Source organism: Alkalihalophilus pseudofirmus (assembly GCF_029094545.1).
GTDB lineage: Bacteria > Bacillota > Bacilli > Bacillales > Bacillaceae_D > Alkalihalophilus > Alkalihalophilus pseudofirmus.
Genome location: NZ_CP117835.1, coordinates 519043 through 634385 on the forward strand (window position 1 = coordinate 519043; position 115343 = coordinate 634385).

The 115343-nt window shown below is 40.8% G+C and carries 113 protein-coding genes, 2 rRNA genes and 1 riboswitch (2 of these 116 only partly in view); of the genes, 71 read left to right on the forward strand and 44 right to left on the reverse strand.

The features are described from left to right. The 13 genes from treP to PQ478_RS02725 all read left to right on the forward strand — a co-directional run. Nucleotides 1-381: the 3' end of a PTS system trehalose-specific EIIBC component gene (gene treP / locus PQ478_RS02665; protein WP_012957488.1), read on the forward strand. It extends 1032 nt beyond the left edge of the window; only the last 381 of its 1413 coding nucleotides appear in the window; its start codon lies beyond the left edge, outside the window; its stop codon occupies nt 379-381. Between the two features lie 152 nt (nt 382-533). Next, on the forward strand, nt 534-2213 hold the full coding sequence (gene treC / locus PQ478_RS02670; protein ID WP_289235760.1) for an alpha,alpha-phosphotrehalase: 1680 nt from the start codon (nt 534-536) through the stop codon (nt 2211-2213). Between the two features lie 24 nt (nt 2214-2237). After that, complete coding sequence (treR, locus tag PQ478_RS02675; protein ID WP_289235761.1) at nt 2238-2954, forward strand: trehalose operon repressor; 717 nt, start codon at nt 2238-2240, stop codon at nt 2952-2954. A 388-nt stretch (nt 2955-3342) separates the two neighbouring features. Then, nucleotides 3343-3825: a glutathione peroxidase gene (locus PQ478_RS02680; RefSeq protein ID WP_012957491.1), complete on the forward strand. Its 483-nt coding sequence runs from the start codon at nt 3343-3345 to the stop codon at nt 3823-3825. 118 nt (nt 3826-3943) lie between these two features. Continuing rightward, nucleotides 3944-5044 carry a nitric oxide synthase oxygenase gene (locus PQ478_RS02685; protein WP_075683356.1) on the forward strand — a complete coding sequence of 367 codons (1101 nt, stop codon included), beginning with the start codon at nt 3944-3946 and terminating at the stop codon, nt 5042-5044. Between the two features lie 186 nt (nt 5045-5230). Continuing rightward, nucleotides 5231-7114, forward strand: coding sequence for an ABC-F family ATP-binding cassette domain-containing protein (locus PQ478_RS02690; RefSeq protein ID WP_289235762.1), 1884 nt, complete (start codon nt 5231-5233; stop codon nt 7112-7114). Nucleotides 7115-7225: 111 nt separating this feature from the next. Further along, nucleotides 7226-8566: a sensor domain-containing diguanylate cyclase gene (locus PQ478_RS02695; protein ID WP_289235763.1), complete on the forward strand. Its 1341-nt coding sequence runs from the start codon at nt 7226-7228 to the stop codon at nt 8564-8566. A 137-nt stretch (nt 8567-8703) separates the two neighbouring features. Further along, complete coding sequence (locus tag PQ478_RS02700) at nt 8704-9459, forward strand: DeoR/GlpR family DNA-binding transcription regulator (protein ID WP_075683359.1); 756 nt, start codon at nt 8704-8706, stop codon at nt 9457-9459. Further along, nucleotides 9456-10370, forward strand: a complete 915-nt coding sequence (pfkB, locus tag PQ478_RS02705; RefSeq protein WP_289235764.1) for a 1-phosphofructokinase — start codon at nt 9456-9458, stop codon at nt 10368-10370. The genes PQ478_RS02700 and pfkB overlap by 4 nt, the downstream gene beginning before the upstream one ends. Nucleotides 10371-10397: 27 nt before the next feature. Further along, nucleotides 10398-12254 (forward strand): PTS fructose transporter subunit IIABC, encoded by a 1857-nt coding sequence (locus tag PQ478_RS02710; RefSeq protein WP_289235765.1) that lies wholly within the window; start codon nt 10398-10400, stop codon nt 12252-12254. Between the two features lie 135 nt (nt 12255-12389). Then, a complete protein-coding gene (locus tag PQ478_RS02715) occupies nt 12390-13832 on the forward strand; it encodes an amidase family protein (RefSeq protein ID WP_289236929.1) in 1443 nt (480 codons plus the stop codon). Nucleotides 13833-13896: 64 nt separating this feature from the next. Beyond that, nucleotides 13897-14000, forward strand: a riboswitch (TPP riboswitch). 63 nt (nt 14001-14063) lie between these two features. Then, complete coding sequence (thiT, locus tag PQ478_RS02720; RefSeq protein WP_012957499.1) at nt 14064-14627, forward strand: energy-coupled thiamine transporter ThiT; 564 nt, start codon at nt 14064-14066, stop codon at nt 14625-14627. A gap of 112 nt (nt 14628-14739) precedes the next feature. After that, the gene (locus tag PQ478_RS02725) at nt 14740-16137 is read left to right on the forward strand and encodes a Glu/Leu/Phe/Val family dehydrogenase (RefSeq protein WP_012957500.1); all 1398 of its coding nucleotides are present in this window, start codon (nt 14740-14742) and stop codon (nt 16135-16137) included. A gap of 46 nt (nt 16138-16183) precedes the next feature. On the opposite strand, the gene PQ478_RS02730 is transcribed toward PQ478_RS02725, so the two are convergent. Continuing rightward, entirely contained in the window at nt 16184-18595 is a 2412-nt protein-coding gene (locus tag PQ478_RS02730) for a S8 family serine peptidase (RefSeq protein WP_289235766.1), read from the reverse strand. Nucleotides 18596-19049: 454 nt separating this feature from the next. Here PQ478_RS02730 and PQ478_RS02735 point away from each other — a divergent pair, with 454 nt between their 5' ends. Next, nucleotides 19050-19808, forward strand: coding sequence for a DUF1835 domain-containing protein (locus tag PQ478_RS02735; RefSeq protein ID WP_289235767.1), 759 nt, complete (start codon nt 19050-19052; stop codon nt 19806-19808). Nucleotides 19809-19983: 175 nt separating this feature from the next. Here PQ478_RS02735 and PQ478_RS02740 read toward each other — a convergent pair whose 3' ends face one another. After that, the gene (locus PQ478_RS02740) at nt 19984-20220 is read right to left on the reverse strand and encodes a hypothetical protein (protein ID WP_289235768.1); all 237 of its coding nucleotides are present in this window, start codon (nt 20218-20220) and stop codon (nt 19984-19986) included. A 14-nt stretch (nt 20221-20234) separates the two neighbouring features. After that, nucleotides 20235-21833, reverse strand: coding sequence for an ABC1 kinase family protein (locus PQ478_RS02745; protein ID WP_289236930.1), 1599 nt, complete (start codon nt 21831-21833; stop codon nt 20235-20237). A gap of 103 nt (nt 21834-21936) precedes the next feature. On the opposite strand from PQ478_RS02745, the gene PQ478_RS02750 reads away from it, so the two are divergent. Together PQ478_RS02750 and rbsK are read left to right on the forward strand one after the other, a co-directional pair. Beyond that, on the forward strand, nt 21937-22179 hold the full coding sequence (locus tag PQ478_RS02750) for a protein YuzH (protein ID WP_289235769.1): 243 nt from the start codon (nt 21937-21939) through the stop codon (nt 22177-22179). A gap of 19 nt (nt 22180-22198) precedes the next feature. Next, complete coding sequence (gene rbsK / locus PQ478_RS02755; protein WP_289235770.1) at nt 22199-23101, forward strand: ribokinase; 903 nt, start codon at nt 22199-22201, stop codon at nt 23099-23101. Nucleotides 23102-23140: 39 nt separating this feature from the next. On the opposite strand, the gene mreBH is transcribed toward rbsK, so the two are convergent. The 3 genes from mreBH to glcT all read right to left on the reverse strand — a co-directional run bounded on the left by mreBH (nt 23141) and on the right by glcT (nt 27675). Further along, nucleotides 23141-24148 carry a rod-share determining protein MreBH gene (mreBH, locus tag PQ478_RS02760; protein WP_012957508.1) on the reverse strand — a complete coding sequence of 336 codons (1008 nt, stop codon included), beginning with the start codon at nt 24146-24148 and terminating at the stop codon, nt 23141-23143. Nucleotides 24149-24602: 454 nt separating this feature from the next. Further along, nucleotides 24603-26633: a glucose-specific PTS transporter subunit IIBC gene (gene ptsG / locus PQ478_RS02765; protein WP_289235771.1), complete on the reverse strand. Its 2031-nt coding sequence runs from the start codon at nt 26631-26633 to the stop codon at nt 24603-24605. Between the two features lie 211 nt (nt 26634-26844). Next, nucleotides 26845-27675: a glucose PTS transporter transcription antiterminator GlcT gene (glcT, locus tag PQ478_RS02770; protein ID WP_012957510.1), complete on the reverse strand. Its 831-nt coding sequence runs from the start codon at nt 27673-27675 to the stop codon at nt 26845-26847. Nucleotides 27676-27842: 167 nt separating this feature from the next. Here glcT and PQ478_RS02775 point away from each other — a divergent pair, with 167 nt between their 5' ends. From PQ478_RS02775 to PQ478_RS02790, 4 genes are all read left to right on the forward strand, one after another. Continuing rightward, complete coding sequence (locus PQ478_RS02775) at nt 27843-28244, forward strand: thiol-disulfide oxidoreductase DCC family protein (protein WP_289235772.1); 402 nt, start codon at nt 27843-27845, stop codon at nt 28242-28244. A 156-nt stretch (nt 28245-28400) separates the two neighbouring features. After that, complete coding sequence (locus PQ478_RS02780; protein ID WP_412675589.1) at nt 28401-29756, forward strand: sodium-dependent transporter; 1356 nt, start codon at nt 28401-28403, stop codon at nt 29754-29756. Nucleotides 29757-29907: 151 nt separating this feature from the next. Further along, on the forward strand, nt 29908-30246 hold the full coding sequence (locus tag PQ478_RS02785) for a hypothetical protein (RefSeq protein ID WP_012957513.1): 339 nt from the start codon (nt 29908-29910) through the stop codon (nt 30244-30246). 40 nt (nt 30247-30286) lie between these two features. Then, entirely contained in the window at nt 30287-31189 is a 903-nt protein-coding gene (locus PQ478_RS02790; RefSeq protein WP_289235773.1) for a polysaccharide deacetylase family protein, read from the forward strand. Nucleotides 31190-31738: 549 nt separating this feature from the next. Here the strand turns inward: PQ478_RS02790 and PQ478_RS02795 are convergent. Further along, nucleotides 31739-32905, reverse strand: a complete 1167-nt coding sequence (locus tag PQ478_RS02795; RefSeq protein WP_289235774.1) for an IscS subfamily cysteine desulfurase — start codon at nt 32903-32905, stop codon at nt 31739-31741. A gap of 86 nt (nt 32906-32991) precedes the next feature. Between PQ478_RS02795 and nadB the strand changes: the two genes are divergently transcribed. The 4 genes from nadB (at nt 32992) to PQ478_RS02815 (ending at nt 38040) form a co-directional block, all read left to right on the forward strand. Next, on the forward strand, nt 32992-34578 hold the full coding sequence (gene nadB / locus PQ478_RS02800; protein WP_289235775.1) for an L-aspartate oxidase: 1587 nt from the start codon (nt 32992-32994) through the stop codon (nt 34576-34578). Next, entirely contained in the window at nt 34575-35429 is an 855-nt protein-coding gene (gene nadC / locus PQ478_RS02805; RefSeq protein WP_289236931.1) for a carboxylating nicotinate-nucleotide diphosphorylase, read from the forward strand. Before nadB ends, nadC begins: the two co-directional genes overlap by 4 nt. Before the next feature lies 1 nt (nt 35430). Next, nucleotides 35431-36528, forward strand: a complete 1098-nt coding sequence (gene nadA / locus PQ478_RS02810) for a quinolinate synthase NadA (RefSeq protein ID WP_075683401.1) — start codon at nt 35431-35433, stop codon at nt 36526-36528. A 153-nt stretch (nt 36529-36681) separates the two neighbouring features. Next, complete coding sequence (locus tag PQ478_RS02815) at nt 36682-38040, forward strand: MATE family efflux transporter (protein ID WP_289235776.1); 1359 nt, start codon at nt 36682-36684, stop codon at nt 38038-38040. 279 nt (nt 38041-38319) lie between these two features. Here the strand turns inward: PQ478_RS02815 and PQ478_RS02820 are convergent, their stop codons facing one another. Both PQ478_RS02820 and ykzP read right to left on the reverse strand, forming a co-directional pair. Then, the gene (locus tag PQ478_RS02820) at nt 38320-38571 is read right to left on the reverse strand and encodes a hypothetical protein (RefSeq protein ID WP_012957520.1); all 252 of its coding nucleotides are present in this window, start codon (nt 38569-38571) and stop codon (nt 38320-38322) included. A 59-nt stretch (nt 38572-38630) separates the two neighbouring features. Beyond that, entirely contained in the window at nt 38631-38768 is a 138-nt protein-coding gene (ykzP, locus tag PQ478_RS02825; protein ID WP_012957521.1) for a protein YkzP, read from the reverse strand. Between the two features lie 103 nt (nt 38769-38871). On the opposite strand from ykzP, the gene rnhA reads away from it, so the two are divergent. The 4 genes from rnhA to PQ478_RS02845 all read left to right on the forward strand — a co-directional run bounded on the left by rnhA (nt 38872) and on the right by PQ478_RS02845 (nt 44104). Then, nucleotides 38872-39513 (forward strand): ribonuclease H, encoded by a 642-nt coding sequence (gene rnhA, locus PQ478_RS02830; RefSeq protein WP_075683375.1) that lies wholly within the window; start codon nt 38872-38874, stop codon nt 39511-39513. Nucleotides 39514-39564: 51 nt separating this feature from the next. Continuing rightward, complete coding sequence (locus PQ478_RS02835; RefSeq protein ID WP_289235777.1) at nt 39565-40926, forward strand: aldehyde dehydrogenase; 1362 nt, start codon at nt 39565-39567, stop codon at nt 40924-40926. A gap of 48 nt (nt 40927-40974) precedes the next feature. Further along, on the forward strand, nt 40975-42294 hold the full coding sequence (locus tag PQ478_RS02840; protein WP_289235778.1) for a lysine N(6)-hydroxylase/L-ornithine N(5)-oxygenase family protein: 1320 nt from the start codon (nt 40975-40977) through the stop codon (nt 42292-42294). Nucleotides 42295-42646: 352 nt separating this feature from the next. Next, nucleotides 42647-44104 (forward strand): catalase, encoded by a 1458-nt coding sequence (locus tag PQ478_RS02845; protein ID WP_289235779.1) that lies wholly within the window; start codon nt 42647-42649, stop codon nt 44102-44104. A gap of 24 nt (nt 44105-44128) precedes the next feature. On the opposite strand, the gene PQ478_RS02850 is transcribed toward PQ478_RS02845, so the two are convergent. The 4 genes from PQ478_RS02850 to PQ478_RS02865 all read right to left on the reverse strand — a co-directional run bounded on the left by PQ478_RS02850 (nt 44129) and on the right by PQ478_RS02865 (nt 48438). Continuing rightward, nucleotides 44129-45265 carry a Ger(x)C family spore germination protein gene (locus PQ478_RS02850; RefSeq protein WP_289235780.1) on the reverse strand — a complete coding sequence of 379 codons (1137 nt, stop codon included), beginning with the start codon at nt 45263-45265 and terminating at the stop codon, nt 44129-44131. Further along, nucleotides 45262-46716, reverse strand: a complete 1455-nt coding sequence (locus PQ478_RS02855; RefSeq protein WP_289235781.1) for a spore germination protein — start codon at nt 46714-46716, stop codon at nt 45262-45264. The genes PQ478_RS02850 and PQ478_RS02855 overlap by 4 nt, the downstream gene beginning before the upstream one ends. Then, nucleotides 46713-47801, reverse strand: coding sequence for an endospore germination permease (locus tag PQ478_RS02860; protein WP_075683381.1), 1089 nt, complete (start codon nt 47799-47801; stop codon nt 46713-46715). The genes PQ478_RS02855 and PQ478_RS02860 overlap by 4 nt, the downstream gene beginning before the upstream one ends. A gap of 85 nt (nt 47802-47886) precedes the next feature. Next, entirely contained in the window at nt 47887-48438 is a 552-nt protein-coding gene (locus PQ478_RS02865; RefSeq protein ID WP_075683382.1) for a GNAT family N-acetyltransferase, read from the reverse strand. A gap of 205 nt (nt 48439-48643) precedes the next feature. Between PQ478_RS02865 and PQ478_RS02870 the strand changes: the two genes are divergently transcribed. Then, on the forward strand, nt 48644-50263 hold the full coding sequence (locus PQ478_RS02870; RefSeq protein WP_289235782.1) for a gamma-glutamyltransferase family protein: 1620 nt from the start codon (nt 48644-48646) through the stop codon (nt 50261-50263). A gap of 167 nt (nt 50264-50430) precedes the next feature. Here PQ478_RS02870 and PQ478_RS02875 read toward each other — a convergent pair whose 3' ends face one another. Then, entirely contained in the window at nt 50431-50880 is a 450-nt protein-coding gene (locus PQ478_RS02875) for an Lrp/AsnC family transcriptional regulator (RefSeq protein WP_022629866.1), read from the reverse strand. Nucleotides 50881-51104: 224 nt separating this feature from the next. Here PQ478_RS02875 and PQ478_RS02880 point away from each other — a divergent pair, with 224 nt between their 5' ends. The 4 genes from PQ478_RS02880 to PQ478_RS02895 all read left to right on the forward strand — a co-directional run bounded on the left by PQ478_RS02880 (nt 51105) and on the right by PQ478_RS02895 (nt 56565). Next, entirely contained in the window at nt 51105-51671 is a 567-nt protein-coding gene (locus tag PQ478_RS02880) for a chromate transporter (RefSeq protein WP_289235783.1), read from the forward strand. Continuing rightward, nucleotides 51668-52210, forward strand: a complete 543-nt coding sequence (locus PQ478_RS02885) for a chromate transporter (protein ID WP_289235784.1) — start codon at nt 51668-51670, stop codon at nt 52208-52210. The genes PQ478_RS02880 and PQ478_RS02885 overlap by 4 nt, the downstream gene beginning before the upstream one ends. A 708-nt stretch (nt 52211-52918) precedes the next feature. Further along, nucleotides 52919-54691, forward strand: a complete 1773-nt coding sequence (locus PQ478_RS02890; RefSeq protein WP_289235785.1) for a M3 family oligoendopeptidase — start codon at nt 52919-52921, stop codon at nt 54689-54691. A gap of 176 nt (nt 54692-54867) precedes the next feature. Continuing rightward, nucleotides 54868-56565, forward strand: a complete 1698-nt coding sequence (locus tag PQ478_RS02895; RefSeq protein ID WP_289235786.1) for a methyl-accepting chemotaxis protein — start codon at nt 54868-54870, stop codon at nt 56563-56565. A gap of 306 nt (nt 56566-56871) precedes the next feature. On the opposite strand, the gene PQ478_RS02900 is transcribed toward PQ478_RS02895, so the two are convergent. From PQ478_RS02900 to PQ478_RS02910, 3 genes are all read right to left on the reverse strand, one after another. Next, nucleotides 56872-57900: a cytochrome d ubiquinol oxidase subunit II gene (locus tag PQ478_RS02900; RefSeq protein ID WP_022629872.1), complete on the reverse strand. Its 1029-nt coding sequence runs from the start codon at nt 57898-57900 to the stop codon at nt 56872-56874. Between the two features lie 31 nt (nt 57901-57931). Continuing rightward, the gene (locus tag PQ478_RS02905; protein ID WP_289235787.1) at nt 57932-59275 is read right to left on the reverse strand and encodes a cytochrome ubiquinol oxidase subunit I; all 1344 of its coding nucleotides are present in this window, start codon (nt 59273-59275) and stop codon (nt 57932-57934) included. Between the two features lie 167 nt (nt 59276-59442). Next, complete coding sequence (locus PQ478_RS02910) at nt 59443-59583, reverse strand: FbpB family small basic protein (protein ID WP_012957538.1); 141 nt, start codon at nt 59581-59583, stop codon at nt 59443-59445. Between the two features lie 197 nt (nt 59584-59780). Between PQ478_RS02910 and PQ478_RS02915 the strand changes: the two genes are divergently transcribed. From PQ478_RS02915 to PQ478_RS02935, 5 genes are all read left to right on the forward strand, one after another. Beyond that, entirely contained in the window at nt 59781-60206 is a 426-nt protein-coding gene (locus PQ478_RS02915; protein ID WP_012957539.1) for a hypothetical protein, read from the forward strand. 241 nt (nt 60207-60447) lie between these two features. Continuing rightward, nucleotides 60448-60594: a hypothetical protein gene (locus tag PQ478_RS02920; RefSeq protein ID WP_012957540.1), complete on the forward strand. Its 147-nt coding sequence runs from the start codon at nt 60448-60450 to the stop codon at nt 60592-60594. Between the two features lie 70 nt (nt 60595-60664). Beyond that, complete coding sequence (locus PQ478_RS02925; RefSeq protein ID WP_289235788.1) at nt 60665-61624, forward strand: MBL fold metallo-hydrolase; 960 nt, start codon at nt 60665-60667, stop codon at nt 61622-61624. 118 nt (nt 61625-61742) lie between these two features. Further along, on the forward strand, nt 61743-62099 hold the full coding sequence (locus PQ478_RS02930; protein ID WP_012957542.1) for a hypothetical protein: 357 nt from the start codon (nt 61743-61745) through the stop codon (nt 62097-62099). 328 nt (nt 62100-62427) lie between these two features. Next, entirely contained in the window at nt 62428-62580 is a 153-nt protein-coding gene (locus tag PQ478_RS02935; protein WP_158305547.1) for a hypothetical protein, read from the forward strand. Between the two features lie 40 nt (nt 62581-62620). Here PQ478_RS02935 and PQ478_RS02940 read toward each other — a convergent pair whose 3' ends face one another. Then, nucleotides 62621-63826 (reverse strand): MFS transporter, encoded by a 1206-nt coding sequence (locus PQ478_RS02940; protein WP_289235789.1) that lies wholly within the window; start codon nt 63824-63826, stop codon nt 62621-62623. A gap of 159 nt (nt 63827-63985) precedes the next feature. On the opposite strand from PQ478_RS02940, the gene PQ478_RS02945 reads away from it, so the two are divergent. The 3 genes from PQ478_RS02945 (at nt 63986) to PQ478_RS02955 (ending at nt 66537) form a co-directional block, all read left to right on the forward strand. Further along, nucleotides 63986-64366, forward strand: coding sequence for an OsmC family protein (locus PQ478_RS02945; protein WP_075683391.1), 381 nt, complete (start codon nt 63986-63988; stop codon nt 64364-64366). A gap of 138 nt (nt 64367-64504) precedes the next feature. After that, nucleotides 64505-65875, forward strand: coding sequence for an MATE family efflux transporter (locus PQ478_RS02950; protein ID WP_289235790.1), 1371 nt, complete (start codon nt 64505-64507; stop codon nt 65873-65875). A 47-nt stretch (nt 65876-65922) separates the two neighbouring features. Continuing rightward, complete coding sequence (locus PQ478_RS02955; RefSeq protein ID WP_012957546.1) at nt 65923-66537, forward strand: YczE/YyaS/YitT family protein; 615 nt, start codon at nt 65923-65925, stop codon at nt 66535-66537. Nucleotides 66538-66570: 33 nt separating this feature from the next. On the opposite strand, the gene proC is transcribed toward PQ478_RS02955, so the two are convergent. Then, nucleotides 66571-67365, reverse strand: a complete 795-nt coding sequence (proC, locus tag PQ478_RS02960; RefSeq protein ID WP_075684187.1) for a pyrroline-5-carboxylate reductase — start codon at nt 67363-67365, stop codon at nt 66571-66573. 126 nt (nt 67366-67491) lie between these two features. Here proC and PQ478_RS02965 point away from each other — a divergent pair, with 126 nt between their 5' ends. Further along, entirely contained in the window at nt 67492-68340 is an 849-nt protein-coding gene (locus PQ478_RS02965; protein WP_012957549.1) for a YfkD famly protein, read from the forward strand. A 262-nt stretch (nt 68341-68602) separates the two neighbouring features. On the opposite strand, the gene yfkAB is transcribed toward PQ478_RS02965, so the two are convergent. Next, a complete protein-coding gene (yfkAB, locus tag PQ478_RS02970; protein WP_289235791.1) occupies nt 68603-69715 on the reverse strand; it encodes a radical SAM/CxCxxxxC motif protein YfkAB in 1113 nt (370 codons plus the stop codon). A 257-nt stretch (nt 69716-69972) separates the two neighbouring features. Between yfkAB and PQ478_RS02975 the strand changes: the two genes are divergently transcribed. The 6 genes from PQ478_RS02975 (at nt 69973) to pdaA (ending at nt 74361) form a co-directional block, all read left to right on the forward strand. Beyond that, entirely contained in the window at nt 69973-70161 is a 189-nt protein-coding gene (locus PQ478_RS02975) for an SE1561 family protein (RefSeq protein WP_012957551.1), read from the forward strand. A gap of 12 nt (nt 70162-70173) precedes the next feature. Beyond that, nucleotides 70174-70812: a histidine phosphatase family protein gene (locus PQ478_RS02980; RefSeq protein ID WP_289235792.1), complete on the forward strand. Its 639-nt coding sequence runs from the start codon at nt 70174-70176 to the stop codon at nt 70810-70812. Between the two features lie 133 nt (nt 70813-70945). Continuing rightward, a complete protein-coding gene (locus PQ478_RS02985) occupies nt 70946-71119 on the forward strand; it encodes a hypothetical protein (protein ID WP_012957553.1) in 174 nt (57 codons plus the stop codon). A 161-nt stretch (nt 71120-71280) separates the two neighbouring features. Continuing rightward, complete coding sequence (locus PQ478_RS02990; protein WP_012957554.1) at nt 71281-71478, forward strand: cold-shock protein; 198 nt, start codon at nt 71281-71283, stop codon at nt 71476-71478. Nucleotides 71479-71652: 174 nt separating this feature from the next. Beyond that, the gene (locus PQ478_RS02995) at nt 71653-73176 is read left to right on the forward strand and encodes a fumarate hydratase (RefSeq protein WP_274378533.1); all 1524 of its coding nucleotides are present in this window, start codon (nt 71653-71655) and stop codon (nt 73174-73176) included. Nucleotides 73177-73560: 384 nt separating this feature from the next. Next, nucleotides 73561-74361, forward strand: coding sequence for a delta-lactam-biosynthetic de-N-acetylase (gene pdaA / locus PQ478_RS03000; RefSeq protein WP_289235793.1), 801 nt, complete (start codon nt 73561-73563; stop codon nt 74359-74361). A gap of 434 nt (nt 74362-74795) precedes the next feature. Here the strand turns inward: pdaA and PQ478_RS03005 are convergent, their stop codons facing one another. Beyond that, nucleotides 74796-75158, reverse strand: coding sequence for a hypothetical protein (locus tag PQ478_RS03005; protein ID WP_012957558.1), 363 nt, complete (start codon nt 75156-75158; stop codon nt 74796-74798). Nucleotides 75159-75292: 134 nt separating this feature from the next. Here PQ478_RS03005 and rlmD point away from each other — a divergent pair, with 134 nt between their 5' ends. Further along, nucleotides 75293-76708 (forward strand): 23S rRNA (uracil(1939)-C(5))-methyltransferase RlmD, encoded by a 1416-nt coding sequence (rlmD, locus tag PQ478_RS03010; RefSeq protein ID WP_289235794.1) that lies wholly within the window; start codon nt 75293-75295, stop codon nt 76706-76708. Nucleotides 76709-76837: 129 nt separating this feature from the next. Continuing rightward, nucleotides 76838-79240 carry a penicillin acylase family protein gene (locus PQ478_RS03015; protein WP_289235795.1) on the forward strand — a complete coding sequence of 801 codons (2403 nt, stop codon included), beginning with the start codon at nt 76838-76840 and terminating at the stop codon, nt 79238-79240. Nucleotides 79241-79287: 47 nt separating this feature from the next. Here the strand turns inward: PQ478_RS03015 and PQ478_RS03020 are convergent, their stop codons facing one another. After that, nucleotides 79288-79551 carry a hypothetical protein gene (locus tag PQ478_RS03020; protein WP_289235796.1) on the reverse strand — a complete coding sequence of 88 codons (264 nt, stop codon included), beginning with the start codon at nt 79549-79551 and terminating at the stop codon, nt 79288-79290. A 170-nt stretch (nt 79552-79721) separates the two neighbouring features. On the opposite strand from PQ478_RS03020, the gene PQ478_RS03025 reads away from it, so the two are divergent. Further along, a complete protein-coding gene (locus PQ478_RS03025; protein WP_289235797.1) occupies nt 79722-80624 on the forward strand; it encodes an aldo/keto reductase in 903 nt (300 codons plus the stop codon). Between the two features lie 77 nt (nt 80625-80701). Here the strand turns inward: PQ478_RS03025 and PQ478_RS03030 are convergent, their stop codons facing one another. Then, nucleotides 80702-81457 (reverse strand): (S)-benzoin forming benzil reductase, encoded by a 756-nt coding sequence (locus tag PQ478_RS03030; RefSeq protein WP_289235798.1) that lies wholly within the window; start codon nt 81455-81457, stop codon nt 80702-80704. Nucleotides 81458-81618: 161 nt separating this feature from the next. Between PQ478_RS03030 and PQ478_RS03035 the strand changes: the two genes are divergently transcribed. After that, entirely contained in the window at nt 81619-83277 is a 1659-nt protein-coding gene (locus PQ478_RS03035; protein WP_289235799.1) for a M20/M25/M40 family metallo-hydrolase, read from the forward strand. Between the two features lie 386 nt (nt 83278-83663). On the opposite strand, the gene PQ478_RS03040 is transcribed toward PQ478_RS03035, so the two are convergent. The 3 genes from PQ478_RS03040 to PQ478_RS03050 form a co-directional block, all read right to left on the reverse strand. Further along, entirely contained in the window at nt 83664-84386 is a 723-nt protein-coding gene (locus PQ478_RS03040; protein ID WP_289235800.1) for an amino acid ABC transporter ATP-binding protein, read from the reverse strand. After that, on the reverse strand, nt 84386-85015 hold the full coding sequence (locus PQ478_RS03045) for an amino acid ABC transporter permease (protein ID WP_075684189.1): 630 nt from the start codon (nt 85013-85015) through the stop codon (nt 84386-84388). The genes PQ478_RS03040 and PQ478_RS03045 overlap by 1 nt, the downstream gene beginning before the upstream one ends. Nucleotides 85016-85142: 127 nt before the next feature. Continuing rightward, the gene (locus tag PQ478_RS03050; protein ID WP_289235801.1) at nt 85143-85946 is read right to left on the reverse strand and encodes a glutamine ABC transporter substrate-binding protein; all 804 of its coding nucleotides are present in this window, start codon (nt 85944-85946) and stop codon (nt 85143-85145) included. A 309-nt stretch (nt 85947-86255) separates the two neighbouring features. On the opposite strand from PQ478_RS03050, the gene PQ478_RS03055 reads away from it, so the two are divergent. Further along, nucleotides 86256-86552: a hypothetical protein gene (locus PQ478_RS03055; RefSeq protein ID WP_022629899.1), complete on the forward strand. Its 297-nt coding sequence runs from the start codon at nt 86256-86258 to the stop codon at nt 86550-86552. 66 nt (nt 86553-86618) lie between these two features. On the opposite strand, the gene PQ478_RS03060 is transcribed toward PQ478_RS03055, so the two are convergent. The 7 genes from PQ478_RS03060 to PQ478_RS03090 form a co-directional block, all read right to left on the reverse strand. Continuing rightward, the gene (locus PQ478_RS03060) at nt 86619-87008 is read right to left on the reverse strand and encodes an ectoine synthase (protein ID WP_012957572.1); all 390 of its coding nucleotides are present in this window, start codon (nt 87006-87008) and stop codon (nt 86619-86621) included. Between the two features lie 89 nt (nt 87009-87097). Then, complete coding sequence (gene ectB / locus PQ478_RS03065) at nt 87098-88381, reverse strand: diaminobutyrate--2-oxoglutarate transaminase (RefSeq protein WP_289235802.1); 1284 nt, start codon at nt 88379-88381, stop codon at nt 87098-87100. Between the two features lie 98 nt (nt 88382-88479). Further along, on the reverse strand, nt 88480-88953 hold the full coding sequence (gene ectA / locus PQ478_RS03070) for a diaminobutyrate acetyltransferase (protein WP_411810007.1): 474 nt from the start codon (nt 88951-88953) through the stop codon (nt 88480-88482). Nucleotides 88954-89323: 370 nt separating this feature from the next. Further along, nucleotides 89324-89485, reverse strand: a complete 162-nt coding sequence (gene sspA, locus PQ478_RS03075) for a gamma-type acid-soluble spore protein SspA (protein WP_139314755.1) — start codon at nt 89483-89485, stop codon at nt 89324-89326. An 89-nt stretch (nt 89486-89574) separates the two neighbouring features. Then, nucleotides 89575-89697: a YfhE family protein gene (locus tag PQ478_RS03080; protein ID WP_012957576.1), complete on the reverse strand. Its 123-nt coding sequence runs from the start codon at nt 89695-89697 to the stop codon at nt 89575-89577. Between the two features lie 63 nt (nt 89698-89760). Further along, nucleotides 89761-90345 carry a GNAT family N-acetyltransferase gene (locus PQ478_RS03085; RefSeq protein WP_289236932.1) on the reverse strand — a complete coding sequence of 195 codons (585 nt, stop codon included), beginning with the start codon at nt 90343-90345 and terminating at the stop codon, nt 89761-89763. Between the two features lie 332 nt (nt 90346-90677). Next, nucleotides 90678-91583: a TIGR01777 family oxidoreductase gene (locus tag PQ478_RS03090; RefSeq protein WP_289235803.1), complete on the reverse strand. Its 906-nt coding sequence runs from the start codon at nt 91581-91583 to the stop codon at nt 90678-90680. Nucleotides 91584-91707: 124 nt separating this feature from the next. On the opposite strand from PQ478_RS03090, the gene recX reads away from it, so the two are divergent. Together recX and PQ478_RS03100 are read left to right on the forward strand one after the other, a co-directional pair. Beyond that, nucleotides 91708-92529, forward strand: coding sequence for a recombination regulator RecX (gene recX, locus PQ478_RS03095; RefSeq protein WP_289235804.1), 822 nt, complete (start codon nt 91708-91710; stop codon nt 92527-92529). Nucleotides 92530-92583: 54 nt separating this feature from the next. Next, complete coding sequence (locus tag PQ478_RS03100) at nt 92584-92895, forward strand: YfhH family protein (RefSeq protein ID WP_075684171.1); 312 nt, start codon at nt 92584-92586, stop codon at nt 92893-92895. 31 nt (nt 92896-92926) lie between these two features. On the opposite strand, the gene PQ478_RS03105 is transcribed toward PQ478_RS03100, so the two are convergent. Further along, nucleotides 92927-93076, reverse strand: a complete 150-nt coding sequence (locus PQ478_RS03105; RefSeq protein ID WP_012957581.1) for a YpzG family protein — start codon at nt 93074-93076, stop codon at nt 92927-92929. 26 nt (nt 93077-93102) lie between these two features. Beyond that, nucleotides 93103-93243, reverse strand: coding sequence for a small acid-soluble spore protein K (sspK, locus tag PQ478_RS03110; protein ID WP_012957582.1), 141 nt, complete (start codon nt 93241-93243; stop codon nt 93103-93105). A gap of 141 nt (nt 93244-93384) precedes the next feature. Between sspK and PQ478_RS03115 the strand changes: the two genes are divergently transcribed. After that, nucleotides 93385-93651, forward strand: a complete 267-nt coding sequence (locus tag PQ478_RS03115) for a YfhJ family protein (RefSeq protein ID WP_075684170.1) — start codon at nt 93385-93387, stop codon at nt 93649-93651. A gap of 48 nt (nt 93652-93699) precedes the next feature. Here PQ478_RS03115 and PQ478_RS03120 read toward each other — a convergent pair whose 3' ends face one another. Continuing rightward, on the reverse strand, nt 93700-94683 hold the full coding sequence (locus PQ478_RS03120; protein ID WP_012957584.1) for a metal-dependent hydrolase: 984 nt from the start codon (nt 94681-94683) through the stop codon (nt 93700-93702). A 153-nt stretch (nt 94684-94836) separates the two neighbouring features. On the opposite strand from PQ478_RS03120, the gene PQ478_RS03125 reads away from it, so the two are divergent. Genes PQ478_RS03125 through PQ478_RS03135 form a run of 3 tightly spaced genes read left to right on the forward strand, consistent with a single transcriptional unit; the run spans nt 94837 to nt 97050 of the window. Further along, nucleotides 94837-95148, forward strand: coding sequence for an MFS transporter (locus tag PQ478_RS03125; protein WP_289235805.1), 312 nt, complete (start codon nt 94837-94839; stop codon nt 95146-95148). A gap of 10 nt (nt 95149-95158) precedes the next feature. Continuing rightward, nucleotides 95159-96247, forward strand: a complete 1089-nt coding sequence (gene mutY, locus PQ478_RS03130; RefSeq protein WP_289235806.1) for an A/G-specific adenine glycosylase — start codon at nt 95159-95161, stop codon at nt 96245-96247. 47 nt (nt 96248-96294) lie between these two features. Then, a complete protein-coding gene (locus PQ478_RS03135) occupies nt 96295-97050 on the forward strand; it encodes an SDR family NAD(P)-dependent oxidoreductase (RefSeq protein ID WP_289235807.1) in 756 nt (251 codons plus the stop codon). A gap of 299 nt (nt 97051-97349) precedes the next feature. Here PQ478_RS03135 and PQ478_RS03140 read toward each other — a convergent pair whose 3' ends face one another. The 4 genes from PQ478_RS03140 to yfhS form a co-directional block, all read right to left on the reverse strand. After that, nucleotides 97350-97685, reverse strand: coding sequence for a hypothetical protein (locus PQ478_RS03140; protein ID WP_075684166.1), 336 nt, complete (start codon nt 97683-97685; stop codon nt 97350-97352). Between the two features lie 105 nt (nt 97686-97790). Continuing rightward, on the reverse strand, nt 97791-98753 hold the full coding sequence (locus PQ478_RS03145) for an NADPH:quinone reductase (protein WP_289235808.1): 963 nt from the start codon (nt 98751-98753) through the stop codon (nt 97791-97793). Nucleotides 98754-98765: 12 nt separating this feature from the next. Then, nucleotides 98766-99920: an LL-diaminopimelate aminotransferase gene (locus PQ478_RS03150; RefSeq protein ID WP_289235809.1), complete on the reverse strand. Its 1155-nt coding sequence runs from the start codon at nt 99918-99920 to the stop codon at nt 98766-98768. Between the two features lie 130 nt (nt 99921-100050). Next, entirely contained in the window at nt 100051-100272 is a 222-nt protein-coding gene (gene yfhS, locus PQ478_RS03155) for a mother cell protein YfhS (RefSeq protein ID WP_012957591.1), read from the reverse strand. A 121-nt stretch (nt 100273-100393) separates the two neighbouring features. On the opposite strand from yfhS, the gene fabL reads away from it, so the two are divergent. The 4 genes from fabL (at nt 100394) to PQ478_RS03175 (ending at nt 104094) form a co-directional block, all read left to right on the forward strand. Beyond that, nucleotides 100394-101143 carry an enoyl-[acyl-carrier-protein] reductase FabL gene (fabL, locus tag PQ478_RS03160; RefSeq protein WP_012957592.1) on the forward strand — a complete coding sequence of 250 codons (750 nt, stop codon included), beginning with the start codon at nt 100394-100396 and terminating at the stop codon, nt 101141-101143. A gap of 59 nt (nt 101144-101202) precedes the next feature. Further along, on the forward strand, nt 101203-101433 hold the full coding sequence (locus PQ478_RS03165) for a gamma-type small acid-soluble spore protein (RefSeq protein WP_289235810.1): 231 nt from the start codon (nt 101203-101205) through the stop codon (nt 101431-101433). Between the two features lie 309 nt (nt 101434-101742). Next, nucleotides 101743-102270, forward strand: a complete 528-nt coding sequence (gene ntdP, locus PQ478_RS03170; RefSeq protein ID WP_012957594.1) for a nucleoside tri-diphosphate phosphatase — start codon at nt 101743-101745, stop codon at nt 102268-102270. A 78-nt stretch (nt 102271-102348) separates the two neighbouring features. Continuing rightward, a complete protein-coding gene (locus tag PQ478_RS03175; protein ID WP_075684162.1) occupies nt 102349-104094 on the forward strand; it encodes an ABC transporter ATP-binding protein in 1746 nt (581 codons plus the stop codon). A gap of 52 nt (nt 104095-104146) precedes the next feature. Here PQ478_RS03175 and PQ478_RS03180 read toward each other — a convergent pair whose 3' ends face one another. The 3 genes from PQ478_RS03180 to sda all read right to left on the reverse strand — a co-directional run bounded on the left by PQ478_RS03180 (nt 104147) and on the right by sda (nt 107302). After that, nucleotides 104147-105232 carry an FUSC family protein gene (locus tag PQ478_RS03180; RefSeq protein WP_012957596.1) on the reverse strand — a complete coding sequence of 362 codons (1086 nt, stop codon included), beginning with the start codon at nt 105230-105232 and terminating at the stop codon, nt 104147-104149. A gap of 425 nt (nt 105233-105657) precedes the next feature. Continuing rightward, nucleotides 105658-106956, reverse strand: coding sequence for a glutamate-1-semialdehyde 2,1-aminomutase (locus PQ478_RS03185; RefSeq protein WP_289235811.1), 1299 nt, complete (start codon nt 106954-106956; stop codon nt 105658-105660). Between the two features lie 190 nt (nt 106957-107146). Beyond that, nucleotides 107147-107302 carry a sporulation histidine kinase inhibitor Sda gene (sda, locus tag PQ478_RS03190; RefSeq protein ID WP_012957598.1) on the reverse strand — a complete coding sequence of 52 codons (156 nt, stop codon included), beginning with the start codon at nt 107300-107302 and terminating at the stop codon, nt 107147-107149. A 205-nt stretch (nt 107303-107507) separates the two neighbouring features. Between sda and PQ478_RS03195 the strand changes: the two genes are divergently transcribed. The 5 genes from PQ478_RS03195 (at nt 107508) to perR (ending at nt 110351) form a co-directional block, all read left to right on the forward strand. Next, entirely contained in the window at nt 107508-107933 is a 426-nt protein-coding gene (locus PQ478_RS03195; RefSeq protein ID WP_012957599.1) for a potassium channel family protein, read from the forward strand. Nucleotides 107934-107998: 65 nt separating this feature from the next. After that, a complete protein-coding gene (gene bcp, locus PQ478_RS03200) occupies nt 107999-108472 on the forward strand; it encodes a thioredoxin-dependent thiol peroxidase (RefSeq protein WP_289235812.1) in 474 nt (157 codons plus the stop codon). A gap of 65 nt (nt 108473-108537) precedes the next feature. Further along, a complete protein-coding gene (locus PQ478_RS03205; protein ID WP_289235813.1) occupies nt 108538-109488 on the forward strand; it encodes a D-2-hydroxyacid dehydrogenase in 951 nt (316 codons plus the stop codon). A gap of 18 nt (nt 109489-109506) precedes the next feature. Continuing rightward, nucleotides 109507-109794 carry a cyclic-di-AMP receptor gene (locus tag PQ478_RS03210; protein WP_012957602.1) on the forward strand — a complete coding sequence of 96 codons (288 nt, stop codon included), beginning with the start codon at nt 109507-109509 and terminating at the stop codon, nt 109792-109794. 119 nt (nt 109795-109913) lie between these two features. Continuing rightward, on the forward strand, nt 109914-110351 hold the full coding sequence (perR, locus tag PQ478_RS03215) for a peroxide-responsive transcriptional repressor PerR (RefSeq protein ID WP_012957603.1): 438 nt from the start codon (nt 109914-109916) through the stop codon (nt 110349-110351). A 68-nt stretch (nt 110352-110419) separates the two neighbouring features. Here perR and PQ478_RS03220 read toward each other — a convergent pair whose 3' ends face one another. Further along, the gene (locus PQ478_RS03220; protein WP_012957604.1) at nt 110420-110776 is read right to left on the reverse strand and encodes a YgzB family protein; all 357 of its coding nucleotides are present in this window, start codon (nt 110774-110776) and stop codon (nt 110420-110422) included. Nucleotides 110777-110968: 192 nt separating this feature from the next. Here PQ478_RS03220 and PQ478_RS03225 point away from each other — a divergent pair, with 192 nt between their 5' ends. The 3 genes from PQ478_RS03225 to PQ478_RS03235 all read left to right on the forward strand — a co-directional run. Continuing rightward, complete coding sequence (locus tag PQ478_RS03225; RefSeq protein ID WP_012957605.1) at nt 110969-111838, forward strand: nucleotidyltransferase-like protein; 870 nt, start codon at nt 110969-110971, stop codon at nt 111836-111838. 249 nt (nt 111839-112087) lie between these two features. After that, nucleotides 112088-113639 (forward strand): 16S ribosomal RNA (locus PQ478_RS03230). A gap of 487 nt (nt 113640-114126) precedes the next feature. After that, a 23S ribosomal RNA gene (locus PQ478_RS03235) occupies nt 114127-115343 on the forward strand (it continues 1723 nt past the right edge of the window). The 16S and 23S rRNA genes sit together here, the layout of an rRNA operon.

Genomic DNA, 115343 nt, shown 5'->3' on the forward strand with positions numbered 1-115343 from the left:
CCGATTGTGGCCTTATCAAATATTGCTCAAGGTTCTGCAGCACTAGCGATGTACTTTGTGCTACGTGATGACAAAGTTAAAGGACTATCATTTACATCTGCAGTGTCAGCCTATCTTGGTATTACAGAACCAGCTATGTTTGGGGTCAACCTTCGTTACCGTTTCCCATTCATCTGTGCAATTATCGGTTCTGCCCTTGCAGCAGTGTGGATTACTCTTAATGCGGTGACTGCCCCAGCTATTGGTGTCGGCGGACTGCCAGCAGTATTCTCGATTACAAGCGGAAAATGGATGGTCTTCTCCATTGGTATGGCGATCGCATTTATTGTACCGATTGTATTAACGTTCTTATTTGCAAAAATCCGCAAGCCTAACCTGTAAGTAAAGGGTTGCATTGTACGTGAAGCCATTTGTAGATCAGCTTATTCAAAGTGAATAAAGGCTGAGTACAAATGGCTTTCTTGTTTTTTAAACGCAATAAAGGTAAACTTGTATATACAAGTTATTGATGATTAGAAAGGTGTGTAGATAACATGAATGAATGGTGGAGAAAATCAGTCGTTTACCAAATCTATCCTAAGAGCTTTAATGATACAACTGGAAATGGTGTGGGTGACTTACAAGGTATTATTGAAAAGCTAGATTATCTAAAAGATTTAGGAGTAGACGTTCTGTGGCTAACTCCGGTATATGCGTCTCCTCAAAAAGATAATGGATATGATATTAGTGATTACTATTCCATTCATGGTGAGTATGGGACGATGGAAGACTTTGATCGATTATTAAGTGAAACGCATAATCGCGGAATGAAACTAATTATGGATTTAGTAGTAAACCATACATCAACAGAGCACCAATGGTTTAAGGAATCTCAGCAATCAAAAGACAATAAATATCGTGATTTTTATATTTGGAAGGATGCTGTAGACGGTGCTGAGCCGACGAATTGGCAGTCTAAGTTTGGAGGGAATGCTTGGAAGTGGGATCCTGAAACAGAGCAATATTACTTGCACCTGTTTGATGTTACTCAAGCTGACTTGAACTGGGAAAATGAAGAGCTTCGTAAGCATGTATATGATATGATGCACTTCTGGTTTGATAAAGGAATTGATGGATTTAGATTAGATGTAATTAACTTAATTTCAAAAGACCAGACATTCCCGAATGATGATGGATCTGTCGCACCTGGAGATGGTCGTAAGTTTTACACAGACGGCCCTCGTGTGCATGAATACTTGCAGGAAATGAACCGTGAAGTCCTTTCAAAATACGATAGTATGACTGTAGGTGAAATGTCATCGACATCAATTGATCATTGTATAAAATACTCAAACCCAGACCGAAATGAACTTAGCATGACGTTTAATTTCCACCATTTGAAAGTTGATTATCCAAATGGGGAGAAATGGGCAATTGCTAATTTTGATTTCCAAGCACTAAAGCAGATTTTAACTAAATGGCAAGTGGAAATGCACAAAGGTGGGGGATGGAATGCCTTGTTCTGGTGCAACCATGATCAGCCGCGTGTGGTCACTCGTTATGGAAATGATCAAGAATTTCATAAAGAGTCTGCCAAAATGCTTGCTACAACCGTTCATATGATGCAAGGAACTCCTTATGTGTATCAAGGCGAAGAGTTTGGAATGACCGACCCTAAATTCACATCCATCGATCAGTATCGTGATGTAGAAACACTAAATTACTACAAAATCATGAAAGAAAAAGGCATTGATGAAGCAGAAATTATGGAGATCATTAAGCGCAAGTCCCGTGATAATTCAAGAACTCCTGTACAATGGAATACTGATGAGCATGCGGGATTTACAACAGGAACTCCGTGGATTGGCGTAAGTGATAACTACAAGCAAATTAACGCAGAAAATGCTGTGGCAGACCCTTCATCAATTTTTTACCATTATAAAAATTTAATTCAGCTGCGTAAAGAGTACGATGTGATTACTTATGGAAACTATAAGTTGATCTTAGAAGATGATGATCAGATCTTTGCTTATGTACGTGAATACGAAGATGAGCTCTTGCTTGTCGTCAATAATTTCTACGGAAAGGAAGCGTCGGTAGAACTAGCTTCAGTCATTGAGGGTTATGGCCAATCTAAATTACTGCTTTCCAATTATGATGATTCATCCGAAGTATCTGAATTAACAACGCTTCGTCCTTACGAATCACTCGTTTATCACTTACAGAAATCATGATAAAATACTGTTGGGTGGTAATTCATGACAAAGAACAAATTTAGGTTAATCTATGATCAATTAGCAACAGAGATTCAAAAAGGAATGATCCAGCCTGGTGAACTGCTTCCCTCAGAAAATGAGTTAGCTGACACCTATCAGGCTTCACGAGAAACAATCCGTAAAGCATTAAAGCTTTTATCTGAGCATGGTTACATTCAAAAGGTTCAAGGGAAAGGCTCGATTGTTTTAGATATTAGTAAAATTGATTTTCCTATTTCAGGACTTGTCAGCTTTAAGGAGCTGGCTGATAAAATGGGAAAGCGTGCAAAAACAACAGTTGTAACCTTTAGTCGTGACCGTGTAAATGATTTTCTACGCGAACATCTTCAAGCCGTGGATGGTGAAGAGGTTTGGTCGGTTGCGCGTGTCCGTGAGATCGATGGGGAGAAAATTATTTTAGACAAAGATTTCTTACGAGTTGACTTGGTGCCTGTTTTAACCAAGAAAGATTGTGAAGAGTCGATCTATGCTCATATTGAAGAAGAGCTTGGACTAGTCGTCAGCTTTGCTAAAAAAGAAATTACCGTAGAAGAGCCGACGGAGGAAGATATGGAGCTGCTTGACCTAGAAGGATACTCAAATGTTGTAGTTGTCAAAAGTCATGTCTATCTTGATGATGCCAAGCTTTTTCAGTATACCGAATCACGACATAGACCAGATAAATTCCGTTTTGTCGATTTTGCTAGACGTGCAAAATAAGGAGAAGGAGCTGTTCCCTAATGGGGACAGCTCTTTTCTCGTTTAATTTTGGGGCGAGTGAGGGAGTGAGTGATGATTGACGCAATTGCTCTCTGCAAGAATACAATTCCGGGTACACTAGATACAATAAGCGGATGAATCGGCGCAATAACGTGTGATCGGCGCAATTGTGCCCGCTAATGACGCAATTGTTCCGGGAACAAGCGCAATCGGCTGTCTGACAGACGCATAAACGGTTTGAAAATATACAAAAGCAGCAGCCTAGCGAAAATTAAGCACCTAGAGAGTCTGTAGCTGATCCGAGCAATATATTAGGTAGTTGTGTATGGTTTTTGTATAATGTATTTGTACATTTCATGCAAATGTTTTTATAAGGAGGAACACAACCATGTCAACCGTACATGACTTTACTGTTCAGTCGACTAAAGGGGAAGAAGTCTCTTTATCGACTTACAAAGGTCAAATAATGCTAATTGTAAATACAGCGACAAAATGCGGCCTTGCTCCACAGTTTAAAGGGTTAGAAAAGCTTCATCAGCAGTACAAAGACAAAGGACTGGCAGTGCTCGGCTTTCCGTGCAACCAGTTTATGAATCAAGAGCCTGTTAGTGATGAACAAATGACAGAAGCTTGTGAGATCAATTTCGGGGTGACTTTCCCGCTATTTGCGAAAATTAATGTGAACGGATCGGATGCCCATCCACTTTACAAACATCTTAAAAAAGAACAAAAAGGTCTGCTCAGCTCAGAAATCAAATGGAACTTTACTAAATTCTTAGTTGATAAAAATGGTGAAGTCGTCAAACGGTTTGGACCGAATACTTCTCCTGAGAAAATGGAAGATGAAATTAAGGAATTATTAGGGCAATAATAAATCGTAGCTATTTGGATACAATTTTATGATCCAAATGGCTTTTTTGTCTGTAAAATAGATATCATAAGAGAAAACGGGATCATATTAAGAACGGAATCATAAAGGTGGCGAGGGAATGAATGCGAGTAATCAGCCAACTAAATTAAAGAGTGAAGCGGCTTCCTTTTTAACTCAATGTTACTCAGAACTGGGCTTATCTAATATACAATTAAACCAACGGATAGATGAAGTAAATCAAGAAATTGAGCAAACGGGTACATATACACACACAAGAGAAGAGCTTAGGCACGGTGCAAAAATGGCTTGGAGAAACAGTAACCGCTGTATCGGACGTTTATTTTGGGAATCAATGCATGTTCTTGATGAAAGGGGCTTGAGTAAAGAAGAAGAGGTTGCTGACGCTCTTTTTTATCATTTAACCTATGCCACAAATGAAGGCAAAGTCATCCCAACTATAACGGTTTTTAAGCCTGCATCGAACAATCAGGTACCGGTCCGCATATGGAACCACCAATTAATTCGTTATGCAGGGTATGAAACAGAGAGTGGAACTATTGGAGACCCTGCTTCTATTGCCTTTACGAAGCAGTGTGAGGAACTTGGCTGGAAGGGAGAAGGGACCCCGTTTGATGTGCTGCCTCTAGTCATTCAATGCGGCAAGCGAACACCAAAGTGGTTTGAGATTCCAAAAGAGTGCATCATGGAAGTGCCGCTTACTCACCCGACAAAGCCTCAATTTAAGCAATTGAACTTAAAATGGTATGGTGTGCCGTTTATTTCAGATATGCGGCTTGAAATTGGGGGCATTGATTATGTCGCAGCACCTTTTAATGGCTGGTATATGGGAACTGAAATTGGAGCAAGGAATTTGGCAGATGAAACAAGATATCATATGCTGCCAAAAGTGGCGGGGATTTTTGGGCTCGATTGTGAGAGAGAAGCTTATTTATGGAGGGATGCAGCGCTGGTTGAATTAAATCGTGCGGTCCTTTATTCGTTTAAAGAAGCAGGAGTGAGCATTGTGGATCACCACACAGCAGCCAAGCAGTTCAAGCGATTTGAGGAAAGAGAAGAGGATGCTGGCAGACCGGTGACTGGGATGTGGAGCTGGCTGATCCCGCCAATGTCTCCTGCAGCAACTCATATTTTCCATAAAGATTACGATAACAAAGTAGTAAGTCCGAATTATTTTTATCAAGAGCAGCCTTACAAGTAAAAGTATGCTTTCTTATTGTGTCTGGCAAAAAGTGTCCGCCAATAAGAAAGGATGCTTTTTTTATATGATGGTGCAAGGGATTGGTCGTTACGATACAATTAATAAGATACAATTAAGAAGCAGTAAAAGATAAAATGTTAGACAGCATAAATATATTGTGAAGTTACGCAGAAAAGGACGGATAGAATGAGCATTTTACAAGTAGAGCATTTAACCAAAACATATGGGGATAAAACTCTTTTCAATGATCTTTCATTTACAATTAATCAAAAAGAGAGAATTGGATTGATCGGTATAAACGGCACTGGAAAATCAACTCTTTTGAAGGTGCTTGCTAAAATAGAAGGAATGGATTCAGGCGAATTAATTCATGCGAATGATTTTCAGATTGAATATTTGCCGCAGCAGCCGGAGCTTGAAGCAGGTTTAACTGTGCTTGAGCAGATCTATTACGGAGACTCACCAATTATGAAGACGATGAGAGCATATGAAGAAATGGTCTTAGAGCTTGAACGTGATCCGGCTAATGAAAAGAAATTAGCTTCCTTAATGAAGCTGCAGCAGAAAATGGACGAGCTTGAAGCGTGGGAAGCGAATACGACTGCTAAGACAATTTTATCGAAGCTTGGTATAACGGATTACACGGAAAAAATAGATTCCCTTTCTGGCGGACAGAAAAAACGGGTTGCGATTGCGAAAGCACTGATTCAGCCAGCGGACCTTCTATTATTAGATGAGCCTACTAACCACTTAGACCATGCAATAATTGAATGGCTTGAAGGGTTCCTCGCTCAGTACCGCGGGGCATTTATCGTCATTACGCATGATCGTTATTTCTTAACGCGCGTCACGAATAAGATGATTGAACTTGACCGTGGCAGGCTTCATACATATGAGGGGAATTATGAAGAATATCTTTCATTGAAAGCGGAACGAGAAGAACAAGAGCATACGCAAGAAAGAAAGCGCCAAAATCTCTTAAGAAGAGAGCTTGCTTGGCTGCACCGCGGGGCGAAGGCAAGAACGACAAAACAGAAGGCAAGAATTCAGCGGGTAGATGAGTTGAAAGAAGATACACCTGAGTTTTTGAATCGAGAGTTTGATTTTGCTATTGGCTCAACGAGACTCGGCAAACAGGTGCTTGAAGTAAAAGGTTTAACAAAGCAATTTGGGGATAAACAGTTAATAACAAATTTGAATTATTTGATCGTAAAAGGTGAACGACTTGGAATTGTCGGCCCTAATGGAAGCGGGAAAACGACGCTGCTTCAACTGCTCGCAGGCAGAGAAAAACCAACAAGCGGTGAGGTCCTTGTTGGTGAAACAGTCAAAATTGGATATTACACTCAAGAAGATGAAGAGATTGATGGAGGCCTTCGTGTTATTGACTATATAAAAGAAGTGGCGGAGGTTGTTCATACAGTTAACCATGAGGTCATTACAGCCGAGCAAATGCTTGAGCGTTTCTTATTTCCTCGTTCGATGCAGTATACGTATGTAAGACGTTTATCAGGCGGTGAGAAGCGTCGATTGTATCTTTTAAAAATCCTGATGGGAGAGCCGAATGTGTTATTCCTTGATGAGCCGACAAATGATCTTGATACACAAACTCTTTCTGTCCTTGAAGATTACTTAGATCAGTTCCCGGGTGTCGTTGTCACCGTTTCGCATGACCGCTATTTTCTCGATCGGGTGGTTGATCATTTGCTTGTCTTTAAAGGAGAAGGCAGCATAGAACGATTCCAAGGACATTATAGTGACTTCCTTCAATCACAAGAAGAAAATGCAGCTCTTCAAAAAGTGAAAGAGAAAACAGAAACACCTAAAGTAGAAAAAACAAAACGAAAATTATCTTACCATGAGCAAAAAGAGTGGGACGGTATTGAAGAGAAAATTGAGAAGCTCGAAATGAAAACAGCAGAGCTAGAAGAAGCGATTACTAAAGCAGGAAGTGACTACGGGAAAATAAGTGATTTGATGAGTGAGAAAGAAAAGGTTGAAGCTGAGCTGAATCATACGATGGAACGCTGGGAAGAACTCTCTATACTCATTGAAGAACTTCAAGGTTAGAAAAAAGGTACAAAAAAGTTGTACAAAGCCCTCGCATAATCGACATAATACGATACAATGTAGTAAGAAGGAACGGAACATTAAGTATGATTACGTGAAGGGGTGAGGGATATGGATGCATCAATTCAAGACGATCGAATGTTTGAGCAAGCATTTCGCTACTCTACGATTGGGCTAGTGATCCTTGATATAGATGGGACCTATTTGAAAGTGAATGAAGCATATTGTCAGATTACCAATAGACAAGAGGAGAGCATTTTGTCTCAAATATTCATCGACCATATTCATCCCCTTTACCGAAACGAGGTAGCAGACTCTTTTCATACATTATTACACGAAGAAAAAAGGTCCGTGAATCAAGAGGTCATGCTCGATACCCTCAGTGAAAGCGATAGCTGGGTAGAGCTTAGTATTTCACTTATACGAGACGACGAGGCCGGCAGACAGCATTATCTCATTCAAGTTCAGGACCTCACGATTCAAAGAACAATTTCTAGCAAGTTAAAGGTTAGTGAGGCTAAGTTAAATCAAGTTATCGAAACGGTTCCGAGCGGCCTTGTGATGATGGATCAAACAGGAATAATTATTTTCGCCAATCAGTTAGCTGAGGAGATATTAAAGGTTCGTCTTGATGGTGGAGTACGAGAAGGGGTACGTTCAAGCTATAATGCACCGGAATGGAAAAACAGGCATTTAGATGGCAGACCGATGACAGACGAGGAACTTCCCTTCTCGGTTGTTATGAGAACGAGACAGCCTGTATTTGGGATAGAGCATATGATCGAAGGTGAGGGAGGAGAGAAAACCCTCATCTCCGTCAATGCAGCTCCGTTGTATGATGAATTTGATCAGATTACAGGCGTCCTATGTTCAATCACTGATATTACCGCTCAAAAAATAACCGAACAGCAATTGCTAGAAGCTAATTTACTTTTTAAACGCAAATCAGAAATCGATGGGCTGACAGGCATTCCTAATAGGCGTTCTTTCGATAAAACCTTGCAGGCTGAGTGGGATGAGAGTGAAAGAGCAGGGTCTCTTTTAACATTAATTATGCTCGATCTTGATTCATTTAAACACTTCAATGATACTTATGGCCATCAGAAAGGTGATGATTGCTTAAGGGAAGTTGCCGCAGCCATTGATAGAGTGGTGCAAGACCACAAAGGTTTCCTAGCCCGTTACGGTGGAGAAGAATTTACCGTCATTAAGCGAGGAGCGAGTCTTGAGGAGAGCAGATATTTAGCTGAAGAAATTAAAGAGGTGGTCTATCAACTCCAGATTCCTCATCAGACATCAGTCATCAATAATGTAGTAACGGTGAGTGTAGGAGTAGCAGTAAAACAAAATGAACATTGCAGGGACAGTAAAATGCTCTTTGACTGGGCGGACCAAGCAATGTATCAAGCGAAGAAAAAAGGCCGGAATCAAGTACTGGTTTATAACAAATAATACAAAAGCAACCAAAGGTGGTTGCTTTTTTTGTTTAGGTTGATTGATTTTGAACGAATAATTGAATGTTTTTGATTGATTATGAATGAATTTGGTTGTATACTCATAGTAATTACTAACGTAAGAGGTGTTAAACGATGCTTACGATCGAACGTCAAGAAACGATTCTTTCATTGCTGAAAGAGAAAGAAACAATAAAAATTCAAGAAATCGTTGAAATAACAGGGTCTTCTGAGTCCACTATTAGAAGAGATTTAAAGGAACTAGAGCAATCAAAGAAATTAAAGCGCATACATGGCGGTGCGACATTGTTTCAAAAGAAGCTGGTTGAGCCGACTGTAGCAGAAAAAACAATCAAAAACCGTCAAGAAAAGCAGATGATCGCCAAAAAAGCGGCAGACTTGATTGAAGAAGGAGATTGTCTCTTTCTGGATGCTGGTACGAGTACGGTTGAAATGATTCCTTTTCTTAAAGGCAAGGATATCGTCGTTGTCACAAATGGGTTGAATAATATTGCAGAGCTGCTTGAAGCAGAAATTGAAACCCATGTGGTCGGAGGATATGTGAAAAAAGGAACGAGAGCATTTGTTGGACGCGGTGCGATTCAATCATTAAGAGGGTTTCGTTTTGACAAAGCGTTCATTGGTACGAATGGTATAAGCTTGAAAGATGGCTGCACAACGCCCGATCCAGAAGAGGCCTTTATTAAAGAAGAAGCGATCAAGCTTGCTGCCGAAAGCTTTGTGTTGGCAGATCATACGAAGTTTGGTGAAGTATCCTTTTCAAAATTTGCTGATGTGAAAGAAGTCATTATTCTAACAAGTGCCCAAATAGATTCTGAACTGCGTAACCAGATAAGCCAAGCAACGAAAGTAGAGGTATTTCCATCATGATTTATACGATTACACTTAATCCTGCAGTTGATTATTTCTTAGAAGTTGATAATTTTACAGCAGGAGCCGTTAACCGTTCTAACGCCGAAAGAAAAGTTCCTGGCGGTAAGGGAATTAATGTATCTAGAGTATTACAGAGACTCGGACATAAGAGTGAGGCATTAGGGTTTATCGGTGGGTTTACTGGAGATTTCATCGCCTCCTCACTTGAGGCGGAGGCCATTCAGACGAACTTCATTAAAGTTCATGGCGATTCAAGAATCAACGTCAAATTATACAGTGAAACAGAAACCGAGATAAACGGTTCATCCCCAATGATTACGAATGATCATGTGACTCAATTAAAGGGACAGATTGAAGGTCTAAGCGAAGGGGATTTCTTAGTTCTTGCTGGAAGCGTTCCAAGTTCACTTGATGATGACTTATACCAAGTATTAATAGAAGCGGCTAGAGAGCGAGGGGTGTTTGTATGCTTAGATACAAGCGGTGAACCTTTAAGAAAAGCGATAGAAGCTAAACCTTCATTAATTAAACCAAATCATCATGAGCTAGGCGAGCTATTTGGAGTTGAAATTAAAAATATTGATGAGGCACTGCCCTATGTCAGCCAGCTTATTGAAAAAGGAATTGAGTATGTTCTTATCTCTTTTGCAGGTGAAGGAGCACTGCTTGGGACAAAAGAGGGAATTTATTCAGCTGTTCCGCCAAAAGGGAAGGTACAAAATTCAGTAGGTGCTGGAGACTCTACAGTAGCTGGATTTATCACCTCAGTATTAGCAAATTCAACAGATGTAGGAAAGCTTGCTTTTGCAGTGGCGTGCGGAAGTGCTACCGCATTTTCTAAAAGCTTCTGCGAGCTAGAAGATGTGAAGAGATTAAAAGAGAACATTGATATAAAACATATAAAGTAAAAGATCTTAGGGGGAGGGTGATTAGAAATGAGAATATCAGATTTACTAAAAAGTGAAACGATTGTCCTTAATATGAGCGCCACGAAAAAGGGAGAAGCCATTAGTGAGCTGGTGAACTGCTTAGATAAAGCTGGCAGACTATCAAATGCTAAAGAATACAAGCAGGCTATTGAGGCTCGTGAAGCGCAAAGTACAACAGGGATCGGCGAAGGCATTGCGATCCCGCACGCTAAAACGAGTGCAGTCAGCACACCAGCTATTGCTTTTGGCCGCTCCAAAGACGGGGTTGATTATGAAGCATTAGATGGCCAGCCGAGTTATTTATTCTTTATGATTGCCGCATCTGAAGGGGCAAATAATGAGCATCTAGAAACTCTTTCAAGACTTTCAACCTTTTTAATGGATGAAGCATTCCGTGAGCAGTTAATGCAAGCACAAACTAAGGAAGAAATTCTAGCTGCGATTGACCAAAAGGAAAGTGAAGAAAAAGGAGAAGAAGATGGTGAGGATGAAGCCGTTTCTTCAACAGGTATTCAAATCCTCGCTGTTACAGGGTGTCCGACAGGAATTGCTCATACGTATATGGCTGCAGATGCCTTAAAGGAAGAGGCCAAAAAGCAAGGAGTGTCAATTAAAGTAGAAACAAACGGTTCAAGCGGAGTGAAAAACCGTTTATCAGAACAAGAGATTAAAGACGCTAAAGCGATTATTGTTACAGCAGACACGAAGATTGATATGGATCGTTTTGCTGGTAAACCTGTCATCCAAGGGCCGGTAACCGATGGAATTAGACGTCCAAAAGAGCTTATTCAACAAGCCATCGCAGGTGAAGCGCCGATTTATCAAGCTACAGGTGCATCTAACGGTGAGAATAAGGCAGGAGAAGGGACTAAGAAAAACGGATTCTATAAGCACTTAATGAATGGTGTATCAAACATGCTTCCGTTTGTTGTCGGGGGCGGGATCTTAATTGCGATCTCCTTTATGTTCGGTATTGATTCTGATAATCAATTTGCCCAAATGTTAAGTGAGATTGGTGGAGGAAATGCATTCTTCCTGATGATTCCTGTGTTATCTGCTTTTATTGCGATGAGTATTGCTGACCGACCTGGCTTTGCAGCTGGTATGGTAGGGGGATTAATTGCTTTAAATGGTGAAGCTGGTTTCCTAGGCGGATTAATCGCTGGTTTCCTTGCAGGGTACCTGGCTCTCCTTGTGAAGTGGGCGCTAAGAGGGCTGCCGGCTTCTCTCGAAGGAATTCGTACTATCTTATTTTACCCAGTCTTAAACATCTTCTTAACAGGAATGATTATGCTGCTTCTTGTTACTCCGCTTTCTGCCTTTAACACGGGACTTGAAAACTGGTTAGGCGGTATGGGGACAACTAATATGGTCATCCTCGGGTTGATACTCGGAGCAATGATGGCGATTGATATGGGCGGTCCGATTAACAAAGCGGCATTCACGTTCGGTATTGCGATGATTGATGCCGGGAATTTTGGTCCGCATGCTGCTGTCATGGCAGGCGGGATGGTTCCTCCATTAGGTATAGCACTTGCTACAACATTCTTTAAACAGAAGTTTACAAAGCAAGAACGAGAAGCAGGAAAAACAAACTATATTTTAGGCGCATCGTTTATTACAGAAGGGGCGATCCCATTTGCAGCATCAGACCCTGCACGTGTCATCCCAGCTGTTATTACAGGATCGGCTGTAGCAGGTGCTTTGACGGCATTGTTTGGCATCGGTTTAAGAGCACCACACGGCGGAATATTTGTTATTCCGTTAGTGGAAGGCGGGTTCTTGTTATATGGATTAGCGATTTTAATAGGGGCTGTAGTTACGGCTGTTATGTTAGGAGTATTGAAAAAACGGGTTGCATAATGGGCTGCATACAATCAATAATCGAAAGTAGACCAAGGTGATGAGCGCCTTGGTCTATTTTAATTGATATCAGTTGATGAGTTGACTGACATTTCTATATACTTTGTATGAATAATATTGAAATGAGGTCTGATGATGATAGATGACACATGCTTTCTAGAGGCCACGATTGAAGAACTTCAAAGGATGATGGACCTGCAAGAAGTAACAGCAGTTGAACTTACCCGATATTATTTGGCTCGAATCGCAGCTTATGATCAAAAACTTTCTTCCGTCTTAGAGGTTAATCCTGATGCGCTGCATATTGCAGCGGCACTTGATGCAGAAAGAACGCGAACCGGCAAAAGGAGTATGCTGCATGGGATTCCTATCTTACTGAAAGATAATATTGACACGAAAGATAAACTGCATACGAGTGCAGGAGCGCTTGTATTAGAACATTCCTATGCAAAAAAGGACGCTTTTCTTGTTAAGAGATTACGTGAAGCAGGAGCCGTTATTTTAGGGAAAACGAACATGTCAGAGTGGGCCTATTTTATGTCGAGCGAAAATATGCCAAGTGGATATAGTTCAAGAGGGGGGCAGACTGAAAATCCTTATGGAATAGGGAGATTTGATGTAGGCGGCTCAAGTTCAGGATCTGGTTCAGCAATTGCTGCAAACTTTGCGGTTGCAGCAGTAGGAACGGAGACTTCGGGTTCAATTTTAAGTCCCTCTAGTCAAAATAGTATTGTAGGAATTAAACCGACAGTAGGCTTAATTTCAAGATCAGGCATTATCCCGCTTTCACACACGCAAGATACGGCAGGCCCTATGGCAAGAACTGTGAGAGACGCTGTTTATTTATTATGCGGTATGATGGGTAAAGACGATGAGGACCTCATTACATCAGTATGCCCTTTTCAACCAAATCAGCTGTTAAAGGCGTTGAATAACAGCAGTTTACATGAGAAGCGTATAGGTGTTATCCGTGAACATGTGATGGACCTTTTGGGAGAAGAGAAGAGGGAGGTATATGAGACAGCAATAAAACAACTATCCCGCGGTGGGGCAAATGTAATTGAAGATGTGAACATACCTTCTAGTACAAGAAAGTGGTCTTATAACGTTTTAACCTATGAATTTAAAGCAAATGTAAATAAGTATCTCTCAGAGCTTGATTCATCTATGTCTGTCCGTACACTTACTGATATTATCGAGTGGAATGAGAATCATCACGAGAAAGCGTTAAAGTACGGACAGTCATTACTTATTGAGGCAGATAAGACTTCTGGCAAGCTAACAGAAAAAGACTACCTAAAAGCACTGAATGAGGATGCATATTTTTCAGCAACAGAAGGAATAGATGCGGTTTTAAGAGAACATCAACTAGATGTCATCGTGTTTCCAAATAATTTAGGGGCAGCCATCCCTGCTAAAGCCGGCTATCCTTCAATAACTGTACCAGCGGGTTACACAGAGTCAGGTGAACCAGTTGGGATAACATTTACCGCTAAAGCGTGGCAAGAGCCATTATTAATTGAGATCGCAGAAGCATTTGAGAAGCTGACGAAGGCAAGAAAACCGCCATTACTATAATCTGTGTATCGCTAAATGTTACTGTTTATGCTAGACTAAACACTAGATTGCAAAAATAATTTAATAGTTCCACTAGGGGTGTCAGTTTGTCTGACTGAGAGAGGGGAGCCTCAACTCTTATAACCTGATCTAGCTTGTACTAGCGTAGGGAAGTGGTGGCACATTCTATTTAACATTGAATAACTATGTGTACATGACATCCCCTCCGTGGAAACGAAAGGGGATTTTTTTATGAATCGTGAACGTTTAACGATTATGATTGAAATAGCTGTTATGGCAGGACTTGCACTTGTCTTAAGCTTTGTTAAATTTGGCGCGCTATGGGCGATGGGCGGTTCGATCTCTCTTGTGATGGTTCCTATCTTTCTTCTAGCCTTCCGCCGAGGATTAAAAGTTGGACTGTTAACAGGCCTCCTCGTTGGTTTACTAGGGCTCGTAACAGGACCGACAATTGTCCATCCTGTTCAGTTGGTGCTCGACTATCCGCTTGCTTTTATGGTGTTAGGATTTGCGGGGCTATTTGCTTCAAGGCAGGCAGTTCCTAAATTAAGCTATATAGTTCTTGGTTTAGTGTTAGCTACTGTATTGCGTTTCTTAAGTCATTTTGCTTCCGGGGTCATTTGGTTTGGCCAATATGCACCGGATGGAATGAACCCAAGTGTCTATTCTTTTCTATATAACCTTTCGTACCTGCTTCCGGAAATGCTCATTACCTTGGCCATCATTTTATTTTTGGCAAGGTCTTACTCACAATTTTTTAAAGCAGGTAAAACAAGTACAGGGTTATCATCTTAATAATTATCAGACCTCCCGAATTTTGGGAGGTCTTTTTTGTGGTTAAGAAAGGGTTTTCCAGCCAGCATTTAGGGAATAAGTAGTATAGAAGCAGATTTTGGGAGGGGATAATGTGAAGCGAACTGAAACACAAGCCTTAATTGAAACGGTGATGAGTGACTTAGCTGAGCGCAGCAGTTTTTTAGGCATTGAAGATGATGAAAAGAGAAGATTCGTTTGTGGATCGGCAAAAGAAATCCTAAAAACAACGGATAAAGTAATTAAAAGCTACATACGAGTATCTACTGAGAAAGATGGTATTGTGCGGATTCCGGCATACCGGGTGCAGCACAATAATATTAGCGGCTTCTATAAAGGCGGTATTCGTTTTAGTGAATTTGTCAATGAAGCAGAAGTTGAAAATCTAGCTATACTTATGACCTTGAAAAATGCCTTGCACAGACTTCCGTACGGCGGGGCAAAAGGCGGAGTTCATGTAGACCCGCGCAAATTCACAGATAAAGAATTAAACTTAATTAGTAAAAAATATGTCCAGCGTTTTTCTCGTGATATTGGCCCAAATCATGATATCCCGGCACCAGACTTGGGCACAAATGAGAAAATTGTTGATTGGATGGTAGGAGAATTCAAGACAATCCACCCAGGTGAACCGTATTTAGGATCATTCACAGGGAAAAGCGTAGAGAATGGCGGAGCACGTGGAAGACGGGAAGCGACGGGAAGAGGGACCTTTTTAAGTTATTCTTGGCTTCTAGATCAATGGTCAGGCACTCACGCAAACGGAACAGATATTAATCGTCATAAACAATGGGATACTTTAAAAACATTGAGACAGCAGGCAGAAGATGGAAAGGCCATTCGTGTCGCTGTCCAAGGCTTTGGTAACGTGGGAGGAGTGGCAGCTCTTGAAGCTTACCAATATATGAAATATAATCATCAAGTAGTTGCGGTATCTGATCGTTTTACTACTCTCTATCATGAAGATGGTCTTGATGTGAAAAAGCTGATCGAGTATACAAAGAACGGACGCGACCTTCCGTCCAATCGAGAGCAGCTTCTAGAAGCAGGGGTTACCGCTCAAGTAAAGCCTGTTGAGGACGTGTTAACCATTGACACAGATGTATTAATTCTTGCTGCGATTGAAGATCAAATTCATCAAGATAATATGGAAGAGGTTAAAGCGAAAGTGCTGATAGAAGGAGCGAATGCACCGATTTCACTAGAAGCAGATGATTACTTCGAACGTGAAGGCACGGTTGTTATTCCAGATATTTTGGCCAATGCAGGCGGTGTTATTGTGTCTTACTTAGAATGGAAACAAAGCCGGGTGACAGAGTTATTTACCGAAGAAGAAATCATTGAAAATATGTCCAAACAAATGATAGAAACCTTAAAAAATGTCTATGATACGTATTTTTCATCAGTCGGTCAAACGATGAGGACGACCTGCTTTACGTTGTCACTAGAAAGATTGACAAGTCTTTTATACCGTCACGGTAAATTGTTTTAAAGGTAATAAAAAGGCTGACTCTTATCACAGAGTCAGCCTTTTAAAATTATTCTACTGTAAATACATCGCCATACGAATAATCAGTTTTACCTGCTTTCGTTGAGAAGGCAACAAGACGATATTTCCCTGGAGCTAATGCTTCACCATTAATCGTTAAATCATAAGTAAAATCATAATATCCAGCACCAATATTTGTATCGACGAATGCACTGCCTACTGGAGATTGTAACGTTTCAGTAAATACCCAGAATTCTATTTCCTCAGCGCCGCCTGGTACATAAGCTGAACCAACTAGATCACCAGTTCCAGGGTTAGTGTTGTAAGCAAGTGAAGTGATACGAGGATAGTCTGGTTCTTTTACGAAAAGAATAGTCGGCACCTCATATGAATTAGAACCGTCGCTTACCACAATTGTTCCCGGATAGTAACCAGGGTCAAGCTTACTCACATCTACTTGAACATTAAAGTTTACTTTTTGTGAGCGATTAGGCTGTACGCGTAAATTGTTACTTGTGTTTACTTTGATTGCTTCTGAACCTTTTTCAAATTGAACATCAAATGAATAGGCTTTACGCTCATTTGATAAATTGTTGATTGTGAAATGTTGACGCTCTGTTTGCTTTCCTTTTGTTTTATCAAATACACCAAATGAGTGGCTTCCAGGAGTGATAAGTGTCTTTGTTTCAATTGCATCAAGTACACGGATGCTTCCTGCCCCTTGTGTATTATGAGGGTAGAGTTTTCCGTTCGCATCATATAAGTTTTCTGCTGTATTCATTAAACTTGCTTTAACAGCATCTACTCCCCAGTTAGGGTTCGCTTCAAGAATAAGTGCTGCTGCACCTGCCACGTGAGGAGCTGCCATACTTGTACCTTGAAGTGCTGCATAACCATGCGGGTTATCTGCTTGGTGAGTAGGAACTGTACTTGTAATATTGACACCAGGTGCTGATACGTCAGGCTTAATCATCCATGTATCCATAACAGGACCGCGAGATGAGAAGTCAGCAACTGTTTCTCCAACCATCTTATCAAATTCGATTGAGAAACTTACTGTATTAAAGCCGTCTTTAACGCCTTCACGCATTGCTACGCCATCAGCGTTTGATAACATAATTGTTGGAACGGCCATACCAGGAACTTCTGGCATTGCGCCATCTACGTTATTGAAAATAATTGCTCCAACAGCTCCTGCTGCTTTCGCATTTTCAGCTTTTTCTACAAATGGATATTCACCGCGTACGATTAAAGCAATTTTGCCATCAACGTCTAAATTATTAAAATCAGATGCAGCACCAAGTCCAGCATAAACAAATTCAAACTCTTCTCCGTCTAATGCTAATAACTCTTCAACCGTTGAGAAGCCCATCACTTTTGCACTATCAAACTCTTGATCAGAGCCAGTTGAAATGTCTGCACTGTATACTTCGTAAGGCAAGCGAGTTGCGCCTACAGAGATTGCTTCACGAGAAGTACCAGGAGAACCTACAGTCCAGTTGTTAGGACCGCTGTTTCCGTTTGATGTAACAGCAACAACACCTTCAGCCATTGCCCAGTCAAGTGCGATACTTGTTGCCCAATCAGGGTTATTTAAAGAATTTCCTAATGATAGATTCATAACATCTGCACCGTCTTGAACGGCACGCTCGATACCTGCTACAACATTTTCAGTTGTTCCGCTTCCGCCTGGTCCAAGAACGCGGTATCCAAGAAGTGTAGCATCTGGTGCGACACCTTTAATTAGACCGTTAGCAGCAACTGTTCCAGCAACGTGCGTTCCGTGGTTTGTTTGACGGCCGCGCGGGTCACCTGGAGGTGTTTCTTGTGGGTCATCATTGTTATCAACAAAGTCCCATCCTTTGTAATCGCCGAATGCATGTGCAAGATCAGGGTGAGTATAATCGACACCTGTATCAATTACAGCAACCGTTACGCCTTCACCAGTAAAACCTGCATCCCATGCATCGTTTGAACCGATATGTGGAGCACTGTCAAGCATTGCCGGACTGTATGCATCCTCTTCAATCATAAATCCTTCATCAATCGTTGTCGTTTTGTATTCAACATCAGGATAGATTGCTTTAACTCCTGGGATTGTAAGAAGGTTTGGAATTTCGTTTCCTTTTAACTCTACAGCAAATCCAGAGAAGATATACTCGTATTCTTGTCCGATTTTACTAGAAGCTGTTTCCTTCAACACATTGTTTTTAACTTGATCACGCTTTGTTTTTAAATTTTGTTTTGTTTGGTTTTTACCTTTGTGCTTTGCTTCTACAATTGATTCTTCTTCTAACTCAACAATAACCGTTGTAGGAGCAGATGATTTGGTATCAATCTCTCCCATAATTTCTGCAAGAGGTGTATTCGTCTGATTAGCAAGAGATGCTGTGCCGAAACTAGTAAGAGCTAAGGCCAACACTAATGTATAAATGACGAACGATTGGAAGGTTCGTTTCATGTAATAGATCATCTCCTTAGATTAAGTAGAAAATAGTCGCTTTCTGGTGGGATCCTGCACAAGAACGCAATTATTTTCGTTGTAATGGCAATATTCTATTAATTTTTACATATTCCTTCATGATTTCTCTAAATTGAGTCTTAGTTCCTTATGTTGTAAAAAATGCTTAAAAATGAGGCGAGTGGTACTAAAGACACATATAGAAAACCCATTTAATTCAATCAATAATTACCTGAATTGATCAAAACTATTAGTATACTAATATTATGAATGAGTATTCAGTTATGGGTTTAAAGCACTATTTTGTTTAGAGACGGTAATATTTAGTGAATAAAATATTTTAAAATACGAAATTTTTTTAGAGGAGCAGGGAGTTGGAGGGGATGAAATACGCATGCTATCCTTAAAGGTATCAATGACATCGTAATAACGATAAGAAAGGGAGGAGTTTTCTATGGTCCACATCCTTTTTTCTCATGCAGCGAAAGCAACGTTCACTCAAGCGTTCGAAGATATAATCTTGCCTTTTTCCGGAGAGGTATTTGTATTCGAACCTTATTTACAAATTGGTAATCTTTCAGATGAGGATCTAAGGCTAAAGCAGCTTAGCCAAGTGTTTGGAACAAAGAGCGATCAAAGTGAGCGAGAAGCGTTAAAGAACATGTTAAACGAACAAGTAGATACTATTATTAACCTAATAAGCCAACAAGAAAAAGTAATTGTTTGGCTTGGTGAAGAAGCGGCGGATGAGCTGGCGTTTATGTATCTGCTTTCTAAAGTAGAACTAGCTCGAGGTAGTTTTTCTTTGCAGGTCAACAGGGTAAGGGGGCCATTATTAGTTCGGGAGCTGCCGCCTGAGCGGTTGGAAGCTCATTTTAACCCGGTAGAACTAACGAATGATGCACTCTCCCAGCTTCAAAAGACATGGGAACTGGTAAAAGAAAAAGAAAGCGATCTGAGAGTGCGGCAGGCAGACTTTATCTTTGAACATCATTCATTTCATCACTATGATCCCATCATTTTATCGAATATAAAAGATAAAGATATAGATGAAGCGGCTGCTTTAGTCGGAGAGATGTATGGAAAAGTTCCTCATCTGCCGTTTCCATTTTTTCTATGGAGATTATATGTGATGCATGACATGAAGTTAATCGATTGGATAGAGAAGGGTGACAAGCAGCCAATGTCCGGTAAGGTTCTGTTGAGATCCTAGAAGAGAAGTGATTGCGTGAGACCGAGGGTGGTTCTTGTTTGACGGGGAAAGCAGTTGTATGATTCCACCCTTTTTACGCGTCAGTGTGAGCGGGAATAGTATAGCTTCGGCGAGAAATTGTGCCACCCCACATAAAGAAACAAAGAGCTGCTCAACTAAAGCAGCTCTCCATCATCTATGGTTGCTTACTATATCTGTTCCAGAATGTGAGAATCCATGAGAATGGAAAGGGGAGTTTATAGCCTGCCTTTTCGAATTGACGAAGCAAGTTGATAAAAGCTCCGCCAATACGGCGGTGTTTGCGTAACTCATCTTCATCAGCACGAACCGTAACGCGGTAGCCATCTTCCAAACCTTCAATTTTAATCTCCTTTGCACCAACCTTTTCTGTCGTTTCTAGCTTCTTTTGCATGAAAATTCCTCCTGTTAAAGTCTTTTGCTTGCTACATAAAAAGAAATTCCACCGATGACCAAAGGAATACTGCTCCCAATCAACAATGCAGTATGATCAAAAAATAAAGCTGTCAAGATTCCAATCAAGCCGATTAACGTAAATAGAAATGAATAATGTCTCGACCATTTTAGTCTCTCGTGTTCTCTATTTTCCCTATGCTGCTTTTCTTGAAGTTCTCGGTATAATTTTGGTTCATCAAGGAGTGCATCCAGTTTGCTAGGGAACCTCAATATAGGAGCTCCATACTTTCTGAGGCAATGAGAGAAGGATGAGTATTCATCCTTCTCTCGGTTTCGTTCTAACCAATCAAGGACAATCGGCTTACCTAATTCGAATAGATCCAATTTAGGATCTATACTGTATAATACTCCAGTTAAAGTTGAGACAGCTCTGCCAAGAAAAGCGAATTCACTAGGCATTTGAACAGGTAGATCTTTAAGCAGCAGCCTGAAATCTCCTAATAGCTGGTTCATAACGTCCTCGTCCCAGCCATTAATATTTGCTGTGAGAGCTACATCTAGAAATTGGCGGATCATTCTTTCTATCTGCTGTTTATCTGCATTCGGCAAAAGGAAGCGTAAACGTTCAAGTGAGTCAACAACTTGGCTGTAATCATCTATTACAAGGGCTTCTACGAGAGTTTGCAGCTCCTTGCTATCTTCTTTTTTGATAGCAGCTACCATTCCAAAGTCAATTAAAACAATTGTCCCATCCTCTTTTAGCAGGATATTACCGGGATGAGGGTCTGCGTGGAAAATTCCTTCTTGTAATAATTGATCAAGAAAAATAGTCAGGATTCGCTTAGCAAGCTCTTCTTTTAAGTAAGGAATGACTTCGATTTGTTCTGTATTGATTACGCTTTTGCCATCTATCCATTCCATGACTAGAACCTTAGCGGTTGTTAGTTCGTTGTTAAATGCAGGGATGTGTACATGATCAGAGTTTGCATATCTTTCTTTAAAAATAAGACCATTTTTTAATTCTTGCTTAAAGTCGAGTTCTGCCGTTATCACTCGTTTTATTTCATTAAATAAACGTGTTGTATCCACCGTTTTTCCTATGATGGTAAATCGGCCAGTTAACCTCATGACAATGGATAAAGCCTTAAGGTCTGCTTTGATTAATTTAGAAATGGTTGGGCGCTGGACTTTAATGGCCGCTGTTTCTCCTGTTTTTAGAGTAGCTTTGTATACTTGTCCAATGGAAGCAGAAGCTATAGGTTCTTTTGTAAGAGATTGAAGAACATTTTCATAAGAGGTGCCCCATTCTTTTTCTAGGACTTTTTTAGTTTGAGTCCATGGAACGGGGGGAACATGATCTATTAAATCGGCCAATTCTTTTAAGAAGACTTCTGGGAGGAGATCGGCACGAGCAGCAAGGAATTGTCCTAGTTTAATAAGCAAGCCCTCAAGTTTTAAAGCTGTTTGCTTATATTCTCGTGCTTGCTGGTGCAGGAGGCTGTTCCACTTCTCTTCATCCCAGTGGTTTTGATGCTTTCTTTGGAATCGGATAATTTGTAGGAAGAACTTTATACTCATGAAGACGATCGTGAACATTCGATAAATAGGCATGTTTTTCACAGCATGAATCACCTTCAGTTTTAATTTTATTATACATGTTGTATAATGATTGTGCACATATAAGACCTTATGTTAGGGGGAAGCGGGTGATAGGTTGAAACTTGAACGTTATTCCTATATGAAAAGAAATCGAATAAAAGCGTTTTTTGATCACTTTCCGGATTCTCCCGTTATTTTTAGCAAGATAGGGTCTTATTATTTTGTTTACGTAATACAATGGTCAGAATATGATCCCATTGTCCTCCGCAGGGATCTTGAAGAAATGGAATGGCTGATAAACAAAGAATTAGGTTTTAGCGAGGAATATATAAATAGACGTTCTCATAGAAACAACTAAAAGGAGATTAAAATGTGTTATGGCTAAAGTAATGGTAGTAGGAAGTATAAATAGTGACCTAGTCGTACAGGTAGAACGTTACCCTCATGCCGGTGAAACACTGAACGGCTCAGAGCTTGCATGGTTTCCAGGAGGAAAGGGTGCCAATCAAGCGGTTGCGGCTTCCCGTTTAGGAGCAAAGGTAACGATGGTTGGAGCAGTCGGTCGTGATTTTTATGGAGATGAATTGATCCATTCCCTTCAACTTAATTTAGTAGATATTAGTTATGTGAAAAGAACATCAGGCGCATCTGGGGCAGCTATTATTACGGTGGAACAAAATGGGGAAAATCGAATTATTTTATCACAAGGTGCGAATAAATATGTCACACTGGTCAACCCCGAGGAATTAGATGGAATCGATTGGCTGGTCGTGCAAAATGAAATCCCATGGAGCGTAACCGAAGCAGCGATTAAGCTTGCTCATGAACGTGGTGTGAAGGTACTGGTTAACCCTGCACCAGCTGCATTTATTCCGCACAACTTATATCCATTGGTTGACGTGCTAGTCGTTAATGAAGTGGAGGCAATGGAAATAATAGGCGCAAAAGCAGATGAGCTTTCGGAAGAAGACACTGCCAGAAAGCTGGTTTCGCTAGGTGCTAAAGCAGTCCTGTTAACTCTCGGAGCGCGAGGCTCTCTTTATGTTACGCAGGATAAAGTGTTAAGAATTCCTGCATACCCTGTAAAAAATATTGTCGATACAACCGCAGCAGGTGATACATTTATTGGCGGCTTTATTGCTGGTGTAACAGCTGGCAAGGCAATAGAAGAGGCCCTGCAATTTGCAACAGCAGCATCAGCAGTGGCCATATCAAGACTAGGTGCTCAAGTCTCGATCCCTACAAAAGGAGAAGTGGAAGCCTTCATACAAAAGCAATAGAAAAACGACTCATCGTATGACGATGAGTCGTTTCTTTGTTTAGACTGTTGCTTTTTGCAGTTTGTCGATAAACTTTAGAGAACGTCCTGTTCCTACAGCCACTGATTCAAGTGGATTTGGAGCAAGATGCACAGGAACTGAGATCTCTTCTGAGAACCAATCTTGAATACCGTTTAATAAAGCACCGCCGCCTGTAATCATTACACCACGGTCAACAATATCACCGCTCAGTTCAGGAGGGCAGTCCTCAAGAGTAGCTCGGACCGCTTCAAGCACTTGCAGAAGTGATTCACTTAATGCTTGTTGAATTTCAGTCGAGTGAAGAGTGATGGTTTTAGGAAGACCATTCACTAAGTCACGGCCGCGTACTTCCATTGTCAGCTCTTCATGTTCGATAGGAGCATAACCGATTTCCATTTTGATTTGTTCTGCAGTACGTTCACCGATTAGTACATTGTAGGATTTACGTACATGTTGAATGATCGCATCATCTAGCTTGTCTCCGCCGATACGGACAGAGTTACAAGAGACAACCCCGCCAAATGAAATGATCGCGACTTCCGTTGTACCGCCGCCAATATCAACTACAACATTGGCTACAGGCTCATCTACCGGCAAGTCTGCACCGATTGCTGCTGCTACAGGTTCTTCAATGATGTGTACATTTTTAGCACCGCAGCTTCTGACAGCATCAAGGATTGCTCTGCGTTCAACAGAGGTAGAGCCAGACGGCGCACACACGACGACATTTGGCTTTCTTAAAGATAAACCAAGCTGTTTGCTCGCTTTTTTCATCACGGCACGCAGCATACTAGCTGTCACATCAAAATCTGCAATGACACCATCACGTAGAGGGCGTACAGCTACAATATTAGCAGGAGTTTTCCCTACCATGCTTTTTGCTTCAGCACCAACAGCAAGCACATCACGTGTTTCTGTGTTTAATGCTACAACGGAGGGTTCATTTAAAACGATACCTTTATCTTTACTGTAAACAAGTAAATTTGCTGTTCCTAAGTCAATTCCTAATTCTGCATTTGACCACATAGTATTCACCAACTTTTCATTTAAAAGTCATCTTATAAAAGTCTTCATAGTAAGCTAGTTTAACAGTCCTTCGAATAGATTCAAAGGGGCGTAACGCTTATCTTCTATGTAAGAATATGAGAGATGTATGGGACTTGTTATAAATTTATCTAAAAATCTTCCAAACCTTGCTAATATAAGGCTTTGGTAGGTCTTTTGGTGCGGGTTTTTCCTCTTGCTTGCTAGAAGCTATTACTAAATAGGGCTGTCTATGCTAAATTGATTTAAACACAAGAAAGACCCAGCCGCAGCCAGGTCTTTCCACATAAGGTGGGGGAGGGTGATGCTCATTGCTTGTTAGGCTAGGCGGGGGAGTCGTAAGGGTGCTCAAGCCTTACTTCTTAGCGCCTGTCTAGTCTTATAAATACCCGCCTTAAAATCAATTAAACCTAAAAACAGTTATTTTTTTTGATATTTATTTTGCTTGTTTAATAGAGACAATATTCTTGTCACCATGTTTAGCAGAAGCGGTCTTTTTCACTTCAATAAATTCATCTTCGGTTAAGTTAGTAAAGACAACCGGAGTAATAGAAGAGGTTGCTTTTTCTTTAATGAATTCTAAATCAAAGCGCAATAGCTCTTGGCCTTGCTTAATGTGATCGCCTTCTGAAACAAGAGCGTCAAATCCTTCTCCTTTTAAGTTCACAGTATCTAAGCCGACATGAATCAATACTTCTTTTCCTTCGTTTGTTACTAGACCAAGAGCATGCTTTGTCGGGAATAGTGTCACAACTTTACCTGAGATTGGAGAATGCACGACACCTTCAGCAGGTTCAATCGCAAACCCATCACCCATCATTTTTTGTGAGAATACTTGGTCAGGAACTTCAGTTATTGGAAGAACTTTACCTGAGATTGGCATTAAAAAATCAATGTCGCCAGCTACCGCTTCTACCGTTTCAACAGGTTCTTCTGCTACCGGTGTACGACCGCTGATAATATCATGCATTTGTGTTTTAATCTGATCTGAACGTGGTCCAAAGATTGCTTGAATATTGTTGCCCATTTGCATAACACCAGAGGCACCAAGTTTCTTTAAGGTGTCTTTTTCAACTTGATCAGCGTCTTTAACACTTACACGTAAGCGAGTGATACATGCATCAAGGTTTACTAGATTTTCTTTTCCTCCAAGAGCACGAAGGACGTTATATGGCAGATCGCCAGCTGAAACGCTAGTCGTATCAGCGTCCTCAGCTACTTCTTCACGACCAGGAGTCATTAGATTGAACTTCTTAATCGCATAACGGAAACCAAAGTAATAGATAGCTGAGAATGCGAGTCCAACTGGAATAACAAGCCACCAATCCGTACGGTTAGGAAGGACCCCAAATAGTAGGAAGTCAATCACGCCGCCGGAGAAAGTCATTCCGATTTTAACGTCTAGAATCTGCATAATCATAAATGATAAACCAGCAAACACCGTGTGAATCGCAAATAATAATGGTGCTACAAATAAGAAACTAAATTCAATTGGTTCAGTGATACCAGTTAAGAAAGATGTTAAGGCAGCTGAACCCATAATTCCTGCGACGACTTTCTTTTGTTCTGGACGTGCGCAGTGATAGATTGCTAGAGCAGCAGCAGGCAGTCCAAACATCATGAATGGGAATTTACCAGTCATAAACGTGCCAGCTGTAAGCTCAACACCATCACGAATTTGTGCAAAGAAAATTGTTTGATCGCCTCGTACAATCTGTCCGGCAGCATTAGTGTACTGTCCGAACTCAAACCAGAATGGTGAGTAGAAAATATGGTGAAGTCCAAATGGAATTAACGCACGTTCAATCACACCAAAAATAAAGGCTGATAATGTTTGATTAGACTCAACCATTAAATAGGACAGGTTGTTTAGTCCAACTTGAATCGTCGGCCATACCCAATAGAGAATAACCCCGATGAATAAAGCAAAAAACGCTGTAGCAATCGGTACAAATCGTTTACCTGCAAAGAAACCTAGGTAAGAAGGCAACTCAATATTAAAGAATTTTTTATAGGTGTAGGTGGCGAGAAGCCCGGCTATAATACCGCCGAATACACCTGTTTGAAGAGTAGGGATTCCAAGTACTGAAGAAATACCAGGGTCAGCACCAATCATCTCTGGTGTCCACTCGCCGTATCCTCCTAGAACGCTCATTGTTACATTCATAATGAGATACCCAATTAGAGCAGCAAGACCTGCAACCCCGTCTCCATTTGATAATCCAATCGCAACACCAACCGCGAATAGTAAAGGCAGGTTCGCAAATACGATGTCGCCTGCACTTTCCATTACACTAGCTAACAGCACAATCCAATCTGCTGTCAAAAAGGGAAGGCGTGCTGTTAAGTCTGGATTTTGCATCGCATTTCCTAATGCGAGCAGAATACCTGCAGCAGGCAAGAGAGCAACAGGGAGCATCAATGCTTTACCGACACGCTGCAATACACTAAAAGACTGCTTAAACATGTAACATTCCTCCAATTTTGTTTAGAATTAAAAGTAGTAAGCTGATCTTTAAAACAACAAAAAAGGCATGAGCGGAAAAAGCGAACACATCAACTGAATAACGAAATATGACAAAAGGCATACTTCTTGTTCAATTCATGTGACCGCTTTCTTTTCCTCTCATGCCTGCATAACCAGTAACACGTAAAAAAGAAACGTATTGAGTATTTAATTACTGCTTCGATAAACGTTGTAAATGAAGCGTTAAATAAACTGCTTCAGCATCTGGAACCGTTTTCCTTAAAGCTTGCTGCATAATCTTGATCAGCTTCCAGGACAAATTGTAGCATACAGGATATTCAGATTGCAAGACACTTTTTAAAGCTTCTTGATTGTCTTCATATTTTTCTTTGTTAATCCGCTCAATTGCATGGTGAAGGTGACGGACTAAACGCAGGTAATCCACATCTTTACGATCAATAGAGATCCCTAATGAGCTTTCGATGACTCCGACGAGTTCACTGATCAAACGAGTATGCCGATTTACCTCCTGAAGCGGCCTCCGAGTAAGGGCGCTGTGGATATGCAGGGCTACAAATCCAATTTCTCCTTCAGGAATATTAATTTTAAGCTCTTGATTCATATGCTGAATGATCGTTTGGGCCATTTCAAATTCATCTGGGTAAGCTAATTCGGTCTCTGGAAGGAATGGATTTTTAATATCAAACCCTTGGTGAATGCGTTTGATTGCATAGAATAAGTGATCAGTCAGGGCAATATGAATATGTTCATGCAATCGCACTTTAAACCTCTCTTCAATCATTGAAATAACATCATTCATAAGTCCGATAAAGGCTTCATCTACATAATCAAGCAGCTGCTTGTATTGTTCTTGTTCCTTTTCCTCTTTTAATACAAAGAATTTCTCAGCAACCTCACCAGCGACTTCTTCACCAGGTTTTTTGCCAAACCCAAGTCCCTTCCCGATCAAAATGACTTCAGCATATTCCGGGTGCTCCGCTATCAACACGTTGTTATTTAAGACCTTTTTAACAGTAAGCATACTGCCCCTCCTCTCAGTAAGGTATAAGTAGGTATCATAATAGCTGTTTTTATTCGATCAGGTCAATAAAAGATCATTATATTTCTTTTTTAAAATGATACGATGGATGCGAGGATATAAGTAGAGTCAACAAAAAAGGATGAAGAAAAAGGGCGGGTGAGGGTGTCATGTCAAACGAGAAACCTATTTTATTATTTGACGGGGTTTGTAATGTATGTAACGTAGCTGTAGATTTTATTTTAAAACATGAGAAAGAAGAGCAGTTTCAATTTGCTTCATTGCAGTCAGAGAAAGCAAAAGAGATAAAGAAACGGTATAAGATTTCAGAAACAGTTGATTCTATTATTGTAATAGAACATGGCAAGGTCTATACATACAGCACAGCAGTTTTGAAAATCATTCCAAAACTATCGCTTGGCTGGCAGTTATTCCGCCTATTTGTCATTTTGCCTAAGCCATTGCGCGATACCCTCTATCGGCGGTTTGCTAAGCGTAGATATCAATTTTTCGGAAAAAAAGAAAGCTGCAGAATCCCTGCGCCAGAAGAGAGAAAGCGTTTCCTTGACTAATAGAAGTTAGAATGGTAAGAAATTTCCGGTTGTTCTGCCAGTATTGCTTTGCTACTATAGTGAAGTTATTATATGTGGAATGGTTTAAATGACGGACGCGTTGAAGGGTTAAAGAATTTCGTCAGGCAAACGTTTTATAGTAGTGAAAGTGAGGAGTTGAGCAGGTTGAAACAACAAGAACAATGGTCGTCAAAACTAGGGTTTATCTATGCGACCGCTGGTACTGCAATCGGACTTGGAGCCATTTGGAAATTTCCTTATGTAGCTGGAACAAGCGGTGGGGGTGCTTTTTTCTTTTTATTTATTTTGTTTACTGCACTTATCGGGCTGCCTCTATTAATTGGAGAATTTTTACTCGGCCGGCATACTGGAAAAGATGCTATTTCTACGTACAAACAATTAGCTCCTAAAACAGCATGGGTTTCAACAGGCTGGATCGGCGTGATTACATGTTTTATCGTTTTATCCTTTTATAGCGTAGTAGGAGGATGGAGTTTACTATATTTATTCCATTCTATTACAGGGCAATTGTCTGGACTGACAGTGGAACAATACGGTGAGCGCTTTGGTGAAATTATTGCGAACCCTGTGCCGACACTTGGGGCACAGCTGCTCTTTATTGTATTCACCATTCTCGTTGTATCAAAAGGTGTTCAAAAAGGGATTGAACGAGCTAGTAAGATTATGATGCCTGCGTTGTTTATTTTATTAATTATTATTGCTATCAGGTCTCTTACATTAGAGGGTGCGATGGAAGGTGTGCGTTTCTTACTGCTTCCTGATGTATCAAATATTTCATCGGAAACAGTTTTATTTGCATTAGGACAAGCATTCTTTGCTTTATCATTAGGTGTTTCCATTATGGTAACGTACAGCTCATACGTACCAAAAACACAAAGTCTGCCATTGTCAGCTGCATCAATTGGAATTATGAACATCTTTGTTGCTCTTTTATCAGGACTGATTATATTTCCTGGAGTCTTTACGTTCGGCCTTGAACCAAGTGAAGGGCCGCCGTTAATCTTTGTGGTACTTCCAGCCATTTTTGAACAAATGGTATTTGGTGAAATCTTTTTGATCGCATTCTTTATTTTATTTGTCTTTGCAGCACTTACATCCGCTTTTTCAATGCTAGAGATTATTGTTGCGACACGAGTAAAAAAAGATATCACAAAACGCCCGAAAGTAAGCTGGATTGTAGGTCTTCTTATCTTCATATTAGGGATTCCTGCTTGTTTATCATACGGGGCACTGGCAGATGTACAGATATTCGGCCGGACGTTCTTTGATAACGCTGATTATTTGGTGAGTAACATCTTGATGCCTTTTGGTGCGCTGTTAATTTCAATCTTTATTCCTTTAAAGATGTCTAAAACAACGTTATTTGAAGAATTAAAACAAGGGTCTTCTATAGGGTCAAAATTATTTATGGTGTGGTACGTATTACTAAAATATGTGACGCCGCTTGCAATTATTGTTGTCTTTTTAGATGCCATAGGTATGTTTAGATAAAAGGGAGTGGAGCAGTCTTTTAGGGGCTGCTCTTTTTGTAGCATAAATATGACATAATTTTCTGATTCATTTATGTTTTTCAAATCCTCTTAACGTGTTAAAATAGGTAAACAAGAGATGCATCTAATGGCATCAATGGGGAGGGAACCTTATGGAGACAAACAAATTTCAAGCTTACCTAAATGAACGGTTGGAAAAAGCAAAACAACAATTTGAACGAACAATTGATTGTAAACACACGGAATTTGATGACCTCTATCCTTACATGACTGAGCAGCCGCAATTCTTCTGGTATAAACGTTATGTTGCTTGGCAAGAATTGTTGACAGTCGTTAGCATTACAGAAGACAATGAATTTGATTGGAAGTCACTGTTTACCGACAAGCAGAAATCCTACATTGAATCACGCATTTTGGACGCAAAAGTTCTTGATGATTGGTATGAGATGCAAGAAGAAAAAGAAGCGGAGCAATCAGCTCAAAATGAATAAATATCAGCCCCCTAAGTACTTGAGGCTTAGGGGGTTCCTTATGTATTGGAGTGGTTATAAATTGAGAAGGTTAGGGTTTATAGTACTAGCGTTGATATTCGTTTTGATCATTCAAGCATGTAAAGTAGGTGAAGAGCCCTCAGATGATGAATCTGAGAATGTGCCATCTAAAGAGGAAGCGGCTCCTAAAGAAGAAGATCAGCCCGATGTGAATCAGAGGGAGGTGGAAGAGACTACGCTCAATTACGATCTTGATCTGAGCCCATTTGAACGTGAACCTAGTCAGTGGGGCGAAAATGTTGATGGAGTGAAAACGAGAATGGATACAGATGAACAGCAGATCGCACTGACGTTTGATGCTTGCGGTGGTCCGTATGGGAATGGCTATGATGAAGAACTGATCACATACTTACTAGAAGCCCAGATACCTGCTACGTTATTTGTAAATCAGCGATGGATTGATGAAAATGAAGAGCTCTTTCTAATGTTAGCGGATGAGCCTTTGTTTCAAATTGAGAATCACGGAACACAGCATATACCACTTTCGGTAAACGGAGGAACGGCATGGGGCATAGAAGCAACAGAAAGCCCGAAAGAAGCACAGCAGGAAGTATTGGGCAACCATAAACGAGTGTATGAGCTGACAGGGAAAGAAATGTCTTTGTTTCGCTCAGGAACGGCCTATTATGATGAAGTGGCTGTCAGTCTCGTTGAAGCTCTAGGGTATGAAGTCGTGAATTTTGACATTCTAGGTGATGCAGGGGCAACGTTTAGCAAGGAACAAGTAACGAACGCATTACTTCAAGCCCAGCCGGGCTCCATTGCTCTTTTGCATATGAATCAACCGCAAAGTGGAACGGCAGGCGGGGTAAAGGAAGCTGTCCCGCTTCTTAAAGAAAAGGGGTTTGAATTTGTACAGCTTCAAGATGTTGAGTTGAAGTAAAGTTTAGACATACTTAACGCCGGGGTGGACTTCTTTCTGAGAATAGTGAAACTTAGTTATGTCAGAAATCAGTTCAAGTGAAAAAACAAAAAATGCAGTGTAGGCGTAGGATCACCGCTCCTGAAATATGCTTCGCTTTCCGCGGTGAGCTGCTGAGCTTCCTCGGGCTTTTTTGCCCTGTGGGATCTCAGCCCTGCTCTAGGCACCGCAGGAGTCTTCACATATTTCATCCGCTATGTTACTTGCTTCGTCCATTTATTTAGTGGAACGATTTAGTTATGTACCACTTCAAATTATACGAAAGCAGATATTATTAGGTTAATCGGCTAAGATCACTGAACTGCTCCTTATAAAAATGGGAGCAACTTAACCAAATCCCTTCCTCCGTTGATTGGAGCGGAAGGCGCCGACTCCAGCGGGATGCGCGTGACCAGGGAGATCCCACAGGGCGAAAGCCCGAGGAAGCTCCCGGGCTTTCGCCCGCGGAAAGCGTGCGCCTGCAGCGGAGATCAACCACTGCTGCAAGGCAAGCCTAGTTATTAACCCGAACTAAAGCAACGCTACTCCACCTTCCTTTTTTTGAAGACCGTGAACAATTTCAATGATTTTATTTGCCGTATAGGTAATTTGTTCGCTGGTCGTGCTTCTGCCTAGAGAAATGCGAAAGTAGCGGTTAATATCCTGTTCGGTTTTTTGTAATGCAATCATTGTTTTTGATGGGGTTTGACTTCCTATTTGACAGGCTGTTCCGGTAGAGATCTGAATATGGTGCCGGTCAAGCATCTGCATCATCCATTGACCTTCAATGCCCTCTATCGAAAGTCCGATGATTGAAGGGAGCTGCCTATCTTTTGCTGTACTCCCCTCAACTTTAAAAGAAATGCCTGCGTTAGACAGTGCAGATAATAATTGCTCTCTAAGCTTCCAAAAATGATCAAGCTGCTGACTAAGCGTTTCCTGAATCTCCAGTGCAGCTGTAGTGAAGGCAGCTATTCCAGGCAGGTCAATCGTTCCTTGCCTAAATCCATTTTGATGATGAGTGAAGGGAAGAGTCGGACTCCAAGCGGTTTGTTTGTTGATGTAAGCAGCACCGACTCCTTTAGGGCCGTAAATTTTATGGCTGGCCACTGAAATGGCATCAAGCTGGTAACAACGGACATTAAGCGGAAGCTTTCCGAAAGATTGCACACAATCACTATGGAAAATGATATTCTTCTCTTTCAATATGGCTCCAATCTCTTTAAGCGGTTGAATGGAACCTGTTTCTGAATTGACGTGCTGAATCGAAGCTAAAACCGTATCGCTTCGAATGGATTCTTTAAGATCGGCAATAGATATCAAGCCCTCACTTGAAACAGGTAAGTACGTAACTTCCACTCTTTGCTCTTCTAGCTTTTGAAAAAAGGATAAGACAGAAGGGTGTTCAATAGAGGAAGTGATCACATGACTTCCTCTTGTTTTAATAGATTTGAATAAACTTTCTAATAGTAATTGATTTGCCTCAGAACCGCTACCGGTAAAGTAGATTTCACCCCCCTCGCAATCAAGAAGTTCTCCCATTTCTTTTTTACATATCTCAAATAAATGCCTTGCCTCTTCACCCTCTTCATGAAGGCTCTGGGTGTTGGCAAAATAATGTTCACTCGCACGAATCCATGCATCGATCGCTTGTTTTGAAATAGGGGTTGTTGCGGCATGGTCTAAATAGATCAACATCCTCACTCCTGTTAGTTAAGTCTTGTCTTTAGTTTAATTTTATGTAAATATAGGTGTCAAGACACATGTAAAGAATGGGTGGTTGCATGTTGAAAACAGATGTACTAATCATTGGCGGGGGACTGGCAGCCGTCGTATGTGCATTGAAGCTCGTTGACCGCTACGAAGTAACGATAGCTATGAAAGGGTCGATTGAGAGCGGTAATTCATGGAGGGCTCAAGGAGGGATTGCAGCAGCACTTTCATCTTTAGATCATCCATTTATTCACTATAAAGACACGATGAAGGCTGGTTGTTATCAAAATAATAAGCAGCTAGTAGAAATGCTTGTCAAAGAAGGGCCAAGGCGGCTGAGAGGTTGGATGAAAGAAGGACTTACCTTTGATCAAACGATGGATGGGGAGCTTCTTCTCGGTCAAGAAGGAGCCCATTCGATCCGGCGAATCGTACATAACCAAGGGGATCAGACAGGGAAAGTCTGCATGAGTTATTTTTGGAGTAAACTGCAGCAAAAAAAGGTCCGTATTCTATCACATTATCAAGCGATTGATTTAATTGCAGAGAATGAGGTTTGTGATGGTGCCTGGTTTAAGAATAAGCAAAATGAATTAATAGAAGTCAGAGCCTCTGCAACAATCCTAGCAACAGGTGGAATTGGAGGATTATACGAAGCGACAACGAATGATCCGTCTTTAATAGGCGAAGGTTTAGTAATGGCTTATAGAGCAGGTGCTATTTTGAGAGATTTAGAGTTTATTCAGTTCCATCCTACGCTCATTTATTCACAAGGAAGGACTGCGGGATTAGCATCAGAGGCTTTAAGAGGAGAAGGAGCTCGGCTTGTGGATCAAGATGGTACTCCTATTATGGATGGAAGAGACGACCGTGGTGACCTTGCCCCAAGAGATGTGGTGGCACGGGTAATTTACGAGTATACAAAAAAAGAGGAGCCCATTTTCTTAGATATTTCACCCATTCCTAACTTTAAAGATAAATTTCCTCAGATTACCAGCTTATGCAATCAAGCTCAAGTTGATTTAGAAAAGCAGCTTATTCCTGTATGTCCAGGCGCACATTTTCATATGGGCGGAGTGGAGACGAATACGAACGGGGCCGCTTCTATAGCAAACTTATATGCGGTAGGAGAAGTGAGCGGGAATAATGCTCACGGGGCAAATAGGCTCGCAAGCAATTCGCTGTTAGAGGCTCTTGTATTCGGTGAACGTTTAGGAGAATTCCTTTTGAGCCAACCGCTTAAAAGAGAGCTGACTAGGGACCATAATCGATATATTCGTGCTGAGGAAGTCGATGACCCTTCTGCATTGCCTTCTAAAAATGAGTTGAAACGCAAAGTAACACAAGCTTTAGGCATTACCCGCACCAGCCACGATCTAGAACAGTTACTTTCATGGTTAGGAAGCTTTAGACAATTTGATCAAGACGTATACAGGCGGGTGAATTGGACGAGAGAACAAATAGAAATAGATACGATGTGTACTGCTGCAATGCTGATTGCCAAGTCTGCACTAGCACGAAAAGAGAGCTTGGGAGCACATTTTCGAAATGATTCACAAGAGATAGGCAGGATGCCAATGAACCCCCAAGCTATGATGCAGGCAAGAGGCGATATATGGGCAAAACCTGTGAAGGAGAAGGAGAGGGTGTTGAAGTGAACAAACTTATGTTAAGGGAGCAATTAATTCAGTTTTTTTCAGAAGATATCGGACATGGAGATCTAACATCAGAAGCTATCTTTGATAATGAAAAAGGTAAGGCTTATTTTCTGGCAAAGGATGAAGGGATTTTTTGCGGAGAAGAGGTTATTTTTTCTGCCTATCAGTTATTCGATCCTGCTATTGAGGTGATTATGCACAAGAAAGACGGGGATGCAGTCAGGGGTGGCGAGATAATCTGTGAAGTCTATGGCAAAGCTCGTGATCTATTAACCTCTGAGCGAGTGATCTTAAATATTATTCAGCGCCTTTCAGGGATTGCCACAGAAACGAACAAAGCGGTTAAGAAAATGGAAGGAACATCAATTCGAATTTGTGATACACGAAAAACAACACCAGGTCTACGCATGCTAGAAAAACACGCGGTAACATGCGGCGGCGGGTTTAATCACCGTTTTGGGCTGCATGATGCGGTGTTAATAAAAGATAATCATATTGCTCAATGCGGAGGAGATTTAGATACGGCCGTGAAACGAGTAAAAGAGAAGCTCGGCCATATGGTGAAAGTTGAAGTAGAGGTTGAGTCGCGTGAAGAGGTAAAGAGAGCCGTTACAACAAACGTAGATGTGATTATGTTTGATAACTGTTCTCCAACTGAAGCAAAAGAATGGCGAAAGCTTGTCCCTGATTCCATAGTGGTCGAATTATCAGGAGGGATTACGCTTCATCAATTAGAAGAGTATGTTCACACAGGGGTCGACTATATTTCGATGGGGGCCCTGACGCATTCGGTTAAGGCGTTAGATATCAGTCTGGATGTTTTAGTGAAAGAAGGTGTGTCCCATGCTTAAGATGGATCTTTTTTCAAAAGCAGGCCCAACAATCCCAGCGTATTACAAACAAATGAGTGACCAAGATTTAATAAAAAGAGCATCCTATATAAAAAGTGAGCTCGGTGATACGTTGTTTATTCCTGGTCATCATTATCAAAAAGATGAAGTCATTCAATTTGCTGATGTGACAGGTGATTCCCTGCAGCTTGCAAGGCTGTCTGCTTCCAATCAGACAGCACGCTACATTGTGTTTTGCGGGGTTCATTTTATGGCAGAAACAGCAGATATCTTAACGAATGACGAACAAACAGTCATTCTCCCTGACATGCGGGCGGGCTGTTCGATGGCCGACATGGCAACAAAAGATCAGACAGAAGCTGCATGGGAAAAATTAACCGACGAATTTGGAGATACGATAATCCCGTTAACCTATGTGAATTCTTCGGCTGAAATAAAAGCATTTGTTGGCAGGAACGGGGGAGCGACGGTAACCTCTTCTAATGCAAAAGCGATGCTTGAATGGGCTTTTACAAAAAAGAAACGCATATTATTTCTGCCTGATCAGCACTTAGGGAGGAATACGGCATATGAACTAGGGATTCCCCTTGATGAGATGGTCATATGGAATCAACTAACTGAGGAAGTAGAAGGCTCTTGTAAGAAGGATAAAGTGAAAATGATTTTATGGAAGGGACACTGCTCGGTTCATGAGAAGTTCCGCCTAGAACATGTACACAAGATAAGAGCAGAAGAGCCTGAACGTAAAATCATTGTTCATCCGGAGTGTACATGGGATGTGGTTGATGCGAGTGATGATGCAGGTTCCACAAAGTATATCATTGATCAAATCAAAGCGGCTCCAAAGGGGACAAAGTGGGCAATCGGAACGGAAATGAATCTAGTGAATCGATTAATGAACACGCATCCAGATCAGTCCATCCGCTCACTTAATCCTGATATGTGCCCGTGTTTAACAATGAACCGGATTGATCTTCCTCATTTTGTATGGACGCTTGAACAAATAGCAGAAGAACAGCCTGTAAATGTCATAAAAGTAGACGAAGAAACAGCCCAATCGGCTAAACTGGCTATTGAGCGTATGTTTACTTGTGTATAAATACATTAAGGAAAGCTGCAGACTAAACGAGTCTGCAGCTTTTTTGTCAGTGATTTTTTTAGTGAAACGAAAGATTTATGATTAACCTTTATGTAAGAAGCGTGATATAATGGCATAGTTTTTATACAAGAAGGGGTGGCAAGGAGGAGTAAGATGAGAGAAACAAAAACATTAAAAGAGAAGCTTCAGCTGTTCCTTGTTGTTATGATGCCGATTCTCATTACACAATTAGGGCTGTATGCCATGAACTTTTTTGATACCACAATGTCCGGTCAGGCTGGTGCTGAAGATTTAGCTGGTGTGGCCATTGGTTCGAGTTTATGGGTGCCCGTATTTACTGGGTTAAGTGGTATTCTCTTAGCGCTGACGCCGATGATCGCTCAAAATATCGGTGCAGGTAATAAAGAAGAAGTGCCTTATACAGTCGTTCAAGGCTTGTATTTATCGATTGCTGTATCAATCGTCATTATTATAGGCGGAGGTCTAGTGCTTGAGCCGATCTTAAATCTAATGTCATTAGAAGCAGAAGTGCATCGAGTGGCTTATTATTATTTAGTCGCACTTGGCTTTGGTGTCATACCTTTATTTATGTACACCGTGCTGCGCTGTTTTATTGATTCTCTTGGCCAAACACGTGTGACGATGTTTATTACGCTTTTGTCGCTGCCGATTAACGTGTTCTTTAACTATGTCCTTATTTTTGGTGCGTGGGGCTTTCCGCGTTTAGGAGGAATTGGAGCCGGGGTTGCTTCAACGATTACTTATTGGAGCATACTTGGAATTACGATTTATTTCATTGCTCGTGTACAGCCTTTTTCAACGTACCAGATTTTTAAAAAGGTATATAAAGTATCATTTGCAAAATGGAAAGAGCTTTTAATTTTAGGGCTGCCTATTGGTTTTACCATTTTCTTTGAAACGAGTATTTTCGCTGCCGTTACGTTATTAATGAGTGAGTTTAACACGGCCACTATTGCAGCACATCAAGCTGCGATTAATTTCGCTTCCTTCCTCTATATGATCCCATTAAGTTTTGCGTTCACTTTAACGATCGCTGTTGGGTATGAGGTAGGCGCTAAACGATTTGATGACGCAAAGCAGTATAGCAAAATGGGGATATGGATGGCGCTCGGCATGGGTGTCATTGCTGGTCTTATCATTTATGTCATGCGAGGACCTGTATCAGGGCTCTATACAAATGATCCGAATGTTGCGCGGTTAATTCAACAGTTCCTTATTTATTCGATATTCTTCCAATTGTCTGATGCACTTGCTACACCGATACAAGGGGTGTTACGCGGTCATAAAGATGTTAATATCCCATTTGTAATGGCGCTAGTTTCGTTTTGGCTGATCGGTCTTCCTACAGGATATATCCTGGCTAACTACACAGAGTTCGGTCCGTTTGGATATTGGATCGGTTTGATAACAGGCCTTGCCGTATGTGCAGCTGCTTTATTATGGAGATTATATACAGTTGAGAAACGAGCGAAAGTTCAATTAGAGAGGTAAGAGAAAAGATGAGTGCGCGTTGATTGCGATGGGTCAGGGTGGATTGTATTATTTGAGTCTGTTTATGTGCCTGTAGGTGAGGTGAGTGCGCTTATTCATCGTGTAATTGCGTCACTTGCTGAGTCTTATGTGTCAATCTGCTCTAATTGCGCCGGTTCAAGAAGTCTATTGCGTCACTCTCAGACGGAATTGTATCGTACTATCCATTAATTGCGTCACTTCATTTCATTCTCTTCACCCTAATAAAAATGAGCTGTCCCTAAACCGGGCAGCTCCTATTTAGTTTAATGTGATATGTGAGTCGCGATGCTGGTATATTCCATCAAGCTTCTCGCCGATATCTTCTTCAATTTCCTGATTAGAAGGGAGTTCATCATAACTTTCGATAATCGTAAAGCTCTCAAGACAAAGGAGATGATAAGGATACTTCTCTCCTTTATCCTCAATAATCGCATAGAGCTTATTACTCTTCGTACTAACAAGATCCCCGACTTCTTTCACTGAGCGCTTTCGATTAATCGTAATGTTCATGAGTTTACCCTCCTAAACGTTTTTTCAACAGGGTATCCACATTGTATTGTTTTTATACGTTATTTCTTTTTCTTTTCGTTGGATTTGTTCCCGCCGTTATCAATCATTTCACTTGCTACTTCCTGATTGAACATGCTCTCAGTCGGAGTTTGGTTATTTGTTACAGCTTTATTGTGCTGTTTATTTCGTTTTGTCATGGGTGATGCTCCTTTCAGTTTGTGATATGCATTTGATTGTATAAAAAGTGTTTCATTGTTACTATTTGATTAAATGGAAAACTTATACGAAGAAGGTGTCCCTATGGCAAAAAAGAAATATTACGTGGTTTGGAATGGACGAAAAAAAGGAATTTTTACGACTTGGGCTGAATGTGAGGCGCAAGTGAAAGGTTTTACAGGAGCTCGTTTTAAATCCTTTCCAACAGAGGCGGAGGCTAAAGCGGCATTTAGCGGCGGGGCGTCTGCATCCTCTAGTTCAAAGACAAAGAGTAAAGCAAAAACTTCCTCATCAAAAAAGGAAACCGATGTAATCGCTGAAGTCAATTGGGACAGCATTTCTGTTGATGTTGGATGCCGGGGAAACCCTGGAATTGTTGAGTATAAAGGGGTACATACACAAACGGGAGAAATACTGTTTGCACATGATGAGATCCATATCGGGACAAATAATATGGGAGAATTTTTAGCAATTGTACACGGGCTTGCTTATTTAAAGGAACACGGACTGAACAAGCCGATCTATTCGGATTCTCTTACAGCAATTAAATGGGTAAAACAAAAGAAGGCAAAGTCTACACTTGACCGCAACGAACGGACGGCTTATATTTGGTCGCTTGTCGACCGTGCAGAGAAGTGGCTGCAAGAAAATGAGTATGATACGCCGATCCTAAAATGGCACACAGAAAAATGGGGAGAGATCAAAGCAGACTACGGGCGCAAATAAAGGTATAGTAAGAATGAGATGATGTTATTACATGTTAGGGGGACTTTAGCGATGTTTACGTCTTTACGAGAAAAACAAAAGCATTTCTTCTATACAGGACAGACAAAAGAGTATGCCTTTAGAAAAAAACAGTTAGAGCGCTTGAAAGAGGCGATTCAAACAAATGAAGCAGAGCTTTTAGAAGCGTTAAAGCTCGATCTAAATAAAACGAATGAAGAAGCTTTTTTAACAGAGCTTGGACCAACCTATCAAGAAATTAATCATACATTAAAGCATTTAAAAGAATGGATGGAGCCGGAGAAAGTGAAGACACCAGCTTCTCATGTTGGTTCAGTTGGGAAAATACATTATGAACCTTACGGAGTGGCGTTAATCATTGCCCCTTGGAATTATCCGCTCCAATTAGCGCTTTCTCCATTAGTGGGAGCTATATCTGCAGGGAACTGTGCGATTGTCAAACCATCAGAATTGACTCCGCACACATCAAAAGCAATAGCAAAGCTTCTAGATCAAACATTTGATGAGGCCTTTGTTAAAACTGTTGAAGGGGCCGTCGATGTCAGCCAGGCTTTGTTAAAAGAGCCGTTTGACTATATTTTCTTTACGGGAAGTGTTGGTGTCGGAAAGATTGTGATGGAAGCCGCTTCAAAGAACCTGACGCCTATTACTCTCGAACTCGGCGGGAAGAGTCCTGCCATTGTTCATGAAGATGCGAAGCTTGATCTTGCTGCTAAACGAATCGCGTGGGGGAAATTCCTTAATGCAGGTCAGACCTGTGTAGCGCCTGACTATGTCCTTGTGCATGAGAGAGTCTATCCAGCCTTTCTGAAAAAGGTTAAGAAACATACGAAAGCGTTATTTGATAAGGCTTTACTAAAAGGAACGTATCCTCAAGTGGTCAGCGGACGCCATCTAGAGCGGTTAGCTGGATTCCTCTCAGATGGACAGGTCGAACTTGGCGGGCAGTACAATAAGGAATCACGCACTTTAACACCGACCATTCTAACAGAAGTAAATTGGGAAGCGTCTATCATGAAGGAAGAGATTTTTGGACCGATTCTTCCTATTTTTACGTATCAATCGTTGGATGAGGTATTAGATAAAGTAAGAGACAAAGCGAATCCATTAGCCTTATATGTATTTACTGAAAATAAAAAAGTTGAAGCCCTGATTACAGAAAACCTCTCCTTTGGCGGCGGTTGTATTAATGATACGGTTATGCATTTAGCTACCCCGTATTTGCCGTTCGGCGGTGTTGGAGAGAGCGGGACGGGTGCGTATCATGGGGTAGAAAGCTTCCGTACCTTCTCTCATCGTAAGAGTATTTTAAAGCAATCAACGAAGGTGGATCTGCCTCTTAGATATAAACAAGGTAAATTGACGATGAAAGTACTGCGTAAATTATTTAATTAAACAAGTAAGAAATCAGTGTAGAAATAAGAAGATAGGCAGGGGAACTAGATGAAAGACAGTCATTATGATGTGATAGGGGTCGGGATAGGGCCGTTCAATTTAGGGCTCGCTGCATTACTAGAAGAAAACACCGAGATAAAGGCAGTATTTTTTGATAAAACAGAGGTGTTTCAATGGCATCCTGGCATGCTGCTTGAGCAGTCGGATCTTCAAGTCCCTTTCTTAGCAGATCTCGTCACATTAGCAGATCCGACAAGCAAGTACAGTTTTCTTAACTACCTGCATGTGCATAACCGGATGTATCAGTTTTATTTCTTTAAACGCCTTGATGTGCCTAGAGTAGAATATAATGACTATTGTCAGTGGGTCGTATCAGAGCTGTCCACGCTTCATTTTGGAAAAATGGTCACATCAGTGGAGTACGATCGTGATCATAAGCTTTACAATATTGAGGTGCAAGATGTACAGACGGGTGAAGCGACCTCCTATACAACAGCTCATATTGTTATGGGAACGGGCAGTACACCCCTTATTCCCTCTCCAATCGATGAGAAATTAAATGAAGATGTCATTCATACGAGCCGCTATAAGCATTATGAAAAAGAATTTAAAGAATCAAGAAGTGTGACAGTTGTAGGGTCTGGGCAAAGTGCGGCAGAAGTATTCTATGATCTGCTGCTTACTCAGCGGGAAAATAACTATCAATTAACATGGTTTACTCGTTCGCCAGGCTTCTTTCAGCTTGAAGCGGGGAAACTTGGACAAGAGGTATTTTCACCAGATTATGTTCAGTATTTTCATGAGCTTTCTTACGAGAAAAGAAAAGATGCTCTGCCGATGCTTGGCGGGCTGCGTAATGGCGTAGAAGCAGAAACCCTGCATGCCATTTATGATTTGCTGTACCACCGTTCTATTAGAAGAGAAGACCCAGCAGTAATGATCCAGGCGATGACTTCTGTGAATGATGTGATCAAAAAAGAACCGATGAGATACGAGTTAATGTGTGAACAATGGCAGCAAGAAGAAAAATTCACACATGAAACAGAGAAAGTTGTGTTTGCAACTGGCTATAAACCTCATCTTCCGGATTGGCTTCTCGATATGAAAGATGAATTTAAATGGGAAAGCGAGAAAGAATTTGCTGTAACTAATGATTATCGTCTTAAGTTTAATGATGAACGTGAAAATCATTTATTTGTACTTACGAATCTTGAGCATTCGCATGGTGCAAGTGCAACGAACCTAGCTTTATCTGTTCGTAGAAATCAAACGATTATCAATACCATTACAAGAAATGAGATTTTCTCTCTAAATAACGATACGGTTTTTCAACAATTTGATCGGAAAAATGAAGGAGCACAGCCTTAGGGTGTGCTCCTTTTTTACGTTCTGTTAAGTGGAGGAGTTATCAATAATATTGACTGATTGATAAAGTGAGTTAAATCGATTAATGAATAGGAGGTTGTGTAAAGTATCCACCAAGCCATATAGCTAGAAGAAAGAAGAGGATATTTATTAATGTTAATTATTTAATTAAAATTATTATTAATAAGCATTGACATTGAGGTTTGCTCTGAGTACAATGATAACTGTAATCAATTAATAATAATTATAAATAAGTAGTTATTATTACAATAGCTTCTGAAAAGAAGAAAAAAAGAAATAAAAGTTAGATACATGACCTTTATTTAATCAGGTTCAATTAGGAGGAATTGCAACGATGAAAAAATTATCGACAAACCAAGGTGCCTCAATTTATGACAACCAAAATTCTCGTACAGCAGGTCAACGCGGTCCGGCGCTGCTTGAGGATTATCAATTGATTGAAAAGCTTGCTCATTTCGATCGTGAGCGTATTCCTGAGCGTGTCGTCCATGCTCGCGGTGCAGGAGCTCATGGTGTATTTAAAGTAACACACAGTCTAAAGCGTTTCTCTAAAGCAGCTGTATTTCAAGAAGGAGCCCAAACGGCTGTATTCGCTCGTTTCTCAACCGTTATACACGGTCAGCATTCACCTGAAACATTACGTGATCCGCGTGGATTTGCGGTGAAATTTTATACTGAAGAGGGAAACTGGGACTTTGTAGGTAATAATTTGCCGGTGTTCTTTATACGAGATGCAATGAAATTCCCTGACATGGTTCATTCATTGAAGCCAGACCCACGTACAAATCGTCAAGACCCAGACCGTTACTGGGATTTTATGACGCTTCGTCCTGAGTCTACAAATATGTTAACCCACTTGTTCTCTGATGAGGGGATTCCAGCCAGCTACCGCCACATGCGCGGGTCAAGTGTTCATGCATTTAAATTGATTAATGAGTTTGGAAATACCGTCTATGCTAAATTCCGCTGGGTACCAAAGCAAGAGGTGAAAAATCTATCAATGGAAGAAGCGGCTGAAATTCAAGCTGAGAACTTCAACCATGCATCACAAGATTTATATGAATCGATTGAGAATGGGGATTATCCGGAATGGGACCTTTATGTTCAGATTCTAGATCCAGCTGATATGGACAAGTTTGACTTTGATCCGCTTGATGCGACAAAAGATTGGTTTGAAGAAGATATTCCTTATCAATTAGTTGGAACAATGACATTGAATAGAAACCCGGAGAATGTTTTTGCTGAAACCGAGCAAGTAGGATTCAACCCTGGTGTGGTGGTTCCTGGTATCGAGCCATCTGAAGATAAATTGCTGCAAGGCCGACTATTCTCATACTCAGATACACAGCGCTACCGCGTGGGACCTAACTATATGCAGCTGCCAATCAACTGCCCGTTTGCCCAAGTAAACAACAACCAGCGTGACGGGGCAATGACTTTTAAACAGCAGCCGGGTCATATCAATTACGAACCTAACCGTTATGCAGATACACCGAAAGAAGATGGCGCTCATACTGATCCTATGATGCCTGTTCAAGGGATGGCAGGCCGTCAGCCGATTGATAAGCCAAATAACTTTGGTCAAGCAGGTCAAGTATGGAGACGTTACTCTAAAGAAGAGCAGGATGCCGTTATTAAGAATATGACAGCCGACCTTCAGGGAGTATCGGAACAAACAGTGATGCTTGCGATCTGTAATTTCTACCGAGCTGACGAAGAATTTGGCCAGCGTTTAGCCGATTCATTAGGTAAAGATATTACGCCTTATGTGGAGAAATTGAAGCAAATGTAAGAAGAAATAAGAGCAAGGAGGATTTCACTCCTTGCTCTTATTTTTGAACTTGTAATCTGTTTTATTTATAGAATTGAATGGTTGTAAAGTGACTACAATTTTTTCAAATTCAAATGTATCAGACGTTTCTTGGATGCTTCGCCAATCTGCGTGGTGGCGCCTAAAAAGATAATCTTCTAATTGAAAAATATCAGCACCTAATTCCCTCCCTTTGTTAATCGAGTGAGAGATTTCAGCTTTTATGGCTGTTTCTACCTTTCGTTTAACTTCATCCATTGAAAGCTCAGTTGAGTTCTCACGAAGAACACCTGGTATAGTAACTGCTAATTCAAAGCCTGTCCCATCATCTGATGACGTCTGCTTTATTTTATACTTTGGATTATTCAACTCAACGGTTAAGAACATATCTTCTTCTTTTACGTCAAAAAGAGAGCGTTCTGATTCATTGTTCGTTAAAATATAACCTTCAAGATCAGTAATAGAAAGATACCCTAAATGCTTCTTGTCTTTTACAATATGAGCACCTTCAAAATAGGGCACTGGAATCCCTGTAAGGTCTTCTTTAATTGCACTTTTATCAATATTTATGGAAGGAGTCATTATCGTTTTTGTTGGTTCTTCGTATTCGAGCATAAATTCTTGCAGTGAGAGTGGTGGAACACTTGAGAGCTGTCCCTGCATATCTTTTGGCTGTGATAACCTCGAATAGAGAAAAGGGTAATTAAAGATGACTTTGCTCGCCAAAATTTCTTGCATAGGCTGCGTTGTGCTGTAGATCCAGGCAGAATAAGGGATAAGAAAGTTTTCGGTTAATAAGTCGATCGTTTCACTTGTTTTCCGCTCAAGTACGGATTCGCTTAAGACAATGTTATATAGATGCTCATAATTTACCGGGAGCTGAATGGTTCGATATATTTCTCTAACCGCATCATCAAGGCTCCTCCCCCGACCGACAGCTATCCATAATGGGACTTCTCCGCCCTTTCCTTGTTCCGATTTAGCCACGTTACTAAAATCTAAGAATTGCACGGTAAGTTCATACTGTTCATCTTTAAAATCCACGCCCATTGAAATGGCATAGGAAACCGACTGTATTTCCTTACTTTCAAGGCATCCAGATAAGAATATACATAAACATAAAGCGAATAAAATCTTTCTCATGACTGCCCCCGAGTTTTATCATTAGGATCTAATTCAGGTGCTCGTTTGGTTAGTAAAGGTTTAGGCAGCCTGAAGAAAATACTGACTAAATCTTTGAACGTCTCTATTTTACTAAAGGAAACATAAGAAGTTCCGAAAGATCGAAGAGAAGCGACATGAATAGTAAGAGACAGAAACCCTACAAAGAATCCAAATAACCCTAACCCGGAGCTTAAAAAGAGGATATAAATCCGAGCAATAAATAGATTTCCTGTAAGTGATTGATTGACTAATGTGAAACTAGAAATGGCTGTTACCCCGACGACCACCAACATGGTGGGTGAAGTAATGCCGCCCCTTATCGCGGCATCACCAATAATTAACCCGCCTAAGACGGCTACTGTTTGGCCGACCCCTTTTGGAAGCCTTGCACCAGCCTCTTTAAACAGCTCGAACATAATTAACATAATAAGCATTTCTAGAAAATTTGAAAATGGCAAGCCGCTCCTGGAAACAGATATCGTGGCGATTAAGGGAAAAGGAAGCTGCCCTAAATTATGTGAAGTTAGTGCCGTATAAAATCCCGGAAGAAAAATACTTGTTAACAACCCAATGGTGCGAATGACTCTCTCAACAGAGGCAAAATAAAAACTAGTATTGTTATCTTCGGCTGTTTTTAATAGAAAGGATAAATTGGCAGGGGCAATAAGTGCCGTTGGCGAGCCGTCTACTATTAGAGCAACTCGACCTTGGTTTATGGCTTTTGTAACGAAATCTGGACGGCCTGTATAATTTATTAAAGGGAATAACGAAAATTTTTGGTCAGATATGTAATCCTCTAACTCTTCGCTGCTTGTAAGGATGTCGGTGTCGATTTTAGTCAATCTAGCCTTTACAGTTTTTAAGATGTTTTCATCAATAATGTCTGCGATATAGAGTAATGAAACGTTTGTATTTGATCGTTTCCCTATAGTGAAGTCTTCTACTACAAAACTAGGGGATTTTAAACGCTTTCGAACTAACCCCACATTTACTGATGCTTGTTCAATAAACCCATCTTTAGGACCTCTTGTCGATACCTCTGAGACAGATTCATCAGGGAAACGGGCAGGGATTTTAGCAATATTTAAAAAGAAAACAGAATCTGACGTTTTCTCTTTAGAAGCGATATAAAGGTAGCCGTCATAAAGATACTTATATAATAAAGAGAACGAAAAAGATTTTTTCTTTATTGTTGTCAGTTGAACTAAAGTGGATAATTCTTCTAATTTAAACTCGTTTTCCTTTAAATATAAAAGGTTGGAATGCAGGGCCGTATGATCTATTAACGGTTCACAAAACATCAATAGAACATTCTCTTTAGGATAATCTTTAATCACGATGTCTGAGGAGGCGTGAAACTGTTGAGATAACCAGTCTTTATTTGTATATTGTTCATCATCATGACTAGAAAACCGGTTGTCTTGTGTCATAGCGAACCATTCCTTTCTTTTGTTTTTCGATCCATTATATAAAGGGTTATTAGTAAGAAGAGAGTGTGGATAACTAACACGATCAAAGCAATTGGAAAGTAATAAGTAAAGGTCCAGTCGTAAAAAAGGTAAGGGTCCATCGGCAGCACTGAAATGATATACGCTAAAATGAAAAGGATGTATACGCTTTTGCTTGTTTGGAGCTTATAATTTTTGAATATATTTACCAAAATAAATAAAAAAAGGCTGATCCGTACAATTCCACCTGAGAGCCATTGAAAGGTCGCAAAGAAGTCCACATTGGAAAAATATTTCCCGATGGTTAGGATCCGCCATTGTTCATATGCTGGATACCTGAATAATGAAGAGTATTCCGGACCAAATTCGACAATTGTACCGATGGTCGGCCCTAACATTAATCCGATAATTAACAGCCCGATAATAAGGATGCTTTTATACGAGAAGTTTTTACTGAAATGAGAATGAATAAAAAACAAAATGAAAAACTCCATGATGGGTAAAGAAGTATAAATTAAACCTTGGAACGTAGGGATAAGCCCATTTTCAAATAATGGGAGCAGTAACTCGTAATGTTTTTTCGGGATATTAGCCGTCGCGACGAAAAAGCCTAAAAAGACAACGAGTGGTAAAATTAATAAGCTCACATTTCCGATAGTGTTAAATCCTGAACGAACACAAAAAAAACAAAATAATAGCAGTAATCCATTGATAATCCATATAGACAGATTAGGTGCGTAGGTTAATTGACTCCAATAGGCAATGTCTTTAATAGTAATGATCACACCCAAAAAAAGATAAGCAGCAAAAGGGAGAGTTATAACGTAATACCAAACAGGAGACTTTGAATGTTTCTTTAGAAAAACAGGGATATCTTTTTTGTAGAGAAGACGTAAAATTTTATAAATAACAAATGCCCATACAACCCATAAGAAGGTCGTTAAAAGAATGCTGATCCAGGAATCACGATGAGATACGGATAATAAAGCCGGAATAACTTGTACATGAGCAAATAAACCAACACATAAGAAGACAATGAAGGCTAGTGTGACGATTCCAAACGGCATTTTCTAATCCCCCTTCGCCTGTATTATCTATCCAATAGGTAAATTTATACTTTAAATATAAGAAAGCCTGAGACTTAACAAAGTCTCAGGCTTGTAGTGCTTTCCAATCTCGTCTTAACATCGAATAAATGACATGATCGACATAATGGTCATATAGCCATTCCGTTTCTCTAACAATTCCTTCTTGTATGAAACCAAGCCGCTCAGCTACAGCACGGCTTTTTTCATTTTGAACGGCTGCTCGTATCTCAACCCTGTTTAAACCGAGATCATGAAAAGCATGGTTGGTTAATGCTTTGACTGAATCAGACACGATGCCGTTCCCTTCGAATTCCTGCCCTATCCAATAGCCGATGGAGACACTCTTATTGTTCCAATCAATTGTATTAAAACTAGCAATACCTGCAATTTGTTTGTTATAGACAATGTAGGTGGTTAGGCTTTTTTGTTCGGCAAAATTCTTTAAGTTAGCAAGTACAAACGATTTAGTATCTTCTGCTGTTTTCGAGTAATCAACCCAAGGAAGCCATTCTTTTAAATAAGCACGGTTGCGGTCTATCAGTTGAAACGTTTCTTCAACGTCTTGTACAGCGACTAATTTTAAAGCGAGATCTTCACGAATATGGTGATAAAACATAGCACAGGCCTCCATTTGGGTAAAATTTCTATTACCATATCATGGGTATAGACTCTGATCAATCAATTTTTAAAAAGGTAGTTCTAGCTTTACGTACAAAAAAACTAGTAATATAATAAAAAATATACATATTGTAAGAAAATTAATATTTTTCTTTCTTATTTGACTAGAAATATATCATTTGATTAACAAGGAGGAATTTTAAATGAATGTACAACATGATCCGCAAATGTATCCATATCCTTCCCAGAGGAATGTCGTCTATGGCCGGAAGGGAATGGTTGCTACTTCACAGCCGCTTGCCGCTCAAGCGGGTTTAGACATTTTGAAACAGGGCGGAAATGCAATTGATGCAGCTATTGCTACTGCAGCCTGTCTGACAGTTGTAGAGCCGACATCTAATGGAATTGGCTCAGATTGCTTTGCGCTAGTGTGGGTAGATGGCAAGCTTCACGGATTAAATGGCAGCGGTCAAGCGCCGAACGCTTTATCAATTGATGCCGTAAAGGCTGCTGGACATGATAAGGAGCTCCCTACATTCGGGATGACACCAGTCACGGTTCCTGGAACCCCGCGTGCGTGGGCTGAGCTATCTAGGAAATTTGGTAAGCTTCCTTTGACAGAGGTGCTTAAACCAGCGATTGATTATGCTGAAGGTGGCTTTCCGGTTTCGCCAACTCTTGCTAAATATTGGAATGGGGCATTTACTACCTTTTCTAAGCTGTTTAAAGGAGAAGAATTTAAGGCGTGGTTTGAGACGTTTGCACCAGAAGGGCGTGCTCCGCGTGCAGGAGAAATGTGGAAATCTCCTGGTCATGCTGCTACGTTAAAAAAGATTGCCCAAACAGATGCAGAAGATTTTTACACAGGAGAAATTGCCGATCAGATTGATGCTTATTTTAAAGAATATAATGGATATTTACGCAAGGAGGACTTAGAAGCGTACCAACCTGAGTGGGTAGAACCGATCTCTGTTTCTTACCGTGGATATGATGTGTGGGAAATCCCGCCTAATGGCCAAGGTCTGATTGCATTAGAAGCGCTGAAGATTCTAGAAGGCTATGAATTTACCGAGAAAGATTCAGTTGATACCCTTCATAAACAAATCGAAGCGATGAAACTTGCATTTATTGATGGAATGAAATACATTACCGATCCAAAAGACATGAAGGTGACACCGGATGCCCTGCTTTCAGAAAGCTATGCCAAAGAGCGCAGAGAGCTGATTGGTGAGGAAGCGCTCACACCGGAGCCAGGAACGCCGCCAAGAGGAGGAACTGTTTACCTTGCTGCAGCTGATGGTGAGGGGAATATGGTTTCCTTTATTCAAAGCAACTATATGGGCTTCGGTTCTGGTATTGTCGTTCCGGGAACGGGCATTGCGATGCAAAACCGTGGTCATAATTTCTCTTTAGATGAAACCCATGACAACTGTTTGAAGCCTGGCAAGAAAACCTATCATACTATTATTCCGGGCTTTTTAACCAAAGGCGATGAGGCAGTAGGACCATTTGGTGTAATGGGAGGCTTTATGCAGCCGCAAGGACATGTTCAAGTGGTGATGAATACAGTTGATTTTCATCTGAATCCGCAAGCTGCTCTAGATTCACCACGCTGGATGTGGTCAGAAGGGAAAACAGTACATGTAGAAGGAAGCTTGCCTTCTCATTTAGCACAAGCCTTAAAAAGAAAAGGTCATGACATTCAAGTCGCTCTTGAAGGAGGTCCATTTGGAAGAGGACAGATTATCTGGAGAGATCCCAAGACGGGCGTACTAGCAGGAGGCACAGAACATCGTACAGACGGTGAAGTAGCAGCTTGGTAATGTGAATAAAAAACGGGTTCAATCCTATTTGGTTTGAACCTGTTTTTGTTTTTTATTTAGAAACTGTCTCACCATAATGTTCCTTCTCAGAAATAATGTTTTACGTAAAATTACGCAAAACGGGCAGAGTACCTAAAAAATACGGCTTAAAAACAGTGTTCTAATTATTATAGTTTTAATCCGCTTCGGCTCTTAAATCGTCTCAGGAGAATATGGCTTTCTACGCGGGTAATCCCTTCAAGTGCATACAGCTCTTCATTGATAAAGTTCTCTAATTGATCGAAGTCTTCGACTAGGACATGCATATGCAGAGTGCTTGGTCCGGTCATTTGATAGCAGCTAGCCACCTTAGGGTTTTCAGCTAAGGTCTCAGCCACTTGAACAAGAGAGGTTGGCTCACAATCCACTTCAAAAAACGCAGAGACGGATTTACCGACTTTATCAGAGTTGATAACGACACTGAACTTCTCAATGACTCCTTCTTCTTGGAGCTGATGAATTCGCTCCCTGATCGCCACACGTGAGAGCCCTAATTCTTTAGCTATATCAACATAAGACATCCTGCCGTTATCAGTAAGCAAAGCTAGAATCTTTCGGTCTGTTGCATCTATTTTCATCTCATTCACCACTTATTCATTAGGCTACGTTTATTATATATAACCAAAAATCATCTGTCACTTTTGGTTTGAGCAAACATAATGTCTTTGTTTGAAGAGTAGTCTATAATAAAAAGGAATCAAATATATCAAAAAATGTTCATTTTGTAAGTTTAATAAGGTATTATGTAATCATTAATATACTATATAAATGTTAGCAGGAACGTTTTGCAGGGAGTGGGAGAATGGATATTACATTGCAAAGAAACTTATTTATTGCCTTTTTTCGTTCGGGCATCCTTGGATACGGAGGAGGTCCTTCGACCATTCCGCTTGTCCATAAGGAAGTGGTCGAGCGCTTTGGCTGGATGAATGATCAAGAGTTTGCGGACGTATTAGCGCTTGGAAATGCGCTGCCGGGTCCAATTGCGACAAAAATGGCGGGCTATATCGGCTACAAAGTAGGGGGATGGGTTGGTTTAATCAATAGCCTCATCGCGACAGTTCTGCCTACTGTTCTTTTAATGGTCGGGCTGATCGGTCTTTTATCGTCATTTCGAGAGTCGCGTGTGGTGGCTGGAATGACAGCTGCAGTGGCCCCGGTTGTCGGCGTGATGCTGTTCGTTTTAACGATGCAATTTCTAAAGCAGTCTAAAAAAGGTATTGGTCTTGCTGTAACAATCGTTCTAAGTATCGTGAGTTTAGCTGCTTATCAACTTTTAGGCATTCATCCTGCCATTGTGATTGGGATATTAATTGTGTACGGATTAGCTGTACGTCCGAGACGTGAAAAAGAGGGGGCGGCATCATGATTTATTGGGAGTTGTTTTTAGCCTTCTTCATTCCTGGTATTGTCGGCTATGGGGGAGGACCAGCGTCTATTCCTCTAATCCAGACAGAGGTTGTCAACCGCTATGGGTGGGTGACAGTAGAAGAATTTGGAGAGCTGCTTGCTATTGGAAATGCGCTGCCGGGACCGATTGCCACAAAAATGGCAGGTTATATCGGCTATGAAGTAGGTGGTGTACTCGGTGCATCTGTTGCTTTATTTGCAACAATTGCTCCTTCTTTAATTATTATGATTTTCTTATTGGGCATTTTGTATAAGTTCAAAGATTCTCCTCGTGTGAAAAGGATGACCGGACTTATTAAGCCTACCATTGCTATTTTACTAGGCGTCCTTGCCTTTGAGTTCTTTGATACATCTGTATTCAACTCAGGATGGGTTCAAACGATCTTTCTTATTGTTATTAGCTATCTGCTTCTTGAAAGGTGGAAAGTACACCCTGCTCTAGTCATAGCAGGGGCGTTGCTATACGGCGGCTTATTTCTGGGGCATGGCGGTGTGTAGGGTTAATCCTGCTCTAGGCACCGCAGGAGTCTCCGCATAGTTCATCCGCTTGGGTTATTGCATTTTGTAATGATTATGTGGAGCGATTTAGTTAGGCTCAGTTCAAAATCTGAACCGTCCTCCGTTTACTAAATCACTGAGCAACGAACAAGTTCGATAAGGGTGCATTATATAACATCCTTCCTCTGTTGATTGGAGCAGAAGGCGCCGACTCCAGCGGGATGCGCGTGACCAGGGAGACCCCACAGGAGTGTATGTAACGACGAGGAGGCTCCCGGGCCGCCCGCGGAAAGCGTGCGCCTGCAGCGGAAATCAACACTTATGGCAGGGAGGGCCTTTTCACATTTTGTGTGGCTATAGTAGGTATCCTGCTAGAGCAAATCGACGAGGAGGCAACTGGTGCTGCCCGCGGAAAGCGTGCGCCTGCAGCGGAAAGCAACAACTACAGCAGGGTAGGCTTTTTCATATTGTACGGGGCTAATAGGTATCCGGCTAGAGAAAACCGACGAGGAGGTAACTGGTGCCGCCTGCAGAAAGCGTGTACCTGGAGTGTAAATCAACAGTCGCTGTAAGCAGGAGCGACTTCTTTAGGTAGTCATCGTCTATTTTTTATTTTTTTAAATGTTCAAAATCTTATAGCGGTATAGAAAAAGGTTTGTTAAAGTTAGGTTAGTACGGATTACGAAATATTCAAGGAGGAACATACATATGAAATACCCTCAAGTGTGGGACTTAGAGACCTTCTTTAAAGGAGGCAGTGATTCTGAGGAATTTAAGACATTTGTACAAAAGGCAAATGAAATGAGCAAGGAGCTAAACGAAAGATTACAGCAATCCTTATCTCTTAATGAGCTAGAATCTTTCATTCATGACCTTCAAACCTTAATGCAGCATGCTAGAGAAGCTGGAGCATTTGTCAGCTGTCTTACTGCGCAGGATGTGAAAGATGAAAAGGCATCCCTTTGGCAAGGGAGCGTACAAGAGCTGTTTACTTCTGTACAAAATGTCACGGTAGGCTTAGAAGAAAAGTTAACAGATCTGACAGCAGATGAGTGGACGGCTCTGATAAATACAGAATCTTTAAGGGAAATTGCCTTTAATCTAGAAGAAAAAAAGAAAGCAGCCGATGAAAAATTAAACCCTGCAGAGGAGAAGCTTGCTGCAGCTCTTGCTGTTGACGGGTACCATGCGTGGGGAACGGTATATAATCAAGCAGTGGGACGCATGCAGATTCCATTTGAAGAGAACGGCGAAACCAAATTATTATCAGCAGGCCAGCTCCAAAACCGCCTGAATAGCGCAGATCGCAAAACAAGAGAGCAGGCATTTGATGTTTCTGAAGAGGCATGGCAGAAAGAAGCCCCTTTATTCACATCCACTCTTAATCATCTAGCGGGTTTTCGCTTGAAATTGTACGAAGCAAGAGGCTGGGATCACGTATTAAAAGAACCGCTAGATATTAATCGAATGAGCGAGAAGACGCTTAACGCGATGTGGGAAGCGATTAATGATAATAAACCGCGCTTTTATGAATTTATGAATCGTAAAGCAAAATTGCTTGGAGTCGAAAAGCTTGCGATGCATGATGTTCACGCACCGCTTCCGACCGAGGGGGATGCTTCTATTTCTTACGATGATGCTTGTGATTTAATTATTAAGCATTTTAATAAATTTAGTCCAAAGCTTGCGAGTTTCACTGAAGGAGCCCTGCGTGATGGCTGGGTAGAGGCAGAAGACCGAGCTGGTAAACGTCCTGGCGGCTTTTGCACTTCGTTTGCTGTATCGAAACAATCTCGAATCTTCATGACCTATGACGGTTCTATGGCGAATGTGGCGACATTGGCTCATGAGTTAGGTCATGCCTATCACAGTCATTGTTTAAAAACGAAGCAGCCGCTTGCACAGCGTTATGCAATGAATGTAGCAGAAACGGCTTCTACATTTGCAGAAACAATCGTAGCCGATGCTCTAGTAAATGAAGCGAAGGATGCGGATGTAAAACTTTCATTACTTGAAAATAAAGTAAACCGTGCGCTTGCTTTCTTTATGAATATTCATGCCCGCTTCCTATTTGAAACGCGATTCTATGAGGCTCGTAAAGAGAAACTTGTATCTACTGGTGAACTAAATGCTTTAATGGAAGAGGCTCAGCGTGAAGCATATGGAAATCAGCTTGAAAATTACTCACCGACCTTCTGGGCATCTAAACTCCATTTCCATATTACAGGAGTCCCTTTTTACAACTTCCCATATACGTTTGGCTACTTGTTCAGTATGGGAATCTATAAGCGTGCACTAGAAGCGGGAAGATCATTTGAAGATGATTATATATCCTTGCTTGAAGATACAGCGAGTATGAATGTAGAAGAGCTTGCTATGAAGCATCTACAAGCAGACCTCACTACAAAAGAATTCTGGCAGGAAGCAATTGACCTCGTTTTAGCTGATGTAGACGAATTTATGAGATTAACAGATAAATAATAGACAGAACCAAGGAGATGATTTCCTTGGTTCTTTTAATTTCTCTTAAAACAGGACTTTATTACCGGTAAAATAGGTAACAAAAATAACTATTTATTGAGAGGTTATGGTACTATATATTTGCAATCGATTAAATTCAACAAATATTGCGAAAAAATGGGGGATGAGAGAAGCCGATGAAAAGGGGATCAGTAGCTCAAAAAATGATAGCAGGGTTTGTGGTGGTAGCTATCATATTCAGTATTGCTAGTGTTTTTTCATACATAAATGTTAAAAATGTTGATCAATCATATCAGGAGTTAACTGGTTTTGTGCGAGATCTTGAAGTAACGACCCTTCGTATGGAAAGTAATTTAAATCGTACGAGCAGTAATTTACGAGGATATTTATTAACAGGTGAACGTGAGATGCTTGAGCGGTTTTATGATTATAACCGACAAGTGAATCTCTACATAGAAGAGTTGCAGCAACTCGTACCTGATGGTGAGACTGCTGGGCGGATGGAGCTTCTTGAGGAATTAAATGCAAGCTATTTACAACTGTCTAATACTGCAATTAATCAATTTCAGCTTAATCCTGAAGGAGCAATTGCAATCGTCAATAATGAAGTCCAGCCGATCGCGAGAGATATGATTAACGAAGCGGACCAATTTACTGCACAAATTCAAGATTACCGAGCAGAACGGGCATCAGCTATTGCTAGTGAGGTAAGAAATGCGATTGTGTTAACAGTTGTAATTAGTATTGTGGCCTTCTTAGTTGCAATTGGGATTGGTATTGCCTTATCAATGCTGTTGACAAAGCCATTAAAAGAAATGAAATCCGCTGCTGAGAGAATGGCAAATGGAGATTTGACTGTTAATACAGCAAGAGTGAGAGGGAATGATGAGATCGCAGCGCTATCTGCTTCCTTTGCTGTGATGCAAGAACAGCTGCGTACACTTGTGGGCCAGCTTTTATACAATTCAGATCAAGTGGCAGCAGCATCTGAGGAACTCTCAGCAAGTGCTGAACAGACTTCAAGAGCAACCGAACATACAGCGTCGGCTATCGAGAGGATTGCGAAAGGCAGTGACGATCAATTAGCTACAGCGGCAAAAAGTAATACTTTATTAGGTGAAGTTTCATCTAGTGTAGAAGAAATGGCTGTAAGTACTGCTGCAGTTGAGGAACAGTCCGAAAAATCTCGTCAGTATGCTGCAGATGGGGGCAAGCTTGTCCGTGAGACCGTCGACAAAATGAAAGCAATCGATCAATCTGTCAAAGATTCAGATAAGGCGATTCAAGGAATGTCTACTAAGGCAGAGGAGATTGGAGGCATTTTGGATGTGATCCGCGGGATTGCAGATCAGACGAATTTGCTTGCATTAAATGCAGCAATTGAAGCAGCGAGAGCAGGGGAGCATGGAAGAGGCTTTGCGGTTGTAGCAGATGAAGTGAGAAAACTTGCTGAACAATCTTCAGACAGTACGTTGAAAATTAATGATCTTATTTCTGAAATGCAAAATGAAACAAAACATTCTGTTACCATGATGGGGCTTGTAAAAGAAGAGGTACAGGAAGGACTTGTTACGGCAAATGATACCGATCGTAAATTTACAGCGATTAGCGAGGCCATTGAATTAATGAACGAGCAGATCGAACAAATCAATGATACTGCTCAAACAATGGCTGAGAGATCAGAGGTTGTCTCATATTCTGTAAATGAGATGACGGATATTGCCAAAGAATCATCAGAGCACAGTTCGACAGTAAGTGCTTCGGCTCAAGAAACATTGGCATCGATGGAAGAAGTAACGTCTTCTGCTCATGCGCTGACAACAATGGCCGAAGAGCTGCAGCAGCTTGTGAAAACATTTAAAATTGATCGTTAATACGTAAGAAGAAGCTGTCCCGCTTAGGAGCAGCTTCTTTCGTTTGATCCATGGGAAGAGGCGCATATCCTCAGTCAATGAATACAATTCCAATTCACACGGACGCATAAATTGGTTGAAGCGACGCAATACGAAGAGATAGGCGCAATTTAGCCCGTAAACGACGCAATACCTCGAAACATGCACGCATTGAGCTCCTCAACGGACGCATAAACAAGGTAAAAACTTATAATTGGTCACGTGCCAATCTGATTCTACACATGCTAGCTAGCGCGGGCACTTCCTTTTCAGATGGGGTATTAAATGTTAGCCCTCTTGCTTCAAATAACGTTTATCTTTCATGAATAATCTCCAGAAGAAAATGAAGATCGGCACAAGCACCGCCATCCCCACCCCGTATCCAATCAGAAGCAGACCAAACATCGTGTCGTTTGTAAACGCATCATAAATTGTGACATCAGGATAGAGGAAATAAGGCATGTGGGCGGACCCGTAAGCAAAGCTTGCAAGGCCGAACTGGGCAGCAATTAAAAGGACAGCTGCTCTAGGTTGCCCTACACTTACTTTTTTTGACGGCCACCAAAGCGCACTGTACCCTATGCTGAATGCTAACAAGGATAGCGAGAACAAAAGCCATTCGTTCGCCATATTTTCAAACATCCAGAATGCTTCAGGAATTAACGTGAAAATCGCAGCGACTGCAAACGCCAGAGTAATCGGACCAAGAATAATCGCATTTTTTCTATACACATGGTAGGTCTCTTCAGAATTGGCTTCTCTTGCATAATCACTTAATAATAGTGAAGATAAAAACAGCTCTGTACTAATTCCAAAGCCAAGGTGAGTGTAGAAGGTAGGGCTTGTGAAAAGCTGGTTCACTAATACATATTGCCTGTCTCCTACTGTCTCTACAAAGCCGCCGATTGCTGCAGGCAGTATACTAATAAGCAGGGCTGGAATTAATAAGCCGGTCACACCTGAGATGATGACAAGCATATTCGTATATTTCTGTACGGAATATGAATACACCATAAAGGCACTCCGGATCGTTAACAGAATTAACACCAGGCAAAAAGGAACGATCATAATTGTACCTAGTGAAGAGGCAGCTCCTGGAAAGAAACCGACAAGAGCCACGACAAGGAGTACTAAAAAAACATTCGTTACTTCCCATGAAGGTGAGAGATACCTATTCGCAATACTTGCAGCTTTTGTGTCCGTTCGCTTACGATAAAACATCGCCCAGAAACCTGCGCCAAAATCAATAGAGCCTGCAATGGCGTAGACAAATAAGAACACCCACAAAATGATAATGGCAATATAGACATTTTCCATCTTTTAAACTCCCTTCTATTTAAAGCATGATTTAAGCTGTAGGTGTCGTCGAATGCAGCTCGTGAGTGACAGGATTTCTCTTGAAATAAAAATACATGACAAGACCAGTCAGTACGAGCAAGCTCAAATAAAGAGTCAGGAATAAAAAGAAGAGCATGCCTAAGTTTCCGGAATTTGTCGCGGCTTCGGCTGTTCTTTGCACTCCGAAAATCGTCCAAGGCTGTCTGCCGGTACAGCTGAAAATCCAACCCGTTTCAATGCCGATCATTGAAAGCGGTCCGCATAACACAAGTGCTCCTAAAAGCCATTTTGGAAATGCTTTTTGTTTTTTTCTTCCCAAAAACCAAATGACCCAAAAGATACCGGCAAGTCCTAACAGAACGGTCCCAATCCCAACCATGACATTAAATAACGTATGGACGAATAAAGGCGGCCACTCATCCCGAGGAAAGTCGTTTAATCCTTGGACTACCCCGTCGGTTGAACCAGTCGCAAGCCAGCTTAGCATCCCTGGAATTTCAATTCCTCCAATCACTCGTCCTGCTTCAGGATCCGGAGTGCCTAGTATGGCAAGCGGTGCATTGTCCTGTGTTTCAAACAATCCTTCAGCCGCAGCCAGTTTCACAGGTATTTCTTCATGCAGCATGATTGCTGTGTCATGGCCGTTATTAGCCGTGTAAAATGACATAGCGAGGGCGACACCAAGCGAGAGCATCAGCCCTTTCTTGTGATAGGTTGTTTCACGAGCAGTTAACCCTCCGCGAAACAGCTTATACGCAGCAACAGAACCTAACATAAAGGCGCCAGTCATATAAGCGCTTCCCAGTACATGCATAGCCGTTACATAAATACTGGGATTGAATACAGCTTCAAGAGGGCGGACATTTGAAACGACTCCATCTACATAATCAAACCCCCTCGGCGTATTCATCCAGGCATGCGCATCAGTAATTAATACAGCAGAAGCCGTCGCCCCTAATGCGACAAAGAATACAGTGATAATCCGCATTGTGGGAGAGAGGCGGTCTGCAGCATACACGTAAATAGACAGAAAGAGAGCTTCGATAAAGAAGGCAAAGATCTCAATTTGAAACGGCAGGGCAATGACTTGTCCGACAATTTCCATATAGCCCGGCCATAATAAAGACAGCATGACAGCTACGATTGTTCCTGATGGGATCGCGACTCCAAGCAAGATCGCCACACCTTTTGTCCATCTTTTGGCAAGTAACCCGTAGTCCTCGTCTTTTTTGATCAGCCGTAGTATTTCAGCCAGCAGTATCATTAATGTGATCCCAACACCTAGTGTGGCAAAAATAATATGAAAGGCCATTGATGATCCGAATAAGCTACGTGCTAATAGTACATTATCCATCTAGTTCGTTCCCTTCTAGCTGATGTAAGTCCATCACAGTAGTATGTAGCGCTGTCATTACTTTGTGTCAGGGTTAATGGAATTATGCACTATATTTTCCAGCATAAAAAAACCACCTCATCCATTCAGAAGCAATACACTGAATAATGGACAGGTGGTTTATATATTTATGAATGTTTAATTTTTTGTGAAGCAATCTTTTTCTCTTCTAGCCGCTTCTCAAGCTTATCGAGAAATTCAGGGTCATTTAGTAATTGTTTTTTATTTTCAAGTACTAATTTATCAAAATTAACCGTTTGACGTCTCATTTAGCACCATTCCTTATACATTTTATTAACAAGGGGGTAAAACCTTGCTGTACAGTAATTATAACAAGAAAAAGACGTATATACAGGTTAAATTGTTACAATTTTTTGATAAAGGTGAAAAATGACGGATGATGTCGAACATTTCTATTGATTCATTTGAACGCATAGGATGGTAAAAACGTGGAAAGGGTGTTGGAATGGACAGATCTGCGTTTAGACAAACGATAGAAGTGAATGAGATGTTAGAGGATTTGATGGAGACGGAGAGTTCAGATGTATTGATGATTGATTATCTCTCTGTTATTTCTCCTAGTGAGCAAGCTTCTTTTTTATGGAAGCAAATATTAGAAAGCAGAAGAAGACATTATGATTGGCTTAGGAGCGTGTATTATCAACTAAACGGAAGGTGGCCGGAGGTGGATCAAGAAATTTTTAGACGTCCTTCTTCATATGAGGAAGGACTTACAACCCAATTGACAAGAACAGAAAGAAGAAAACTCCATATGCAGAGTTTAATGAATCAGATGCTATATGCATCCGTATATTTCAGTCAATCCCTTCAAATTATTTATAATCAATTGTTGTATGAAGAATTGTTGCTTAGACATCTTAGACGGTTCTAAAAGGAGCATATCATCTCACCATGATATGCTCTTTTTGTTCATTCTAGAACTGGAAAAAATTAATTTTGAATGTAAGCGCTTACCATAAAAAATAGGTGTTTACAAGAGGTTGTTTAATTGTTAGAATATTTTTAACATTTAAAGAAAGTTCATTGGATTAACCCATTCGTTAGTTGAACGATTGTTCGACAGCTGGGTTTATTCCCAAAATACACAGAGAAACGTATAGGAGGAGAGAGGCATGACAGTATCAGAAAAGAAGAAATTTGAGGATCTACAAAGGAAGATTGAAAGTCTTACTCATGAGTTAAATGAATTAAAGAAAGTTCAACAAGAAGGCTTTGAGCCTCTTGAAACAGATCATTTTCTTACACAAGCTTACAATTAATGTTAAGATGAAGATGTTTAACAGCTGTTAAGCATCTTCTTTTTATTATGTTAATGGAAGGAGTATTGTGATGACCGTCAAGACCGAGAAAATTCATTGTATAACGATACCTACGCCTTTTCTTGTAGGTCCTGTGAATTGTTACCTCATTGAAGGCGCTGTCCTTACTTTAGTAGATACAGGCCCCAAAACAGAGGAAGGATTAAACGTTTTAAAATCTCGAATTAAAGAAATTGGCTACATGATGAATGATATTGAACAAATTGTTCTCACTCATCATCACCCTGATCATGTTGGGCTCACTGCTTCATTTCCTCATGCTAAAGTGATCGGGCATAAATTAAATCAGCTGTGGTTGTCGCGAGACCGGGTGTTTTTTGAGCAGTATGCCAGCTATTTCAAAACCTTTTATATGCAGCACGGCCTAAATGAAAATCAGTTAAAAGTCATTGAACGTTCGTCATTAGGTTATCTACATTTTGTTGACCGAACCAATGTAGATATTTTCATCAGTGAAGGCGATACGCTCCCTGGATTGCCTCATTGGCAGGTAGTGGAAACACCAGGTCATGCGCAAAGTCATTTATTTTTTATTAGAGACACTGACCGTATGGCCATAGGAGGAGATGTCTTATTAGCATCTGTTTCTTCAAATGCCTTGCTTGAAGCCCCTTTAGATGGAGAAGAGAGGCCGAAAACATTATTACAATACCGCGATTCTCTTCAAAAGTTAAAAGACCTTGATATTAAAGAACTTTATACAGGACATGGAGAAAAAATTAAGGACGTAGCAACTTTAGTAGACAAACGCTTAGCTTCTCAAGAGGAACGAGCGAAAGTTATTTATGGCCACTTAAAAGAAGGTCCGATGACAGTCAATGAGCTGGGTGCAAAGATGTTTGGCAGAAGCCATGAAAAACAGCCGGAATTAACATTTTCTGAAGTGTTCGGGCACCTTGATTTATTAGCACAGGATGATTTAGTGTCTGAGATCAATGATGGAGATTTTATTTATTTTAAAGCAAAATGAATGGTCAATCATTCATTATATAACTAAGATTTAATTATTCAGACAACATTCGTTTCTATTTCAGCTCAATTATTGGTAAAATAATGAGAAAGAGCATTTACTTAAGGAGGAAGTTGTAATGGAAACGGAAAAAAAAGGGTGCCAGTCGCTTTGCAAAGGTTTATGGATTGGCGGGGCTGTTGCATTAACGATTGTACTCGCAAAAAAAGAATGGCGTCAAAAACTTAAAGAAGAAGTAACTGATTTAAAAGAAGGCACAACAGAAGCGGTGACATTTATCCGTGATAATCGCCAGCAGATTTTTGATCAAGTGCGTGAAACAGCTACAGAAGTTTCTCAAGTTATCCGTGATATATCAGAAGATGTTAAAAAACTTTCTGAGACTGCAGCTCACCTGAAGGAAAGTTCAGAAGAGATTATTCAAGCAACGAAGGAAGCTGCCGAAGAAGTAAAGCAACTTAAAAATAAAGAATAAAACTGGCGCATAATATCATAAATTGCGGACATCATAATGTTTGAGGACGGCAGTTGATCTGCTGTTCTTACCACCAACCCTAAGGCAAGAAGTTGTTCAGAGGTACAATAGGCAAGTTGCGAATTTTGAGTAAGATCCTTACATGAGGTGATTACATTGAAGGAGTATTACTAGTACGTTCAGATTGTTTTTAACATTTGTTCTTAACAATATGTTTTTTACAATATTGAGTGAGGTGTCTCCTAAAAACAAAGATCGTTACGACCCCAGATTGTTCATTGAATAAAGAATATCTGTTTTAGGTTATGGTGAAATGGAGGTGGCCACATTGCGTCGGTCACCTCCATTACTTTCAAAAAGGCAGGTGTCTGATATGAGCCAGAAGAAAAAGCCAAAAGCAAATGCACATCACTCTGGGCATAAACATGCCAACAATCATAAGACAAGCAGTTCTGCTAATAAACAAAATGGATATCACTAAAACATATAACCCTCATTCTTTTTAGAATGAGGGTTTCTTATTATTTGGATAACGTAACTTCTTGGTTTGTATTCGTTTGAGCAGACTTAAATAACGTTCCTGTTACTAAGATGAAGAGGAGCATGCCGCCAATCGAATAATAAATACTGCCTGATTCAAAGATATCAATAAACACACCCCCGATAAGCGGCCCTGTCATACTTCCTACGCCAAAACTGATCGCCATCATCACGTTTCCAGTCGGCAAAAGGTGGGCAGGGATAAGATCGGCTAAGTACATAACTCCTAGAGAAAAGAAGGAGCCGACAAACGCTCCAGCCAAAATAAATAAGATAAATAGGATTGTGCTAGATGATTCAAAAGTGATCATTGCAAAAAAACAGAAGGCACCAAGGGCGGATAGAATTAACAAGATTCGTTTTCTGCCGATACGATCACTAAGAAGACCCAGCGGCAATTGAGTAATCAGACCCCCAATTACAAAGGCTGGCAAAAGAATGGATACGAGCTCTATTGTCATACCTGACCTCAGCGCATAAACAGGATAATTCCCGTGAAGAGATGCTTCAAGAAAGCCATATCCAAAGGCCGGCAGAAAGGCAAACCATGCAAGTTTGAATACTTCCTTATAACGACTCCATGTTGAAAGCTTGCTTCCGGTTTCCAAGTCAGATAAAGGAAACTCGTTTCTCATTTGAAGAATTAATAACCATGCGAGTAAACTAAGGCCGGCAGATATTAAAAATGGCAGCCATTCGTTGATGGCTAAAAGCCTAGTCATAAATGGACCTGCTCCAAACCCTAAGCCAAAAGCGAGACCGTACAATGATATATTTCGACCACGGTTTTCCTGTGTACTGGTCGTTGTAATCCATACTTGTGTAGCAAAATGAACCATATTATCGCCGATGCCAATAATGATTCTAAGGATAAACCAAAACCAAAAAGCCTGCCATACAGGAAGTAATAAAAGAGAGGTGATCATAAGAATTAAACCGATCGTAATGACAGGCTTATATCCATACTTCCTTACAGGGTGCTCGATAAAAGGTGAAGCAAGCAGAACACCAATATAAAGAGCTGCTGCATTTAAGCCGTTAAGGGATGATGAGACGCCAGCATCTTCTAGCATAATAGCTAAAAGAGGCAAAAGCATTCCTTGGGCAAAGCCTGCTATGGCAACCATAATTATTAAGACGATTAAGCGGTATAAAGGGCGGTTTTCCTCTTGTTGTTCACGTATCATCAGGGTTCACCTCTTTTCATTTACATACAACATCGTCTATTGTACCTTCTATCTATCCTTCTGACTATCAAACGATGAAGTTTGGAGAAAAAATGGTACAATAGAAGATGATACAGGGGATTAGTATTAAGTGTAGGAAGAAATAAAGGAGGATGTATGATGGAATTTAAAATGAAAGAAAATGGCTTTGAAACGGATGTGGAATTTGGAACTTTACAGGTTTCTGGAAATGCCGAGCACGGCTTCAGACCTTATCAGCTGCTCGTTTCTTCGATTGCTGTATGCAGCGGAGGAGTTTTACGCAAGGTGCTCGAGAAAAAGAGAGTTGCCTATGAGGATATTCATATTAAAGCAGATGTAGTACGCAATACAGAAGGAGCGCAAGAAATCCAAGCTGTACATATGCACTTTACGATTAGAGGCTGTGATGCTAGTGAGCAAAAAATTGAAAAGTCATTAGAAGTAACAAGAAAAAACTGCTCAATGGTACAATCAGTGAAAGAAAGTATTGAGATTACTGAGTCCTTTGAATTAAAATAAACCTTTTCCGCCCTGCTGGTCTAACATGGTCAGCAGGGCTTACTCTTTTTATTAAAACCTATTTCATACTATAATGAGGCTTGGATAAATAATGAGAATTAAAATGAATTGAAGCTAATATGAATAGAAGGGATTTATATGAAAACCGCGCAGACTAAGCAAATTGATTTTACAGAGGGCAGTATTAGGAAGAAGATGATTCTATTCTCTTGGCCGATCTTTTTTGCTAATATGCTACAAGCCTCGTATCAGTTTGTTGACTCTCTTTGGGTCGGAAACTTACTTGGAACCAATGCATTAGGAGCAATCTCGATCTCGGCTACGGTCGTCTTTACGATTTTATCATTTATTATCGGAGTAAATGGTGCGACGTTAACAGTTCTTTCTCAACGAAAAGGAGCGAATGATGAGAAGGGACTTAAAGAATCATTGAATGCGTTCGTTTTTGTTCTTGGATCACTCGCTCTTATATTAGGTGCTATTGGGTTCCTTTTTTCAGGTAGTATTTTGCGTGCCATGGGAACTCCCGATGCGATTTTACCTTATGCTGAATCCTACTTGAAAATAAACTTTATTGGGATCTTGTTTTTATTTGGCTATAATTTTATTGGGACGGTACTCAGAGCGCTTGGGGATAGTAAGACTCCCATTCGATTTGTCATGCTCGCCGTCATTTTAAACGCCATTTTAGATCCCTTGTTTATCAGCGTGTTTAACCTAGGTATAGATGGTGCGGCTTATGCAACGATTATCGCACAAGGTACAGCTTTTATTTATGGGCTGTTGTACTCGATTTTACGTGCAGGTGTGCCCTTTAGTATTCCGACACTTCCTGAGCGAAAATATTTTGTCGTCCTCTTTAAAATGGGATTGCCAGCCGGACTCTCAATGATGGCTATCTCAGCTGGTATTTTAGCGATTATGACAGTTGTAACAGGCTTTGGTGAAGACGTCGTAGCTGGATTTGGAGCTGCTCAGCGGCTTGATAGTATTATTATGCTGCCAGCACTTACCCTTGGTTCTGCTGTAAATAGCATGGCTGGTCAAAATATAGGCGCTAGAATGTGGGAGCGTGTTCGCGAGGTTGCCAAAGAGGCAATCAAGTTGATTGTAGCTGTCACTCTGCTGATCAGCACTATCATGTTTTTATTTGCAGAGTACTTTGTGTCTTTATTTATTCAAGACCCTGCAACCGTTGCATTTGGTGCGATGTATGTGCAAACGATCGCTTTCTTTTATCCGTTTTTAGGAATTAACTTCGTGTTAAATGGAATTGTTCGTGCCTCTGGAGCGATGGTACAAGTCCTCGTATTAAATATCATTTCGTTTTGGGTGCTGCGTTTTCCGCTAACCTATCTATTTGCTGAATGGCTCGGTGAGAGAGGCATCGCAGTTGGTATGGGAATGAGCTTTGTAGTGAGCAGTATCATCGCAGCAAGCTATTATTTCCTCGGAAATTGGCGAAAGATAAGTGAAGATGTGATAAAGCACACAGAAGGAACGAAATAAGGTATAGTGGTAAAGTTGGAAAAAGTAATATGATGGAGGAATAGTGAATGTCTGTATCAGTTAAACGAGGGCTGTTTTATTTAGTAGGGCTCTTAATTTTGTCCTTTGGAATTACAATGACGATCTTAGCTGGGCTTGGGGCAGGTGCATGGGATGCTCTAAATGTTGGTTTGTCATTAATGACGCCATTTACAGTAGGGAACTGGGTTATTTTCATCGGGATCATCTTAATAATTTTGAATGCATTATTATCGAAATCAAAGCCGGAAGTTCTTTCTTTAATCACAATTGTGGTATTAGGGTTCTTTATTGATTTTTGGCTGTTAATCGTATTTCCTAATATGTTTATAACCGAAGTGATCTTGCAATACATTGTTTTATTCGTAGGGATCGTGATGATGGCTTTAGGTATTGCAACATATCTTCAAGCTAAATTTGCTGTCATCCCAATTGATCGTTTTATGTTTGTCTTACAAGACTTGTTCAAGGTTAAACTGATGGTTGCAAAGACGATTGGAGAGGTGACAGCATTAATCGCGGCTTTCTTTGCAGGCGGGCCGATTGGTGTGGGAACGATTTTAGTTACCTTTTTAATTGGGCCGATGATTCAGTTTTTCTTCCCTAAACTTGAGAAAATGGTTTATGGCACAAAAGAAGCATAAGAAAAAAGGACTGACATAATGTCAGTCCTTTTCTTAATTTTTCTTAGCTTTCGCATGGTCATTCGTCGCTTTAACTGCTTCCATAATGGCTGCTTGAAAATGATTTTTCTCTAACGATTTCAGGCCAGCATCTGTTGCACCGCCAGGAGAGGTTACTTGCTCTCTTAACAAAGCTGGATCTTTATATGTTTTTAGCATTTCAGCACTTCCTATAACCATTTCTTGGACTAGCTTCTCAGCTTGATTTTGACTAAGTCCGTATTCAGCAGCCGCAACTTGTAATGCTTCTGTGAAATAATATAAGAAAGCAGGAGCACTCCCAGTAACTGCTGTAAGGTTGTGGATCTGATCTTCGGTCAATTGTTCTGATGCGCCTATGGAGTTCAAAATCATTTGAAGCTGTTCTTTATGAGCTTCGTTAACATGTTGTCCGTATGTATAGGTTGACATCGATTTGCCAACGCTTGCTGCTGTGTTGGGCATAACCCAGGCAACTGGTGTTTTATTTGGCAGGCGAGCCTCTAAGAAAGTTGGATCCACACCTGCAGCAACGGTAATGACAAATTGACCGTTTATACGCGGAGAAAGATCTTCTAATAACTGGTCATGGGCACTAGGGGGACAAGCAAGCAAAATCGTATCTGCCTCATCAATCCCCTCGCTCCAATGATTGATTGTTTCGATATGATAGCGTGTTTTTAAGGAAGCTAATTTTTCTTTATTATGTAAATTTGTAACGGTAACTTTTACATCTCTATCGTTTTTATGAAGAATTCCAGCGAAAATAGCTTCTGCCATTCGACCAGCCCCGATAAATAGTATGTGCATCCCTCATCATCCTTTCTATTCCTATACCGTACCAAAAAGAAGAGGAAACGGAAAGCGACGGATATTTTTTTATTTCCTGCTTACACTACCGTTAACAAAAACATTTAAATTAAGGAGGAAATAATGATGAAGCGGACAATATCGGTTCTTATGATGCTTCTCTTTGTGTGTATTTCATTTCAAAGCGCACCATATACAGTAATGGCCCAAGGAGATAGTGAAGGGAAAGATGGTAAAGATGAAAAAGTCACTGAAGAAAAGAAAGATTTTACCATTCCAAGCTCAGTCTTGCCTATTTCTAAAGAGAATACGTACACAAACCCTACCCAAGACCTTCCTTATCTTCAGCCGAGCACGTTAGCTGAAGAGTTACTAGGTACAACAGATGTGAAAATTGAAAACCCCGATCTTATCCGGATTTTTAATGAATCAACCATTAACGATTCCAAGCTGGCAATTGGGTTCCGTGCTTCTATTTACTTGGGTGAATGGCCGTTAGCTTATGAATCAAATGGAACCGAAGTGAACTGGGAATATCAGAAAGTGAACACTAATTTCATCGATAATCGCGGGGGACAGTCTCCGCAAAAGCTTGCCTATACTCAGGAACAACAAAAACGTGTGAATGGCGGGTTAACAGCAAAAATACCAAATAGTGAAGCAGTAAAGAAAATGATGATGATTAAAGCAGCTGAGCATACGAATTTACCGCTCGCATTTGATACAGTCATTGGCCAAGGAACGAAAAAGAATAATTCGTATCATATTGCCCCTAAGCAGGTAGGATATTTGCATAGCTATGTGCCAGCAGCACATGAAAAGGGAAAAGTGACTTACGGAGAAGTGTATTTAACGTTTAAAGGCGGCAAACGCAAACTTGAAGTGAAAAATGTAACACAGCAAGGGGTAGGGGCCTGGATTCCTGTTCAAGATCATTTATCCTTTGCCTTTATTGCCGCGAATCAGCCTAAATAGTATTAAGGCTGAGCTTAAGGTTGGGGTAATTGTATGATTGGAGTCGTTTATACGTTAGTTCGTGAGCTGATTGCGTCTATATTTCATGGAATTATATGTTTTGACGGGTTAATTGCGCTAGTCTCGAGTAATTGCATTACTTCAACTAACATATGCGTCGGTGCGAGGGAGAATTGTATCTTTTCAAAGGATACAATTCTCCCTCACCTGCTCGTTCATACGGGAAATAAGGAGCTGTCCTCGTGGACAAGCTCCTTTTTCGTTAAATATTTGATTTGCGTTTCGTGAAATCTATCTCTTTATAGTATGCATCTTTTACAAGGACATTGGGTCCAAGACATTTAACGGAAGCACAGTGGCAAGATAAAGACTTGTTTAATTCGGTGTTTCGCCATGTTTCGTACGCCTCATTTAAAGATGTATTTGTGATGTTGCCAAGAGGTGGTGTATCTCCAAAATCAGTCACGATAATGTCCCCGTCAAAAATATTTACATTCAAGCGTGAACGGCCGTCTGGATCATTTCGTACCGTTACATTCTTCTCGCTAAACAACCTCTTTTGAAGGAGAAGGTCATCCGCGTTATCACTGCAAGGGTAAAATGGTAAAGTACCAAATAACATCCATGTATCAGGGTCTCGCACGTCAAGGAGTTGGTGGATGCCAGCACGGATTTCATCTAATGAGGCCACTTCAAGAGTGGAAGCGAAGTCGCTAGGGTACATAGGATGCACCTCATGCCTTTGACAGCCCATTTCTACAATCTGTTGATGGATCTTATCTAAGTGAGGAAGCGTTCGTTTGTTAATCATCGTTTCCGCAGATACGATAACCCCTCTTTTTGTTAATTCTTTTGCGTTGCTGACCATACGTTCAAATAGAGCCGCACGCTGCTCATAGCTCGGTTTACGATCCATTACCGCAAATCCAATTTCCGCAAAATCATCTACACTTCCATAATTATGAGAGATATGAAGAACATCGAGATATGGAATGATTTTTTCATACCGCTTCAAATCAAGTGTTAAGTTGGAGTTGATTTGTGTACGGACTCCACGTTCATGCGCATATTTTAGTAACGGAACGACATATTGATCGACGGATTTCATCGAGAGCATAGGTTCTCCGCCAGTAATACTAAATGCTTTTAAATGGGGAATTTCATCTAATCGCTTAATAAGTAAATCAAGCGGCAGGGGAGTCGGGTCTTTATGCTGCAGGGTGTAACCGACCGCACAATGTTCACACCTCATATTACAGAGGGTAGTCGTAGTGAACTCAATGTTTGTAAGTTCTTGTCTGCCAAAAGAGATGATATCTTCATAAGCCTCCCATGGATCATAGGAGGGGGTGATTTTTGGTAATGTTTGATTCAAAAAAATCGAACTCCTTACTTTAGTTACAGTTCTGCATATGCAACATGCAAAACATCATGAATTCTCATACTAACCCTAATCATAACGTAAATAGAAAGTAAGAAAAAGACTTAACAACAATTGACACCCCGCTCCTTAGTTGTCCCGATCAATTGAATCTGTTAAACTTTAAGCAGTTTTAATGAAGAGTACGTTACGTATGGCATGTTAAATCGAAAGAATATAAAGGTAAATGTACTATAAAGGAGCGATTACGAGTGGGCGGAGCTATTCACAACAAGAAAGAACAAATGGATTACTTACACCGCAGGTTAGATTTAGTAATGAATGTACTGGATTCAATCGACCCAGAAGAAGCTGGTGTTGAAGAGATTGATCGATTACTTGCTATGCTGGATGATATTGAAGTAAAGTGTAAGCAATTCCGTAACGATTGGTCTGAATAAGGAGGCATTTAAATGAATCTTTATTTAATCCGTCACGGTGAATCAGAGGGTAATCGATTAGGTAAGATTCAAGGCTGGAGTGATTTTCCTCTTTCAGAAATAGGAAAAAAACAAGCGTTAAAACTTGGGGATTTTTTTCAAGGAATCCAACTCGATTATCTATACAGCAGTGACTTAACACGTGCACATGATACAGCTCTTGCAATAGGTAGTGAAAAAGATCTTACCGTTCATAAGTGGGAAAAAGTTCGGGAAGTAAACTTAGGTCCGTTTCAAGGTTTGTCTCGTGAGGAGATCTATGAACACTTTCCTAAAGTGAGGGAGACATCGATTCTAACCTCAGGCATTGCTGGAACAGAGTCTGTTCACGAGCTGACAGAACGTTGTAAATACGTTGTCGATCAATTGAAAAGAGCTCATAAAAATGACCATGTTGCCATCGTTTCTCATGGCGGATTCATTAGTATATTTCTCATGTACCTTATGATTGGGGATAATTGGGGAGAATTCCATCGTCCGTTTCAGATAGGGAATACAAGTATTTCACATATCGAGTTGAGCAGACCGGGCAAGCCTTTATTCCATTATATTAATCGTGATCATCACTTATCGATGGAAGGAATGGCCTCAAAAAAAATGGGCTTATTATAATTTTTATCATAAAAGGCGTTAAGGAGCAGTGTTCCCTAGCGTCTTTTTAGTTGCTCCCTTTTTTTGATGGTTTACAAGTGAGATAACTATGAGACAATAGAAGGACGTTAAAAAATAGAAAGTGGGAAAAATAGTGCGAAAAAATAAATTTGATACAAATGAAAAGGTTTTACTCAAATCTTTAAAAGAGACGGTCACAGTGAATAAATTCAGTTATGTGCCGAACATGAAACGTTACTCTTACACAGTCAAAGAATACCCCCACACTTTCTATTTTGAAGAAGAATTAGAACAACTTACAACTTAAATTTGCTTTTCTTCATCATAACTGTTATGATGAACTTACATTATTTTTGTTCGGATATCTCGATAAAGTTAAGCCTTTCTTTTACAAGTGGTTTTCTTCTATTGGATTACATGAGCAAGAGTAGTAATAATATGTGGGTAATCCACGATGGAGGAATTTTCATGACACAAGGTACAGTTAAATGGTTCAACGCAGAAAAAGGTTTCGGTTTCATCGAAGTTGAAGGTGGAGACGACGTATTCGTACACTTCTCAGCTATCCAAGGTGAAGGTTTCAAATCACTTGAAGAAGGTCAAGCTGTTTCATTTGAAATCGAGCAAGGCGCTCGCGGACCTCAAGCTGCAAACGTACAGAAGTAATAACTGAAGTACAATATAGAGGACTCCCTATGGGGGGTCCTTTTTTGTTTTCTCTTCTGTAGACGCTTTCAATTTGGTCTTTCGGAATGTTTAGACTAGCAGTATAATAGAAGACGAAGAACATAGAGAAGAGCGGAAAAGGAGCTGGCAGAAGTGGAGAAATTGCAACAAAGCATGTATGAATTAATCGTGGAAACATCAACAAACTTACCGAATGATGTACGTCGTGCGATTGCTAAGGCAAAAGCACAAGAGAATGCAGGCACAAGAGCAGCACTTTCTTTATCAACAATTACAGAGAATATTGAAATGGCAGATGAGAAAGTGTCACCTATTTGTCAGGACACAGGTATGCCTACGTTTGAAATTAAAACTCCTGTAGGCGTAAATCAAATTGAAATTAAAAAAGCCATTCATAAAGCAATGGAGCAAGCAACAGCTGATGGAAAGCTTCGTCCGAACTCTGTTGATTCCTTAACAGGTAAAAACAGCGGCAACAACCTAGGCGGCGGGACACCGGTTATTCATTTTTCTCAATGGGAAGAAGATGTGATTGATGTTCGCTTGATCTTAAAGGGCGGCGGCTGTGAAAATAAAAATGTACAGTACAGCTTGCCAGCGGAGTTAGAAGGGCTCGGCCGTGCTGGACGTGACCTTGATGGTATTCGCAAATGTATCATGCACTCTGTCTACCAAGCACAAGGACAAGGCTGTAGTGCGGGCTTCATTGGTGTTGGAATTGGCGGCGATCGTACGACGAGTTATTCCTTAGCTAAGGAGCAATTATTCCGCACAGTAGATGATGTAAACCCGGTTGAAGACCTTAAGAAGCTTGAAGATTATGTAATGGAAAATGCGAATAAACTTGGTATTGGAACAATGGGATTCGGCGGAGAAGCGACATTACTCGGCTGTAAAATTGGAGCAATGAACCGCTTACCAGCAAGCTTCTTTGTATCCGTAGCGTACAACTGCTGGGCATATCGCCGTTTAGGTGTAGTTATTGATCAATCAACTGGTGATATTAAAGAGTGGTTATACAAAGATGGCGAAACAGTTGACCTAAACACGGCGAGCAAAGAAATCGCAGCAGCTGCCGAAGTACAGGAAAAAACACGTGAAGTGGTCCTTGAAGCACCAATCACAGAAGAACAAATTCGTGATCTTAAAGTCGGAGATGTTGTCATTATTAACGGAATGATGCATACAGGCCGTGATGCGATTCACCATCACTTAATGGATCATGATGCACCAATTGATTTGAACGGACAAATTATTTACCACTGTGGACCAGTAATGCTTAAGGACGAAGAAGGAAACTGGCATGTGAAAGCGGCCGGTCCTACGACAAGTATTCGCGAAGAGCCTTATCAAGGTGATATCATGAAGAAATTTGGTATCCGAGCAGTAATGGGTAAAGGCGGTATGGGACCTAAGACGCTTAAAGCTCTAGAGGAGCATGGCGGCGTCTACTTAAATGCCATTGGCGGTGCGGCTCAGTATTATGCTGACTGTATCAAAGAAGTAAAAGGGGTAGACTTAATGGAATTTGGAATTCCAGAAGCGATGTGGCACCTAGAAGTAGAAGGGTTTGCTGCAATCGTAACGATGGATTCACACGGCAACAGTCTGCATGCTGATGTAGATAAATCTTCACTTGAAAAATTAGCTGAATTTAAAGAGCCGGTATTTAAATAAGTAATTGTTGAACATGAAGCTGCCTTGTACGAGGCAGCTTTTTCCTCGTTTCTGAAGTGATGCAATTCTTCCTTTAAAAGATCTAATTATGATCAACAACGACACATATCGGGCTTGAAAGGAGGCAATAGTGTATAATTGGCGCAATAAGACCAGCAAATAACACAATGACATTTCATACCCACGCAATCAGCTTATCAACAGGCGCATAAACAGTGTGAAAAAATACAATCAAGTGCAGTTCAGTCACTGTACAAGTTTCGTAAGCCAAGTCCCTGATCATCTACAATACATCCTTCCTCATATTGTCTAATCAATGAAAAGAATACATATTGCACTGCACTAGTGACAAACTAAGAAAAAAGTGAGGGAGTATGATACATCATGATCAAAAAAACAACAGTCCTCCTCTTTCTTTTCTTCGTTTGTTTCAACATAACAGCAGGCGGCATTCATGCTTACGACTCCAAAACGTATAACTGGAGCTTCAAACCTGCAAAAGATAATAAGCCTGTTACAACCGAGTCTCTATATATTCAAATGCTCGAAGATACAGGAGGCTTCTTTATTGGGGATACAACGAAAAAAGAACTGTACTTAACTTTTGATAATGGGTATGAAAATGGATACACAGAAAAGATTTTAGATGTGTTAAAAGAAAAAGAAGTACCAGCTGCGTTTTTTGTCACCGGTCATTACTTAGATTCTGCATCAGACCTTGTAGTGAGAATGGTCAATGAGGGCCATATTGTCGGTAATCACTCTTGGCATCATCCAAGTCTTCCTGAAATCGGTGAGGGAAGATTGATGGAAGAGTTAACTAAGGTAAAAAACAGATTTACAGAACTCACAGGCGAAAAAGAGATGAATTACCTCAGACCTCCTCGAGGACAATTCAGCGAACGTTCGTTAGCCTTATCTGCCAAATTAGGCTACACCAATGTATTTTGGTCCATGGCCTATAAAGATTGGGAAGTGAATAATCAAAAAGGCGGACAGTACGCATATGATCAAATCATGAAACGAATTCATCCAGGAGCCATCATGCTGATACACTCTATTTCTAGTGACAATGCAGAAGCTCTGCCAAAAGTAATCGATGAGGCTAGAAAACAAGGCTACACCTTCAAAAGCCTAGATGACTACATGTTCAGCCAAAAAATCGAACAACTCCCATTTCCATAAGAAAAGCGGAGGCAACTGGTTTGGCATGCGGAAATATTAGGGGGAGCGATATGAAGATGTTCTTTGTCTTCATTCGATGCACCGTTATTTCCCGCAGAACAAGGAGCTGAAGCTGGACAAAGAAAAGCGGATTGATTCGTTTAGATAGGAGGAGGCTGGAGGTTTGCCGATAAGAAGCGTTTTTTGCTTCGTTTGGCAAAGTGAAGGCACCGATAATCTGAATCAAGGAGCTGGACAATAAGAAAAGCGGAGGCGACTGGTTTGGCATGCGGAAATATTAGGGGGAGCGATATGAAGATGTTCTTTGTCTTCATTCGATGCACCGTTATTTCCCGCAGGACAAGGAGCAGCAGCTAGACAATAAGAAAAGCGGATCTTTCTAGCATGAGAAAAAATCAACGCACAAAAAATCCCCGTCATTGACGGGGATTTTATTAACTGACAAGACTTTCTTGTCCGATAGCTGAAGCGATAGTTTCTAAAGTTGATACATCCGTCACGTCAAATGCTATTGGCTGACGGCTGCGAACGATCATCATTCCTGTTTCTTCTCCTGCTGCATTTTTAATTGGGAATTTTAATTCTCCGTTACATTCCCATTTTAGGTCGTCTTCTAAGCAGGAAGCGGCTACAAGCTTGTGATTTAAGTTTTCATACATATAGATCCCTACCCAATCGATATATGGAACTTGTTCAACAAGGCTTTCCACCGTTTTATTAAAAATCGATTGAAGACTCGCACGCTTGTACACGTGAGCCATGATTTGTAAGGATGCAACATCTGTTGGTATAGACACGAACAATCTCTCCTCCACTAAGTGTTTCCTTAACTTATTCTAACAGAGATGAAACAGGAGCGACCTAGTAAGTTTAGGAAGAATGTACGATACATGCTATAATAGGAGCCGGAAATGAGGACGGAGTTGATAAAATGAAACAGCCATATAAACGAAATACAAAAGCCCGTGATGAAAAGCAGTCTGTTGAGTTAAAAGTGGGCCAGAAAATTCCTTTAACCATCAAGCGCCTTGGCATTAACGGGGAAGGAGTCGGCTATTTTAAACGTAAGGTTGTCTTTGTACCAGGAGCATTACCAGGTGAGGAAATAGTCGGCGAAGTGACAAAGGCAGGTGCTAGGTTCACAGAAGCTAAGATTTCGAAGATCAGAAAGAAATCTAAGGAACGAATTGAGCCACCTTGCCCGATCTATGATCAATGCGGCGGCTGTCAGCTGCAGCATATGGAATATCAGGCTACGCTTGTAAGCAAGCAAGATATTATCAGACAAGCTTTTGAACGTCATACAAAGCTTAATATGGAGAAGCAGGTTATTCAGCCGACAATTGGCATGGAAGACCCTTGGTACTACCGAAATAAAAGCCAGCTGCAAGTTGCTAAAAAGGGCGGTCGTGTCATTGCTGGACTTTATGCGATGAATTCCCATAAGGTAATCGATTTATCAGCCTGTATGGTGCAGCATAAAGCAACAAATAAAGTAACGAGAGTAATGAAACAGATTTTATCTGATTTAAACGTCTCTATTTATGATGAGCGCAAGCATACAGGGCTTATTCGCACAATCGTTACCCGTGTTGGATTTGAAACAGGTCATGTACAGGTCGTATTAGTGACGAATGAAAAGGAAATTCCAAGACAGAATGTATTGATTGAAGAGATTAAGAAGCGCCTTCCTGAAGTGAATTCGCTTATGCAGAATATTAACGGCAACAAGACGTCGCTTATTTTTGGAGAAGAAACCGTCCACCTAGATGGGGAAGAAGTAATTGAAGAGAAACTTGGAGATATTTCATTTGAATTGTCAGCGAGAGCGTTCTTTCAATTGAACCCTATTCAAACCGTTAAACTATATAATGAAGCAAAGCGTGCAGCGAAGTTAACCGGGACGGAAAAAGTGGTTGACGCGTATTGCGGAGTTGGGACAATCGGCTTATGGCTTGCTGATGGGGCAGAAGAAGTTCGAGGCATGGATGTGATTGAAGCTTCTATTATCGACGCAAGAGTGAATGCCGATAAGCATGGTTATGATCATTTTACGTACGAGGTAGGAACGGCTGAAGAATGGCTGCCTAAGTGGGTGAAAGAAGGATGGAAGCCAGATGTGGTCGTAGTAGACCCACCAAGAACAGGCTGTGACGAGACGTTGCTTCGTACTATTACGGGTGTTAAACCCAAAAGAGTGGTCTATGTATCCTGTAATCCGTCTACTCTTGCCAAAGATGTTGAGTACTTGAGAACAAAAGGATATAAGGTAGATAATATTCAGCCAGTCGACATGTTTCCATGGACGGCGCAGGTTGAGAGTGTTACGGTGTTATCAAAATCATAATCAATAGCAGCCAGGATCATATATTCCTGGCTGCTATTTTATTTCCTGATAAAAAAGTCCTGTTAGGAAAAAGGATTATCGTGTTCTGACTGGGAATAAGTATGTATAAACGAATAAAGGGGGATTCCATTGGCGATTCAGACGGGGGTTGGGGATCAAGCGGTTAGGACAAAGAAAAAATGGCCTAAAATTGTAGGAATTACAGCAGCTGTATTGTTCATTGTACTCATTGGGGCGGGGAGCTGGTTATACATGCAGGTTGTTAAGCCGCTCCCGACAATCGAGGGGGAGGTCACTCTAGAAGCTCTTGATATGCCGGTATCTGTATGGCGAGACGAGATGGGGGTTCCTCATATTGAAGCTGAAAATGAGAAGGATCTCTATATTGCTCAAGGATATGTGACAGCTCAAGATAGATTATTTCAAATGGACTTAAGCCGTAGACAAGCTTCAGGTATGTTAAGTGAAGTGATAGGTGAAGCGGCTCTTGATACGGATAAATTTTTTCGCTCATTTGGCTTAAGAAGGGCAGCAGAGGCATCAGCAGAATTATATTCAGATGAAGCGAAAGAGGTGCTTAGCGCCTATGCGATCGGTGTTAATGCATTTATTCGTGAAGCGAAAGAAAAGGGTACCATGCCAATTGAGTTTCGAATCTTAGGTTATGAACCGGAGGAATGGTCAGAGACAGATTCTTTAACAATCGGAAAATATATGGCGTTTGATTTAGGGGGACATTGGGAAGGCCAAGCATTTAGATATTATTTAGCGCAAAAATTTTCAGAGGATGAAGCACTTGAATTGTTTCCTAGCTATCCTGACGATGGGGCGCTCGTCATTGAGGAGTTAAAAGCACATAAGCTTGAGTTAACCGATCGTTTTCTCGCAGCTGTCATTCCCGATCCTTTTAACGGGAGTAATAACTGGGTTCTAAGCGGAGATAAGACCGAGACGGGGATGCCGATTCTAGCTGATGATCCACATTTAGGATTAGCGACACCAGCCATTTGGTATGAAACTCACCTGCAGTCACCTGAACAAAATGTGACTGGCGTTATTTTTGCAGGGGTTCCAGGCATTATTTTAGGTCATAACGAAATTATTGCTTGGGGCGTTACAAACGTAGGTCCTGATGTGCAGGATCTTTATATCGAAAGAAGGCATGATGAGAACGCTTACTTATTTGAGTATATGGGAGAGTGGGAGGAAGCAACGGTATATGATGAGCTGATTAAAGTAAAAGACGAGGAAGATGTTCATTATGAAGTCGTTGAAACAAGACATGGCCCGATCATTTCAGAATTCGCCTATGATGACGATGATGAATATGCCCTTGCCCTAAGGTGGACAGCTCATCTCCCATCACCTGAATTAGAGGCTGTGTTGAAGTTTAATAAAGCAACTGATTGGGACAGCTTTAGCGAGGCACTTGAATCCTTTCATACACCGGCACAAAATTTTGTCTTTGCAGATGTTAACGGGACGATTGCTTATCGTGCAAACGGCTTAATTCCTATCCGCTCTAAAGGAGACAGCTTAATTCCTGTGCCTGGCTGGACTGGGGAGTATGAATGGGAAGGCTTTATCCCATGGGAGGAGCTGCCGACTGTGGTTAATCCTGAACAAGGATTTATTGCAACGGCCAACAATAAGATTGTAAATGATGATTACCCATATCATATCACTCACACATGGGCTCAGCCGTTTAGACAGCAGCGAATATATGATGTGCTTGGAAGCGGAGATACATTTACGACAGAAGATATGAAACTGCTGCAGAATGATATTCATAATTTACAAGCAGAAGAAATGCTCCCAATATTATTAAATAGTGTAGAAGATTCTGCAGAGTTAAGGGATGAAGATCAACAGGCATTAAAACTTCTTCGCGAGTGGGATTTTAAAGACCATAAAGATTTAGGGGCGCCGCTCATTTTTCATTTATGGATGCAGCAAATTTCTGATGAGCTCTTTAAAGATCGAATTGATGAATCAATGATGGAGCTTTTTGATAATCGTGCTGGTGCAGTAGATGAATTAATCAGGCGAGCAGACCGCGGAGAGAGAAGTGAATGGATCGAAGCACAAGGCGGAATTGATCAGTTGTTGTTGACATCCTTACAAGAGACAACGAATCGAATTGTTCGGCTGCAAGGTCGTGATGCAAATGATTGGAATTGGGGAGAGTTTCATTCGGTCGCATTTGCTCATCCGCTCTCTAGTGTAGCTCCTCTTCATCTATTATTTAATAGCGAGCCCACGCCAATGAGCGGAAGTCGCGTCACGGTGATGGCGGCAAGTTGGAATGCTGAAACCGGAAATGTTACAAATGGTGCAGGCTGGAGAGGGGTTATGGATCTTTCAGATTTATCTAGAAGTGAGCATGTAGTTGGCCCTGGTCAATCAGGTCATGTCAGAAGCCCTTGGTACCACAACCAAATAAAAGATTGGACACAAGCAGGCTATCACAAAACATTGCTCAACCCTGAAGAATACCAAACCAAAAGTAAGCATTTGATGCTGACACCATAGCAAAAAAATCCTCTATGCCATATGCAGCATAGAGGATTTTTTATTAGCTAAGCATCTGCTTGAATCACATTTTGCTGTTTGTTTAACTCTTCAGCCTGTCTGTAAGCATCGACCATACCCCAAATCCACATAATAGGATAAGTGATAAAACCGATAACGACGAAACAAAGCAGCGCATTAATAAATTGAATAAACATAAATAAGAGCCCTTTACCGATTTGTCCATTGTAAATCTGCCCAAGTCCACACCAGAGTGCGCTTAATACAGCCGCCAGTCCAGCGTTTTTAAGAGGTTGAACAGGTTGTGACATCTTATCGCCTCATTTCTAAGTTGAATAGATTTTTTTGAAAAGGCACTACATCATTATGTATGTTACGGAGCGGATAGATATTCATGCTTGTGGCGTACAAAGGAGAAATCATTTTCTAAGTAGGGTAAACACGATATAATGAGGCAATAAAAGAAATGGAGGTGTTAGTAATGGAGCGTATCCAACTAACAGAAGACCTGTCATTTTCCCGCTTTGTACATGGGTTATGGCGTTTATCAGATTGGAATTATACAAAACAAGAGACTCTCTCTTTAATTAACGAAGCAATAGAAACAGGCATTACAACGTTTGACCATGCTGATATTTATGGGAGCTACACATGTGAGGAACGTTTTGGAGAAGCTTTAGCTCTCATGCCATCAATCCGCGAGAAAATGGAGATTGTTACAAAATGTGGCATTGTACTGGAGTCTGAAAATCGTCCAGAGCATCGTTCCCACCATTATATTACGTCAAAAAAACATATTATTCAGTCGGCAGAAAGATCCCTGGCCAATTTACATACGGACTATATTGATGTCTTACTTATTCATCGTCCTGACCCAATGATGGACCCTAGTGAAGTTGCTCGTGCATTCACTCAGCTAAAGAAAGAAGGGAAAGTAAGAGCATTCGGAGTATCTAACTTCAAGGATCATCAGTTGTCGATGCTGCAATCATATCTAGATGAAAAACTGGTAACAAATCAAATTGAAGTTTCTCCTTATGAACTTGAAAATATTCATGATGGGACACTGAATGTTTGTCTGCGTGAGCGCATAGCTCCTATGGCTTGGTCACCTCTTGCAGGAGGGAAGCTATTTACAGGAGAAGATGATAAGAGTATTAGACTGCGAGAATCATTAACAAAGATCCAACAAGAGACAGGGGCAGCCTCTATGGATCAAGTCGCTTATGCATGGCTGTTGAAGCACCCAGCAAAGATCATGCCGATCATTGGATCAGGAAATATCGAACGGATTCAAGGGGCAGCTGCAGCGGCAGAGATTGAACTGAACTTAGATCAATGGTTTGAGATTTTGCACAGTTCAATGGGCCATGAAGTACCTTAAGTTTTCGTCTGTTAAATTAAGAATGCGTCACTTCAAATATAGAGGATCAGTCCGTAATAGAGACTGATCCTTCTTTATTATAGATAATCTTGAACCGCTACTACTTCTCCATTAGGAAAAGAATCAGTCTCTAACAGCTGAACGACCACCTCAGCCACCTGTTTCGGTGAAAGGAGCTTTCCTTCTTCTTTATAGTTCTGGAATGTTTCAACGTTAATAAAATCTTTTTTTGCTGAAGAACGGATTTCTGCTTGCATGTCGGTGTCCATAATTCCTGGATAGAACGAAAGCACTTTGACTGGATGCTCTGTCTTTTCTTGATCAAGCGCTGCCCCTTGACTAAATAAGTCTAACCCAGCCTTAGAACTTCCATAGCTGCTCCATCCAAAGATAGGTCGCTTAGCTGCCCCTGAGGACACATTAATCACTCGTTTTTCACAATGAAGTGATGCAGTCATCTTGCAAAACGATGAAATCATCAGCATCGGTGCTACTAAATTTACATGCTGGCTTTTGATGATCTCTTCGGCTTCACATCTTTCTATCGGCTTAATAGGAGCAACAATGCCAGCGTTGTTAACAAGATGGATGCTCTTAGCACTCTTTTTATCGATACGATGAAATACTTCTTCCATTAAATTTTCCACTTTCTCTATATCCGCAAGATCAAATTGAATAGGTGTGAACTTTCCGCCTCTATCTTCAACTAATGCTTGAAGCTCTTGATTCTCTCCTCGTGCAATACTAATAATATGAGTATCTTCTTTGGCAAATGATTTCACAATCTCTTCTCCTAAACCTCTTGTCCCGCCTGTGATAATTAAGTAATTCATTCTTATCCTCTCCTCCATTAACTTTTCATTATTTTACCATAGGGTTTGCAGTTAATTAAAAAGGATACATAGGAAAGATTGAATAGTTATGATATTCTGACATAAAGACATGTGAAAAGCTAATGTAGATTGACATGCAAGCTTTGAAATGAGGTGGTGCGATGAATCGGAATATGAAAGGGAATATGAAAGGTAATTGGAATTCAACAGAGAAGCTCATTCATTTACTTGGAGAGCTTACTGCAGTAGAAAGTGTCGTGGGAACGTCTAAAGAAGTAGAAATGGGAGAGAAGATAGAAGAGCTTGTAAACCAAATTGAATACTTCAAAGCACATCCAGAGGCTGTTTGCAGAATTCCTATTAAGGATGACCATTGGAATCGTTTTAGCGTAACAGCAGTTTATGAAGGCAATCCAAATGATTCGTCGGCTTACGTTCTATTAAGTCATTTTGATGTGGTAGGGGTGGATGATTTCGGTCAATATAAAGATCTAGCCTTTGATCACCACAGATATACGAAGCAATTAGAGCAGCTGGAAGATCTCACAGAAGATGCAGCAACAGACTTAGCAACTGGAGAATGGCTTTTTGGACGTGGAGTAATGGATATGAAAGCCGGTCTAGCAGTCCAGCTGGCCGTTATGAGTGATGCGATTGAGAATCGGAAACCAATTAATCTTATTTTGCTTGCAACTCCAGATGAAGAAAGAAACTCAGAAGGAATGCTTGCGGCTGTTGAGTGGTTAGCTGAGCTGAAGCAAACAAAAGGATATGATCAAATGGTCGGGATTTGTTCAGAGCCTAGCTTCACGAGCTTTCCTGGGGATCAATCTAAATATGTCTATACTGGCTCAGTTGGTAAAATGCTGCCGCTTGTTTGTGCGGTTGGACTTGAGACGCATGTTGGTGAACCGCTTGCTGGAGTGAATGCATCTTGGATGATCTCAGAGGTAGTTTCTGAGATGGAGTTATCTGACCGTTTTTATGAACAAAGCGGGGAGGAGATCGTTCCCCCGCCAACCGTGCTGCGTCTTGCTGATTTGAAGTATGAGTACAATGTGCAAACTCCTACATTTGCCTATGCAACATTTAATATTTTGACCTATACGAAAACCGTACAGGATGTACTAAATGAAGTGAACGAGGTTGTATCTGAGTCTGCGGATAAAATTAATCAAAGACTAAGCGGCCGTTATCAAACGTATAAAGTGAAGCGTCAGCACCCTGCTGTTTCTGTTTATACGTACGGAGAACTTAAAGAGAGAGGAACAGCTTTATACGGTGAATCTTTCACAGGTCAATTAGAGAGCATTTCAAAGCGTGTATATCAAAATGGAGGTGACACACGAGATGTCACCATTGCCCTTGCAAAAGAAGTTGGAGACTATTTTGTTGACCTTGCGCCTTTCTATTTAGTCATGCTCGCGCCGCCATTTTATCCTTCGGTAAGATTAGAAGAGAAAAATGCGGATGAAGCAGCATTGCTTTATGAGGTAGGAGAGCTGCAAAAGTGGACAGAAGAAACATTTGGAGAGAACATTAGCAGAATGCATTATTTCCCGGGCCTGTCTGATGTTAGCTATGGGAAAATGGATAAGGACTTAAAAGTTAAACAAACCCTTGAGCGAGAAATGCCTGCCTTATCAAATGGATATGATTTGCCGATCACCGCCATACAGAGTTTACAAATGGCTACTGTGAATATTGGGCCGTATGGAAAAGATGCACATAAACGTACGGAGCGGCTGCACCTGCCGTTTTTTACAGATGTTACTCCGTATATGTTAATGCGCTTTATTGATCAAATGATAAAGAAGTAAGAAGAGAGAGCGATCAGCTGGACATTAGGCTCAAATTGTATAATTTCAGGCAGTTAATGCATCAGTCAAAGAGCTTATTGCGTGGGTGTTTGTAGTTATTGCGTGAGTTGAAGAGTTAATTGCGTCGATCTCATGTAATTGCGTCTATTCTGCCGTGATATACTTCAGGGATAAGCTGAATTGCTGTATTTTCGCTGACTATTGCGTCAATCATATTGAAAGGAGCTGCCCGCTGGGACAGCTCCATTATTTTTTCTCAGCTTTTCCTACTGTCTAGCTTCATTGGCTAGGTCATCGTCGGCTTCACTTTGCCAAACGAAGCAAAAAGCGCTTCTCATTGTCAAAGCTCCAGCCTCCTTAGACCTAAACAGCCAATTCAGCTTTTCCTACAACACCTTGCTTAGAAATGATTTTAGTCTTGGGTGTTTGGGGTCTTCGAATATTTGGGTTGGTTCTCCTTCTTCCATGAAAATTCCTTCATCAATGAAGAAGACTCGGTCGCTGACTTCTTTGGCGAAGCCCATTTCGTGAGTGACAACTACCATTGTCATGCCTTCTTCTGCAAGCTCTTTCATAACCTCAAGCACTTCTCCAACAAGTTCTGGATCGAGTGCAGAGGTAGGTTCATCGAATAACATAATTTTTGGGTTCATCGCTAGGGCGCGGGCAATCGCTACTCGCTGTTTTTGCCCCCCAGACAGGCTGTTTGGATAGACGTTGGCTTTTTCTCCTAGTCCAACTTTGTCTAATAAAGGCTTAGCTGCGCGCTCTGCTTCAGCTTTTGAGAGGCCTTTTACTTTGATAGGCGCAAGGGTTACATTATCAAGCACCGACATATGTGGGAAAAGATTAAAGTGCTGAAACACCATACCTACTCTAGAGCGAACATCGTTAATGTTTACTTTTGGATCGATTAAATTGCTGCCATCAACGATAACATCGCCTGAGGTAACGTCTTCTAATAAATTTAAACAACGTAAGAACGTACTTTTACCAGAACCTGAAGGGCCAATGACACAGACCACTTCTTTTTCATGAATTTCTGTAGTGATCCCTTTCAATACTTCTGTTTCTCCAAATGATTTACGTAGATCTTTTACTTGAATCATCAGCGGTCCAACCTCCGTTCAACTCGACGTAAAAACACACTCGCTGGAATGGTAATCATTAAATAGAGCACACATACCATTAAATACGGTTCAAAATATGTAAATGTTGCTGAGGCATATTGTCGGCCTTGGTATAATAATTCTCCCACTGCGATAACAGAGAAGAGGGATGTATCTTTTAAACTGATAATAAATTGATTTCCAAGCGGTGGAATCATTCGTCTTAACGCCTGGGGCCAAATAATATAGCGCATCGTTTGAGAAGAGGATAATCCAAGAGAGCGTCCTGCTTCCCGCTGGCCTTTTTCAATGGACTCAACAGAACCACGCACAATTTCTGCAATATATGCTCCGGCATTTAAAGCGATCGCAATAATAGAGGCAGTAACTTTATCTAGTGTAATCCCGAGCAAATCCGGAAAACCGAAATAGATAAATAAAATTTGCACTAGGATGGGAGTGCCTCGAATAACCTCAACATACACCGTAGCAAGTCCATAAATAAATTTGTTTTTAGATACTCTGGCAAGTCCTATAAAGGCTCCGATGACAAAACCGATTGCAACACCAACTAGAGTGATGAGCAATGTTAATTGGAGTCCTTTAAGCAAGTAAGGAAGGACATTCATATAATGAGGACTGATGAATGCGAATGTAGTCAACGTTCTCACCTCAATTTAATTTTTTTCAGCTATTATTTGATAGATTAGAAGAAAAATGGCGTGACACGCAGTTGTCACGCCACTTCGATCTTACTTACATTCCATCAGGACGCTCGCCGAACCATTTTTCATATAGCTCAGCATAAGTTCCGTTTTCTTTTAATGTCGTTAAGGCTTCATCTGCAATATCACGAAGCTCTGAACCTTTAGGGAAAGCAATCCCATATTCTTCACCAGTCAGCGCCTCACCAACTGTTTTTAACTGGCCTCCGCCTTCTGTTGATGCATAATACTGAACGTTTGGAATGTCATAGATTACAGCATCAGCACGCCCCTGAATAACATTCTGGTATGCTTCTGTAATTTGAGGAAATGCTTCTGGCGTTCCTCCTGTATTTTCACGGATGTACGTTTCACTTGTAGAGCCTGTACGAGTGGCTACTACTTTTCCGTCTAAGTCATCTACAGAGTTGATTTCATCATTGTCCGCATGAACGGCAACAATTAAACCGGCATCATAGTATGGCTGAGAGAAGTCGATGTTCTCTTTACGCTCTTCTGTAATGGTCATACCTGCAATCCCAATATCAAAGCGTCCAGAACCAATTCCTGCTACGATTCCATCAAACTCCATCGCTTCAAATTCAATATCAAAACCTGCTTCTTCTGCAATAGCTGTCATTAGATCAATGTCAAACCCAACAAGTTCCCCAGTCTCTTCATCTAAAAACTCAAAAGGGACATAGGCATTATCTGTTGCTACAACGTAAGATTCTCTTTCTCCGTCTTCAGCCGCTGCACCGTTATCAGCCTCACTGCTCGTGTCCTCTGAGCCACATGCAGTAGCTACAAGGAGCAGCCCGCCAAATACTACTGATTTCCAATAACTTTTCTTCATCAAATTCCCCCTTTTTATTTAGAAGAGCCATATGTAAATAATTCAAGGACTCTACATTACAGAATTATAACATAAAATAAAATTTTCTGAAAATAATATGTGAACTTATAGTAGAATATGGGAGTGAACTGATTCCCTTAATAAAAAGCAAAGATAGAAAACAATCATTCTCTTTTCAAGAGGGGAAAAGAGCTGGTATATTTAATAATGTGAAAAAGTATGGTTTATTTATACATAACCGGGGAAGGGGTAAAGGGATAGTTCTGTTTGTTTGATTTAAGATAATCGTAGTGAAAAGGGGGAGCTGTTATGAATGTATATAAAGCTCATATTGTTCATCCACATACTCAAATTCCTCTAATTGCTTATTTTAATGAGCGAGATGGCTATGTAACATTTGAAAAAGATGAAGCAGTATTAAATATTCTTTATGAATTAAAAAATGATCTCGAACAAGACAAATACTTTCAAGTAAATCTAGAACAGGCGTCTAATATCTGTCTTACCCAATACCCAGTAGAAGACCTATCTGAAGCCGTGCTTTTTGTAACTAAATTAGGGTTAAGTGCAGACGATGTTGAGTTCAAGCAAATGATCCTTCATTAGACAGAAAAAGAGGCTGGGACAATCAATTAAACACTTTTGTCCCAGCCATTTTTGTGCTTCTATCATTTATTCGTCATCAACTACTGGATATACACCATTTTCATCATGTGTTTCTTTTCCTGTAATAGGAGGGTTGAATACACATACCATGCGCATATCTGTCTTTGCACGAAGAAGGTGTTCATCATTTTCATCTAACGCATAGATCTCATCTTTTTTGATCGGCCAAACTTTATTATCTTTAAGCGTTTCTACTTCTCCTTCACCTTCAATGCAGTAGACCGCTTCTAGGTGGTTTTGATACCAAATATGAGTTTCTGTACCTGCTTTAATAACCGTATCATGGACAGAATACCCCATGCCATCTTTCTTTAATAGCAGACGGCGGCTCGTCCAATTTTCACCTTTTACTTCTTGATCTGATCCGATAATGTCTTTAAGAGCTACTACTTTCATGTTTGATTACCTCCGAATTTAGTATGATTATCGTGTTGAAATAATAAGAGAAGAGGGAGCAGCCAGGACTCCCTCATAATAGTGCGTCCTTAGTTAGCAACTGGCTCAGCTGCTTCAAGAGCTGTTTTAACACTTGCTTCAATGATTTCAAAGCCAGCCTCAAGGCCTGCATCATCAATAATTAATGGTGGGAAGAGCTTGAATACCTCATCTTTTGGTCCGGATGTTTCCATAATTAAACCGCGATTAAATGCTTCCGCAGCAATTTTTTCAGACAACCCTTCCACAACAGATGCAATACCGACCATATAGCCGCGTCCACGTACTTCGCCTTTTACTTCAGGGTACTTCTCTACAATACTTTCTAAGAACGAGTAAATACGCTCAGAACGCTTTTGAATGTTGTGTTCAAATTCAGGATCCTTCCAGAATTCTAATGCCGCAGTTGCTGTGATGAATGCATGGTTATTTCCGCGGAAGGTACCATTATGTTCACCTGGTGCCCAGATGTCTAAGTCTGGACGAATAAGAGTGATAGCAAGAGGTAGACCATAACCGCCGATTGATTTAGACATACATACGATATCTGGTTTAATTCCTGCTTTCTCAAAACTGAAGAACGTACCTGTACGGCCGACACCAGCTTGAACATCGTCGACAATGAGTAAAATGCCCCAACGCTTACAAATCGCTTCGATTCGTTGTAACCACTCGAAACTTGCAGCATTAATACCGCCTTCACCTTGGACTGTCTCGAGAATCATCGCAGCAGGAATGTCAACTCCACTGCCGCCATCCTCTAGGAAGCGTTCGAGATACTCCAGAGTGTCGAGGCCTTCGTTTACAAAGCTGTCGTATGGCATTGTTACTACATTTTGTAATGGTATTCCTGCACCTTTACGTTTAAAGGCGTTACCAGTTACGGAAAGTGAACCAATCGTCATGCCGTGGAAACCGTTAGTGAAACTAATAATATCTGTGCGGCCGGTTACCTTACGAGCAAGCTTTAAAGCACTCTCAACTGTATTCGTACCAGTCGGTCCTGGGAACATGACTTTGTACTCTAAATTGCGTGGTTTTAATATGACTTCATTGAATGTCTCAAGGAATTCAGCTTTCGGCTGTGTAGCCATATCAAGAGAGTGGGTAATACCATCACTCATAATATAATTAACCAGCTTTTCTTTCATGCTGTCTTCATTGTGTCCGTAATTAAGGGCACCGGCACCAGAGAAGAAATCTAAATATTCTTTTCCAGATTCATCCCACATTTTGTACCCTTTTGCTTTAGTGAAGACCGTTGGAAAACTACGGCAATAACTTCTTACCTCAGATTCTAATTGAGCGAATATATTCATATCAGTTTGTTTCATCGTTACTTTCTCCTCCTTCATATACTTACTACCTTACTAGGTATGGGTATTTTGTTGATTCGCAGATTATCACGTGAAACATATCAATAACTTTTAAGTTACCTTAATGGTCCTATTCGAAACGTTAATTCTTTTTCATGGTTATCTCCAGGGAATAATTCTTCAGGAAAACACTCTAGGACTTCACACTCTGTGTTGTGATCACGTGCTAACCTTTTGAACAAGGATTGTGACGCTTTGTTGGATGGGGTGACTGTAGCCTCTACATATTGAACGTCCTTACAACCTTCTCTTTTTACTAATTCGTTTAGCATTTGAGAGGCAAGGCCCCGTCCTCGCTGTGAGGCATCCACTCCGATTTGCCACACAAAAACGACATCTGGTTTTGTGGGAGGGATGAAAGCGGTGATGAAGCCAACGACACGATCTTCATCTTTTGCAACGACACATGTTTCTGCAAAAAATTCGCACATCATAATGTACTTGTAAGCAGAATTTTGATCCAATGTAGAATGATTAACTAATTCCCACATTGCTGCCCCATCATTAACAGTTGGTTTCAATAGGTTAATATCAGTTACATTTTTAGCAGTTGCAGTTGCTTGTTGACTAGTAATGTCAGTTTCCTCCTTAACATTTTTCTTTTGATCGTCGTTATTACGTATTTAATCATATGATGATGCGTGGATGATCGCAAACTAGCTTAACAAGGATTATCACGCTTATATAGGGCTTAGGTGGGGTGAAGGTAGGTAAGGGCGGTGATTGTTTTAAATGCTACAGTATCGTTAAGTATTCTAACAAATCGATAAAATCAAACAATCAGAAAAATCTAGTATTAAAGTTATAAAACCCTTGCCTAGCATAGGGTTTGACTGATATGTAGGACCTATAAAAAAACACACAACAGGCGAAGGGCCGATTGTGTGTTTTTTGTAAAGATTATTGTTGGTTTTTCTTTTGACGCTTTCCAGCAGCTTTTTGCTGTTGTTGACGTGCTTGTTCAGCACTTGAACCTTCAGCAAATTCGTTCGCAAATTCTGCTTGGTGTTGTTGCTGCTGTTGCATTTCTTGTTGTTGTTTATTACGATTCTTCTTTGCCATGATTCATTCCCCCTGTAGGTAAATGTCAGACAAGCAAGTGCTTTGCTTATCTACCTATAGTATGGATGGAACGAAAGGTTTTATAAGTGTTAGCTTTTGGCAGGACGTCTTGCCGCACGGTCTGCAGCTCTGAATTCAGAAGCAAATCGAACTTCTTGTGCTTTGCGTAATGTACTTCGTTCTTCTGTTGCGTGACGTTTTTTACTCTCCATATATACCCCTCACTTTCACTTATGAATAGTCTTAGTGTGGGCAAATAATAGAAAAATAATCCATTATGCTTCTTTTGCTTCAAACGGTTGAGAGTATGGTTGAGAAAATGTTTGAGATTGTTCAAGCTCTTGTCTCATTAAGTGTAGGTGATACTGATCTTTTTCAATTTGAAACAAGTCATATACTTCTTGGTCTTTATTAATTTGTTGATACACATCTGTTCTAATTTCATTTGCTAACGTACAATACGGAAGCTTTGTTGCCGCTTTGATCGAACGAATATTTTCCTTTCTAATGCGCATAAACACTGTTTGAATCTCACATTGAAAAAATAATTCACTAAAAAAGGCATCCTTGGCAGCTTGATTATAGCCTTTGCCAAAATAAGGTTTGCCAATCCATGTACCTAAAAACCCGCTATGATCGTTAACATCAAACAAGTTAATCGTTCCAATCGGCTCGCCCCACTCATCGACGATCGTTCTGGATATGAGTTCGCCGCGTTCTTCAGCTTCAATGGTTTGTTTTGTTAAGAAAGCAAACTCATCATAAGATGAAGCTTTATGACGAACATATGGAAAAACAGCCGGGTCCACCATCAGTTCGAACAAAGCATGAGAATCAGCGACGTCTCGTCTCTTTAAAATCACAAAAAACCCTCCTTTTAACATGAGGGCAGGTGAGTTCTCCCACCCTCGAATTTAATATAATGAAGTATCAAATTCGGGGTGGGAATCGAACCCACTAGAACCAGTTGAATGGTGGCGCACCAATTGCCTTCCCAAAGCTTATATAATTGTTTATAAGGTCAAATAACACGATATAGTAGCAATACAATAGATTAAGTGGTGATATAGTGTATATTGAATACGTATTCGCGTGTATGCTCCTTAATCCTTCTTTATATTAAATGTTTTTTGTTAAAAAAGATACTGTTTTTTGTAAAAAAATAATGAAGAAATTTTTACAAAAACAAGCACTATTTTAGCAGGTCGCAAAGAGCAGGTTTTAAGTCTCTAAAATGATACGTGTAGCCTAATTTTTCAGCTTTTACAGGAAGCACTTTCTGCCCATCTAATACCAGGGTGCTCATTTCACCTAACGCCATTTTTAAAGCAAAAGACGGGGCAGGAAGCCAGTGAGGTCTACCTAATACGTCCCCAACTACTTTCCCGAAATCATTCATTTGCAGCGGGTGAGGGGAAGTTACATTAATTGGCCCCTCTGCGGCTTTTTGTTTTAAAGAGAATAAGATTAAGCCGACGACATCATCGATATGAACCCAAGAAAACCATTGCTTACCTGAACCTAATGGACCTCCTGCAAATAGTTTATAAGGAAGCAGCATTCGATTTAGTGCTCCTTCTTCTTTTGACAAGACAATCCCAAAGCGGGTAAAAACAGTGCGAATGCCAAGCTCTTGTGCTTTTATAGCTTCTTTTTCCCATTCAATCACAACATCACTGAGAAAATTGCGTTCAACCGGTGATGACTCTTCAGTGAACGTTTCTGTTAAAGAGTTCCCGTAGTAGCCTGTCGCAGAAGCATTGACTAAAACATCAGGTTTCTTATCTAATTTTTCGAGAATGGAGATCACTTCTTTTGTTGCAGCAATCCGGCTCGATTTAATCCTTTTCTTGCGCTCTTCTGTCCACCTGCCCTCACCAATAGACTCCCCCGCAAGATTAACAATCGCATCAATGCCTTCTAATTCCTTTTCCGGTTTGGCCCCTTCACTTAACCACTTTATATAGGTGACAGACGGTTGTTCTGGTTTGTTATCTGGGTTTCTTGTTAAAATGTAAACAGAATGACCTTCTTTTGTTAAGGCAGAGGTTAATTTAGAACCGATAAAACCAGTCCCGCCTGTTACAGCAATTTTCATAATGAGCCTCCTAATTTAGATGTTATATAAGACTTTACCCATTTATAGCTTTAAATAGTCTCACTGATTGGGCTGCTTTCATGATAGTTGAAGCGATGTATGGAAGGGAAGCGAGGAGAACTCAATGATTAAAATTACAAAGGTTTCCGTGCAAAAAAGAAGTAAAGAACGGTACAACATATTTATAGACAGAGGGCAAGGAGAAGAATACGGATTTAGTGTAGATGAAGATATTCTAATCAAGATTGGACTACGTAAGGGGCTTGAAATAGAGGAAGATGAGTTAAAAGAAATTCTAGACAAGGATGAAGAAAAGAAAACACATCATCTAGCTCTTCATTTCTTATCTTATCGAATGAGATCGGTCAAGGAGATGATGGAGTATCTACAGAAAAAAGAACGTGAGTCAAAACATATAGATACTGTAGTAAAAAGACTGCTTGATCAGAATCTCCTAAACGACGAAATGTTTGCTGCATCCTACATTGAATCAAAAAAACTTACTTTATTAAAAGGTCCTTTAAAATTAAAACAGGAGCTTAGTCAAAAAGGAGTTGGACAAGCACATATTGAAACTGCACTCGAGGGTTTTACAGAAGATGAACAAATCGATAAGCTTATAAAATGGATCGCAAAAAAAGAAAGCCGTAAACCAAAACAATCTGTAAGTGCCTATAAACAAAAGCTTGCAGGACAGTTAATGAATAAGGGTTTTACGCACTCTATTATTGAACAGGCCATGAGAGAAGTTACTTTTGAAGTAGATAATGAAGAGGAATGGGAAGCTTTAACGTATCAAGCGAGCAAGCTTAAGCGGAAATACAGTTCTAAATATGAGGGCTATGAATATCTGCAGCGAATGAAGCAAGCCTTATACCAAAAGGGATTTCCGATCGAAATGATTAATGAGTACTTATCACGAGAAAATGAAGACGATATGGATTAATTTTTTTAGGTTATTTGCTATACTACAAATAGAAATATAATGGGGGCTATAACAGTGGATGAGAAACGTTTCAGTGAAATGACAACATATGAACTTCAACAAGAAATTCAAAAGTTGAACGAGAAAGCAAAGAAGGCAGAACAACTTGGAATGATGAATGAATTTGCCGTACACGAAAGACGAATGATTATGGCTAAAGCCTATTTATTAGACCCAGCTGATTTTAAACCGGGCAAAGAATACATGTTGAATGATGAGGGATCAACCTTTCAGATCTCCTACTTAAATGGCCATTTTGCATGGGGGTATCGTGATAACGGGACAACACTTGATGCGGTGCCGATTTCGTTATTAAAACAAAAATAAGGATGAAGCGAGGCTTCATCCTTATAAAGGGCTACGAACGTTTTCTTGTTTGTACTTCAAGTACAATATTGTGGTAACTTTGTTCGGTTTCACCATTCACTTGATGGAAAGCGTGCTTAGGATTAGCGCGCGGCGAACAAAAAGGATCTTTATATGGAAACTTCTTATGTGGCTTGCCCATCACATACACCTCCGTAAGAATCGTTGCTATTGATTTTTATTTGCACGTGCCATTCTTTCTTGGGGATGATCATTAATTGATCCATCTGGACGTTTAGATAAAAAAGCATCGTTTTCTTTTTCGGTAAATTTTCTTGATTCTGGGAAGTCTTTCGCTTTATTACGCATCGTGAGGTGAACCTCCTTTAATTAAACGCCATTTTAAGGCAGTAAGCCATCATCTAAATCAGTAACTGGCTCATCAATAGTATAAGCTTGTTTTTCATAAAAGATTAGACGTAGATATTGTTAATGGAGGAAAGAGAAAAGATGGAGACTATTTTTAAACGATTGACAGAAGAATTATTAGCTGTGAATAATGAATTAACTGCTGAAGCTGCTCGTACGTGGGTAGAAGGCTTATGGGAAGATTTTGAAACGACACGAGCAAAGGCAGGGCGTGAGTATAAGGGGCAGGAAGTAACGGAACAAATAGTGCTAAAGTGGATAAAGCAATATGGTCCTCATTTGCACAAATATGCACCTAAACAAGAAAAATTCGCGCATTTAAACCAAGATAATCAACCTAAAAACTAAACAAAATAACAAGCCTCCACCCACTAAGGGCTGGAGGCTTGTTGATGTTTACAGCTGTTCTTCTAAGTTTAATTTCTTTTGCAGGGTTTCTTCAGAGAAAACCCATCCCGTATACGAACTTAGAATGTTCAAGTTATCGTCTAGCTGAACGATGGCAACAAAAGGGTAGTGGCCCTTGCTGCGGTAACGTAAATCAACAAAGCGTACTTCCGTCAGATCATCCTTCATCTCTACTTCCCAGCGATATGTAGGAGAGAAGGACAGGAAGGCTGCTAAATTTTTATCTTTTCTTGCAGCATTAATGACCGGGTCATCAGGAATAGGGTCAAAGGAATACTTCTCAAAGAAATTTATTTGGTTATCACGTGATTCAGCAACATACAGAGTTGTCGGCGTCCGAATAACTAAATGGAATTGATTCCATCTGATTGTTGGCGACACAAAAATGTGAGTTGCATTTGGGTGAAGCCTGCGCGCATGTTTAACAACTTTTTGTTTCTCATAAATCCGCCAAATGTAGTACAGGGCTAATACAACATAAAGCAGTAAAAAGGTTATGCCAGGATGAGAACCAAATGCCCACATGGCAATAGCACCAAGATGCATAAAAAAGATAAATGGATCAAAAATATTGATCACGCCAAGTGCAATCCACCTGTTTGAAATTGGTCTCAGTGCCTGGGTACCGTAGGCATTGAAAATATCAACAAACACATGCAGAACGACGGCAAGAAGCGACCATAAAAAGATCGTCAGCCATTCAACACCTGGCATAAAGAGAGTGATACCGGCTGTGAGCAATACAGGCCAGACTAAAAGGGCAGGCAGAGAATGGGTAATGCCGCGATGGTTTCGAATATATACGGCATTATTTTTAAGCTTTAAAACCGTATCAAAATCAGGAGCTTGAGAACCGATGATCGCAGCAATCATAACGGCACTTTGCATCGTTGGGTCGCCGCTGACATTAGGATCAAGCGTTGCAAGGCCTCCTATGGCTATCCCCATTACTACATGTGTACCTGTATCCATTACATGGCACCTCCCTTTTTCTATAAGTTACAGTAAGTATTGTGTATTAATCATACAGAATCTCATGCAAAATTCAAGACAATCGCTTTTGGTCATGGCATGATATAGTTTAGTTATACCCGAATTGTAAATGATTCAAAAGGGGGAATGGCAATGACTCAAGCATTAGACGTATTTATTGAGTATAAAATTCATGAAAAATATGTTAAACCATATGAAGAGAACATGAAAAAGATCAAAGAACGAGTACAAGAAATGGGGGCATCAGATTTTGAGTGGTATGAAGCCGCCGATCAACCCAACTTATATGTAGAAATGTTTAAAGTGAATGATTACGCCGCTTATGAAAAAATAAAGTCACTAAGACAAGATGAAAGTGAATCTCTAACAAAAGATTTCTCAGCCTATGTAGCAGGAGGATCTAGTAAGGTTCATTGCTGGGCATTTAAGAGAAAAATGATTTAGGAGGAGAGCTGTGCAGCACGAAAAGCTAAATGAATTTAACATCAGTCAATTTCAACAGGATTTAATTAATTGGTTTAAAGAAAATCAACGAACGCTCCCATGGAGAGAAAATAAAGACCCGTATCGAGTATGGGTCTCTGAAATTATGTTGCAGCAAACAAGGGTAGACACTGTGATCCCTTATTATTTAAACTTTATGCGTGAGTTTCCGACACTAGAGGACTTAGCCTATGCAGAGGAAGACCGGATTTTAAAGGCATGGGAGGGACTTGGTTATTATTCAAGAGTGAGAAACCTGCAGACAGCTGTACGAGAAGTAGTAGAAGAGTACAATGCGGCTGTGCCTGATACCCTGAAAGAAATTTCGGCTTTAAAGGGAGTAGGGCCTTATACGGCGGGAGCGATTTTAAGCATTGCTTATGCAAAACCTGAACCTGCGGTAGATGGAAATGTAATGCGTGTTCTTTCCCGTGTGCTTGAAATAGATGAAGATATCGCTAAAGCGAAGACGAGAAAAACATTCGAAGCCATCATTTATGACCTCATTTCTAAAGAGGACCCGTCATCTTTTAATCAAGGATTAATGGAACTCGGTGCACTGATTTGTACACCAACTTCACCTGGCTGTCTGCTATGTCCGGTTCGTGAACATTGCATCGCGTATAATAAAGGAATTCAAGATACGCTGCCTGTAAAATCAAAGAAAAAGAAAGCGAAACGCAAGCTGATGGCGGCTTTCGTCATTAAAGATGAAGATGGAAAGGTTCTCATTGAAAAGCGTCCAGATAAAGGACTGCTAGCTGGATTGTGGCAATTCCCGAACGTAGAAGTAGACAGTCATTCATTTAATAAAGAGGAGATGGCAGAAGCATTGTCTCTGGCTATTGGGAAGCCAATTAGTATTCGTGACCGGATTCAAAAAGTAGAGCATGTCTTCTCTCACATTGTATGGGATATTGATGTGTATACCGCGGTTATCGCTACAAAAGAATGGGAAAAAGAAGGGCTGCGTTTTGTCGATCAATATCAGATTGAAGATTTTGCGTTTCCTGTTTCGCATCAAAAGATAATTAAACACTATTTTAGTGAGTCATTTTAAAAGTAAGTATGTTAAAAATGAGTTTGAAAAAAATTAGGAGTGAGATCATGGATTTAAACCTACATAATAAAGTGGTTCTTGTCACAGGAGGTACGAAAGGGATTGGCCGTGCGATTGCAGAAGCTTTCGTTCATGAGGGAGCCCGAGTGTATGTAACAGCAAGAGGAGAAGAGTCATTAAACGAAATGGGTCATAAAGAAGGAATTACAGCTATTCAAGCTGATCTGACTAAGGAAGATGCGCGCAATGAAGTCATGAATGAAATCCTTACTAAAGAGGAGCGCATTGATATTCTTATTAACAACGTAGGCGGGAGCAACGGCTCAACAGTAGCAGAAACTGAGCTATCCTTATTTAGAGAAGCGTTTGAGCTCAATTACTTTTCCGCTGTTCATTTCAGCAAACTTGCTCTAGATGAAATGAAGAAACAGCAAGGTGGTGCGATTGTTAATATCTCATCCATCTTCGGACGCGAATCTGGAGGCAAGCCAACGTATAACAGTGCAAAAGCAGCAATGATCAGCTTTACAAAAGCGCTTGCTGATGAAGCGATCAAAGAAGGAATTCGAGTAAATGGCGTAGCCCCTGGGTCTATCCTTCACCCGACAGGAAACTGGCAAAAACGTCTAGATGAAAACCCGGAAAAAATTAATGCATTTGTTGAACAGGAAATACCAGCAGGAAGATTTGGTACAGTCGAGGAAGTGGCGAATACGGTACTGTTTTTAGCATCTGATAAAGCATCTTGGGTTGTCGGAGCTACGCTTAATGTAGATGGCGGCCAATCAAATGCAAACTTTTAAAACGGGGAGAGCTGTCCTGAGGGGACAGCTCTTTTGTTATTGTTCATATAATGAAGAGGCGCATTTACCCGGTGAAGTGATACAATTGTGCCCCGCATTAGCGCATAAATTGATCCAAAGAACGCAATTAGACTAGAGTGACGCAATCAGCCGAGCAACCGATACAATTACATGTTGAGCCCGCGAAATAAACTCTTCAGACTGACGCATAAACAGCTTGAAAACCTACAATTACTGCCGAGCACGGCCTTGCCCTTACTATATTACTGCAGAGCGCAAGCCTTGTTTGCCCTCACAGCCTATTGATCATCATTTACTAAGTGGATCTCTTGAATCATTTGCTTCGTTTCTGCTGTACCTAAATTATAAAGGGCTTCATATACATCATTTAGTCCTCGCTGGTACTCGTTTTTATCACGGTCTCCTTTTTGATCATCAAAATGCCTGAAGGTAATTAAGTTGCCAAGCTCTACGTCATGAGATTGTACTTCATGTAATAATTCTTCTAATGCCTTCTTTTCTGTCACAGTTGCCTCAATTTCATACTCAATTAGCTGCCCGTCATCGACTCTTGTCGGGCTGATCGTATCCATACTGATAGGGTTCAAATTAACATAATACAATTGCTTTTCCATCGTCTTCATCTCCTTTTAAGGTGTTACTCTTATGATCACCAAAAAATGAGGAATCCATTAAAAAAACGAGAAAGCTACAGCTTTCCCGTCAAAAAATAAATCGTATTAATGTTTAATGATGATGCGGCCATCTACTGATTTAGACTCAAGCTTAGCATGAGCTTTATTCGCTTCTTCAAATAAGAAGACTTCACCAATATGAGCGCTTAATGATTTTTGAGCGAGACCTGCTGAGATGTCATGACCTGCTTTTCCTACCTCATTAGGATCAACGGTGAATAGAAGAATACCGAGTAGAGCCGCATTTTTCATATTAAGTTTTCTCCAAGGGAGCTCTGGCGTATTGTTTACAGGGGAGCCTATTGTGACAATCCGCCCGCCGTTTCTAATCATGTCTAAGTTTTTATCCAAATTTTCACTGACACTCATATCCAAAATAACATCAATGCCTTTTTCGTCAGTAAGTCCAAGAACTCTTTCGGTCACATTTTCCTCTTTGTAATTGATGACCACATCTGCGCCGGCTTTTATGGCAATTTGCGACTTTTCATCATTTCCTGCTGTAGCAATGACAAACGCCCCTGCGCGTTTAGCTAGCTGAACAGCAGCTTGTCCTACAGCACCTGCTGCTCCGTATATCAGTACTTTTTCTTCTTTTTTAAGATTTGCTCGGTAAAAAAGAGATAAATGTGCGGTCATAAAAGCCATCGCAACAGCGGCTCCCTCTTCATAAGAGAGATGAGAAGGGAGAGAAAATGCAGCAGAGGCATCAATCGCCACGTATTCTGCTGACGCGCCTTTTGCATTGGTTGCCCAAATACGGTCACCAACAGACAAATTCCGAACTCCGTCCGCTGCTTCAACGACTTCACCAGCTAAATCGAAATGTGGTACATGTGGAAATGAGTCAACTTCTCTAATCCCTTTTCTAAAATACGTATCAACAGGGTTTACTCCGCTCGCGCCTACTTTTACCAACACTTGTCCTTGTTTTAGAGTCGGTTTTTCCATTTCCCCTACAGTTAGTACATTCGGCTCGCCATATTCTTTATACTGAATCACACGCATATTCTCATCCCCTTAATCAAATAGTGGTTTTAATCTTGTCGCTGCTTCTTTTAGACGTTCTTCGTTTTGAACAAGAGCAATTCGGACAAAGCCTTCCCCTTCACTGCCAAAGGCCATACCAGGTGTAACGACGACACCAAGGTCAAGAGCAGCCAATGTAAATGACATTGATGTATAAGCCTGAGGAATCTTTGCCCATAAGAACATCCCGCCGCCTGGAGAACGGACTTCCCAGCCGATTTCGCTCAATGCGCTGACTAGCGTGTCACGCCGTCTTTTATAAAGCAGGCGCTGGTCTTCCAAAAATGTTCCTGAGTTTGTTAAAGCTTTTGTTGCAGCATGCTGAATCGGTTTGAAAACCCCGTAATCAATATGAGATTTAATGATGGCAAGCGGCTTCAATAGTTCAGGGTTACCAAGGGCATAGCCGATTCTAGCCCCAGCAAAGTTAAAGCTTTTTGACATTGAATTAAATTCGATCGCAACCTCATCTGCACCATCAATGGATAAGATGCTTAAAGGTGTTTGGTTATCGTACAAAAGCTCAGAATAGGCAAAGTCATGGACAACAAGAATGCGATGTTCTTTTGCGTAGGCGATAACCTGCTCTAAATAATCTTTTGAAGCGGTAGCTGCCGTTGGGTTGCTTGGATAACTCAAGATAAGAATTTTAGCCTTATCTGCTACTTCTTGTGGCAAGGAACGAAAGTCAAATTGGTAACGGTTTTCTTCATTTAACGGATAAGGGTGCAATGTGGCCCTTGCAATTTCTGCGCTTGCTGCATATATGGGATACCCTGGGTTTGGGACAAGTAAGATATCATCTTCATCCATATAAGACATAGCTAGATGAGCAAGCCCGTCTTGAGAGCCCATTAACTGCAGGATGTGATCTTCTTTTAATGAGACGCCGTAGCGATCCGTGTAGAAACGGCAGACTGCTTCTCTAAACGTTAATTCGCTTGTAATCGCATATCCGTAGTCCGAGTCATTTGAAACGGCTTTGATTAATTCTTCTTTCAAAAAAGCAGGAGGAGGGAGGTCGGGGCTGCCAATACTTAAATCAATAAGAGTGGCCCCTGCGGCTTCTTTCTCCTGTTTTCGTAAAGATAGTTCTGTAAATACACTAGTTGTTAAGTGATCTAATTTCTTTGATGGTGAAAACATATGTAACGCTCCTCAATCAATCTATATAGTCATATAAAAAGTAAATAAAGTATTCTTCTATATTATTTTAGCTGAATACTCTGAAAAAACATAGCCTCACACAAGAAAAAAAGATAAGCCGCAGCTTATCTTAGTCATAATGTACTTCTGTTCCTTGCGTCCAGGTTGCTTCTTGTTTAAGTCCGCCTCTTGCTTCAATTTCTTTTATGATTTCTCTGTGAATGGTCGTACCTTCAATGTTTAGGTAGGGGGTCATCTGTTGGAGACCATGATGAAAAAAGGCCAGTTCTTTATCCGTCCATTCTTTTTTGCTTATCATTGTAAGTTCCGTCATATCTCGTCCGACATACATCTAGCTCAGCTCCTTTATTCTATGGTCTTCTAGGTAGAAGAAGTTTTCCTTAGTGTTTCTGTTCGTCATGAACTCTATGCGATATAATGTAAAAAGACTAATGATGATGGAGGATATACATATGGAACAAAAAGTAGCATTAGTAACAGGGAGCAGCCGAGGGATCGGCAAACGAATTGCTCTACGATTAGCTGAGCAGGGATATGACTTGGTGATTAATTATGCAAGAAGTAAACAAGCAGCTTTAGATACAGCGGCTGAAATTGAAGCTTTAGGAAGAAAGGCATTTGTCGTTAAGGCGAATGTAGGGAAGCCTGAGAAGATTAAAGAAATGTTTGAAAAGATTGATGAAGAATACGGCCGCTTAGATATCCTTGTAAATAATGCCGCATCCGGCGTGCTTCGTCCTTTAATGGAGCTTGAAGAAAGTCATTGGGATTGGACGATGGATATTAACAGCAAAGCATTGTTGTTTTGTGCACAGGAAGCTGCTAAGCGAATGGAGAAAACGGGAGGCGGTAAAATTGTCAGCTTAAGTTCTCTAGGGTCGATTCGTTATTTAAAGAACTATACGACTGTAGGTGTATCAAAAGCAGCAGTTGAAGCATTAACGCGTTATCTTGCTGTAGAGCTTGCTGAGATGGGAATCGCAGTCAATGCTGTGTCTGGTGGAGCTGTTGATACAGATGCATTGACTCATTTTCCAAACCGTGAAGAATTATTAGAAGATGCAGCGAAACGCACCCCGGCAGGAAGAATTGTGGAGGCAGAAGACTTAGCGGATACGGTAATGTTTTTATTATCTGATCAAGCAAAAATGATTCGCGGACAGACGATTATCGTTGATGGCGGGATTTCATTATTAACTTAATTTTTTTGAATAAAATGATTCACCCCTGCACATATTAACTTTTGTGGAGGTGATATCACATGAACAACCAACAACAAAACCAACAACAACAGCAACAACAAGCGTCTAAAACAAACGCTCAAAAGGTACAAAAGCAAAACGCTGCTTCTGCTCAAGGAAACAGCTACAACACTGAGTTTGCTAGCGAAACGAACGCTCAAGAAGTTCGTCAGCAAAACGCTCAATCAGAAGCTCACAAAAACCAAGCTTCTACAAACTACAATCAACAACAAAACCAACAAAATCGTTAATCAAACGATGAGAAAAGCACTCACAGACAATACGTCTTGTGGGTGCTTTTTTTATATTTTTTACATAAAATAAATGAAAAATGTTTGAGTCAATCGCCAATTTTATTCGTTACAGGCGCTTACCGTTTCAAAAAGATGGGGAACACTGTATAATAGAAGAGAATGAAAGTAAAGTTGACGAAATTGGAATGGCGATAAGCAGTTTGTAGGGTAGAATGTAGAAGTGTATGGTGTGGCTAACAATGTACAAGCGTAAAAGAGACTACTCTACTTACAGACGTCCAAACTTCTAGTGGAAAGGAGACGTTTATGAATTTTCCCAAAGTAGGCAGTACTATTCAGATCCAGAGTTATAAACACAATGGATCCATTCATCGGATTTGGGAAGAATCAATAGTGCTTAAAGGGACGTCAAAGGTTGTAATCGGAGGTAATGATCGAATTCTTGTGAGAGAATCAGATGGACGCAACTGGAGAACACGTGAGCCAGCGATCTGTTATTTTGATTCTGAGCAATGGTTTAATACGATCGGTATGATTCGAGCAGATGGAATTTACTATTACTGTAATCTTGGCACCCCGTTTACATGGGATGAGGAAGCAGTAAAATACATTGACTATGACCTTGATATTAAAGTATATCCAGATATGACCTTTAAGCTCTTAGATGAAGATGAATACGAACTGCATAGCAAATTAATGAATTATCCGCCTGAGATTGATGATATTCTAAAACGCAGTGTCGATGAATTGATTTCATGGATTCATCAACGCAAGGGTCCATTTGCCCCGCAATTTGTAGAGAGCTGGTATGAGCGCTTTCTACAATATAGATAAAAATACTAGACACTGAAGGAAAGCCTGGTTACCAGGCTTTCTTTTCCGTCATACTACTAAAAAAGGGGGTGGGCATAATTGAATAGTATGAAACGTTATATGGCCTTTGTTAAGCCGTACTGGAAGCAAATTTTTTGGACAATCGTGATCGGTGTATTAAAATTTGGGATTCCTTTATTGCTTCCGCTCGTTATGATGTATGTCATTGATGATATTATTTTGGTTGAAGGAATGCCGCAAGATGAGAAGCTTTCAACGTTGTTCTGGATAATGGGAGGAATGTTCTTTATTTTCCTTGTCCTCAGACCTCCGATTGAATACTTAAGACAATATTATGCACAGTGGATAGGCAGTAAAGTGCTGTATGATATACGTGATCAATTATTTACCCATATCCAAAAATTAAGTCTTAGATTTTATTCGAACCGAAAAGTAGGAGAAATTATTTCTCGTGTGATACATGACGTTGAGCAGACGAAGAATTTTGTAATTACTGGTTTAATGAATATTTGGCTTGATCTATTTACGATTATTATTGCCATTATAATTATGTTGAATATTAATGTGTGGCTCACGCTGGTAGCTATTTCAATGTTTCCGTTATACGGCTTTTCAGTGAAGTTTTTCTATGCAAGATTGAGGCATCTTACGAGAGTGCGTTCACAAGCTTTAGCCGAAGTGCAGGGACATTTGCATGAACGTGTTCAAGGGATGAATGTGATAAGGAGCTTCGCACTTGAGGAGCATGAACAGCACCAATTTGCAAAACGTAATAATCATTTCTTAGACCGTGCCCTGGATCACACACGCTGGAACGCTAAAACGTTTGCGGTTGTAAATACAATCACAGACTTAGCTCCGCTCTTAGTTATTGTCGTCTCAGGGTACTTTGTTATTACAGGAAACCTTGAGATTGGGGCAATGACGGCCTTTGTTTTATATATGGAGCGCTTATATGGTCCGTTGCGCCGGCTTGTTAACTCATCTACAACCTTAACGCAGGCTATTGCTTCAATGGATCGTGTATTTGAGTTTATCGATGAAAAGTATGATATTGAAGACTCTTTAGATGCCAAACCGCTCGACTCCGCACATGGACGAGTTCAGTTTGAGGATGTTTCGTTCTATTATGATAATGAAGAGAAGCCGGTCTTAAAAAACGTTTCCCTGGATATAAAAGAGGGAGAAACGGTCGCATTTGTAGGGATGAGCGGAGGCGGAAAAAGTACGCTTATCAGTCTAATTCCAAGGTTTTATGATGTGTCGAGCGGACGGATCACACTTGATGGAGTAGATATTAGACATTTTCAAGTGCGCATGCTCAGAGATAAAATTGGAATGGTGCTTCAAGATAATATTTTGTTCAGTGATTCCGTCAAAATGAATATCTTAATGGGAAATCCAGAGGCGACTGATGAAGAAGTGATTGCTGCAGCAAAAGCAGCGAATGCGCATGACTTTATCATGAATTTGCCGAATGGATATGATACCGAAGTCGGTGAGCGAGGTGTTAAGCTGTCTGGAGGGCAAAAACAGCGTGTGGCAATTGCACGTGTCTTTTTGAAAAATCCGCCTATTTTAATTTTTGATGAGGCGACATCTGCTCTAGATTTAGAAAGTGAACACTACATTCAAGAAGCGCTTGAAAAGTTAGCAAGAAATCGAACGACTTTTATTGTTGCACACCGTCTATCAACGATTACTCATGCCGACCGGATTGTATTAATTGAGAACGGCGAGATTGTTGAGAGCGGCACCCATGAAGAATTAATGAAAAAAGCAGGGCATTATCAGAAACTTTTTGATGTCCAGCAATTATCATAATAAAGGACGTCCATCACTTAGGCTTAAGTGTAATGGACGTCTTTTTGTTTAATTATTCTTCTTCTTGCTCTTGCACGGTTACTTTATTTTCTTTTTTATGATAACTGAAAAAGCTGTCTACTAGGTGATCTAAGTGTTCAAGCTGCTCTTGATATTCTACTATCTGCGAGACGGCTGGCAGAATATGCAGCCACTGCGTTCGAACAGTATCCGGATCATCGTATAAATTAATGTACAGATCCGTTAAAGCGGCTTTCCCATCATTAATCTCCTGCACCGTCTCATCAGCAGGAAGTGATTGAACTTTTCCTACATATCGTAAGAGGATACGATCATGGTACTGGGTTAAGCGATTTAATTGCATCTCGATTTCTTTTTGGACTTCACAAGGCAGCTGGTGCAGTTCCTCTGATCGCCGTTCAAGATTCTTCAAGACAATAAATGACTTTTTCGTTGTAATCAGCATTTGGCGGAATAACACAATCTTCCGTGCTTTTCCGTATTTATTTTTCAGAAAATAATTTCTTTCTTCTTTATAAAGGAGATACAAATTATCTAATTTAACCATTTGTTCATCAAGTCTTGAGATATCACGTTTTAACATTCTTGGGTCAGCATCTTTCCGCAAGAAAAGCATGGTCCATTGAATAATATCTTCTGTTGCTTTAAGCATTTTATGATAAAGTTTCGTTTCATAGCGGGGCGGGATAAATAACAGGTTAACTAAAAAGGCAGCAAACACCCCAATAATAATCAACATAAATCGCCCTGTAGCAAATTCGATAAAATTATCAGCTGGACTTTCCATAACGATGATAATGGTAACAATCGCTAAGGGAATCGTCGTAGGCTCAAGCTTCACTTTAAGAATAATGGCAATGGCTAAAATAACAACCAACCCAACAACAAACGGTTCATGACCAAATGTCATCACAAAAATAACTCCAAGGACCGCACCGATCACATTCGCTTGAACTTGTTCTAAAATCGTTTGGAACGTACGGTAGATAGATGGCTGGATCGCAAATGCGGCAGCAAGTGCTGCAAACATTGGCGGTTCAAGACCAACCCATATCGCAAAATATAAAGATACAATAATGGCAAGACCCGTCTTAAATATACGAGCTCCAAGTTTCATGGTAACTAAATGTCCTTTCTGCTCATCGTTTTTTTACTAGTCTTTAAAAAGAAGCAACGATAGCATCCATTAATAAAATCATACCGAACGTACTATACAACGACCACTGAAAAGAATCAACCACTTTTTATAAAAACAAAAATTGTAAGCGTTTATTATTTTTTGTCTGTTTGTTTTATCCATACCCCTTTTAGTGTATTAAAAAAAGCGCCGGTTTAAACCAGCGCTTTTTCGTATGATAGTTAATTGAACCAAAGTGACGTAATTAACCGATGAAGTGATGCATTTATTCTAACTAATGAATGACGCATAATAAGATTGAACGGACACAATAAGACTAGAGAGGCGCAATTAGGCTGGTAAACGACGCAATCATTAAGTAGATAAGCGCAATTTACTATTCAGCCGGCGGCTTATCACCATCGTTAGATCATTTCAGCGACACATTTGAATGCATGGTCAACAGCTTCTAACGTCTTAGTGATATCCTCATCTGTATGAGCGGTTGTTAAGAACCATGCTTCATATTTCGATGGGGCTAAGTTAATGCCTTGTTTTAGCATTTCTTTAAAGAAAACAGAGAATTGTTCTCCATTTGTTTTCTCAGCTTGGTCATAATTTCGGATGACTTCATTGGTAAAGTAGATCGTTAATGCTCCTTTTAAACGGTTCACCGTAATTTCCACTTCATGTTTAGAAGCAAGTTCAACAATCCCTTCTTCTAAAATGGCTCCCAGACGGTCTAATTCTTCATATACACCATCTTCTTTAAGGACTTCTAAACAAGCAATGCCTGCACTCATTGAAGCAGGGTTACCAGCCATAGTACCTGCTTGATAGGCTGGTCCAAGCGGTGCAACTTTTTCCATAATATCTACACGGCCGCCGTAAGCTCCAATCGGAAGCCCTCCGCCGATAATTTTACCTAATGCTGTCATATCCGGTTCCACGCCTAGATAATTTTGAGCGCCGCCGTACATGAAACGGAATGCTGTGATTACCTCGTCATAAATAACAAGTGCCCCGGCCTCATGGGTTAGTGTATTAACTGCCTCAAGAAACCCTGGATCTGGTTCCACAATCCCGAAATTCCCGACAATCGGTTCAACCAGAACAGCAGCGATCTCATCGCCCCATTTCCGGAGTGCTTCTTTATAAGCTTCAATATCATTGAATGGGACAGTAATAACTTCTTTAGCGATATTTTTGGTTACACCGGCAGAGTCTGGTGTTCCTAGGGTAGATGGGCCAGAGCCTGCTGCTACTAGAACTAGATCTGAATGACCGTGATAACAGCCGGCAAATTTAATAATCTTATCCCGTCCTGTGTACGCACGGGCAACACGAATGGTTGTCATGACAGCTTCTGTACCAGAATTGACAAAGCGGACTTTTTCTAATGAAGGAATCGCTTCTTTTAACATTTTGGCAAATTTGTTCTCGAGCTTAGTCGGTGTACCGTATAAGACTCCGTTCTGGGCGGCCGTTGTAATTGCCTCCGTAATATGAGGATGAGCATGGCCTGTTATAATAGGACCGTATGCGGCTAAATAATCGATATATTGATTACCGTCTACATCCCAAAAATAAGCACCTTTTGCACGTTCCATAAAAACAGGTGAGCCGCCGCCAACCCCTTTAAAAGCACGGGAAGGACTGTTCACACCGCCGACAATATGTTCTTGGGCCTCTTTATATAAGGCTTCTGAATTTGTAAAGTTCATCTAAATATTTCCTCCAAACACTCAAGTATCCTGCCTATTGAACTATAAATAATAGATTAAATCATATTCAGTTCAATACAGCAGTTAAATGTAGATCATGTATATAGATATTCAATCATAAGCTGAGACTTAGGACAAGCTAAAGGGAAATGTATAAGCAGACTGTGTAGGTGCAAAGAAGAATTGAGGTTTATTCTTGTGGGTGTGTAGAAAGTTGCGATGCGAGATGTTGAAGGTTGCGCTTGCATAGCTCTCGAAATAATAAGTCGAGGAAATCATCGTCTAATCCGTATTCTTGTGCTCGGTAATAACTTTGTATCAAAACGTCGTCTGATAATGAATGCATAACTAAACGACCTCCTTTTTTACAATGAACGTCACTACATTCTAGGAGGTATAAAAAGTCAGGGTGTATGATGTGATTAAAACAAACAATCGTTCTCACTCATCATAATATACCTAAACTAATAAGGCTAGTATTTATTTGAATACTCAGTCATATATTTAATAAGCAATTTTTATTAGTGTTTTTCTGGTGAAGAGGTGGGCTGATGGACCATTGGCTGTTGTATTTTTGTATGTTCGTTGCAGCATTAGGTGTCATAATGAGCTTTTTGTTGCTGCTTAGGTATAAACCGATGCGAGGGAGGCACAAGGTCTCGCTAAGACATTTTGCGATGTTGGTTAATGTGTATGTGACGGTAATGCTGGCATTTGCCTTAATGTATATGGTGCTTGAGTTACTCGGTATCCCTGTATTAGCAGAAGCAAACCGAAACGTGGGTGGAGAGTTAACTCATTTAGTTTTAGATGTGGTGTATTTTAGTGCGATCACACTTTTGTCCGTTGGATACGGTGATATTGTACCAATGGGGGTAGGGAGGATTTTAGCGATCATACAAGCTTTATTTGGTTATCTGCTGCCAGCAGCGTTTGTTGTCACAACTGTTATTCGTCTAGAAAATAAGGTAGAATAGTTGTAATAAACACGAAGAATCCGTATCCTAATCCATATCACTATATCTAGAAAGGTTGTGGCAATATGGCTATTGAAATCGGACAAGTTGCACCTGATTTTACATTAGAAGCAAGCAGCGGGGAGCAAGTCTCTTTAAGTCAATTCAGAGGAAAGAATGTTGTGCTGTATTTTTATCCAAAAGATATGACACCTGGATGCACAACTCAAGCATGTGATTTCCGTGACCGAGTAGAATCATTTGAATCGTTAGATACAGTGATTCTAGGAGTGAGTCCGGATCCTTTAGCAAGGCATGAGAAGTTTATTGAAAAATATGATCTCCCATTTCTTTTATTAGCAGATGAAGATCATGCTGTAGCGGAGTTATTTGATGTGTGGAAACTAAAGAAAAACTTCGGTAAAGAATATATGGGGATTGAAAGATCTACCTTTGTAATTGATAAAGAAGGCAAGGTCGTTAAAGAATGGCGTAAAGTACGTGTGAAAGATCACGTAGAAGAAGCGCTGACTTTCATTAAAGAAGAAGTAGAAGTGTAAAAAACATAAAGAATAAAAGCGAGGGGGGACTCTCGCTTTTTTGGAATACAGGAGGTGGGACTACTATGAAGATTGTCTCTTCAGCAAGGTTAAAAGATGAGATTAAAGCACAGCTCCTAGCAGACTTTCCTGATATCGACTTTTCCTTTCGTTATGGCATGAAAGAAGTAGGAGAGGAAGTGCAGGACTGTGAGGTGCTGCTTACATACGGAGAAGATTTAACGGATGAACATATAAAAGAGGCCAAGCAGCTTAAATGGATCATGGTCCTTGCTGCAGGACTCGAGAAGATGCCGCATGAGGCTATTTGCAAACGTAATATTATCGTGACTAATGTCCGCGGAATTCATGCTGTCCCGATGGGGGAATATACTCTTAATATGATGCTGCAAATGGCTAAGAAGACAAAAACATTTATAAAAAATGAAGAGGCAGCAAACTGGGAGAGAAGCGTACCCGTCTTTGAGCTTAACGGATTAACTGTAGGAATCCTTGGGGCAGGGGCTATTGGACAAGAAGTCGCTAGATTATGCCAGGCTTTTGGGATGAGAACGCTTGGCATGAATAGTTCAGGTAATGATGCCCCGTTTATCGAAAAAATGTATACGGAAGATACAGTAGATGCATTATTAAGACAATCAGATTTTGTTGTAAACGTCCTACCTTTTACTACGAAGACAGCTTCATTTATGGATGAAGAAAAGTTTGCTTCTATGAAAAAAGGAGCGTATTTTATTAACATAGGGCGTGGTAAAACAGTTGATGAACACGCATTAATCCAAGCACTAGATGCCGGTCAAGTGGCTGGAGCTGGATTAGATGTGTTTAAAGAAGAACCATTAGATGCCAACCATCCTTTTTGGAAGCACAAAAACGTAACGATCACCCCACATATCTCCGGGGTGTCCTCCAAGTATCAAAGAAGAGCAATGGAAATCTTTAAAAAGAACTTAATTGGCTATCTAAATGGAAGGAACGAAACCCTCATAAGAATAGATCTAACTAAAGGGTATTAATAAAAAGGGGGGCAGGCCATGAAGCTTCTAATTTGTATCATTGATGATTTTTATGCGGATGAAGTGGAAAAGGAACTGCGAGATGAGGGGTATCGAATGACCGAGCTTGCTAGTTCAGGTGGCTTTTTAAAGAAGGGTAATACAACCTTTCTGTTTGGTGTAGAAGAAGAAGACCTTCCTAAGTTGAAAACGGCTTTAAAGGCCGCGTGTCTTACGGTAGAAGGAAAGAAGAAAAGAAAATCAAGTACAGCTCATCGGTATACTTCATTTTTAGTGAACGCTTCGCATGCTGTTCCTTTTTTATAATTGATAAAACGCATATAGGGGGAGTCTGCCTATAACATTGACTTATCCTGCCAAGATGTATTATACTAATTATAAATATTATAAAGTAAGAATGTTTGTTGAAAGTGAGGTGCATGACGATGTCTAATCATCGCTTGCAAGATGCAATTGATGCACTTAAAAGCACCCGTGTTCGTATGACGCCTCAACGTCATGCCATTTTAGAATTTCTATATGAAACGTCAATGCATCCAACTGCTGATGATATTTATAAAGCTTTGGAGGGCCGTTTCCCTAATATGAGTGTAGCAACAGTCTATAACAACCTGCGTGTGTTTAAGGAAGTGGGAATTGTAAAAGAGTTAACGTATGGAGACTCTTCAAGCCGCTTCGATTGTGTTACATCTGATCATTATCATGTCATTTGCCAAGATTGTGGTAAGATTGTTGATTTTCACTATCCTGGTCTTGATGAAGTGGAAACTCTTGCTGAGCATGTGACTGGATTTAAGGTGCATAGCCACCGTATGGAAATTTACGGAACGTGTACTGAGTGCACCAAAAAAGTACAACATTAAATCTTTTATTATTTTACGCCTTAAGCATATTGCTTAAGGTTTTTTTGTGCATAAAAAAACGAAGCCGATCAGCTTCGTTTTGATTTATTATTATATGATTCATCGAACTCTTTTCCTTCTAGAGAAGGGTCTAGTGTAAGCGGCTCGCTGCAGTGCATACATGCATCCACGCGGCCTAGCATTTTTGTAGGTTTTTTACAGCTTGGACATACTACTTGAACAGACTTTGTAGAAAGCATACCAATCCAGAAATAAACCACCGTACTTCCAATAATAAAAAGAAAGCCTATTAGCATTGCGATCGTCATGAGAATAGGAGAATCTCTAAAGAAAATTCCTATGTACATAACGAGAATACCGATAAATACAAGCGATAAAGCAAACGTTCGAATCTTATTTATTTTGTTTGTATATTTAATAGCCATATTCGTCCCTCCTAGATACGAGTATAGCATATAAGATAGGAACAACCTATGAATCAAGTATGAATTTCACTACTTTGTGAAGGATTCCCCCATTAATTGTCGAATAGGATATGCGAGGTTGATGTGAGAAGTTTTATGAGAGGTTTTTCGAGAGGATTTGCGTAAGGTTTTGCTTAATAAGGAGGAATAGGAATGAATGTTTTACTGAGGCAGCTGTATCAAGATCGAGCAAGTGAGGATGATACGTTTGCAATATTAGTGATCCAAAAAGAGTTATCCCCGTTATCAATATTAGATGGCTTTGATGCCATTGTGTTAGTCATAAAAAATAATCCAGAAGTAGACTGGCATGTAAAACACTATCAAGTGGATGATATGAAAGTAGCTCTGCATTCTTTAAGTCAAACAACAATGCACCATTCATTAATAGCAGGAACACATCGCAGGTTAGTGGATTGGCTCTTTCATGGTAAAGTAGTATTTGATCGCAACGAATTCCTTAAAGGAGTAAAAGAAAGAATTGAAACCTTTCCTCCTGGTGATCGAATGAAGAAGATGACCATTCAATTTACAAAGATGCTAAGACGATTCGATGAGGGAAAGATTTTATTCTATAATGAACAACCTTTTGATGCGTTCAGTAACATGATGCATTCTCTTCATCACTTAGCAAGACTTGCAGTCATTAATCATGGTTATTATCCAGAGGTGACTGTGTGGGACCAAGTAAGAAAAATTGAACCTGAAACATACAAACTCTATAGAGAACTTCTTAAGAGTGAGGAGTCCCTAGAACAACGGATTGAATTATTAATCTTAGCAACTGAAATAGCTGTCCGTTCTAAAACAGAAATTGGTTCTGAGCATTTTCGTTCATTACTAGCAGATAGAGGAGACTCATTTACGATTGCTGAAATGATGGAGATACCAGAGGTGCAAGATTACCGGATCGACCTTGAATTGTTGGTCAATTTCTTAATAGAGAAAGAGTTTCTAGTAATAGATCATCATGAATCAAAAGCACAAGGAATCCACCATATTCGCTATAGATTAAATACTTAAAATAAAATTGATGAAAAGTGTTGACTTTGTTTTGCGTGCGTGATAAATTATTACTTGTCGCTGACAACAACAGTTGTTACGCACGAAAAACACTTTCAAAAAAGTTGTTGACATTCAAATCACGATTTGATAAGATAATGAAGTCGCCAACAACGACAAACAAGTTCTTTGAAAACTGAACAAAAGCCAAGCGAAATAGAGATACATGATATCTCGTCAATGAATTATTTTTGAGCTTAATCAAACACTTTTATGGAGAGTTTGATCCTGGCTCAGGACGAACGCTGGCGGCGTGCCTAATACATGCAAGTCGAGCGGACTGATGGGAGCTTGCTCCCTGATGTTAGCGGCGGACGGGTGAGTAACACGTGGGCAACCTGCCTGTAAGACTGGGATAACTCCGGGAAACCGGGGCTAATACCGGATAATCCGTTCCACCTCATGGTGGAGCGGTAAAAGATGGCCTCTGGCTATCACTTACAGATGGGCCCGCGGCGCATTAGCTAGTTGGTAAGGTAACGGCTTACCAAGGCGACGATGCGTAGCCGACCTGAGAGGGTGATCGGCCACACTGGGACTGAGACACGGCCCAGACTCCTACGGGAGGCAGCAGTAGGGAATCTTCCGCAATGGACGAAAGTCTGACGGAGCAACGCCGCGTGAGTGATGAAGGTTTTCGGATCGTAAAGCTCTGTTGTTAGGGAAGAACAAGTGCCGTTTGAATAAGGCGGCACCTTGACGGTACCTAACCAGAAAGCCACGGCTAACTACGTGCCAGCAGCCGCGGTAATACGTAGGTGGCAAGCGTTGTCCGGAATTATTGGGCGTAAAGCGCGCGCAGGCGGTCTCTTAAGTCTGATGTGAAAGCCCACGGCTCAACCGTGGAGGGTCATTGGAAACTGGGAGACTTGAGTACAGAAGAGGAGAGTGGAATTCCACGTGTAGCGGTGAAATGCGTAGATATGTGGAGGAACACCAGTGGCGAAGGCGACTCTCTGGTCTGTAACTGACGCTGAGGCGCGAAAGCGTGGGGAGCAAACAGGATTAGATACCCTGGTAGTCCACGCCGTAAACGATGAGTGCTAGGTGTTAGGGGTTTCGATGCCCTTAGTGCCGAAGTTAACACATTAAGCACTCCGCCTGGGGAGTACGACCGCAAGGTTGAAACTCAAAGGAATTGACGGGGGCCCGCACAAGCAGTGGAGCATGTGGTTTAATTCGAAGCAACGCGAAGAACCTTACCAGGTCTTGACATCCTTTGACCACTCTAGAGATAGAGCTTTCCCCTTCGGGGGACAAAGTGACAGGTGGTGCATGGTTGTCGTCAGCTCGTGTCGTGAGATGTTGGGTTAAGTCCCGCAACGAGCGCAACCCTTGATCTTAGTTGCCAGCATTCAGTTGGGCACTCTAAGGTGACTGCCGGTGACAAACCGGAGGAAGGTGGGGATGACGTCAAATCATCATGCCCCTTATGACCTGGGCTACACACGTGCTACAATGGATGGTACAAAGGGCTGCAAAACCGCGAGGTTGAGCGAATCCCATAAAGCCATTCTCAGTTCGGATTGTAGGCTGCAACTCGCCTACATGAAGCCGGAATTGCTAGTAATCGCGGATCAGCATGCCGCGGTGAATACGTTCCCGGGCCTTGTACACACCGCCCGTCACACCACGAGAGTTTGTAACACCCGAAGTCGGTGAGGTAACCTTTTGGAGCCAGCCGCCTAAGGTGGGACAGATGATTGGGGTGAAGTCGTAACAAGGTAGCCGTATCGGAAGGTGCGGCTGGATCACCTCCTTTCTATGGAGTATTTAACTCTAGTCGATGTATGATCTTACGATCATATACGCTTTGGATCTTTTGTTCAGTTTTGAGAGAACACAAAACTCTCTATTAAAAGCTTTTGCTCCTGCGATTACTCGTCGCAAGGCTGCATGAAGCGAAAACTGAGAAGTGTTACATGATGTAAATGAAGTCAGTAGCCTTGTTCAGTTTTGAAGGAACTATCCTTCAATTAGATACTAATTCTCACCAAGTTGAGTAAGAGTTAGTACTTGGTTCTTTGAAAACTAGATAATGAAAACGGACAAAGAGAAACGAGAAGATCGAGGATACGATCAAATGAGTGCTCGGATCGTACATCGGTACGTGAGAACACGAGTTGTGAAGTAGACGAAGAGATTCGAAGTTTATCTGAAGTCCATGTAAACATATTTGTTCATCGGTATCTTTTAATAGAGAAGATTGAACGAGCATGTCAAGAATTCAACAACCTTTTTTAAATTTTGGTTAAGTTAGAAAGGGCGCACGGTGAATGCCTTGGCACTAGGAGCCGAAGAAGGACGCGACGAACGGCGAAACGCCTCGGGGAGCTGTAAGTGAGCTTTGATCCGAGGATATCCGAATGGGGGAACCCACTATTCGTAATGGAATAGTACCCATACCTGAATACATAGGGTATGAGGAGGCAGACCTGGGGAACTGAAACATCTAAGTACCCAGAGGAAGAGAAAGCAAATGCGATTACCTGAGTAGCGGCGAGCGAAACGGTATCAGCCCAAACCAAGAGGCTTGCCTCTTGGGGTTGTAGGACACTCTATACGGAGTTACAAAGAAATAGGATAGGCGAAGCGATCTGGAAAGGTCCGCGACACAAGGTAACAGCCCTGTAGTCGAAATTCTATTTCCTCCTGAGTGGATCCTGAGTACGGCGGGACACGTGAAACCCCGTCGGAATCCGGGAGGACCATCTCCCAAGGCTAAATACTCCCTAGTGACCGATAGTGAACCAGTACCGTGAGGGAAAGGTGAAAAGCACCCCGGAAGGGGAGTGAAACAGATCCTGAAACCGTGTGCCTACAACTAGTTGGAGCCCGTTAATGGGTGACAGCGTGCCTTTTGTAGAATGAACCGGCGAGTTACGATGTCGTGCAAGGTTAAGCTGATAAGGCGGAGCCGTAGCGAAAGCGAGTCTGAATAGGGCGAATGAGTACGCCGTCGTAGACCCGAAACCGTGTGATCTACCCATGTCCAGGGTGAAGTTCAGGTAACACTGAATGGAGGCCCGAACCCACGCATGTTGAAAAATGCGGGGATGAGGTGTGGGTAGGGGTGAAATGCCAATCGAACTCGGAAATAGCTGGTTCTCCCCGAAATAGCTTTAGGGCTAGCCTCGAGGTTGAGAGTTTTGGAGGTAGAGCACTGATTGGACTAGGGGTCCCCACAGGATTACCGAATTCAGTCAAACTCCGAATGCCAAAAACTTTTACTCGGGAGTCAGACTGCGAGTGCTAAGATCCGTAGTCAAGAGGGAAACAGCCCAGACCATCAGCTAAGGTCCCAAAGTATACGTTAAGTGGAAAAGGATGTGGAGTTGCCCAGACAACCAGGATGTTGGCTTAGAAGCAGCCACCATTTAAAGAGTGCGTAATAGCTCACTGGTCGAGTGACTCTGCGCCGAAAATGTACCGGGGCTAAACGTATCACCGAAGCTATGGATTGACA

What these genes read in the sequence shown, in the direction of transcription:
- treC (WP_289235760.1), top strand. Translation starts at nt 534, where the DNA reads ATGAATGAATGGTGGAGAAAATCAGTCGTTTACCAAATCTATCCTAAG.
- treR (WP_289235761.1), top strand. Translation starts at nt 2,238, where the DNA reads ATGACAAAGAACAAATTTAGGTTAATCTATGATCAATTAGCAACAGAG.
- PQ478_RS02680 (WP_012957491.1), top strand. Translation starts at nt 3,343, where the DNA reads ATGTCAACCGTACATGACTTTACTGTTCAGTCGACTAAAGGGGAAGAA.
- PQ478_RS02685 (WP_075683356.1), top strand. Translation starts at nt 3,944, where the DNA reads ATGAATGCGAGTAATCAGCCAACTAAATTAAAGAGTGAAGCGGCTTCC.
- PQ478_RS02690 (WP_289235762.1), top strand. Translation starts at nt 5,231, where the DNA reads ATGAGCATTTTACAAGTAGAGCATTTAACCAAAACATATGGGGATAAA.
- PQ478_RS02695 (WP_289235763.1), top strand. Translation starts at nt 7,226, where the DNA reads ATGGATGCATCAATTCAAGACGATCGAATGTTTGAGCAAGCATTTCGC.
- PQ478_RS02700 (WP_075683359.1), top strand. Translation starts at nt 8,704, where the DNA reads ATGCTTACGATCGAACGTCAAGAAACGATTCTTTCATTGCTGAAAGAG.
- pfkB (WP_289235764.1), top strand. Translation starts at nt 9,456, where the DNA reads ATGATTTATACGATTACACTTAATCCTGCAGTTGATTATTTCTTAGAA.
- PQ478_RS02710 (WP_289235765.1), top strand. Translation starts at nt 10,398, where the DNA reads ATGAGAATATCAGATTTACTAAAAAGTGAAACGATTGTCCTTAATATG.
- PQ478_RS02715 (WP_289236929.1), top strand. Translation starts at nt 12,390, where the DNA reads ATGATAGATGACACATGCTTTCTAGAGGCCACGATTGAAGAACTTCAA.
- thiT (WP_012957499.1), top strand. Translation starts at nt 14,064, where the DNA reads ATGAATCGTGAACGTTTAACGATTATGATTGAAATAGCTGTTATGGCA.
- PQ478_RS02730 (WP_289235766.1), bottom strand. Translation starts at nt 18,595, where the DNA reads ATGAAACGAACCTTCCAATCGTTCGTCATTTATACATTAGTGTTGGCC.
- PQ478_RS02735 (WP_289235767.1), top strand. Translation starts at nt 19,050, where the DNA reads ATGGTCCACATCCTTTTTTCTCATGCAGCGAAAGCAACGTTCACTCAA.
- PQ478_RS02740 (WP_289235768.1), bottom strand. Translation starts at nt 20,220, where the DNA reads ATGCAAAAGAAGCTAGAAACGACAGAAAAGGTTGGTGCAAAGGAGATT.
- PQ478_RS02745 (WP_289236930.1), bottom strand. Translation starts at nt 21,833, where the DNA reads ATGCCTATTTATCGAATGTTCACGATCGTCTTCATGAGTATAAAGTTC.
- rbsK (WP_289235770.1), top strand. Translation starts at nt 22,199, where the DNA reads ATGGCTAAAGTAATGGTAGTAGGAAGTATAAATAGTGACCTAGTCGTA.
- mreBH (WP_012957508.1), bottom strand. Translation starts at nt 24,148, where the DNA reads ATGTGGTCAAATGCAGAATTAGGAATTGACTTAGGAACAGCAAATTTA.
- ptsG (WP_289235771.1), bottom strand. Translation starts at nt 26,633, where the DNA reads ATGTTTAAGCAGTCTTTTAGTGTATTGCAGCGTGTCGGTAAAGCATTG.
- glcT (WP_012957510.1), bottom strand. Translation starts at nt 27,675, where the DNA reads ATGCTTACTGTTAAAAAGGTCTTAAATAACAACGTGTTGATAGCGGAG.
- PQ478_RS02775 (WP_289235772.1), top strand. Translation starts at nt 27,843, where the DNA reads ATGTCAAACGAGAAACCTATTTTATTATTTGACGGGGTTTGTAATGTA.
- PQ478_RS02785 (WP_012957513.1), top strand. Translation starts at nt 29,908, where the DNA reads ATGGAGACAAACAAATTTCAAGCTTACCTAAATGAACGGTTGGAAAAA.
- PQ478_RS02790 (WP_289235773.1), top strand. Translation starts at nt 30,287, where the DNA reads ATGTATTGGAGTGGTTATAAATTGAGAAGGTTAGGGTTTATAGTACTA.
- PQ478_RS02795 (WP_289235774.1), bottom strand. Translation starts at nt 32,905, where the DNA reads ATGTTGATCTATTTAGACCATGCCGCAACAACCCCTATTTCAAAACAA.
- nadB (WP_289235775.1), top strand. Translation starts at nt 32,992, where the DNA reads ATGTTGAAAACAGATGTACTAATCATTGGCGGGGGACTGGCAGCCGTC.
- nadA (WP_075683401.1), top strand. Translation starts at nt 35,431, where the DNA reads ATGGATCTTTTTTCAAAAGCAGGCCCAACAATCCCAGCGTATTACAAA.
- PQ478_RS02815 (WP_289235776.1), top strand. Translation starts at nt 36,682, where the DNA reads ATGAGAGAAACAAAAACATTAAAAGAGAAGCTTCAGCTGTTCCTTGTT.
- PQ478_RS02820 (WP_012957520.1), bottom strand. Translation starts at nt 38,571, where the DNA reads ATGAACATTACGATTAATCGAAAGCGCTCAGTGAAAGAAGTCGGGGAT.
- ykzP (WP_012957521.1), bottom strand. Translation starts at nt 38,768, where the DNA reads ATGACAAAACGAAATAAACAGCACAATAAAGCTGTAACAAATAACCAA.
- rnhA (WP_075683375.1), top strand. Translation starts at nt 38,872, where the DNA reads ATGGCAAAAAAGAAATATTACGTGGTTTGGAATGGACGAAAAAAAGGA.
- PQ478_RS02835 (WP_289235777.1), top strand. Translation starts at nt 39,565, where the DNA reads ATGTTTACGTCTTTACGAGAAAAACAAAAGCATTTCTTCTATACAGGA.
- PQ478_RS02840 (WP_289235778.1), top strand. Translation starts at nt 40,975, where the DNA reads ATGAAAGACAGTCATTATGATGTGATAGGGGTCGGGATAGGGCCGTTC.
- PQ478_RS02845 (WP_289235779.1), top strand. Translation starts at nt 42,647, where the DNA reads ATGAAAAAATTATCGACAAACCAAGGTGCCTCAATTTATGACAACCAA.
- PQ478_RS02850 (WP_289235780.1), bottom strand. Translation starts at nt 45,265, where the DNA reads ATGAGAAAGATTTTATTCGCTTTATGTTTATGTATATTCTTATCTGGA.
- PQ478_RS02855 (WP_289235781.1), bottom strand. Translation starts at nt 46,716, where the DNA reads ATGACACAAGACAACCGGTTTTCTAGTCATGATGATGAACAATATACA.
- PQ478_RS02860 (WP_075683381.1), bottom strand. Translation starts at nt 47,801, where the DNA reads ATGCCGTTTGGAATCGTCACACTAGCCTTCATTGTCTTCTTATGTGTT.
- PQ478_RS02865 (WP_075683382.1), bottom strand. Translation starts at nt 48,438, where the DNA reads ATGTTTTATCACCATATTCGTGAAGATCTCGCTTTAAAATTAGTCGCT.
- PQ478_RS02870 (WP_289235782.1), top strand. Translation starts at nt 48,644, where the DNA reads ATGAATGTACAACATGATCCGCAAATGTATCCATATCCTTCCCAGAGG.
- PQ478_RS02875 (WP_022629866.1), bottom strand. Translation starts at nt 50,880, where the DNA reads ATGAAAATAGATGCAACAGACCGAAAGATTCTAGCTTTGCTTACTGAT.
- PQ478_RS02880 (WP_289235783.1), top strand. Translation starts at nt 51,105, where the DNA reads ATGGATATTACATTGCAAAGAAACTTATTTATTGCCTTTTTTCGTTCG.
- PQ478_RS02885 (WP_289235784.1), top strand. Translation starts at nt 51,668, where the DNA reads ATGATTTATTGGGAGTTGTTTTTAGCCTTCTTCATTCCTGGTATTGTC.
- PQ478_RS02890 (WP_289235785.1), top strand. Translation starts at nt 52,919, where the DNA reads ATGAAATACCCTCAAGTGTGGGACTTAGAGACCTTCTTTAAAGGAGGC.
- PQ478_RS02895 (WP_289235786.1), top strand. Translation starts at nt 54,868, where the DNA reads ATGAAAAGGGGATCAGTAGCTCAAAAAATGATAGCAGGGTTTGTGGTG.
- PQ478_RS02900 (WP_022629872.1), bottom strand. Translation starts at nt 57,900, where the DNA reads ATGGAAAATGTCTATATTGCCATTATCATTTTGTGGGTGTTCTTATTT.
- PQ478_RS02905 (WP_289235787.1), bottom strand. Translation starts at nt 59,275, where the DNA reads ATGGATAATGTACTATTAGCACGTAGCTTATTCGGATCATCAATGGCC.
- PQ478_RS02910 (WP_012957538.1), bottom strand. Translation starts at nt 59,583, where the DNA reads ATGAGACGTCAAACGGTTAATTTTGATAAATTAGTACTTGAAAATAAA.
- PQ478_RS02915 (WP_012957539.1), top strand. Translation starts at nt 59,781, where the DNA reads ATGGACAGATCTGCGTTTAGACAAACGATAGAAGTGAATGAGATGTTA.
- PQ478_RS02920 (WP_012957540.1), top strand. Translation starts at nt 60,448, where the DNA reads ATGACAGTATCAGAAAAGAAGAAATTTGAGGATCTACAAAGGAAGATT.
- PQ478_RS02925 (WP_289235788.1), top strand. Translation starts at nt 60,665, where the DNA reads ATGACCGTCAAGACCGAGAAAATTCATTGTATAACGATACCTACGCCT.
- PQ478_RS02930 (WP_012957542.1), top strand. Translation starts at nt 61,743, where the DNA reads ATGGAAACGGAAAAAAAAGGGTGCCAGTCGCTTTGCAAAGGTTTATGG.
- PQ478_RS02940 (WP_289235789.1), bottom strand. Translation starts at nt 63,826, where the DNA reads ATGATACGTGAACAACAAGAGGAAAACCGCCCTTTATACCGCTTAATC.
- PQ478_RS02945 (WP_075683391.1), top strand. Translation starts at nt 63,986, where the DNA reads ATGGAATTTAAAATGAAAGAAAATGGCTTTGAAACGGATGTGGAATTT.
- PQ478_RS02950 (WP_289235790.1), top strand. Translation starts at nt 64,505, where the DNA reads ATGAAAACCGCGCAGACTAAGCAAATTGATTTTACAGAGGGCAGTATT.
- PQ478_RS02955 (WP_012957546.1), top strand. Translation starts at nt 65,923, where the DNA reads ATGTCTGTATCAGTTAAACGAGGGCTGTTTTATTTAGTAGGGCTCTTA.
- proC (WP_075684187.1), bottom strand. Translation starts at nt 67,365, where the DNA reads ATGCACATACTATTTATCGGGGCTGGTCGAATGGCAGAAGCTATTTTC.
- PQ478_RS02965 (WP_012957549.1), top strand. Translation starts at nt 67,492, where the DNA reads ATGAAGCGGACAATATCGGTTCTTATGATGCTTCTCTTTGTGTGTATT.
- PQ478_RS02980 (WP_289235792.1), top strand. Translation starts at nt 70,174, where the DNA reads ATGAATCTTTATTTAATCCGTCACGGTGAATCAGAGGGTAATCGATTA.
- PQ478_RS02990 (WP_012957554.1), top strand. Translation starts at nt 71,281, where the DNA reads ATGACACAAGGTACAGTTAAATGGTTCAACGCAGAAAAAGGTTTCGGT.
- PQ478_RS02995 (WP_274378533.1), top strand. Translation starts at nt 71,653, where the DNA reads ATGTATGAATTAATCGTGGAAACATCAACAAACTTACCGAATGATGTA.
- pdaA (WP_289235793.1), top strand. Translation starts at nt 73,561, where the DNA reads ATGATCAAAAAAACAACAGTCCTCCTCTTTCTTTTCTTCGTTTGTTTC.
- rlmD (WP_289235794.1), top strand. Translation starts at nt 75,293, where the DNA reads ATGAAACAGCCATATAAACGAAATACAAAAGCCCGTGATGAAAAGCAG.
- PQ478_RS03020 (WP_289235796.1), bottom strand. Translation starts at nt 79,551, where the DNA reads ATGTCACAACCTGTTCAACCTCTTAAAAACGCTGGACTGGCGGCTGTA.
- PQ478_RS03025 (WP_289235797.1), top strand. Translation starts at nt 79,722, where the DNA reads ATGGAGCGTATCCAACTAACAGAAGACCTGTCATTTTCCCGCTTTGTA.
- PQ478_RS03030 (WP_289235798.1), bottom strand. Translation starts at nt 81,457, where the DNA reads ATGAATTACTTAATTATCACAGGCGGGACAAGAGGTTTAGGAGAAGAG.
- PQ478_RS03035 (WP_289235799.1), top strand. Translation starts at nt 81,619, where the DNA reads ATGAATCGGAATATGAAAGGGAATATGAAAGGTAATTGGAATTCAACA.
- PQ478_RS03040 (WP_289235800.1), bottom strand. Translation starts at nt 84,386, where the DNA reads ATGATTCAAGTAAAAGATCTACGTAAATCATTTGGAGAAACAGAAGTA.
- PQ478_RS03045 (WP_075684189.1), bottom strand. Translation starts at nt 85,015, where the DNA reads ATGAATGTCCTTCCTTACTTGCTTAAAGGACTCCAATTAACATTGCTC.
- PQ478_RS03050 (WP_289235801.1), bottom strand. Translation starts at nt 85,946, where the DNA reads ATGAAGAAAAGTTATTGGAAATCAGTAGTATTTGGCGGGCTGCTCCTT.
- PQ478_RS03055 (WP_022629899.1), top strand. Translation starts at nt 86,256, where the DNA reads ATGAATGTATATAAAGCTCATATTGTTCATCCACATACTCAAATTCCT.
- PQ478_RS03060 (WP_012957572.1), bottom strand. Translation starts at nt 87,008, where the DNA reads ATGAAAGTAGTAGCTCTTAAAGACATTATCGGATCAGATCAAGAAGTA.
- ectB (WP_289235802.1), bottom strand. Translation starts at nt 88,381, where the DNA reads ATGAAACAAACTGATATGAATATATTCGCTCAATTAGAATCTGAGGTA.
- sspA (WP_139314755.1), bottom strand. Translation starts at nt 89,485, where the DNA reads ATGGCAAAGAAGAATCGTAATAAACAACAACAAGAAATGCAACAGCAG.
- PQ478_RS03080 (WP_012957576.1), bottom strand. Translation starts at nt 89,697, where the DNA reads ATGGAGAGTAAAAAACGTCACGCAACAGAAGAACGAAGTACATTACGC.
- PQ478_RS03090 (WP_289235803.1), bottom strand. Translation starts at nt 91,583, where the DNA reads ATGAAAATTGCTGTAACAGGCGGGACTGGTTTTATCGGTTCTAAATTA.
- recX (WP_289235804.1), top strand. Translation starts at nt 91,708, where the DNA reads ATGATTAAAATTACAAAGGTTTCCGTGCAAAAAAGAAGTAAAGAACGG.
- PQ478_RS03105 (WP_012957581.1), bottom strand. Translation starts at nt 93,076, where the DNA reads ATGGGCAAGCCACATAAGAAGTTTCCATATAAAGATCCTTTTTGTTCG.
- sspK (WP_012957582.1), bottom strand. Translation starts at nt 93,243, where the DNA reads ATGCGTAATAAAGCGAAAGACTTCCCAGAATCAAGAAAATTTACCGAA.
- PQ478_RS03115 (WP_075684170.1), top strand. Translation starts at nt 93,385, where the DNA reads ATGGAGACTATTTTTAAACGATTGACAGAAGAATTATTAGCTGTGAAT.
- PQ478_RS03120 (WP_012957584.1), bottom strand. Translation starts at nt 94,683, where the DNA reads ATGGATACAGGTACACATGTAGTAATGGGGATAGCCATAGGAGGCCTT.
- PQ478_RS03125 (WP_289235805.1), top strand. Translation starts at nt 94,837, where the DNA reads ATGACTCAAGCATTAGACGTATTTATTGAGTATAAAATTCATGAAAAA.
- PQ478_RS03135 (WP_289235807.1), top strand. Translation starts at nt 96,295, where the DNA reads ATGGATTTAAACCTACATAATAAAGTGGTTCTTGTCACAGGAGGTACG.
- PQ478_RS03140 (WP_075684166.1), bottom strand. Translation starts at nt 97,685, where the DNA reads ATGGAAAAGCAATTGTATTATGTTAATTTGAACCCTATCAGTATGGAT.
- PQ478_RS03145 (WP_289235808.1), bottom strand. Translation starts at nt 98,753, where the DNA reads ATGCGTGTGATTCAGTATAAAGAATATGGCGAGCCGAATGTACTAACT.
- PQ478_RS03150 (WP_289235809.1), bottom strand. Translation starts at nt 99,920, where the DNA reads ATGTTTTCACCATCAAAGAAATTAGATCACTTAACAACTAGTGTATTT.
- yfhS (WP_012957591.1), bottom strand. Translation starts at nt 100,272, where the DNA reads ATGTATGTCGGACGAGATATGACGGAACTTACAATGATAAGCAAAAAA.
- fabL (WP_012957592.1), top strand. Translation starts at nt 100,394, where the DNA reads ATGGAACAAAAAGTAGCATTAGTAACAGGGAGCAGCCGAGGGATCGGC.
- PQ478_RS03165 (WP_289235810.1), top strand. Translation starts at nt 101,203, where the DNA reads ATGAACAACCAACAACAAAACCAACAACAACAGCAACAACAAGCGTCT.
- ntdP (WP_012957594.1), top strand. Translation starts at nt 101,743, where the DNA reads ATGAATTTTCCCAAAGTAGGCAGTACTATTCAGATCCAGAGTTATAAA.
- PQ478_RS03180 (WP_012957596.1), bottom strand. Translation starts at nt 105,232, where the DNA reads ATGAAACTTGGAGCTCGTATATTTAAGACGGGTCTTGCCATTATTGTA.
- PQ478_RS03185 (WP_289235811.1), bottom strand. Translation starts at nt 106,956, where the DNA reads ATGAACTTTACAAATTCAGAAGCCTTATATAAAGAGGCCCAAGAACAT.
- sda (WP_012957598.1), bottom strand. Translation starts at nt 107,302, where the DNA reads ATGCATTCATTATCAGACGACGTTTTGATACAAAGTTATTACCGAGCA.
- PQ478_RS03195 (WP_012957599.1), top strand. Translation starts at nt 107,508, where the DNA reads ATGGACCATTGGCTGTTGTATTTTTGTATGTTCGTTGCAGCATTAGGT.
- bcp (WP_289235812.1), top strand. Translation starts at nt 107,999, where the DNA reads ATGGCTATTGAAATCGGACAAGTTGCACCTGATTTTACATTAGAAGCA.
- PQ478_RS03205 (WP_289235813.1), top strand. Translation starts at nt 108,538, where the DNA reads ATGAAGATTGTCTCTTCAGCAAGGTTAAAAGATGAGATTAAAGCACAG.
- PQ478_RS03210 (WP_012957602.1), top strand. Translation starts at nt 109,507, where the DNA reads ATGAAGCTTCTAATTTGTATCATTGATGATTTTTATGCGGATGAAGTG.
- perR (WP_012957603.1), top strand. Translation starts at nt 109,914, where the DNA reads ATGTCTAATCATCGCTTGCAAGATGCAATTGATGCACTTAAAAGCACC.
- PQ478_RS03220 (WP_012957604.1), bottom strand. Translation starts at nt 110,776, where the DNA reads ATGGCTATTAAATATACAAACAAAATAAATAAGATTCGAACGTTTGCT.
- PQ478_RS03225 (WP_012957605.1), top strand. Translation starts at nt 110,969, where the DNA reads ATGAATGTTTTACTGAGGCAGCTGTATCAAGATCGAGCAAGTGAGGAT.